General features: G+C 38.6%; 106 protein-coding genes, 5 tRNA genes, 1 pseudogene and 1 CRISPR repeat array (2 of these 113 running past the window's edge). Of the genes and pseudogenes, 43 read left to right on the top strand and 69 right to left on the bottom strand.

Annotation, left to right across the window (positions count from 1 at the left end):
• A protein-coding gene (locus EMIN_RS01650) for a CapA family protein (protein ID WP_012414498.1) crosses the window boundary here: on the bottom strand, positions 1 to 965 show its 5' portion. 76 nt of this gene lie to the left of the window's left edge; 965 of the gene's 1,041 nt are visible here — the first part of the coding sequence; its start codon is at positions 963 to 965; the stop codon falls past the left edge of the window.
• A gap of 63 nt (positions 966 to 1,028) precedes the next feature.
• Positions 1,029 to 1,102, bottom strand: a tRNA-Arg gene (locus EMIN_RS01645).
• A 210-nt stretch (positions 1,103 to 1,312) separates the two neighbouring features.
• Between EMIN_RS01645 and EMIN_RS01640 the strand changes: the two genes are divergently transcribed.
• Positions 1,313 to 2,068 (top strand): hypothetical protein, encoded by a 756-nt coding sequence (locus tag EMIN_RS01640; RefSeq protein ID WP_012414496.1) that lies wholly within the window; start codon positions 1,313 to 1,315, stop codon positions 2,066 to 2,068.
• A gap of 62 nt (positions 2,069 to 2,130) precedes the next feature.
• Here the strand turns inward: EMIN_RS01640 and EMIN_RS01635 are convergent, their stop codons facing one another.
• Positions 2,131 to 3,405, bottom strand: coding sequence for a mechanosensitive ion channel family protein (locus EMIN_RS01635; protein WP_012414495.1), 1,275 nt, complete (start codon positions 3,403 to 3,405; stop codon positions 2,131 to 2,133).
• A 28-nt stretch (positions 3,406 to 3,433) separates the two neighbouring features.
• Between EMIN_RS01635 and EMIN_RS01630 the strand changes: the two genes are divergently transcribed.
• Entirely contained in the window at positions 3,434 to 4,324 is an 891-nt protein-coding gene (locus EMIN_RS01630) for a hypothetical protein (RefSeq protein ID WP_012414494.1), read from the top strand.
• A gap of 31 nt (positions 4,325 to 4,355) precedes the next feature.
• On the opposite strand, the gene EMIN_RS01625 is transcribed toward EMIN_RS01630, so the two are convergent.
• The 4 genes from EMIN_RS01625 to EMIN_RS08025 form a co-directional block, all read right to left on the bottom strand.
• Positions 4,356 to 6,035: a hypothetical protein gene (locus tag EMIN_RS01625; protein WP_012414493.1), complete on the bottom strand. Its 1,680-nt coding sequence runs from the start codon at positions 6,033 to 6,035 to the stop codon at positions 4,356 to 4,358.
• Positions 6,036 to 6,399: 364 nt separating this feature from the next.
• Complete coding sequence (locus tag EMIN_RS08030) at positions 6,400 to 6,924, bottom strand: OmpA family protein (protein ID WP_012414492.1); 525 nt, start codon at positions 6,922 to 6,924, stop codon at positions 6,400 to 6,402.
• A 544-nt stretch (positions 6,925 to 7,468) separates the two neighbouring features.
• Positions 7,469 to 8,419: an alpha/beta hydrolase gene (locus EMIN_RS01615; protein WP_012414491.1), complete on the bottom strand. Its 951-nt coding sequence runs from the start codon at positions 8,417 to 8,419 to the stop codon at positions 7,469 to 7,471.
• On the bottom strand, positions 8,406 to 9,131 hold the full coding sequence (locus tag EMIN_RS08025) for a M48 family metallopeptidase (protein ID WP_052545805.1): 726 nt from the start codon (positions 9,129 to 9,131) through the stop codon (positions 8,406 to 8,408). The genes EMIN_RS01615 and EMIN_RS08025 overlap by 14 nt, the downstream gene beginning before the upstream one ends.
• Before the next feature lie 66 nt (positions 9,132 to 9,197).
• On the opposite strand from EMIN_RS08025, the gene EMIN_RS01605 reads away from it, so the two are divergent.
• The 7 genes from EMIN_RS01605 (at position 9,198) to EMIN_RS01575 (ending at position 15,486) form a co-directional block, all read left to right on the top strand.
• The gene (locus tag EMIN_RS01605; RefSeq protein WP_012414490.1) at positions 9,198 to 9,536 is read left to right on the top strand and encodes a histidine triad nucleotide-binding protein; all 339 of its coding nucleotides are present in this window, start codon (positions 9,198 to 9,200) and stop codon (positions 9,534 to 9,536) included.
• 98 nt (positions 9,537 to 9,634) lie between these two features.
• Complete coding sequence (gene rpsU, locus EMIN_RS01600; RefSeq protein WP_012414489.1) at positions 9,635 to 9,829, top strand: 30S ribosomal protein S21; 195 nt, start codon at positions 9,635 to 9,637, stop codon at positions 9,827 to 9,829.
• 73 nt (positions 9,830 to 9,902) lie between these two features.
• Entirely contained in the window at positions 9,903 to 11,639 is a 1,737-nt protein-coding gene (dnaG, locus tag EMIN_RS01595; protein WP_012414488.1) for a DNA primase, read from the top strand.
• A gap of 37 nt (positions 11,640 to 11,676) precedes the next feature.
• A complete protein-coding gene (locus EMIN_RS01590) occupies positions 11,677 to 13,392 on the top strand; it encodes a sigma-70 family RNA polymerase sigma factor (RefSeq protein WP_012414487.1) in 1,716 nt (571 codons plus the stop codon).
• A gap of 9 nt (positions 13,393 to 13,401) precedes the next feature.
• A complete protein-coding gene (locus EMIN_RS01585; RefSeq protein ID WP_012414486.1) occupies positions 13,402 to 13,884 on the top strand; it encodes a flavin reductase family protein in 483 nt (160 codons plus the stop codon).
• A 76-nt stretch (positions 13,885 to 13,960) separates the two neighbouring features.
• Entirely contained in the window at positions 13,961 to 14,728 is a 768-nt protein-coding gene (locus EMIN_RS01580; protein WP_012414485.1) for a 4Fe-4S binding protein, read from the top strand.
• Positions 14,729 to 14,736: 8 nt separating this feature from the next.
• A complete protein-coding gene (locus EMIN_RS01575; protein WP_012414484.1) occupies positions 14,737 to 15,486 on the top strand; it encodes an SDR family NAD(P)-dependent oxidoreductase in 750 nt (249 codons plus the stop codon).
• Here EMIN_RS01575 and EMIN_RS01570 read toward each other — a convergent pair.
• The 17 genes from EMIN_RS01570 to EMIN_RS01490 all read right to left on the bottom strand — a co-directional run bounded on the left by EMIN_RS01570 (position 15,483) and on the right by EMIN_RS01490 (position 33,522).
• On the bottom strand, positions 15,483 to 16,217 hold the full coding sequence (locus tag EMIN_RS01570) for a PD-(D/E)XK nuclease family protein (RefSeq protein ID WP_012414483.1): 735 nt from the start codon (positions 16,215 to 16,217) through the stop codon (positions 15,483 to 15,485). The two genes, EMIN_RS01575 and EMIN_RS01570, sit on opposite strands and share 4 nt — an antisense overlap.
• Positions 16,217 to 16,897: an RsmD family RNA methyltransferase gene (locus EMIN_RS01565; RefSeq protein WP_012414482.1), complete on the bottom strand. Its 681-nt coding sequence runs from the start codon at positions 16,895 to 16,897 to the stop codon at positions 16,217 to 16,219. The genes EMIN_RS01570 and EMIN_RS01565 overlap by 1 nt, the downstream gene beginning before the upstream one ends.
• An 85-nt stretch (positions 16,898 to 16,982) precedes the next feature.
• On the bottom strand, positions 16,983 to 17,630 hold the full coding sequence (locus EMIN_RS01560) for a response regulator transcription factor (RefSeq protein WP_012414481.1): 648 nt from the start codon (positions 17,628 to 17,630) through the stop codon (positions 16,983 to 16,985).
• A complete protein-coding gene (locus EMIN_RS01555; protein ID WP_012414480.1) occupies positions 17,627 to 18,709 on the bottom strand; it encodes a sensor histidine kinase in 1,083 nt (360 codons plus the stop codon). Before EMIN_RS01555 ends, EMIN_RS01560 begins: the two co-directional genes overlap by 4 nt.
• A 36-nt stretch (positions 18,710 to 18,745) precedes the next feature.
• The gene (locus EMIN_RS01550) at positions 18,746 to 19,720 is read right to left on the bottom strand and encodes a tetratricopeptide repeat protein (protein ID WP_012414479.1); all 975 of its coding nucleotides are present in this window, start codon (positions 19,718 to 19,720) and stop codon (positions 18,746 to 18,748) included.
• Entirely contained in the window at positions 19,710 to 20,654 is a 945-nt protein-coding gene (locus EMIN_RS08020; protein ID WP_012414478.1) for a patatin-like phospholipase family protein, read from the bottom strand. The genes EMIN_RS01550 and EMIN_RS08020 overlap by 11 nt, the downstream gene beginning before the upstream one ends.
• A gap of 12 nt (positions 20,655 to 20,666) precedes the next feature.
• Positions 20,667 to 21,962, bottom strand: a complete 1,296-nt coding sequence (locus EMIN_RS01540) for a TolC family protein (RefSeq protein ID WP_012414477.1) — start codon at positions 21,960 to 21,962, stop codon at positions 20,667 to 20,669.
• Positions 21,943 to 22,428 (bottom strand): methyl-accepting chemotaxis protein, encoded by a 486-nt coding sequence (locus tag EMIN_RS01535; protein ID WP_012414476.1) that lies wholly within the window; start codon positions 22,426 to 22,428, stop codon positions 21,943 to 21,945. The genes EMIN_RS01540 and EMIN_RS01535 overlap by 20 nt, the downstream gene beginning before the upstream one ends.
• A gap of 58 nt (positions 22,429 to 22,486) precedes the next feature.
• Positions 22,487 to 23,182, bottom strand: a complete 696-nt coding sequence (locus EMIN_RS01530) for a hypothetical protein (RefSeq protein WP_012414475.1) — start codon at positions 23,180 to 23,182, stop codon at positions 22,487 to 22,489.
• A gap of 9 nt (positions 23,183 to 23,191) precedes the next feature.
• Positions 23,192 to 23,749 (bottom strand): hypothetical protein, encoded by a 558-nt coding sequence (locus EMIN_RS01525; RefSeq protein ID WP_012414474.1) that lies wholly within the window; start codon positions 23,747 to 23,749, stop codon positions 23,192 to 23,194.
• Positions 23,749 to 24,264, bottom strand: coding sequence for a FumA C-terminus/TtdB family hydratase beta subunit (locus tag EMIN_RS01520; protein WP_012414473.1), 516 nt, complete (start codon positions 24,262 to 24,264; stop codon positions 23,749 to 23,751). The genes EMIN_RS01525 and EMIN_RS01520 overlap by 1 nt, the downstream gene beginning before the upstream one ends.
• Positions 24,261 to 25,100 (bottom strand): fumarate hydratase, encoded by an 840-nt coding sequence (locus tag EMIN_RS01515; RefSeq protein ID WP_012414472.1) that lies wholly within the window; start codon positions 25,098 to 25,100, stop codon positions 24,261 to 24,263. Before EMIN_RS01515 ends, EMIN_RS01520 begins: the two co-directional genes overlap by 4 nt.
• Positions 25,088 to 26,557, bottom strand: a complete 1,470-nt coding sequence (locus EMIN_RS01510; protein WP_012414471.1) for an NAD(P)-dependent malic enzyme — start codon at positions 26,555 to 26,557, stop codon at positions 25,088 to 25,090. Before EMIN_RS01510 ends, EMIN_RS01515 begins: the two co-directional genes overlap by 13 nt.
• 125 nt (positions 26,558 to 26,682) lie before the next feature.
• Positions 26,683 to 28,491 carry a hypothetical protein gene (locus EMIN_RS01505; protein ID WP_012414470.1) on the bottom strand — a complete coding sequence of 603 codons (1,809 nt, stop codon included), beginning with the start codon at positions 28,489 to 28,491 and terminating at the stop codon, positions 26,683 to 26,685.
• A 321-nt stretch (positions 28,492 to 28,812) separates the two neighbouring features.
• The gene (locus EMIN_RS01500) at positions 28,813 to 30,738 is read right to left on the bottom strand and encodes a hypothetical protein (protein WP_012414469.1); all 1,926 of its coding nucleotides are present in this window, start codon (positions 30,736 to 30,738) and stop codon (positions 28,813 to 28,815) included.
• 86 nt (positions 30,739 to 30,824) lie between these two features.
• On the bottom strand, positions 30,825 to 32,684 hold the full coding sequence (locus EMIN_RS01495; RefSeq protein ID WP_012414468.1) for a hypothetical protein: 1,860 nt from the start codon (positions 32,682 to 32,684) through the stop codon (positions 30,825 to 30,827).
• A 115-nt stretch (positions 32,685 to 32,799) separates the two neighbouring features.
• The gene (locus tag EMIN_RS01490; RefSeq protein WP_052545804.1) at positions 32,800 to 33,522 is read right to left on the bottom strand and encodes a S1C family serine protease; all 723 of its coding nucleotides are present in this window, start codon (positions 33,520 to 33,522) and stop codon (positions 32,800 to 32,802) included.
• Between the two features lie 206 nt (positions 33,523 to 33,728).
• Here EMIN_RS01490 and EMIN_RS01485 point away from each other — a divergent pair.
• A tRNA-His gene (locus tag EMIN_RS01485) sits at positions 33,729 to 33,805 on the top strand.
• 396 nt (positions 33,806 to 34,201) lie between these two features.
• On the top strand, positions 34,202 to 34,912 hold the full coding sequence (locus EMIN_RS01480) for a hypothetical protein (RefSeq protein ID WP_012414467.1): 711 nt from the start codon (positions 34,202 to 34,204) through the stop codon (positions 34,910 to 34,912).
• Between the two features lie 330 nt (positions 34,913 to 35,242).
• Here EMIN_RS01480 and EMIN_RS08015 read toward each other — a convergent pair whose 3' ends face one another.
• Positions 35,243 to 36,100, bottom strand: a complete 858-nt coding sequence (locus EMIN_RS08015) for an MBL fold metallo-hydrolase (protein WP_012414466.1) — start codon at positions 36,098 to 36,100, stop codon at positions 35,243 to 35,245.
• 81 nt (positions 36,101 to 36,181) lie between these two features.
• On the opposite strand from EMIN_RS08015, the gene EMIN_RS01470 reads away from it, so the two are divergent.
• Complete coding sequence (locus EMIN_RS01470) at positions 36,182 to 36,661, top strand: hypothetical protein (RefSeq protein WP_012414465.1); 480 nt, start codon at positions 36,182 to 36,184, stop codon at positions 36,659 to 36,661.
• Positions 36,662 to 37,112: 451 nt separating this feature from the next.
• Here the strand turns inward: EMIN_RS01470 and guaB are convergent, their stop codons facing one another.
• Complete coding sequence (gene guaB / locus EMIN_RS01460) at positions 37,113 to 38,573, bottom strand: IMP dehydrogenase (RefSeq protein WP_012414464.1); 1,461 nt, start codon at positions 38,571 to 38,573, stop codon at positions 37,113 to 37,115.
• A 198-nt stretch (positions 38,574 to 38,771) separates the two neighbouring features.
• Between guaB and gpmA the strand changes: the two genes are divergently transcribed.
• The 4 genes from gpmA to EMIN_RS01440 all read left to right on the top strand — a co-directional run bounded on the left by gpmA (position 38,772) and on the right by EMIN_RS01440 (position 43,193).
• Positions 38,772 to 39,518, top strand: a complete 747-nt coding sequence (gene gpmA / locus EMIN_RS01455) for a 2,3-diphosphoglycerate-dependent phosphoglycerate mutase (RefSeq protein WP_012414463.1) — start codon at positions 38,772 to 38,774, stop codon at positions 39,516 to 39,518.
• A gap of 294 nt (positions 39,519 to 39,812) precedes the next feature.
• Positions 39,813 to 41,078 (top strand): O-acetylhomoserine aminocarboxypropyltransferase/cysteine synthase family protein, encoded by a 1,266-nt coding sequence (locus EMIN_RS01450; protein WP_012414462.1) that lies wholly within the window; start codon positions 39,813 to 39,815, stop codon positions 41,076 to 41,078.
• The gene (locus tag EMIN_RS01445; protein WP_012414461.1) at positions 41,075 to 41,881 is read left to right on the top strand and encodes a homoserine O-acetyltransferase/O-succinyltransferase family protein; all 807 of its coding nucleotides are present in this window, start codon (positions 41,075 to 41,077) and stop codon (positions 41,879 to 41,881) included. Before EMIN_RS01450 ends, EMIN_RS01445 begins: the two co-directional genes overlap by 4 nt.
• Positions 41,868 to 43,193 carry a homoserine dehydrogenase gene (locus EMIN_RS01440; protein WP_012414460.1) on the top strand — a complete coding sequence of 442 codons (1,326 nt, stop codon included), beginning with the start codon at positions 41,868 to 41,870 and terminating at the stop codon, positions 43,191 to 43,193. Before EMIN_RS01445 ends, EMIN_RS01440 begins: the two co-directional genes overlap by 14 nt.
• A gap of 61 nt (positions 43,194 to 43,254) precedes the next feature.
• On the opposite strand, the gene EMIN_RS01435 is transcribed toward EMIN_RS01440, so the two are convergent.
• Genes EMIN_RS01435 through EMIN_RS01425 form a run of 3 tightly spaced genes read right to left on the bottom strand, consistent with a single transcriptional unit; the run spans position 43,255 to position 46,830 of the window.
• Positions 43,255 to 44,358, bottom strand: coding sequence for a DNA glycosylase AlkZ-like family protein (locus tag EMIN_RS01435; protein WP_012414459.1), 1,104 nt, complete (start codon positions 44,356 to 44,358; stop codon positions 43,255 to 43,257).
• Positions 44,355 to 45,416, bottom strand: a complete 1,062-nt coding sequence (locus EMIN_RS01430; protein WP_012414458.1) for an FAD-binding protein — start codon at positions 45,414 to 45,416, stop codon at positions 44,355 to 44,357. Before EMIN_RS01430 ends, EMIN_RS01435 begins: the two co-directional genes overlap by 4 nt.
• Before the next feature lie 4 nt (positions 45,417 to 45,420).
• A complete protein-coding gene (locus EMIN_RS01425; RefSeq protein WP_012414457.1) occupies positions 45,421 to 46,830 on the bottom strand; it encodes an ATP-binding cassette domain-containing protein in 1,410 nt (469 codons plus the stop codon).
• Between the two features lie 50 nt (positions 46,831 to 46,880).
• On the opposite strand from EMIN_RS01425, the gene EMIN_RS01420 reads away from it, so the two are divergent.
• Positions 46,881 to 48,074, top strand: a complete 1,194-nt coding sequence (locus EMIN_RS01420) for a phosphopentomutase (RefSeq protein ID WP_012414456.1) — start codon at positions 46,881 to 46,883, stop codon at positions 48,072 to 48,074.
• A gap of 43 nt (positions 48,075 to 48,117) precedes the next feature.
• Here the strand turns inward: EMIN_RS01420 and pgeF are convergent, their stop codons facing one another.
• Positions 48,118 to 48,810 (bottom strand): peptidoglycan editing factor PgeF, encoded by a 693-nt coding sequence (gene pgeF, locus EMIN_RS08010; protein WP_012414455.1) that lies wholly within the window; start codon positions 48,808 to 48,810, stop codon positions 48,118 to 48,120.
• Between the two features lies 1 nt (position 48,811).
• Positions 48,812 to 49,606 carry a glutamate racemase gene (gene murI / locus EMIN_RS01410; RefSeq protein WP_012414454.1) on the bottom strand — a complete coding sequence of 265 codons (795 nt, stop codon included), beginning with the start codon at positions 49,604 to 49,606 and terminating at the stop codon, positions 48,812 to 48,814.
• Between the two features lie 139 nt (positions 49,607 to 49,745).
• Here murI and EMIN_RS01405 point away from each other — a divergent pair, with 139 nt between their 5' ends.
• Positions 49,746 to 50,708 carry a glycosyltransferase family 8 protein gene (locus EMIN_RS01405; RefSeq protein WP_012414453.1) on the top strand — a complete coding sequence of 321 codons (963 nt, stop codon included), beginning with the start codon at positions 49,746 to 49,748 and terminating at the stop codon, positions 50,706 to 50,708.
• 109 nt (positions 50,709 to 50,817) lie between these two features.
• Positions 50,818 to 51,489 (top strand): class I SAM-dependent methyltransferase, encoded by a 672-nt coding sequence (locus tag EMIN_RS01400; RefSeq protein ID WP_012414452.1) that lies wholly within the window; start codon positions 50,818 to 50,820, stop codon positions 51,487 to 51,489.
• A gap of 412 nt (positions 51,490 to 51,901) precedes the next feature.
• On the opposite strand, the gene EMIN_RS01395 is transcribed toward EMIN_RS01400, so the two are convergent.
• The 3 genes from EMIN_RS01395 to EMIN_RS01385 all read right to left on the bottom strand — a co-directional run bounded on the left by EMIN_RS01395 (position 51,902) and on the right by EMIN_RS01385 (position 53,084).
• Entirely contained in the window at positions 51,902 to 52,105 is a 204-nt protein-coding gene (locus tag EMIN_RS01395; protein ID WP_012414451.1) for a hypothetical protein, read from the bottom strand.
• Positions 52,106 to 52,232: 127 nt separating this feature from the next.
• A complete protein-coding gene (locus EMIN_RS08985) occupies positions 52,233 to 52,757 on the bottom strand; it encodes a type IV pilin protein (protein WP_012414450.1) in 525 nt (174 codons plus the stop codon).
• Positions 52,758 to 53,009: 252 nt separating this feature from the next.
• Positions 53,010 to 53,084: transfer RNA gene (locus tag EMIN_RS01385), tRNA-Val, on the bottom strand.
• A gap of 263 nt (positions 53,085 to 53,347) precedes the next feature.
• Between EMIN_RS01385 and glgP the strand changes: the two genes are divergently transcribed.
• Positions 53,348 to 55,900: an alpha-glucan family phosphorylase gene (gene glgP / locus EMIN_RS01380; protein ID WP_012414449.1), complete on the top strand. Its 2,553-nt coding sequence runs from the start codon at positions 53,348 to 53,350 to the stop codon at positions 55,898 to 55,900.
• A gap of 55 nt (positions 55,901 to 55,955) precedes the next feature.
• Entirely contained in the window at positions 55,956 to 56,402 is a 447-nt protein-coding gene (locus EMIN_RS01375; RefSeq protein ID WP_012414448.1) for a tRNA (cytidine(34)-2'-O)-methyltransferase, read from the top strand.
• Between the two features lie 283 nt (positions 56,403 to 56,685).
• Here EMIN_RS01375 and EMIN_RS09340 read toward each other — a convergent pair whose 3' ends face one another.
• A complete protein-coding gene (locus EMIN_RS09340) occupies positions 56,686 to 56,883 on the bottom strand; it encodes a type IV pilin protein (protein WP_052545803.1) in 198 nt (65 codons plus the stop codon).
• A 135-nt stretch (positions 56,884 to 57,018) separates the two neighbouring features.
• Between EMIN_RS09340 and EMIN_RS01360 the strand changes: the two genes are divergently transcribed.
• Positions 57,019 to 58,350: an ankyrin repeat domain-containing protein gene (locus EMIN_RS01360; protein ID WP_187146164.1), complete on the top strand. Its 1,332-nt coding sequence runs from the start codon at positions 57,019 to 57,021 to the stop codon at positions 58,348 to 58,350.
• Positions 58,351 to 58,589: 239 nt separating this feature from the next.
• On the opposite strand, the gene EMIN_RS01355 is transcribed toward EMIN_RS01360, so the two are convergent.
• From EMIN_RS01355 to EMIN_RS01345, 3 genes are read right to left on the bottom strand one after another with little or no spacing between them, the layout of a single operon-like run.
• Positions 58,590 to 59,402: an LOG family protein gene (locus EMIN_RS01355; protein WP_012414446.1), complete on the bottom strand. Its 813-nt coding sequence runs from the start codon at positions 59,400 to 59,402 to the stop codon at positions 58,590 to 58,592.
• A gap of 10 nt (positions 59,403 to 59,412) precedes the next feature.
• Positions 59,413 to 61,278, bottom strand: coding sequence for a 1-deoxy-D-xylulose-5-phosphate synthase (gene dxs, locus EMIN_RS01350; protein WP_012414445.1), 1,866 nt, complete (start codon positions 61,276 to 61,278; stop codon positions 59,413 to 59,415).
• Positions 61,278 to 62,282: a polyprenyl synthetase family protein gene (locus EMIN_RS01345; protein ID WP_012414444.1), complete on the bottom strand. Its 1,005-nt coding sequence runs from the start codon at positions 62,280 to 62,282 to the stop codon at positions 61,278 to 61,280. The genes dxs and EMIN_RS01345 overlap by 1 nt, the downstream gene beginning before the upstream one ends.
• 74 nt (positions 62,283 to 62,356) lie before the next feature.
• Here EMIN_RS01345 and hydF point away from each other — a divergent pair, with 74 nt between their 5' ends.
• On the top strand, positions 62,357 to 63,529 hold the full coding sequence (gene hydF, locus EMIN_RS01340) for a [FeFe] hydrogenase H-cluster maturation GTPase HydF (protein WP_041691224.1): 1,173 nt from the start codon (positions 62,357 to 62,359) through the stop codon (positions 63,527 to 63,529).
• Positions 63,530 to 63,741: 212 nt separating this feature from the next.
• Here the strand turns inward: hydF and EMIN_RS09595 are convergent, their stop codons facing one another.
• Complete coding sequence (locus EMIN_RS09595) at positions 63,742 to 64,242, bottom strand: type IV pilin protein (RefSeq protein WP_012414442.1); 501 nt, start codon at positions 64,240 to 64,242, stop codon at positions 63,742 to 63,744.
• Positions 64,243 to 64,352: 110 nt separating this feature from the next.
• Between EMIN_RS09595 and EMIN_RS01330 the strand changes: the two genes are divergently transcribed.
• Positions 64,353 to 65,219, top strand: coding sequence for a bifunctional 5,10-methylenetetrahydrofolate dehydrogenase/5,10-methenyltetrahydrofolate cyclohydrolase (locus tag EMIN_RS01330; RefSeq protein WP_012414441.1), 867 nt, complete (start codon positions 64,353 to 64,355; stop codon positions 65,217 to 65,219).
• A 27-nt stretch (positions 65,220 to 65,246) separates the two neighbouring features.
• Positions 65,247 to 65,684: a hypothetical protein gene (locus EMIN_RS01325; RefSeq protein WP_012414440.1), complete on the top strand. Its 438-nt coding sequence runs from the start codon at positions 65,247 to 65,249 to the stop codon at positions 65,682 to 65,684.
• Between the two features lie 64 nt (positions 65,685 to 65,748).
• Here the strand turns inward: EMIN_RS01325 and EMIN_RS01320 are convergent, their stop codons facing one another.
• Genes EMIN_RS01320 through EMIN_RS01310 form a run of 3 tightly spaced genes read right to left on the bottom strand, consistent with a single transcriptional unit; the run spans position 65,749 to position 67,461 of the window.
• Entirely contained in the window at positions 65,749 to 66,423 is a 675-nt protein-coding gene (locus EMIN_RS01320) for a glycerophosphodiester phosphodiesterase (protein ID WP_012414439.1), read from the bottom strand.
• Between the two features lies 1 nt (position 66,424).
• Positions 66,425 to 67,237, bottom strand: coding sequence for a PHP domain-containing protein (locus EMIN_RS01315; RefSeq protein ID WP_012414438.1), 813 nt, complete (start codon positions 67,235 to 67,237; stop codon positions 66,425 to 66,427).
• Positions 67,237 to 67,461 carry a NifU family protein gene (locus EMIN_RS01310; RefSeq protein ID WP_012414437.1) on the bottom strand — a complete coding sequence of 75 codons (225 nt, stop codon included), beginning with the start codon at positions 67,459 to 67,461 and terminating at the stop codon, positions 67,237 to 67,239. The genes EMIN_RS01315 and EMIN_RS01310 overlap by 1 nt, the downstream gene beginning before the upstream one ends.
• Before the next feature lie 55 nt (positions 67,462 to 67,516).
• On the opposite strand from EMIN_RS01310, the gene EMIN_RS01305 reads away from it, so the two are divergent.
• From EMIN_RS01305 to EMIN_RS01295, 3 genes are all read left to right on the top strand, one after another.
• Positions 67,517 to 67,966, top strand: a complete 450-nt coding sequence (locus EMIN_RS01305) for an ATP:cob(I)alamin adenosyltransferase (RefSeq protein WP_012414436.1) — start codon at positions 67,517 to 67,519, stop codon at positions 67,964 to 67,966.
• A gap of 76 nt (positions 67,967 to 68,042) precedes the next feature.
• Positions 68,043 to 68,516 (top strand): SH3 domain-containing protein, encoded by a 474-nt coding sequence (locus EMIN_RS07995; protein WP_012414435.1) that lies wholly within the window; start codon positions 68,043 to 68,045, stop codon positions 68,514 to 68,516.
• A gap of 38 nt (positions 68,517 to 68,554) precedes the next feature.
• Complete coding sequence (locus EMIN_RS01295; RefSeq protein ID WP_012414434.1) at positions 68,555 to 69,022, top strand: hypothetical protein; 468 nt, start codon at positions 68,555 to 68,557, stop codon at positions 69,020 to 69,022.
• Positions 69,023 to 69,235: 213 nt separating this feature from the next.
• On the opposite strand, the gene rimO is transcribed toward EMIN_RS01295, so the two are convergent.
• The 4 genes from rimO to EMIN_RS01275 all read right to left on the bottom strand — a co-directional run bounded on the left by rimO (position 69,236) and on the right by EMIN_RS01275 (position 75,303).
• Positions 69,236 to 70,528, bottom strand: a complete 1,293-nt coding sequence (gene rimO / locus EMIN_RS01290; protein WP_012414433.1) for a 30S ribosomal protein S12 methylthiotransferase RimO — start codon at positions 70,526 to 70,528, stop codon at positions 69,236 to 69,238.
• 91 nt (positions 70,529 to 70,619) lie between these two features.
• Positions 70,620 to 70,922, bottom strand: coding sequence for a TRL-like family protein (locus EMIN_RS07990; protein ID WP_012414432.1), 303 nt, complete (start codon positions 70,920 to 70,922; stop codon positions 70,620 to 70,622).
• Positions 70,923 to 71,212: 290 nt separating this feature from the next.
• A complete protein-coding gene (locus EMIN_RS01280; RefSeq protein ID WP_012414431.1) occupies positions 71,213 to 72,343 on the bottom strand; it encodes a hypothetical protein in 1,131 nt (376 codons plus the stop codon).
• A gap of 245 nt (positions 72,344 to 72,588) precedes the next feature.
• Positions 72,589 to 75,303, bottom strand: a complete 2,715-nt coding sequence (locus tag EMIN_RS01275) for a valine--tRNA ligase (RefSeq protein ID WP_012414430.1) — start codon at positions 75,301 to 75,303, stop codon at positions 72,589 to 72,591.
• A 64-nt stretch (positions 75,304 to 75,367) separates the two neighbouring features.
• Here EMIN_RS01275 and EMIN_RS01270 point away from each other — a divergent pair, with 64 nt between their 5' ends.
• The gene (locus EMIN_RS01270) at positions 75,368 to 75,634 is read left to right on the top strand and encodes a hypothetical protein (RefSeq protein WP_012414429.1); all 267 of its coding nucleotides are present in this window, start codon (positions 75,368 to 75,370) and stop codon (positions 75,632 to 75,634) included.
• Here EMIN_RS01270 and EMIN_RS01265 read toward each other — a convergent pair whose 3' ends face one another.
• Together EMIN_RS01265 and EMIN_RS01260 are read right to left on the bottom strand one after the other, a co-directional pair.
• Positions 75,635 to 76,552: a DMT family transporter gene (locus EMIN_RS01265; RefSeq protein WP_012414428.1), complete on the bottom strand. Its 918-nt coding sequence runs from the start codon at positions 76,550 to 76,552 to the stop codon at positions 75,635 to 75,637.
• A gap of 1 nt (position 76,553) precedes the next feature.
• Complete coding sequence (locus EMIN_RS01260) at positions 76,554 to 77,261, bottom strand: DNA alkylation repair protein (protein ID WP_012414427.1); 708 nt, start codon at positions 77,259 to 77,261, stop codon at positions 76,554 to 76,556.
• 56 nt (positions 77,262 to 77,317) lie between these two features.
• Between EMIN_RS01260 and EMIN_RS01255 the strand changes: the two genes are divergently transcribed.
• From EMIN_RS01255 to EMIN_RS01245, 3 genes are all read left to right on the top strand, one after another.
• Positions 77,318 to 77,836, top strand: a complete 519-nt coding sequence (locus EMIN_RS01255; protein WP_012414426.1) for an ECF transporter S component — start codon at positions 77,318 to 77,320, stop codon at positions 77,834 to 77,836.
• Positions 77,818 to 78,405 carry a class I SAM-dependent DNA methyltransferase gene (locus EMIN_RS01250; protein WP_012414425.1) on the top strand — a complete coding sequence of 196 codons (588 nt, stop codon included), beginning with the start codon at positions 77,818 to 77,820 and terminating at the stop codon, positions 78,403 to 78,405. The genes EMIN_RS01255 and EMIN_RS01250 overlap by 19 nt, the downstream gene beginning before the upstream one ends.
• A 37-nt stretch (positions 78,406 to 78,442) precedes the next feature.
• Positions 78,443 to 78,528, top strand: a tRNA-Ser gene (locus EMIN_RS01245).
• Between the two features lie 469 nt (positions 78,529 to 78,997).
• A CRISPR array of direct repeats spans positions 78,998 to 79,890; the repeat unit is 36 nt; unit sequence GTTAGGGTTGCCCTCCGAGAATTGATTTTATAGAAT.
• Between the two features lie 211 nt (positions 79,891 to 80,101).
• Here the strand turns inward: EMIN_RS01245 and cas2 are convergent.
• The 4 genes from cas2 to EMIN_RS01225 form a co-directional block, all read right to left on the bottom strand.
• On the bottom strand, positions 80,102 to 80,428 hold the full coding sequence (gene cas2 / locus EMIN_RS01240; RefSeq protein WP_012414422.1) for a CRISPR-associated endonuclease Cas2: 327 nt from the start codon (positions 80,426 to 80,428) through the stop codon (positions 80,102 to 80,104).
• Positions 80,425 to 81,321 carry a type II CRISPR-associated endonuclease Cas1 gene (cas1, locus tag EMIN_RS01235; protein ID WP_012414421.1) on the bottom strand — a complete coding sequence of 299 codons (897 nt, stop codon included), beginning with the start codon at positions 81,319 to 81,321 and terminating at the stop codon, positions 80,425 to 80,427. The genes cas2 and cas1 overlap by 4 nt, the downstream gene beginning before the upstream one ends.
• 2 nt (positions 81,322 to 81,323) lie before the next feature.
• Positions 81,324 to 84,911, bottom strand: a complete 3,588-nt coding sequence (gene cas9, locus EMIN_RS01230; RefSeq protein ID WP_012414420.1) for a type II CRISPR RNA-guided endonuclease Cas9 — start codon at positions 84,909 to 84,911, stop codon at positions 81,324 to 81,326.
• A 296-nt stretch (positions 84,912 to 85,207) separates the two neighbouring features.
• The gene (locus EMIN_RS01225) at positions 85,208 to 85,387 is read right to left on the bottom strand and encodes a hypothetical protein (RefSeq protein ID WP_012414419.1); all 180 of its coding nucleotides are present in this window, start codon (positions 85,385 to 85,387) and stop codon (positions 85,208 to 85,210) included.
• 117 nt (positions 85,388 to 85,504) lie between these two features.
• On the opposite strand from EMIN_RS01225, the gene EMIN_RS01220 reads away from it, so the two are divergent.
• The 3 genes from EMIN_RS01220 (at position 85,505) to EMIN_RS01210 (ending at position 88,138) form a co-directional block, all read left to right on the top strand.
• Positions 85,505 to 86,134 (top strand): hypothetical protein, encoded by a 630-nt coding sequence (locus EMIN_RS01220; RefSeq protein WP_012414418.1) that lies wholly within the window; start codon positions 85,505 to 85,507, stop codon positions 86,132 to 86,134.
• Between the two features lie 445 nt (positions 86,135 to 86,579).
• Positions 86,580 to 87,317, top strand: a complete 738-nt coding sequence (locus tag EMIN_RS01215; RefSeq protein ID WP_012414417.1) for a hypothetical protein — start codon at positions 86,580 to 86,582, stop codon at positions 87,315 to 87,317.
• A 557-nt stretch (positions 87,318 to 87,874) separates the two neighbouring features.
• Complete coding sequence (locus tag EMIN_RS01210) at positions 87,875 to 88,138, top strand: hypothetical protein (protein ID WP_012414416.1); 264 nt, start codon at positions 87,875 to 87,877, stop codon at positions 88,136 to 88,138.
• Between the two features lie 137 nt (positions 88,139 to 88,275).
• On the opposite strand, the gene EMIN_RS01205 is transcribed toward EMIN_RS01210, so the two are convergent.
• The 6 genes from EMIN_RS01205 to EMIN_RS01180 form a co-directional block, all read right to left on the bottom strand.
• Complete coding sequence (locus EMIN_RS01205) at positions 88,276 to 89,151, bottom strand: hypothetical protein (RefSeq protein ID WP_012414415.1); 876 nt, start codon at positions 89,149 to 89,151, stop codon at positions 88,276 to 88,278.
• Positions 89,152 to 89,225: 74 nt separating this feature from the next.
• Positions 89,226 to 90,059 carry a hypothetical protein gene (locus tag EMIN_RS01200; RefSeq protein WP_012414414.1) on the bottom strand — a complete coding sequence of 278 codons (834 nt, stop codon included), beginning with the start codon at positions 90,057 to 90,059 and terminating at the stop codon, positions 89,226 to 89,228.
• An 8-nt stretch (positions 90,060 to 90,067) separates the two neighbouring features.
• On the bottom strand, positions 90,068 to 90,850 hold the full coding sequence (locus EMIN_RS01195) for a prepilin peptidase (protein WP_012414413.1): 783 nt from the start codon (positions 90,848 to 90,850) through the stop codon (positions 90,068 to 90,070).
• Positions 90,850 to 91,305 (bottom strand): type II secretion system protein, encoded by a 456-nt coding sequence (locus tag EMIN_RS01190; RefSeq protein WP_012414412.1) that lies wholly within the window; start codon positions 91,303 to 91,305, stop codon positions 90,850 to 90,852. Before EMIN_RS01190 ends, EMIN_RS01195 begins: the two co-directional genes overlap by 1 nt.
• A 17-nt stretch (positions 91,306 to 91,322) precedes the next feature.
• Positions 91,323 to 92,558 carry a M20 family metallo-hydrolase gene (locus tag EMIN_RS01185; RefSeq protein ID WP_012414411.1) on the bottom strand — a complete coding sequence of 412 codons (1,236 nt, stop codon included), beginning with the start codon at positions 92,556 to 92,558 and terminating at the stop codon, positions 91,323 to 91,325.
• A gap of 13 nt (positions 92,559 to 92,571) precedes the next feature.
• A complete protein-coding gene (locus EMIN_RS01180; RefSeq protein ID WP_012414410.1) occupies positions 92,572 to 93,318 on the bottom strand; it encodes a Nif3-like dinuclear metal center hexameric protein in 747 nt (248 codons plus the stop codon).
• A gap of 25 nt (positions 93,319 to 93,343) precedes the next feature.
• Here EMIN_RS01180 and EMIN_RS01175 point away from each other — a divergent pair, with 25 nt between their 5' ends.
• Positions 93,344 to 95,269, top strand: a complete 1,926-nt coding sequence (locus EMIN_RS01175) for an N-acetylmuramoyl-L-alanine amidase family protein (RefSeq protein ID WP_012414409.1) — start codon at positions 93,344 to 93,346, stop codon at positions 95,267 to 95,269.
• A gap of 76 nt (positions 95,270 to 95,345) precedes the next feature.
• A tRNA-Leu gene (locus EMIN_RS01170) sits at positions 95,346 to 95,429 on the top strand.
• 477 nt (positions 95,430 to 95,906) lie between these two features.
• On the opposite strand, the pseudogene EMIN_RS09650 reads toward EMIN_RS01170, so the two are convergent.
• The 8 genes and pseudogenes from EMIN_RS09650 to EMIN_RS01140 all read right to left on the bottom strand — a co-directional run.
• A pseudogene (locus tag EMIN_RS09650) lies at positions 95,907 to 96,938 on the bottom strand (recombinase family protein); the annotation flags it as partial.
• A gap of 8 nt (positions 96,939 to 96,946) precedes the next feature.
• Positions 96,947 to 97,126, bottom strand: coding sequence for a helix-turn-helix domain-containing protein (locus EMIN_RS01165; RefSeq protein ID WP_012414407.1), 180 nt, complete (start codon positions 97,124 to 97,126; stop codon positions 96,947 to 96,949).
• Positions 97,127 to 97,182: 56 nt separating this feature from the next.
• Positions 97,183 to 97,347: a hypothetical protein gene (locus tag EMIN_RS08820; protein WP_012414406.1), complete on the bottom strand. Its 165-nt coding sequence runs from the start codon at positions 97,345 to 97,347 to the stop codon at positions 97,183 to 97,185.
• Positions 97,347 to 98,417 (bottom strand): hypothetical protein, encoded by a 1,071-nt coding sequence (locus EMIN_RS01160; protein WP_012414405.1) that lies wholly within the window; start codon positions 98,415 to 98,417, stop codon positions 97,347 to 97,349. The genes EMIN_RS08820 and EMIN_RS01160 overlap by 1 nt, the downstream gene beginning before the upstream one ends.
• A gap of 194 nt (positions 98,418 to 98,611) precedes the next feature.
• Positions 98,612 to 99,796: a hypothetical protein gene (locus EMIN_RS01155; protein ID WP_012414404.1), complete on the bottom strand. Its 1,185-nt coding sequence runs from the start codon at positions 99,794 to 99,796 to the stop codon at positions 98,612 to 98,614.
• Positions 99,797 to 100,364: 568 nt separating this feature from the next.
• Positions 100,365 to 103,028 (bottom strand): restriction endonuclease, encoded by a 2,664-nt coding sequence (locus EMIN_RS01150; protein ID WP_012414403.1) that lies wholly within the window; start codon positions 103,026 to 103,028, stop codon positions 100,365 to 100,367.
• Positions 103,029 to 103,034: 6 nt separating this feature from the next.
• Entirely contained in the window at positions 103,035 to 104,771 is a 1,737-nt protein-coding gene (locus EMIN_RS01145) for an ATP-dependent nuclease (RefSeq protein ID WP_012414402.1), read from the bottom strand.
• Between the two features lies 1 nt (position 104,772).
• On the bottom strand, positions 104,773 to 106,743 hold the full coding sequence (locus EMIN_RS01140; protein WP_012414401.1) for a site-specific DNA-methyltransferase: 1,971 nt from the start codon (positions 106,741 to 106,743) through the stop codon (positions 104,773 to 104,775).
• Between the two features lie 131 nt (positions 106,744 to 106,874).
• Here EMIN_RS01140 and tcmP point away from each other — a divergent pair, with 131 nt between their 5' ends.
• Together tcmP and EMIN_RS01130 are read left to right on the top strand one after the other, a co-directional pair.
• On the top strand, positions 106,875 to 107,924 hold the full coding sequence (gene tcmP / locus EMIN_RS01135) for a three-Cys-motif partner protein TcmP (RefSeq protein ID WP_012414400.1): 1,050 nt from the start codon (positions 106,875 to 106,877) through the stop codon (positions 107,922 to 107,924).
• A gap of 4 nt (positions 107,925 to 107,928) precedes the next feature.
• Entirely contained in the window at positions 107,929 to 108,753 is an 825-nt protein-coding gene (locus EMIN_RS01130) for a radical SAM protein (protein WP_012414399.1), read from the top strand.
• Between the two features lie 370 nt (positions 108,754 to 109,123).
• On the opposite strand, the gene EMIN_RS01125 is transcribed toward EMIN_RS01130, so the two are convergent.
• Positions 109,124 to 109,804, bottom strand: coding sequence for a phosphoribosylaminoimidazolesuccinocarboxamide synthase (locus tag EMIN_RS01125; RefSeq protein WP_012414397.1), 681 nt, complete (start codon positions 109,802 to 109,804; stop codon positions 109,124 to 109,126).
• Positions 109,805 to 109,919: 115 nt separating this feature from the next.
• Between EMIN_RS01125 and EMIN_RS01120 the strand changes: the two genes are divergently transcribed.
• From EMIN_RS01120 to EMIN_RS09335, 4 genes are all read left to right on the top strand, one after another.
• On the top strand, positions 109,920 to 110,342 hold the full coding sequence (locus tag EMIN_RS01120; RefSeq protein WP_012414396.1) for a hypothetical protein: 423 nt from the start codon (positions 109,920 to 109,922) through the stop codon (positions 110,340 to 110,342).
• Positions 110,343 to 110,746: 404 nt separating this feature from the next.
• A complete protein-coding gene (locus tag EMIN_RS01115; protein WP_012414395.1) occupies positions 110,747 to 111,499 on the top strand; it encodes a TSUP family transporter in 753 nt (250 codons plus the stop codon).
• Between the two features lie 57 nt (positions 111,500 to 111,556).
• The gene (locus EMIN_RS01110) at positions 111,557 to 112,165 is read left to right on the top strand and encodes a SagB/ThcOx family dehydrogenase (RefSeq protein ID WP_012414394.1); all 609 of its coding nucleotides are present in this window, start codon (positions 111,557 to 111,559) and stop codon (positions 112,163 to 112,165) included.
• 11 nt (positions 112,166 to 112,176) lie between these two features.
• Positions 112,177 to 112,668 carry a type IV pilin protein gene (locus EMIN_RS09335; protein WP_012414393.1) on the top strand — a complete coding sequence of 164 codons (492 nt, stop codon included), beginning with the start codon at positions 112,177 to 112,179 and terminating at the stop codon, positions 112,666 to 112,668.
• A gap of 49 nt (positions 112,669 to 112,717) precedes the next feature.
• On the opposite strand, the gene mutL is transcribed toward EMIN_RS09335, so the two are convergent.
• A complete protein-coding gene (gene mutL, locus EMIN_RS01100; RefSeq protein ID WP_012414392.1) occupies positions 112,718 to 114,544 on the bottom strand; it encodes a DNA mismatch repair endonuclease MutL in 1,827 nt (608 codons plus the stop codon).
• A 9-nt stretch (positions 114,545 to 114,553) separates the two neighbouring features.
• Positions 114,554 to 115,343, bottom strand: partial view of a DNA mismatch repair protein MutS gene (mutS, locus tag EMIN_RS01095; protein ID WP_012414391.1) — the end only. 1,766 nt of this gene lie beyond the right edge of the window; 790 of the gene's 2,556 nt are visible here — the last part of the coding sequence; the start codon falls outside the window, past its right edge; the stop codon is at positions 114,554 to 114,556.

The raw sequence follows: 115,343 nt of genomic DNA, 5'->3' as shown, positions 1-115,343 counted from the left end.
TTTACGGGGTTCGCGCTTATTATTTTGCCGTCTTGTATTTTTACACGGTATAAAAGGGCGCGTTTGTCTGCCGGGTTTTTATTTCCGCCGAAAACAAAGTTTCCCAAACTGTATACTATGGTTACACCTTTATATTGTGCAATATTTTGCACCACATGCGCATGATGTCCTATAATTAAACTGCTTCCGTTATCAACAGCTAAACGGGCAAGGCGTTCCTGCAAGGCGTTATTTTCATAAGCTTTTTCCTCACCCCAGTGAAAAGTGGTTATGATAATATCACAATTAATTTCTTTAAAATGTTTTAAGTGTTTTAAAAGCATTTTGCTGTCCCGGTTCCAGTCAAAACCCTTTAACCCGTGGAAACAAAGCTTTGTCTCATGCAGTTCTTTTACTATCAAATCATCATAACCGAAAAAAGCAATACCCGCTTTTTTAAGATTTTCCCTTGTGTCATTGTAACCTTTTACACCGTAATCATGCGTATGGTTATTGGCCATATTAACCATTTCAACGCTGCCGGCTTTAAGGATATCCAGGTATTCGTAAGGGCCTTTAAAGCGAAATTCCTTTTCCTGCGCTTCGTCGTTATCCGTAATGGCGCCCTCAAGGTTAACTATTGTAAAATCGTCCGTAGTAAACATAGGCAGCATATTTTTTAAAAAATATTTCTTATCGCCCTTTAGCTGCTTATACTGCCAGTTAAAAGTCATACCCTGTTGCTCGGGATAATCTCCCATCGTGGTATCGCCCGCGAAAGTAAGCGTTATAACACGCCCCGGAACGGCGCAAACTTCCGCATTGGAATCCTCTTCCGTCTGCCCGCTGACGGTAAGTTCCTGCGCAACCTTTTCATATTCATGCCACGGGAAAGCCGAACTCTGCGTTCTGTTTGAAGAGCAAGCACAAACAAAAGCTGCCAAAAGCAAAACGAAAAATGAAGGTTTAAACAAATCCGCGCGCATTTTAAATCCTAAAATTATAGATTTATATTTTTAAATAAGGTTAATAAAAAATAAGAAAAAAAGTACTCCCCGAGGGACTCGAACCCACAGCCTACTGTTCCGAAGACAGTCGCTCTATCCAATTGAGCTAGGGGAGCTTAATTAAAATTTATTTATATATATTTTAGCAGATTTGACAACCCCGCAATAAACTAAATTATCCCTCGCGGCGCTTTTAAACTTGTTTACAAAAATAAAATTTGTTTTTGTATAATCAATTAAGGTTATAAGGCCCATAGTACATATAGGTCTTTTGGCCCTTGTGGCGGTTTTATTATTTGATTATTATTAGTATATATGGAGTTATCATGAGAAAGTTTTTTATACTTTTTATTTTGCCTTTAATGCTGGTTTGCGCGCGCGCCGGCGTTGAGGAGGATTTGGATATTAAAATCCCCCGCAACATAAAAGATGAAAAAATAAAATTAAAAGAAAAGATTTTAGAACAGGTAAAAAGATCCGACACTGGAATTACCGTTACCATAAACGACGCTTTTGATCCTGACTTATCCGAACAGCACGGTGTTTTTTTAAAGGCCGAGCCTATTATATCAGGGTCTCTCCATAACGGGAAAGTAAAAGCGATAACAGGAATAGACATAAAAGACAGGGCGCTTTTAATAGATTTTACCGTTCTGGGCGCGCAGGAAGATAAAAAACAAAAACAAATCGGCAATTTTAATCCCAAAAAATATAAAAAAGAAGATAAGGAAATTACGCTTTACCTTCCCGCCAAATACAGGTTTAAACAATATACGGAAAACACTAATGACGGAAACGTTATTTTTTATGAGAAAACATCGTCCGAATCGTTAAGGGTTGACATAACATACGAAACAGACAGCTCTAAAATAGCAAAACCTTTAATAACAATAATTAACGACGCCGCTCTAAACGGCGCCAACCCGCTGCTTATTTTAAACAACATTTTGCCCAACCACCCCGATTTTAAATATTTAAAAGATATAATTCCCGCCAAAAAGGAAGACGAAGCTAACCCAATAGTTATTTATAAAACCGTTTCAAAAAATACGGTAACTTTAACTTATTTTATATTCGGATAAAGTACAATAAAAAACCCGCGCGATTTAAACCGCGCGGGTTTTTTATTGTAAACCAAACTAAGCTATTTATTTTCAGAGCCGGCAACCGCGGAGGGCAATGCCTTTAAACTCAGATTTCTTATATCTCCGCTGCTCGGGTTTTGGAAAGGCATTAAATCAAAGTCTTTCATAACCGCGAACAAATGGTCAAATAAATCAGACATATGCGCCTCATACGCTACCCACGCGGTAGTATTGGTAAAGCAATATATTTCCAAAGGAAGCCCTTGTGAGCCGGGCTCAAGTTGCCTTACCATGGAGGTATATGTTTTATGTATATAATCACGGCTGCCTATATAAGCTTCGCAATAAGCGCGAAAGGTGCCCACGTTTGTTAAATGCCTGCCGTTAACCATGCTTTCTTTTACATTGCAAGTTTCGTTAAATGAGGCTATTTCCTGCCCTTTCTTTGTAAGATATTCTTTTAATAACTCAATTTTTTTAAGTCTGTTAAAAAGGTCCTCATCCATAAATTTAATTGTCTGCACATCGATATTTATGGCTCTTTTTATTCTTCTACCGCCGGAGTCGCTCATTCCGCGCCAATTTTTAAACGAGGAGGAAATTAAATCATAGGCGGGAATGCTTACAATAGTTTTGTCCCAATTTTGCACGCGCACGCTTGTTAAAGAAATATCTATAACATCGCCGTCGGCGCCGTGTTTGGGCATTTCAATCCAATCTCCTATGCGGAGCATGTCGTTAAATGAAAGCTGGAAGCTTGCCGTTAACCCTAAAATAGGGTCCTTAAACACCAACATTAAAACGGACGCGGCCAAACCTAAAGCGGAAATAAAGAAAAGCGGTTCTTTGCCAAGCATCCACGCCAAAATGACAAGACCGCCCAAAAAGTTAATAACTATTTTTATAGCCTGCATTAACCCTTTAACAGGGAGTTTGGGGTTGTTGCCGTAGAAGGAAATTATAATATCAATAACTTTATTAATTATTATAATTACGCAAATTTGAAAGTACACGTTAACAACTTTTACTCCGAAGGAGGCGAATCTGGCATATTCCCCGGGGAAAAAGAAGTCAACCGCGTACTGCGCTAAAATACCGGCTAAAAAATAACCTATAGCGGCAAAAAAGTTGCCTTTTTGCAGCGCGGTGTGCCATTTTTTAAAGCGGCCTTTGAAAATTCTGTCTATAAGATATTTTTCCGTAAAAAGCCTGAAAATATATCCCGCAAGCCATATCAAAAAAATAAATATGGCAAGACTTATTAATTTTGCCAAAAGCAAGGCCCAAAATTCAGACACTTGCAGATATTCAAGAAGATTAAATATGGGTTTCATATTTTCAATTATATTATATAATTAACCCATGAGAAACATTATTCTTTTTATAACGGTGTTTATTATGTTTTCCTGCGCCGGAAACGTGACTTATGATTCCGCTTACGCCTCAAACAAAGAATGGCTGGAAGTTGTTAGCGACAAAAAAGACTGGGAAGGTAAACAGGTAGACTCCTGCTTTAAATTAAACTTTAAATTCATACCTGAAGAAGCTAAAAACAGGTTAGATAAAAGATTCTCATGTACCCAAACCTGCTGTTGGCGCAGCGACATGCCTGAAGTGGTGCTTGATTTTAACCGCGATTACGCGCAAGACCTTGCCATGAAAGGACGCTCTAGAAAATATGAGCCCGGCGTCATAAGAATAAAAATAAAATATTCCTCAGTTTTAGGGGTTATAACAGCCTCGGTAACGCCCGCCGGAGCCATAAGCCGCGACGGCACCATAAAACTTAAATATAAAGAAGAAACTAATCTTTACCGCATTTCCCAGTTAGAAAAACAAAAAACGATACAAGATGAGGCCTACGAAGCCAAAAAAATTATACAAAACGCCAGAGAAGCTGAGCTTAAAACACAGGAGCAGAAACGTATTTCAACGCTTACTTTAAACTACAATAAAAAACAAAGTATTGATTATGTCAAACGCTTTTTCGGTTACGATATAGACAATTATCTTTACCGTCTTGACCGTGAAGACGCCAAAAAAGGATATATTTTGATTAACGGCGACAAAGAGTGGAACAGCGCTATGTTTGACAATATGTTTTTGGTTACCTGCGTGTCTGATTCCAAAAGAGGTAAGACTCAAAATTCTTTAAAACCTTACCCGATACACTGCGGCATATGGCTTGTGGATTTAGATAATAATACAGTAGTTCCACATAACGCTTTGGCCAAACAGATAGCAGCTAAATAATCCGCCATTGTACGGCGGGTGGTTTTAAATATTATTTTACTGTTATAGCTTTTCTAATATTTTCGTCGCTCATTTCCGGTACTTTAGGCCTGCTTTTGGAAGTAATTTTTTGATAAACCGCTTTAGATGCAATGCCTCCGCCCACTACTATGGCCGGCCATTTCGCTTTTTTTGCGATACCGGGCATTTTAGAAGAAACAGCCCTCCAAGCCTGCCCGCTTTTAAAAGCTGCCTTCGGCATATATTTTACGGCTGTTTTACCGGCCAGGCCCAACCCCTTGCCTACTACTTTAAAAACTCTTGCAAAAGTCGCCCATTCGGCAATAACCTCCGCTGCCATTTGGTTTCTAACCATATCGGAAACAAGCGGATCAAGTTCCACAACTTTCTCGTTTAAAACGGCAAGAAAGGTTTTATGCTGCACCGTCCAGCCTTCTATATTTAAAATATCGTTATAAGCGTTAGCGAATTCAAGCCCCAGCATGGCAAACAAAAAGTAATTAAGAAAGCCGTACCCCTCTTTATAAGTCGCGTATTTTATAATAAAGTTTGTCATTTTATCGTAACGTTCTGCCATAGCGTAAGTGCTGAAAAGAGTTTCAATTAAATTAAAAGCTATTTCATGTTTATAACCGGACTGGCTTTTGGAAAATTTTGCCCCTTTATCTAACATATCCCAATCCATACCGGGCAAGGGGTTTTGCAAATATGCCGCCCTGTCAACAAAAGACCCTGTGGTTATAAGAAGTTTAAAAATACTGTCATCTTCCTTAGCGGCAAAAAAGCAAACACTGTACATAAAGTTTTTTATAGCCATGGTTTGATTAGGTATTTTTAACCCGGGTATAGTGCTTTTTTCATAATAAGCGAATTTAAGGCTGTCACTGTATCTTTGTAACAGGGTTTCTAATTCTTGCATCACTTTTCTTTGCTGGAAAGGTTTTAAATACACAATTTCCGACAAAGCTTTAGCCACCCATACTTGTGTTACCGGATAACCTGTTTTAACACCTTCTAAAAGTCTTTCCAACATTAAAGAACTTGTTGAATTATTTGACACCAAACTGGCGGCTACAAGAGTGTAGAGATAGTAAACCTTGTAGTATTTATCGTCTCTGTCATAAGGGGTTTTTAACTGCTTTATTATAAAATCGGTTAAGGTTTCGGCCTCAAAATAATTAAAATACACATAAGGCAAACTTTCCAAAATAAGGCCAAAATAACAAGGCGTTTCCCCCTCATATCCTTCGGAACAGGAGTCTTTTTCATAAACTTCCGGCCGGGATAAAAGTTCTTTATCTTTAAGCAGGCTAAGTAAAACAATCCCTCTGCCGTTTTCCTCCGTTATGTTTTGCGCCCAGGAAATAATTTTGTTTTCTTTTAACTCAATCGGTTCAAACGGAAAGTTTTTTAAAACAACTCTTGTATTATCTTGCCTGACAGTAATACTGTTTTTTTCTTTTTCAATAGCGGCGGCAATATTTGCGGCGTGATTATTTTTACCAAAAGCGGGGTTTGTATTCGCAAAAAACTCAGCCTGCTTTTGCAAATCTTCCATCTTCTTTTTAAAATCTGTTTGCTGCTGTTTAAATTCCTTGCTTTCGGCGTTATTTAGAAAAAGAAGCGGCTGCCCAACCGCTAACCGTGTTTGGGAAGATATTAAACTAAAACATAAAAATAACGCCGATACTTTAATAAAGTATTTGTTCATAAATCGCCTTTCTTGTATATATTAATTTTACCGCCGTTAAGCCGCCGCAACAAGGGTCAAAAGGCCTAAATGTTTTTAGGCCTTTTGACCTATAGCAGGATTTATTAATTTGCCAATAAAAACACCCTGTCCTAAAATGAAAACTATAAAATCCATAATGAAACCCCCGGCTCAAGCCCGGGGGGGCTTTTATTTCAAAGCTTAGCTTTGCGATTTCACTCAACAATAAACATCAACGCCTTCACAGCGGAAAGGCGTAGGCGTTGAGAAATCAGGGGACTACCATCCCCCGCTTTACGCAGAGGGACCCGTACTCTCATAAAAAAAGCCCCGCCATATGGCGGGGCTTTTAAAAAAAATTTAATTAATAAACTGAGTTCCAGGTTCTGTCAGTAACGGTAAAAACAATTCTTCTGTTAGTGGCTCGGCCTTCAATACTGTCATCTAAAGTAAGTGGACGCCTTTTACCAAACCCATACACTTTAATTGAATCCGGGTGAACGCCGCGGCTTACGATATAGCTTTTAACGGCAATCGCCCGCGCTTCGCTAAGCCAGTCATTATATTCGTCTGACCCGACATTGTCCGTATGCCCCTCAACAATAAGTTTAATATGCTGTCTGCCCACCATAAATCCAGCTACTTTATCCAAAATAGGATAGGCCGAAGCCGCTAAATGCACGGAATCAAACTCAAAATTAACGGAAGGTATTTGCCTTGAGGCAAACATTTCTTCGGAGGTTTGTTTTTCAAGCCTCGCGTTTCGCTTTCTTTCTTTTTCAATAATAGGGTCCGCAACGTATCCGTTTTCGTCTCTTTTGGGTTCACTCGAACAGCCCGCGACGCCGATAAACAAAGCTAAAACTAAAATTACTTTTATAAATTTCATAATATCATCCGTACAGAATTAAATTCTATTTTACTTAGATTATACAAAAAACTGCCAATATTCCAAAAAACACCCAAACGCTGTATTTTTCACAAACCGCTTTTAGCGTTTTACTCCTACTGTTTTTAATAATAGCAATTAAATTAAAAACAAACCGAAAGTTCAATAACCGGCAAAGCTTTTTGCCCGCTTAAAAAGCTTCAACTTTTGAATTTTAGAGTTTATCCACATTTATCAACACCCTGTTGATAAGTTGTTGATAACTTTTCTGTATTGCTAAATTTAATTAAAAAAATTTTAATAAAAAATATTAAATTTTCTAACTTTTACCCAAAATTGTGGATAACTCGGCTTTTCTGTGGATAACTTAAACCCAACAAGCGCATCTCTATTGATAAAACCCTGTTGATAAAGTAAAAATCCACGTCTAAACATACTATACAAAAGAGGTTTATAAAACTAATTAAAAATTATCAAAAAAAACTGTTGACAAATCAAATTTTTTGTTGATATTTTGCCTTTTTAGGAGCTAAAATACCATTTTTTAGAACAATTTTATCTTTAAATCGGACGTCTGTCCCAAAAGCGACAATTTAACCTTAACATTTCTCTTTTTTGCCGATTCGGCCGCACTTTTTGTTATAAAAAACTGCTGGGGCTGCTCATTCCAAATCAAAGCAGAGGAGGGCTTTATGGTTAAATCGCTTTGCAAGGGCAGGTAATTAGCCTCAAAACCGTTTTTATAAACTAATGTTGCGGTCATGTCAACGCCTTCTTTAAAGCCGCGGGGAACGCCGTTTGTGTCCGTAGATAGAAAAAGCTTAAAATCTTTAGCATAACCTTCCGGACTAAAAACCATATCCGTAGGTATTGATGATAAGCTCACGTCTTCCTTAAAAGAATAAAGTAAATTCCCGCCAAATTTAAACTTTTCGTTAAAAACAAAGCGGTTTATTTCTTTTTTAGCGCCGCTTAACAAAATTCTGCCCTGGGGAGCAAAGGTTTTTAAATCGTCAAAAAATTTAACATCAATTAAAGCTAAATTCTCTATTTGCGTTTGGTTTTGGTAGATATTTGCAACGAATTGGGCGTTAAAATTCCTGCCCGCTAACATGCGGTACCTGGGCTCGGCCTTGGTACGGAAGTTTAAATCCGTATAAATAAGAACATCTCTAAGTAAAAATCTGGTAAAAGCGGCGGTATCTAATTCTTTTTCAGCTGGGGTTATAAAAACGAAGATAGCGTCTTTAGAAACAACAGTTTTTTTATGTTCTGTTTCACCCAAAACATAAACAACGGGGTAAGAGGCCCTTGTTTCTAAATATCCTTGGGGCAGAACAAAACGCACGTTTCTTTGGGTTTTTGTTTCGGAAGAAGGGAAATTAACGTATGCGTGTTCATTTTCATTAATTATAATGCGCTCCTCTTTTTGTTGTTGTGAAAAAGCCATAACAGGCAGCAAAAATAAAACCGCCAATAATTTAAATTTGTTCATTGCTTTCCTCCTGCAAATTTGCACCCTCAACTGAAACCCGGTCCTGCGCAGATTCTCTATCAACAGGCTGTTCAGCGTCTGTTTCCGCCTCCACAGGTTTTTCCTGTGGTTTTACGTATTTAAGTTTTGTATCCGCCATAATATACGCGCGATTACCGTTAAGCCACTTGCGATGCTCGTTATACTCGGGGCAATGAACAGCCACTAAGGACCAGTATTCATCGGCATGGTTCATATGGACAAGATGCGCAACCTCATGAATTACAAGGTAGTTAATAATAACATTGGGCATCTTTATTATACGGTAAGAATAATTGATATTTTTCTTTTCGGACGCGCTTCCCCACATGGTCCGTTGGTCTTTAATAGCAACGTTGTTTACTTCAACACCCATTTTTTCGGCCCAAATTTTGGTGCGTTCCTTTAAAACTGTTTCCGCCTGGTTCCAAAGCCAGGTTTCAACTAAAGCGCCGGCATCGTCCTGTTCGGACTTTATTTTAACAATAAACTTGCCGTCCTCAAATTTAACGCTTGGTTCTTCCTCAGGGGTTATATTAATGGCTGCGTCATAAATATCGCCCATATAAAGCACTTTACCCGCTATATCTTCCTTTACTTTGTCTTTGGCAAAGACTTCCGGCATGTCGGACTTAAGGGACTCTATAAAAAGTTTAATGTCAGTTAATGTGGTTTCTATTTCAATATCGCTCATAATCACTTCCAAATCTATGGTAATTTAAAACTATTATATTATTTTTTAAAATGATATAATAACTCTATGGCAGATTGTATATTTTGCGGCATAGCCAGCGGAGAGATTGAAACAAGAATCATTTTTGAAAATGACGATATTGTCGCTTTTAAAGATTTAAACCCGCAAGCTCCGACGCATATTTTAATTATACCTAAAAAACACTTAACTTCCTTATCGGACGCGAAAGCGCAGGATTTAGAGCTTTTGGGAAAACTGCAATTAGCCGCTGTTGAAATAGCAAACAAATTCGGGCTTAAGGATTTCCGCTTAGTTACAAATAACGGTAAAGGCGCGGGGCAAAGCGTAGGACACCTTCACTTTCACCTTTTGGCGGGAAGAAGAATGCTTTGGCCTCCGGGTTGACGCTTAGGCAGGCACAAATTTAACTGTTTTAAAAAAGCCCCCTTGTAATTTAGGGGATATCTATTATACTTTTTCAAGTAAAGGTGGTGAGAAATTAAATGGTCTTTGTAAAAGTTAGAGACGCAGAGCATTTGGAAGAAGCGCTTAAAAGATTCAAAAGAGAATGCGAAAAAAACGGCATACTTAAAGAAATCAAAAGACGTGAAACCTACATGCCGCCGAGCGTGAAAAGAAAAATAAAGTCTCAAGAAGCTCAAAGAAGAATGAGACGCACAAAGCGCAAACGCTTTTAATAGTTTGTTCTTAAAGCAATAGTCCTCTTAAAGAGGGCTATTGCTTCTTTTTCTGTAAACGGTTGGTGGTTTTATGTCAGACAAAATAATAGAAGAAATAAGGGACAGAGTTGACATTGTTGAACTGGTAAGAGAATATGTGCCCTCTCTTAAAAGAGCGGGTAAAACATATAAAGGCTGCTGCCCTTTTCATAATGAGAAAACCCCTTCTTTTACGGTAAGCCAGGACAGGGGGCTTTTCTATTGTTTCGGTTGTCAGACCGGGGGCGACGTTTTTGCGTTTTTGATGAAGACAGAAAACCTGTCTTTTTCTGAAGCGGCAAAAAAATTAGCCGAACGCGCCGGACTTGAATGGAAAAAAGAGGAAGTATTGACCCAGGAGGAAAAAAACCGTCTGGAGGCAAGGAAATTATTAGATTTCGCCAAAGTTTTTTACAATAAAACATTGTTAAGCTCCCAAGGTAATGAAGCCAGGGGCTATTTGAAAAAAAGAAGTTTAACCAAAGAAACGGTTGAAAAATTTGAAATAGGTTTTACCCCCCAGGGGGTTGACGCGCTTAGTAAAGCGGCATTGGCAAACGGCTATAATGCTAACTTACTGCGTTCCGCGGGGCTTGCCGCCCAGGGGCAGTATGGGGTTAGGGATTATTTCAGGTCAAGAATAATGTTTCCCATTATCAACCACCGGGGTGAAACTGTTGGCTTCGGCGGGCGTATATTCGGCGAAGGGGAACCTAAATATTTAAATTCGCCCGAAACAATTTTATTTTCCAAAAGCAGGGTTTTATACGGGCTTAATTTTGCCGGGCCTGAAATACGTAAGGCAAATTACAGCATTTTGCTTGAAGGATATATGGATGTAATAGGCGTTATGCAAAGCGGCATTGGCAACTGCGTGGCCCCTTTGGGCACAAGTTTTAATGAAGAGCACGCCAAGCTTTTAAAAAGATACAGTGAAAACGCCGTAATTTTATTTGACCCCGACGCCGCGGGCATAAAAGCCAGTTTAAGAACGGCATTAATTTTAATACAGCAGGGTTTATTTGTTAAAGTAGCCACTTTGGGCGAAGAAGGCCTTGACCCGGACGAGTTTATTAACAAGTACGGAAAGGAAAAATTTGAAAATATTTTAGCGGACGCGGTTGACATTATTGATTTTCAGGCTGATGTGCTTATTAAACAGCACGGCGGCAATTTAACGCCGCAAAACAAAACGCAGATAGCCGCGCAGCTTATGGAAATAGTTTCCGTACAGCCGGACCCTATAGTAAAAAGCGAGTGGATTAAAATTGTTTCCGAAAAATTAAGCGTGGAGGAACACCTTTTAACGCCTAAAAAAACGGCTGTTAACACAAGAAGAAACACCCCGCCCGCGCCGCAGGTTAAAAAAACAAATATTCCCGTAGAGGAAGAAGATTTGGTCGCTTGGCTTTTAAAAAGCCCGGCGCATATAACGCAAGCCCAAGAGCTTGACGAAAGTAAGTTTACAAGCCGCGCTTGTTATGAGATTATCAGTACTATGGACGAAATATTAAAACAAACCCCATCTACTGAGAACATAGCTCCGATGCTGATAAAAAAATTACCACAGCACGAAAACTTTATACTCAAAATAAGCATGGCCGCGACGCCGAAGGACTTTAACCCGGCCCGCGATATAAGAGACTGCGCAGCTAAGATTGAAAGAAACTACCTTTCAAAAAAATTAGCGGCGTTAAAAGCAGAAATAAAAAAAATGGGAGTCGGCAGCGTGCCTGAGGCGTTACTCAGAGCGCAGAACGAACTTCAAAAACAAATTAAAAATAGTTAGGGCCGCGCATAAGCACGGACAGCGGAGAGGACAAAAAATGGTAAACGTTGCAAATAAAGCTTTTAAAGATTTAGTTGAAGTTGGTAAAGAAAACGGTTTTCTTACCTTGGACGAAATTAACCGTTCGCTTACATCTTCCTCAATGAGCGCGGAAGATATTGACGGTTTAATGGGCACATTGGAAGATTTGGGCATACAGGTAGTTGACCGTAAAAAATATAAATCCGTAGCCATGGCGGAAAAAGAAGCCTATACCGAAGAGTTTATGGCTAACCCCGATATTTCTAACTCTATCCGCATGTACTTGTCTGAAATGGGCAAAGTGCCGCTGCTTTCCAGAGACGAGGAAATAACCTTGGCCCGTAACGTCAGGGAAAGAGAAAAAGAATTGCGCAAACTTGTGTTGGAATCCCCCATCACAATGCGCGAAATTTGCAACTGGGAAGAACTTGTAGACCAAGAAGAAATGACTACAAAAGAATTGATGCCCAGAGGCAAAAGAACAACGCGCGAACTTAACAACATGCGTAAAAAACTTAAAGAGGCCGCCAAGTTTATCGGTAAACGGGAAGGTGAAATTACCGAATTAATGAAAAAATTGCGCGAGCCCAGCATTTCAGACAAAATGCTTAACAAATATACCGAAGCTCTTGAGAAAAAGCAAAAGGAAGTTGTTGACAGCATTATAAAACTTAATTTAAACCAAAATAAAATTAAGCGTTTAACAAACAGAATCAAAAGTTTGGCGCAGAGAATAGCCGAGTCAAGAAACGACCTTAACAGGTTTGACGAATATTTTGGCCAGTACGCCGAAGTAAAAAAACTTTTTACCCAGGCTTCCAAAGGAAAAATTTCTAAAGCCGAACTTAAAAAGAAAACCCGCTTTACTTATGAAGAACTTGAAACCGCCATCAACAATATCGATATGATACGTTCAAGACATGAGAAGCTTATAAACACTCTTCCCATGAGCGAAAAAGAGTTTTTGGCTTTTAACGACCGCATTGTGTTTTTTGAAGACATGATTTTGCAAGACAAACTTAAACTTATTAAAGCGAACTTAAGGCTGGTTGTGTCTATCGCCAAAAAGCACGTAAACTCAAATTTAGAACTTTCCGACTTAATCCAGGAAGGCGGTTTGGGCCTTATGAAAGCCGTGGAAAAGTTTGAATATAAAAGAGGTTTTAAATTCTCAACCTACGCAACATGGTGGATAAGGCAGTCCATTAACCGCGCCATCGCGGACCAGGCCAACACCATACGCATACCAGTGCATATGAAGGAGCTTGTTTCCAAACTTACAAAAGTTACAAATAAGTTCAGACAGGAACACGGCAGGGAACCCAGCTTGGAAGATTATTCAAAATCACTGCGCCTTTCTATGGAAAAAGTTAAAGGCGTGCTTAAAATAATGCAAGACCCTATATCTTTATCAACACCCGTAGGCGAGGATGAAGATTCCAACCTGGAAGACTTTATTGAGGATAAAGCGGGCGCTAACCCCACGGTAACCGCGTCTGACTTTTTAAGAAAGCAAGAAGTATCCGAAGTGCTTAACACACTTTCAGAACGTGAGGCAAAAATTATAAGGCTGCGCTTTGGCATTGACTCGGGCTATCCCAGAACATTAGAAGAAGTGGGTAAAATGTTTAACGTAACACGTGAGCGCGTAAGACAAATTGAGGCAAAAGCCATACGAAAACTGCGCCACCCGAGCAGAACCAAAATGCTTAAAGATTATTCCGACGAATAGGAGTATCACATGAATTACGCTAAAAACTTTGAACAAGCGGCCAAATACTATAACACCGCGGGAGCTTTTTTAACAGTCAGAGCTTTGGGTAAAACCAATACAATGACGGTATCTTGGGGTTTTATAGGTTATTTTTGGCATAAACCTTATTTTATTGTGGGCGTAAGACCGCAAAGGTTTACTAAAACAATTATTGATAAAGCGGACAGCTTTACAATAAGCATTCCTTTCGGTACAATGGCTAAAGAGCTGGCGGTATGCGGCACCAAATCAGGCGCGGATATAAATAAAGCAGACGTGATTGAATTTATACCCGCAAAAAAAGTAAACAGCCCCGTTGTTAAAGGCTGCGACATGTATTATGAATGCAAACTTACGCATAACCAGCTTTTAGACGGCAAAGTTTTACCGCAGGAGTTGCAGCCGCTTTATAATAACGGCGACTACCATTATTTTTACTTCGGTGAAATTGTGGACTGCTATGAGAAATAAAAATATTATTTAAAAATTAAAAACCCCGTTTTAAAACGGGGTTTTGTTTTATACGCTAAAGTGCTACATTGTAAGTATGGAAAATTTACATCTTATTTATTACAGCCCCGCGCTTTCCACAAAAAATATAATATGCGCGGCCGCCAAACAAATACCTCTGCCTATAATTGAACATGACATAACGCAAGGGATAAAAGAACCTATCGCTTTAAGTAAGGCGGATTTTGCCGTTTTTGCCTCGCCGGTTTTCGCAGGCAGAATACCCGCTATGGCGGCGGATATTTTTAAAACTATAAAAGGAAAAAACACTCCCGCCGTTATTATGGTTGTTTACGGCAACAGAGATTATGACGACGCTTTGCTTGAGCTTAAAGATATATCAAGCAAAAACGGCTTTTTGCCGGTTTCAGCGGGCGCTTTTATAGCAAGGCATTCCATATTTACAAAAGTTGCCGAACAAAGGCCTGATAACAGTGATATTAATAAAATTACTGAATTTATAAAAAAATCTTTTACTTTGGCCCAAAACGGAAATATAACAAAAGAACTTAAAGTAAAAGGAAACACCCCTTATAAAACCCCTGGCAAAATACCTTTAAAACCTTCAGGCACATATAAATGTAATAAATGCGGCGTTTGCGTAGCCGCATGCCCGGTTAAAGCAATACCGGCGGACAACCCAAAAAAAACAGATAAAGAAAAATGTTTCAGCTGCGCAAGATGCATTGCTTTATGCCCGCAGCACGCCAGAAAGTTCAAAGGAATTCTTTTTAAAATAGCGGCAATTGGTTTTGCTAAAAAAGTAAAATTAAGAAAAGAACCCGAAACATTTTTTATAAATTAAGGGGATATATGGAAAGATCTAAAAATATACTTATAATAGGCGCAACCTCAGGTATAGGAAGAGAAGTCGCCTTACAATATTTATCCCTCGGCGCAAAAGTTGCCGTTACGGGAAGAAGGCAGGAGCTGCTTGCCTCACTAAAACAAACCGCGCCTGAGAGAGTGTTTACTTTTGTTAATGACGTAACACAAACAAAAGCGTCCGAGCTTATAAAAGAAATACATAATCAAATGGGCGATATTGACACTATTTTAGTATGTTCGGGAATGGGTGACATAAATTTAAAATTAGAAAACGATATTGAATTAAATACAGCGCGCACAAACGTGCTTGGCTTTACCGATTGGATTATAGAAGGGTACAAATATTTTGAGGAACGTTTTGAGCGCACGGGTAAAGGCGCAAGGTTAAGCGCTGTTTCAAGCATAGCGTCTTTTAGCGGTTCGGACGCGGCGCCCGCATATTTTGCCAGCAAAGCTTATATAAGCAATTATTTGGAAGGTCTTAGAAAAAAGTCAGTTAAAATAAAAAAGCCTGTTTACGTAACAACCATAATACCCGGCTTTGTAGATACCGCTTTGGCAAAAGGAGTGGGCGGCAAAGGTTTATTTTGGGTAGCGTCCGCCGAAAAGGCTGCAAAACAAATACTTAACGCTTTAGACAAAAGGAAAAAGATTGTTTATGTAACAAAAAGATGGCGTTTTATTGCTTTTATATTAAAAGTTATACCTGATTTTGTTTATAACAGATTTTATTAAGCGGCCTCTTTTACCGACGAACTGGGGCAGCGGTTATTAAACAAACAATGCTGGCAGTGATTGGTGTTGGCGGGGAAAAAAGACGCTTCTATTTTTTTACCTGTTTCAACGAAAGTTTTTAAAATTTCATCTTCATTAAACAAATCAAAATCAGCGCTGTATACAATACCTAAAGCTACGTTATATATTGAAGCTTTGCCCTTTTTCATATTCCAGGCTCTTCTGGCGCCTACGGAATATATGCCCATTTGAAGGCTTTGGGTTACGTCAAAATTCTCGTCAAGTTCGGAGCCTGTTTTATAATCTATAACTTCCCAACTGCCGTCCGGCCATAAGTCGGTGCGGTCAATTTTGCCCCTTATTGTCCAAATACCATGCTCAAAAATAAACTCACGCTCGGTACTGTCTACCGAAGTTTTACGCTCATATTCTTTTTCGGCGTAAGCTTCAAGCATTTTTTTGCCTTTTAAATAATATTCCATCTGTTCGCCCGCGCTTGTATAGCCCGCGCCCAGCCAACAGTTGTTAAAATAATTTAAAATTTCGGAAGGATCATTAGAATATTTGTGGTATTCCTCAAGAGTACGGTGTATGGAAACGCCTAAAGAAGATGCGGGCACAAGCCCCTCTCTTTTACCTTCAACATATTTATATTTATATAAAAGAGGACATTCTTTATAAGTTTTTATCTTAGAATAATTAAGTTCGTAAACTTTATGCTCAAATTCCATTATTGTTTAATTTCCTTTAGTTGTTTGTCGGAATTAGCGTGAACAAATTTCCTTTTGGCTATGGTGCCTTCAAAATCCTCACTTTTGGAAGGCTGCGGATTTTTAGATTTATTAAAATGTAAAAAATGCACAAGCGTATCGCCGTATTTTTCCTCACGGTATATTTTAAAAAGGGCGGGCACGTCAAAAAACTCGTGCTTATGATGCTGCAAAACTATAAAACCGCCTTTAGCGAGTAAATTATATTTTGCCGCTTCAGCCAAAGCCGGGCCGGAAAGGGAAAGAGGCTTTTCATTAATATCACGGTAAGGAGGCCCCATAAAAATAATGTCATAACCTTCGGGCGCGTAGGCTGATAAAAAACCTATTCCTTTTAAAACATCCCCCTTAAAAACCATGCCTCTGTCGGCAAAGCCAAGATGCTCCAAATTACGTTTTATATTTTTTACGCAGGCCACCTCCTTATCAAGCATAACCGCTTTGGCCGCGCCGCGCGAAAGCGCTTCTAAAGAAACATTGCCCGTGCCGGCAAATAAATCCAAAAAGTAACAAGCGGGTATTTTGGGCCTTATGATATCAAAAACGGATTGCTTGATTCTGTCCGATATCGGAACCACGGCCATCTTTTTAGAAACTGAAAATATTTTGCGGCCCTTAGCCGTACCTGCAATAATACGCATACTTTTCCTTTACAAATAAAACATACCGCCATGCCCGTTATAGACCACACTCAATAACAAGACAAGGCGGTATTAAAATTAAGAGTTATAAATGCGCAATGCCCTCTTTAATAGCGTAACGCACCAACTCCGCCTGCTTATGAATATCAAGCTTTCTCATAATATTGTTTCTGTGCACATGAACAGTATTTAGAGAAAGACCAAATTCTTTCGCGATTTCCTTGCTGCTAAACCCTTCCGCTATGAGCTGAAGAATCTGCTTTTCTTTAGGTGTTAAACCGCTGGGGTCTTTCTTGGAAGGGGACGCCTTCCCCAAAAAACCTTGGACAACAAATTTAGAAACTTTAGAACAAAGATAAAATCTACCCGCGCTTACTTCTTTTATAGCTTCTATAATTTCGTCTGCTGAAGAAACCTTAACGACAAAACCCCTTGCCCCTGCTTTAAAAGCCTTTTCGACAGAGGCTCTGTCATCATACATACTTAGAACAATGACTTTAGCGTCAGGATTGATTTTAAGAAGTTTCTGTACTGCAGCTATACCGTTAAGTATAGGCATAGCTATATCTACTACATATACGTCAATGTTTTTGTTTTTTACTGCATAATCCAACATCTCTTTACCATTACCCATTTCCGCTACGACAGAAATGTTTTTTCCCTTTCTTTCAAGGATTGACTTTATACCGTCACGAACCAGGGCATGATCGTCTGCTAGGAGTATTCTTATCATATATCCACCTTATACACAACTTTCGGACAAGACACATTAATAACCGTGCCCTTACCTAAAGCAGTTTTAATTTGAAACTTTCCACCCAGGTATTTCACCATTTCTTCCATACCCAGTAACCCTAATTGACTCAGCTTTTTACTTGTAGTCCGTTTAAAGCCAACTCCATTATCCGACACTTCTAATCTGACAATATTCTTAAGGTTCTGCAGTAACACCTTTGCCTCGGTGGCTTTAGAATACTTAATTACATTGCTCAGCCCTTCCTGTACTACCCGAAACAGCATGATTTTAACTTCATCATCTATTTCAGCGCTTTCTTTCTCTTCATACTTATATATTATACGTACATTAGCAAATTTGTTCAAGTTTTCCACGATTTCTTTTATGGCACCGTCTAAGCCTACAGCCTCCAAACTTGGCGGACGCATCATTACAACTATATTTTTAAGTTTTTCAATAGTTTCCTTAATTTCCTCATTAAGTTCTTTTGTGCGGGTTAAAGCGTCTTCCTTTTTATCTTCTTTAATATCTTCTTGCAATACACTTAAAATTGAAGTGAGCACTACCGCAGCCGAGCCAAGCTCATCATGCAAAGCGGAGGATATTTTCTTTTTTTCATCCTCTTTGGTTTTTAATAAAACCTGTGCGAAAGTTTTTGCGCCGTAATCTTTTATAATATCCGAGGGGATACGACCGGAAGGAAGCATTTTTGTTATGTCTCTTACAACGCCCAAAACATTAAAGTTTTTTTCATTTTTATTAATTAAAGGCAATAAAGTGCTTTGGTAGTGCTTTATAGCGCCATGGTTTTCTAATGACCATTCATACGTTACAGGTTTTCCGGAAAAAGCTATTTTATGGTATTTATCGTGAATGGAAGAGGCCAAATCATGTATAACGCCTCCGTCCGAATCGGAAGTGCCGAACATAAACGCATATTTATGTTCCCTGTCCAACATATAGGCAAGCTCATAAGCGTAAACGCAAGATCCGCATAAGCATGTTTTTGTGGATGTCCGGCAGGCCTCGTTTTGCTCTTGTCCATAAACTATGGAAGGATTATTTTTTTTAACCATGTTAAATTAGATTTTACTATTTTTAAAATACTTTGTTTAATTATCAACACTAAGATGCGTACGTGCAACGCGGGATATAAAACTGTTATCCTCATAAGCGGATATGCGTTTTAAATACTCGTCCGCTTTATTTTTATTTCCTTTACCCCTGTATGCCAGGAAGTTAACGTATAACGCAAGTCTGTTATTTGGTTTTTCCAATAAAACGGAGTCCGATATTATTTTTGCTTCTTCATATCTTTTATCTTGCGTAAGCCACAGGGCCTTTGTAAGTAAAGCGGTATAACAATTATCGTAACCTTCAAGATTTATCGCTTTATCTATATAAATGTAAGCGTCTTCCATATTTCCCTGCATTCTGTTTATTTTGGCAACAAGAAATGTGTTATCTTTATTTTCGCCAAGCTTGTCAATAGATAAGGCCGCGTTAAAGAGAGCTTCATTATATTTCCTCTGTCTGAAATAAGCGCCGGCATGTTCCAAAAAAATATCACCGTCAAAATCCTCTATCTTTGTTATCCTTAAATATTGCTGGAAATATCCTTCCGCTTTAGAAAAAAATCCTTCATCTGTATATGCCCTGGCAAGCCCCAGAAAAGCCTGTGAATTGTTTTTATCAAGAGCTAAAATACGCTCATAAATTTCTATGCTGTCCCGTATTAAATCGTTTCTTTGGTAAAGAGCTCCCAGCTTTAACAAAAGGTCTTTATCTTTGGGGTTTAACTCAACGCCTTCAAGATATGTGTTAAGAGCTGAATCAATTTCTCCTATTTTTTCATAACTTTCACCAAGGAGAAGATAGGCTCTTTTTTCGCGCCTTTTAACGGTACCTTCAACAAGAAAAACTTTGAGCTTATCTATGGCCGAATAATAATTTCCTTCCGAATAATCTTGTCTGGCGTCATTAAGCAGTTTTTTTTGTTTTTTTCCAAAAGGCCATACGGCAGCCTCCGCGCTTAAAGCGCAGCAAAGTAAAAATAAAATAAAAATAATAAGTTTTTTATTTCGCATATTTTTTCATATTAAAAAGTATTAAATCTTCCTGTAAAGCGCGAAGATTTTTATACATTTCCCTAACACCTATTTCACCCGCTTTGGGCAGCTTTTCAAAAGCCAGAACTTCTATATTTGCTATTTTCGGCTTTACGGCAAAATTAGCTTTAGTCAAGGCTTCCTCCGTTAAGATTGCGCCTCTTATATCGCCTATTCTTAACAGGTACGCCGCTATTGTTTTAGGAACAACGCCGCTGTAATCTTGCAAAGCAAGGGAGGCTATAACATATTCGGCCCCTAAATCTTTTACCGCGCCAACAGGCAAATAGTCCACAACCCCGCCGTCTACCAACTGGCGCTGCCTGTATTGCACGGGCTCGAAAACGCCGGGCAAATTCATACTGGCGCGCACCGCTAATGCCACGGGGCCTGAAGTGAACAAAACTTTCTCACCCGTTTTAATATCCATTGAAGGGCAGGCAAAAGGAATATTCAAATCCTCAAAATTTTTATTTTCCAGGTTTTCGTTTAAAAAAACCTCAAATTGCTGTGAAGTGGGAAGCTCTTTACCTACTATAAGCTTAAATAAACCGGTAACGCCAAGATCATCGGTAACTTTATTAATAGTCATGTTTTCGCCAAGTTCCCAAAGTCCTTTTATCGGAAGCCCGGCGGCGTAAGCGGAACCTATTACCGCCCCCATAGAAGTTCCCGTAAGCATATCGATTGGCGTGCCGGCGTCTTCAAGCACTTCTAAAACGCCCACATGCGCGAAACCGCGCGTTCCGCCGGCTGATAAAGAAAGCCCTACTTTTGTTCTTTCTTCAGCAGGAGTTGAAATAAATTCATTCCACAAAAATTCGCGCAAAATATCGTCCTGCTTCTTTATTTCTCCCGAAAAAAGAGGCAAAGCAGTTACAAAAACAGCGAATAAAAGACAATATTTTTTCATAATAGTTTACAATTATAAATCTTGGCCTACCGCCCATTCAAGGCCTGCTTTAGATTTAAGGTTTTCAAATACGGCTTGAAGATAAGAGTATTTAGCGGTTTGGTAAGCTTCCAACGCTAAAAGAGATTCCTGGCCAAAAGATCCCAGTTTTTCATTTTTGGCTATTTCTTTAGACAGAATTTCCAAAGATGCTTCCCTTTGTACAACCTCAGCCTGCCAGAAAGTCAAATTACTAAAGTTTTCCGACACCTGTATTCTTATTCTGTCTTCAAGATCGGCGCGTCTGAGCGTGCTTTGTTTTTGTTGTGCTTTTCTTTGCCTGGGCTGGCTTATAAAACCGTATGAAAGGGGCAAACGCACCGCCATACTTATTTGCTTGTTGGTATCTTCTAAAGAAGAATCCCCAAGCTGTTCAAAACTGGCGCCCACAATAATATCGGGATATTTTTGGCTTATACTTAAATTTGTGTAAATGCTATAAACTTCAAGTTCATAAAGAGCGGTTTTAAGTTCCGGCCTGAACTGCATGGCCCAAAGCGTCAATTTAGACAAATCGCTTTCAAACGTAAAAGGTTTAAAATCACCTTTTATTTTAACTTCGGCGTTAAGTTCTTTGTTTAAATTTTTAAGTAAATCCAAATGAGCTTTTTTAAACTCATGCCTGGCCGCAAAAACTTCCGTTCTGAACTTTTCAACCGCCGCGGTAACCGCTACTCCCCGCCAGCCTTGTAAAGGTTGTTTTTTTGCGTAGTTTTGTGCTCTTTTAAAACCCTCTTCGGCAGTTTCAAGCCTTTTTTGCGCGTAAAGCATATTATAAAAAGAATTCTTTACGTTAAAAATAACATTATTTCTTTCCGTTTCATATTTACTTTTTTCTTCTTTAAGCTGCGCTTTCGCAAGTTTTATTGAACCGGAAATTCTGCCTCCCGAGTATAAATATTGCACGGCAGACACTCTTACGCCGTATAAATTATCATTCCGGCCGCTTTGGGGGCTTAAAACTTTAAAACCCATACTTTCAGGTAAAACTGTGGGATATTCCAAATCATATTTTGTGGCCGAAGCCATTAAGTCAAATTGCGGAAAGCGCATAAACGAAGTTTCATTTACTCTGTGTTCGGCTATTATTATACTCTGCTCAACGCTTAGCAGGTTGGTATTATTTTCAATACCAAGCCTTATAGCCTGCTCTAAAGTAACGTCCGCCGCAGGAGTAAAACGGCTAAAGTACTCCGCCGCGAAAATATGCGGGGAAACAAGTAATATAACTGCCAAAAAAGATATTTTTTCAAGATTGTTTATTTTCATTTCTACCCTTCTTTATCTCTGCTTCCACAACATCCATCATATTGTTAAAATCTTTTTGCAAATCGCCAAATTCATCGCCTTTTCTCAAATTCACTCTTTTGGAAAAATCGCCTTTGGCTATTTCCTTGCATGTAACTTCAAACCTGTATATAGGTCCCGCCATTTTCTGTGATAAAATAGCCGAAACAAGCATAACAAGAATCAAAAAAATAACCATTTTCAAACCTATCGTTAAACTTATAGGTATGAATTTATCATATAAAGGCTGCAGCACCATAGGATAGTTAGCGTAAATATTTTGCAATGTAGTAAGAACTTCAAAAGTCATTATAGCTATACCTAAAATAACGCTTATCCCTATTAAAAACATATATTTAAACTGCATCTCTTTTTTGATAAAGATAATCCGCCTTTTAAATACGGGTTTTACGGTTTGCTGTGCCGGCATTTGTTTATTATCTTGCATAAAAGCCCCTCTTTTTTATATCCCGCGTTTTTAAGGCGCGGGATATAAGAAACGGCGTCTAAAAATTAGCCTTCCATCGTAACTGCACAATTCTTTCAAAAGTGTCTTTGTGCGCCATATCCCTAAAAGCAAAATCCAAATCAAGTGAAGCCAAAAGATAAATTCTTAAACCCGCGTTTAAGCGTGAATCCTTTATGTTATGAACATTATCCCATTCAAACAAAACATTAACTTTGTCTTCAATATTAAAGTTTACGCCGGTAAAAAAGAAAATGTCGGAACTGTCAAAATCAGAAAAGTTTATACCAGGGTGAACCTGCAGGTTAGGAATTATAATTTCACGGCTGAGCACAAGATAACCGCCCTTTTTTTCATGGGCGTATTCTTTTATGTGACGGTCATAAAAATATTCTCTTCCGTCATAACCTATGGCTATGGCGGGCAAATATAGAGAGCCGTCGTAAATTTTAAACTTAGCCTGAAGCTGAGGGGTTAAAACTTTAATAGGAGTTTCATTGCCGATAAGCTCCTGTGCCGCTATTGAAAACCCTATATTAAGACGCGGATAAACACCGAAATCAACGCTTGTCATAACGCTGTTTTGTGAGAAAAACCTTGTATTAAAATCCAAGGAATAATGGTCAAGCGTTTCAGCTGTGGGAACGTCAATTAAAATTGAATCCTTTCTTAAATCCTGGGCGTGCACACACACCGCGCAAACTAACAAAAAAATAACACTAAATAATCTTTTCATCTATCCCCCTTATGGTATAATTCTTCTGGGATCTCTTGTAACGGGATCTTCAATATGTCTTAACGCGCTTATATAAACGGTTTCTTTAGTGGGAATAAAGTCATTACTGTCATGCGGCAACTCTATAACCACCCTGCCTTCGTCGATTTTTCTTATGTCATATACCACCGCTTTATTCCAGCGGTCTCTAGCGCTTTTGGTAGGATCTCTAGGGACCCAGAAATCTCTCAAAACAACATCGCCCCGTTTAAGATCCTCAGCCGTAACGGGAAGTGTTTTTCTTATGATGTCTTTGGTTTTTATTGTTTGCCCTTCATAAGGGCCGTTTAAAAATTTTACCGTGTAATATCCTTCCTTATCGGCTTCCTTTATTATTTTTGCCATAGAATATGTGGCATAAAATTTATTTTCGCCGAAATAGGGTGCAAAAACCTTGTTTCTGTAATAATTTTCTATTTCTTGCTTGCTTCCGGTTCTGTAATAAGGCTCTTCCTCTTTTTTATTGGCGCAGGCGGTAAGCATAACGCCCAATAAAGCGAAAACCAAGAATTTTTTAAATGTTTTCATTACTTCCTCCAGAAAATATCGCTTCCGTATAAATCAAAAGCCATAATAAGAGGCATATTTTCAACTTCAAGTTTATAAATTGCCTCGGCCCCTAAATCTTTGTAAAGAACACACTCGCATTTTTTAACGCATTGAGCTATTAAAGCTCCCGCGCCGCCCATTGCCGCGAAATATACAGCTTTGCCAACCATGGCTTCTTTAGCTTCAGCGCTTAGCATGCCCTTCCCTATAGTAGCAATTATATCGCTTTTTGAGAGTATTTGCTTTACAAATTTATCCATTCTTCCGCTGGTAGTCGGCCCTATGCTTCCTACAACCTTTCCTTTAGGCGCGGGCGCGGGGCCGGCATAATAAACAATTTGACCTTTTAAAAATGAAGGGAAAACCTTTTCTTCCAACAGTTGTTTATGCGCTTTATCCCTGGCTGTATATATAACGCCGGAGAGTAAAACGCTGTCTCCCGTTTTTATTTTCTTCAAGTCTTTAACAGTAAGCGGTGTTTTAAGTTTTATCATAAAACCGCCTTGGCGTGCCTATGCACATGGCAGCCTATGTTAACCGCTACGGGAAGGCTTGCCATATGGCAGGGGGCGTGTTCAATAAATACGGCTAAAGCTGTATTTTTGCCGCCAAACCCCTGGGGACCTATGCCAAGTTTATTTATTTTCTTTAAAATATCTTTTTCTAAAGAAGCATAATTTTTATCTTTATTTACCCTGCCTATTTCATTAGTTAAAGCGTGTTTTGCCATAAAAGCGCAATAGTCAAAAGTACCGCCTACTCCCACACCCACAACAACGGGAGGGCAGGGATTGGCGTCCGCCTGTTTAACGGTGTTAACTATAAAATCTTTTATCTCTTCTATCGGGGCGGAAGGGTTAAACATTTTTAACGCACTCATATTTTCCGCGCCTGCGCCTTTTGGTACAACCGTTATTTTAATTTTACTGCCTTTAACAATTTTTGTGTATATAACGGCGGGGGTATTATCTTTTGTATTTACCCTCCCGAAAAGCGGATCCTTTACCACGGAAGCCCTTAAAAAGTTTTTTTTATAGCCTAAAGAAACACCTTTGTTAACAGCCTTATATAAATCGCCTTTTATAAGAACGCCGACGCCTATTTCTAAAAAAACAACTGTTATACCGGTATCTTGGCATATTGGTAAAAGCTGCCCTTTAGCTATGGAGGCGTTTTTTAAATAAATATTAAAAATCTCCTTCTCTCTGCCGGAACATCTTTTAGCGCAAGCCGCAAATGAGCAAACCGTTGAGTTTGGCAGTTCAATATTCGCTTGCTTGCACAAAGAAGCAATCGTTTTTGTAATATCAGAAGATTTTATTTGGCGCACATTTCCTCCAGTGTTTCTTTTAAAGCGCTTTTTATTATTTCCAAAGGAGGAGGCTCTATTAAATTCCTTTCCTGCAAAAGGTTAAAAGCTGCTTGTGTTTTAACAATATCAGCTTTTGTTCTCTCATAAATGGCTTTGGGGTCCAAATATACAGAGGCTACGCCTTCTTTGACAGCAGCTTCAGCTACAGCAGCGGCGACTGTGGGGTATATATCAGATTCTTCCATTTTGGGCACTATATTATCCGACGTAATGCCGCGCTTTTTAGCAAAATCAGCGATAGCGCGCGCCGCCGCGACAGCCATATTATCCGTTATTGTTTTGGCTCCGCAAAGAAGCGTGCCTTTAAGTATCCCCGGGAAACAAACCGAGTTGTTTAACTGATTATCAAAATCCCCCCTGCCAGTTGCAGTTATAAAAGCGCCCGCTTTTTTAGCGGCGTGCGGGTAAATTTCCGGTACGGGATTGGCACAGGTAAAAACTATGGCCTTATCATTCATACTCTTTATTTGCTTAGGCTTAATTGTGCCCGGCCCCGGTTTAGATAAAGCTATTAAGACATCAGCCCCTTTTACAGCCTCATCAACTTCGCTTATGTTAAGAGGGTTTGTCTGAAGGCAAAAAGCCCATTGTTTATAAAAATCAGAACTTCCTTTCAAATCTTTACGGTTTTTATTTAAAGGGCCTTTTTCGTCAATTAAAATTATTTTTTTAGGGTCAGCACCCATTTTTATAATTAAATCACACGCGGTTATATTGGCCGCGCCCGCGCCAAAAAAAACTATTTTTACCGTTTCCATTTTTTTATACGCAAGCTCTAAAGCGTTTATAAGGCCTGCCGCCAAAATAGTGGCGGTGCCCTGCGCGTCATCATGCCAAACAGGTATTATTGCGCGCTTTCTAAGCTCGTCCAAAACTTTATAACAATTAGGCTGGCTTATATCTTCTAAATTTACAGCGCCGAAGCTGTGCTGCGCCATAAGAACAAAATCAATTATTTTTTGGGCTGAATTCTTGCCCGTTTCGTCTTTGCTGTCTATACATAATGAAGTGGCATCAACATCAGCCAAAAGCTTCATTAAATAAGATTTGCCTTCCATAACGCCAAGCCCGCCGGGCGAAGTACAATCCCCGTCGCCAAGCACTCTGGTTGAATCGCTTACCACGGCAACTAAATTACTTCTGTTTGAAAGGGAAAAAGAATTTTTGTTATTATCCCGTATACTAGTGGAAACGGAGGATACGCCCGGAGTATACCACACATTAAACCATTCCGCCGAAGGCAGCGCAGCCTTAGGCATTGTAGTCATTTTACCGCCGTAAAATAAATGTGCTTTTAAACTTAGTTTTTTAAAAAAGAGAGTTTTGGCATGGACTGCCGCGTCCGCTTCGAGATGCGTAAAAAAACTGTTTATATTTTTTAAAGAAACGGCAATATCTTTATCTTCTAAATTCATATTAAAAGTTTAGCAAAAATAATCGTTAAATAAAAATTTAACAACAAATTTATTTTACCGCGCGGTTTAAGCCTTAAAAACACAAAAAAAACGGCGTTTAAAACGCCGTTTTTTAATTTTTGGAATTATCTCTTTAAATATGAGGAAGTTTTTGTTATATTAACACCGTTTCCCGCTGAAGCTGAGGCCGATTCTGTCCTGTCAGCTAATTCGCGTTCGAAATAATTTTTTTGTTTTTCATTAAAGCTTTTGTTAAGCATTGAATATTTGTTGACTATTGATCTGTTAATTTTATTTGAAAATTGCTGCATTCCGCTAACATTTTTAGACCCCAAGAAATCATTTCTATCGGCTGAAATAATATTCGCCGCGGGCACGCCCAAAACATCATAAACTTTTATACTTGTTGCCTTGGAGGTGGTAACAACCGTAATATTACGCTTGTTTTTTAACTCTTCCGCCGCTCTTTTGCCGTCAATAACAATATAATCTTTGGAGGAATTACTTATTTTTGATTTAACATCGTAAACTTTCCCGCCCGCGCATTTGGCGACATCTTCAAAATAAGGCGTATTTTTAGAAATCACAAAACATCCTTTATTACATAAAGAAGAATCTTTCCTCAGATCTTCGGCAAGCTTTTTCCTTTCATTTTTTTGTTTTTGAGTTTCTTCTATTTCCGGTGTGTTACCTGCCCATACTGCTGATACTACTTCGCTATCGCTTTTGTTGCTAATATCATCTAAAGACATATAAACATATACTATATCGGGTCTGTATTCTGATAAAGCTTTCCCCTCCGTATAACTGCTTATAAGAGCATCGTTACCGTTAACGCCGACAGCATTTAAAATATTTATGGCGGCATTTTTTTCTCTTTCAGCTATCAATTTAGAGGAGCTTTTATATTCGCACTTGCCGTCTTTACAATCAGAAGAAACTATTTCATCTTCATAAAAATCAGCTTCTTGACCTATTCTGCCGGAAAATAACCGGTTTTTTGCCGCTTCTTCCACCATATCCCACGCTTCATTCATGTGTTCATTATATTTTTCTCTTAAGTATTGCTCTCTTACCGATGTTTTTTCTTTAGCGCTCAGCTGCTTTCCGTTTTCATCCTTATAAGCATTTGCCTCGGCTACTTTTTGGGTTGCGCTTGAAAAAGCTTTATTTATATTAGGAAGAGATAACCCGTCCGCGCCGCCGCCCAAAGAAACATCGCCCCTTGAAAAATTATTAACCGCGCCCGAGGTTGACGCAGAAAACGTTCCGCCAGCGCCAGTGCCGATACTGGCTTTTGCCAAAGAATATTTAGAGCCCGCGGCTCCCGCACCTGTTGAAATACCTCTCGCGGCGCCTTCCGTAAAACTTTTTGTTAAAGGCCCGCCGGAGGAATCATTAGCGTATTGGTGTTTTGAGGTATAAGAATTTTTATTTGAACGGGACGCGCTTTGATTTTTTTGCTTGTTTATATCTGATGCGGATGCTCTTTTTGCAGAGTGTTTATCTATAGAAACCCAGTTTCCGTTTTTATCTTTTACTTCAGATCCTAAATCAAAAATAGAACTGTTTCCGTCAAAAGACATATCCGAACTGCTGGGAACGCTGACTTCTTCCCCACCGGGTATTAAACCTAAAGCCGCCCTTTGAGCGGAAGTAAGTTTATCTGAGTTTGGTGAACCTTTACTAAGTTCCGCCTTAGCCAGTACAGGCGTTCTGCCTCTGTTCATACCTAATAAAGAAGATATAAACTGCATCGCCCTTGTGAGAGGATTGGCAGAAGCAACCTGAGGAACGGCCCTCTTATTGTTTAGGCTGTTTAATATCGCATTTTTATTTAAAGTCCCGTCAATTATAGGTAAAAGCAAAAAACCCACTGTAGCAAATATTGTAAGCAAAACCACTATTTTTTTTCTGTTAATCCTTACCCGCATATACTGCCTCCGTTGCAGACATAACAATTAAACCCGAATAACACAGATAAATAAAACTTTGCAGTCCTCCAACGGATATCCCTGAAGGCACTGCATTTACAAAAAGCATATAATAAAGTATAGTGAAGTTTCTAAAAAAATCAAGGTGGTTCTGATAGCTATTTTTAATTAAAAAATACGTCTAAAAACACTTTTCCTCAAAAACACGCGTAAATATATTGTTTTTATAGCATTTTTATGGCGTTTTATAAAAAGCAAAATTATTTGTTTAAAAAGATAAATTACTTTTTATAATACCACGCCCGATTTGTATTTTTTAATTTATTCCTTATTTTTTGACTTTTCCGAAACCGCTTTTTTGATATCCATAATCGCTTTTGCAACTGAATTCTTAGGAGTATTATTTCTTTTTGATTCTATAATCTTTTTAATAGATTCCTCTGTTTTATCGGCAAATTCCTGGTTTCTTGCAAGATAATCATTAAAAAGCTCATCCGACGCCCGTTCCACAGGCGGGTTTCCTTCAACCACCTCTCCCACAATACTTCTGTCAAGATGGCTGCCTTTATCAAACTGGAAAATTAAGGAAGGATATGAAACTCTTTTTTTATCCCATTCCACGCCTTGCCTTGCCGATGTAACGATATATGGAGGTATTACAAAATTTTCATCTGAAGGTTTTACCGATGAAACTTTTTGAATTTCCTTCTCTAAATCTGAAGTTTTCACCAAATCCCAGTCAGAATCTACCGAACTGTAAATACGGGGAACTTTGTTTGGGACGTTAGAGTATGACCACCCAAGTCTTTCGCCCATTTGGCTGTATTGTCCGCCGGTATATGAAAAAGCAAGCCAGGAACAACCGCCGTCTTGGCATTCTTTCTTTATTTTTACCATGGTATTATCTGAAATACCTAATTCTTTTTGTTGTTCTTTTGTTAAATCAAGTCCTTTCGGATTAGCAGGAACGGCAACTAAAAAAGAAGGTCTTAACGCGTTCCAATTTACACCTTTATAACTATGTTCACTGCCCGACAGGTAGGAGTATATAATGGATTCCCTTTCTTCCGGGGAGAACACTTTATCATCATTAAACCCCGGTATCCAAGCTCCTAAAACTTTAGCCGCATTTTCCTTTCCTTTGTTATATACATCTTTTGAATTAATTTGTTTATATGAGCCGCATGCAGCTTTTTCTTCAGCCTCGCATGACAGTCTGCCCGTTTGCATTTTTTCCTTGGCAATACTGTCATATTCCCCTATTTTATCAAGCATCCAGCTGTCGGGTCCTTTTTCAATTTCTTTTTGGGCGGCGGTCTGCAATTTTTCTCTGGCTTGTTTTTGCAACTCCAAGAATGCGGTGCCTCTTGCCTGCCTTTGAGTATCTCTCATTTCATTATCTTTGGCTTTCTCCTTATCGCTATCGCTTAAAAGCTTGCCATTTTGGTCATACATAGCCAAAGAATCAAATGCTTTTTGCTGGGCCTTAGCAAAAATTTCGCTTAACTCCTGCCCAGAATACCCTTCTGAAGGCATACTTACGTTACCTCTTGAGAAACCTGAAATATTTCCGGAAGGATTTCCCAAAGCGGCGTAATATTCTTTTCCTTCCTGTAATATGGTATCAGGATTTTCAAAAGTATTGGAAATAGCGTTAATACCTTTTCTGGCTCCGTCAGAAAATATTTTACTAAACGGTAAAGCGGAAGCGTAAAAACCGTTAGCGTCTTTATTATCAGCAGCTATTTGGTTTGAAATCCTTCTTCCTTCCATTATTGAAAGCGGGTCATTTTTTAAATTGTAATCATACATGCCGCGGCTGAAAACATCGGGTTCTTTCTGGTGCACCATAATCCAATTTCCGTCTTTGTCTTTTATTTCAGAAATCCCGTCGCCGTCAAGTTTAATTCTTATTTCCTTACCATCATGAATACCTTGGTAAACACCTGCGCGTTCATCATATTGTGTTATATTTAAGGCGGCTCTTTGCCCGCCGGTAAAAGTGCGAAGGGTTTTTTCAGGCGCGGAAGCCGTTTCTTTTTTCCTGCCCTTAATTATTGAAGATAAAAATTCCATTGCTTTTGTAAGAGGATTAGAAGACGCGGCTTGCGGAACCGCTTTTTTGGCCGACGCATAAGCAGGGACTTTAGATAACGCGCCGTCAATAACGGGTAAAAGTAAAAAGCCCGCAACGGCAAACACCAAAACAAAAAACAATATTTTCTTTTTCTTTATTCTTAAGCGCATAAGTTCCTCTGGTTAAACATAATAAAGTATAATAAACAAAAATTTTATCCTGTTATTCTACCGTCTTTAAACCCAGATTATATTTATTATTTTTTATTTGTACTGCCATTCTGTTTCTTTTCGCCTTGTTGCATAAGGCCGATAATCGCGGACTGAACCCTCTGCCTTTCAGCCGACGTAAACTCGTTTTCCATTAATTCTATTTTTTCTACTGTTTTTTTATTAATTTCCCCTGAAACACCGCTTATTTCTTCCCCTTTTTGCTGCCCGGTCAAATATTTAGTGTCTAAAGGAAATGTCTGCAAGGCGTAAACATTTAAATTTTTATGTAAAGATAAACTTGTAACAGGCGACCCTGTTACATAAACAGTATTTCTATCAGAATCCACTATTTGCTGTAATTGGCTTCTGGTAAGGAAATGATAGCCTTTTTCGTCATTTTCCGATCCCTTTACATTAAGTTCACGCATTTTACCGCCGGCCGCTATGGAAGCGTCTTTAAAATACCCTTCCACTTTAGGCACCCAAAAACACTCTTCCTCCGTGCATGAGGCTATTTCTTTTTCTACCTGTTGCCTGCCGGCGTTAATATCAAAAGCAGAATCAGTTCTTATGCCACGTCCGGTTTTCTCTAATACTTCAGCTGTTCCGGCGGCGTCTTCCTTACTGGATTTTAAAACATAAACATATTTAGGTTGCATACCTTTAGGACTTGAATCTTTTTCAGTCTCTGTAATATAATCATTAAGATATTGCTGATAGGCGGGGTTCCCTTTTTTTAACCCTTCTCTGAAATCAGGAAGCACCGAGTTTAAAATATTTATTACAGATTCTTTTTGTACTGCTTGAACCGCGTCTTTATTCGGATGGTAAGAATCCACATAACAAACTTCCTCACAGGCAGCGTTTCTTGTTATATCCTTCTCACTAAGTTCAACTTCCTTTTGGCCTTTAGCGGACTCTTCAAGCATTTGTATGGCCTTTGCTTCGGCTAGTCTAAAAGCTTCCCCTCTGCGCCTTTCATAGTCGGCGTCTCTTTCGGCTGTTTTAGTTTCTTCCCTTTCTTTATCGGAAAGTTTCCTGCCGTTGGAATCGTATCTGTCGTTTGAAGATGAAGCCTTTTCACTAATGTCGGCGAAAAGTTTTTCTAAACTAGGCAAGCCCATTTGGCCCGCAGCAGATAAATTTGCACCTGAACCAGCGTTTGAAAAGCCAGAAAGTCCCCCGCTGCCTGAAACCGTTGGATAACCTGAAGGCCTGGTGCCGTGCCCAGAAGAAGCGAGCATTGCGCCTGAAGAACCGTCAAATGTTTTAGCGATAGCCGACATGCCTTTTTTGGCGCCGTCCGCGAATATTTTGCTAAACGGTAAAGCGGAAGCGTATAAACCTTCCTTATCTTTGTTGTCTTGGGCTATTTTATCTGAAATATTTCTGCCCTCAATAAGAGAAAGGGGGTCTTTTTTTAAATCAGACTCGTACATGCCGCGGCTGAAGACATCGGGTTCTTTTTGCTGCACCAAAACCCAGTTTCCGTCTTTATCTTTTACTTCCGCACTGCCATAATCCTCAAAATTTATTTTTATATTCCTGTCAGCGTAATCAGGCATATTACCGTCATACATAGCGGCCCTTTGGGCATTAGTGTCAATAGAGGCAAGGCCCAAAGCAAATTTTTGCGAGTTTGAAAGCTTTTGGCTGTTAACCGAAGGCGAGGAAACAACAGGCTGCTTATCTTTTTTTGTATTACCGAAATCAATAAAAGAGGATAAAAATTCCATAGCTCTAGCAAGCGGGTTGGAAGAAGCAACCTGCGGCTGGGCTTTTTTAAGGCTTCCCGGAATGGTTTTAGAAAAAGCTTTATCAATAACAGGCAGCAAAAGAAATCCCGCCGCCGCTAATCCCGCGACAAAAAATAAAACCTTTCTTTTTTTAATTCTTAAACGCATATAATCCCCAAAAAACAAATATCATTAAAACAAGTATTTACAGCCTTTCAACGGAATTTTAACCCTGAAAGCACTGTATGCTATATATATAAATATATCTATATAAACAAAAAAGTCAAGATATAAGTTTGATTAAAGTGTCCCAACATTGCTTGATATAGGAGGCAAATTTATTTTCATTAGTTTGCACTCTTTGCGCCATGGGCGGTATATAACCTTTTTCCAGCATAAGCTCGGCAAGATAATTAGAGGGAATGGCAAAATTTAAATTTTGGTTATCGGCACCTTTGTATGTTGAAAAAGCAACGGATATAACTTCCCCGTTTTCATTAAAAACAGGGCTGCCGCTGCTGCTGGGGGAAATGGGCGCGCTTATTTGGTGCCACACAACACCTTTTTTCATTAATCTGACTTGGGATATAATGCCTTCCGTTACAGTATTTTGCAACCTTCTCGGGTTACCGATAACTGTTATTATAGAACCGGGTAAAGCATAGTCCGAATCACCCAAAACCACAGTAGGCAAGTCTTTCGCGTTTATTTTTATTAAAGCTATATCAACTTTTGGCGAAACCGCTATCAAAACAGCTTCATCCGACACAAGTCCCGTATTAAATGTAACGTTCATATAAATAGCGCCGTCCACAACATGCCTGCTTGTGGCTATAAGCCCGTCCGGACTTACAATAAAACCTGTGCCGTTAAATGTGCCGCCGCGGCTGTTAGCAACATTAATTGTAACAACGCTGGGGCTGAACTCTTCCGCTATTTCAACGTGAGTTTTTGCATCACACAAACTAAAAGCTATTATAAAAAGTAAAAAAAGTTTAAGTTTCATAGTTAATCGTGTTACACTTGTATTTTATATAATATATAACATTTTGTGGATATAATGCACGTAGCCGCCCATATGCAGGTTTTCAACTTCTAAAAAATAAGCCAAAGCAAAATTATGCTAAAGCAAAAAAATATTCTATAATATATATACTTAGACTTTTAAGACAACCTGTTGCAAAGTAGATTTTTGTGTAAAACAGTTTTTTGGTGGCTGTAGCTCAGTTGGTTAGAGCATTGGTTTGTGGAGCCAAGGGCCGGGGGTTCGAGTCCCCTCAGCCACCCCAGAGGGGATTTATTGAACTTTTTACTGATGCTATATATGCATCAAAGAGGGTTTAATAAATCCCCTCTGGATATTATGGAAAGAATTTAATAATATCCTTATTTATACATCTATTTTTATTCCCAATTTTGATATTTCTTGCTCAATATATTTTGTTGCCACTTCTTCATTTTTAGATTCTAGACCGCTTTGCTAACTTTTAGCAAAATCGTACCGTTCTCAGCGGCTCTAAAAACAAGTCCAAAATCAAATTTTATACTGCTTTTACTACTTAAATTCTAGCATAAAAAGAATTAAGAGCTGTATTTTTATATACTTTATTTAAAGGGTGTCTGCTGCGACTAACAAGAAAGTTCGCAATATACCAATAGTTACGCCATATCAAAAGGAGCTTTTTATGCTTAAATCAATAGCAGAGCATATATACAATTTTTTAGCTGACAAAAGGTTCGCGCTTCCCTTAAAAGCCTCTTTAGTAATCCTTTCTATTGCAATGTTATTTTTGTTAAATAATTTCTTGGGATGGTCTTTTAACTACTCCACTAATCAAAAAATAAAGCAATTGCAAGCAATAGTCGAATTAAAGAAAAGCAACACCCATACTCAAGAATATTTAGAACATATTAATAAAATAGAGAGAGAAATATTAGAAAGAAAGCCTTTTTTCAGCACTCTAAATGTACCCTCTTGGCTAAAAAAAGATAGTTCTAGCAAATTACCCCAGCAAACATCTACTAGTGAGCCCACAGAAACACCTGCCACCACAATAATAGAAAAGAGTGATACCCCATCGCCATATAAGCAGCCTTGGCTTATGTTGTCGGCAGCCTGGCTTTTTATACTTACTTTTATGGCAGTTTTATTTGGAGTTCCTTTCTCAAAAAACTTTCGGGCAAAAGATTTCCCTGGTTATTTTGCAGGCTTACTAATACTTGCTTTTTTAATATGGTTATTGCAATTTTTAGCGGGTCTGATACCGCCGATTACTTCTGCTAAGCCTTGGATTAACTATGTTTTATATTCAGCTTTTTGGCTTGTTGCAATACTACTTGGAACCAGCTTCTCAGAAAGTAACGATGCCGAAAAAAGAACTGAAAAACGCAAATAATATCTATGCCAGGCTGTTCCTTAATATGACTGCCGTATTATTGTAAAAATGCTGCCCGCCTGTATCTTGCAAAAAGGCGGCGGCGTTTATTGGGACGTGTGATCTTATTATATAGTTTAAGTATTTGTCTACGGGCGCACCCCATAATTTATATAAGAACCCTTTGGAGAAGTCTCTAAAGGGTTCTTATGTAGCCAAAACTCAACTTTTTATCCTTAATTCCGAAAATTCAAAAGTATTTAATTCACGAATCTCTTTCTTGTTAAATTTGCGAATTTTTGAAAGTTTCTTCCGGTTCCTTTAATTTTTTTAACTATATTTTAATATTAGTTAAATATGTCTTTCAAAAAGATAGCCTTTGCCCGTTTTCTTTATTTTGCCGACACTGGGCGGAGCAATATGCATACCTGTGATATCCACGCCTTCGGCGGCCGCCTTTTTCAAAACAAGTTTTCTTGTTTTCATAGCGGTTTTGGGGTCCACATCATAGGTTAAATAAATATCAGGGTTAACAAATTGAATATTGGCGTGTATAACATCACCCAAAATAACAAGTTTCTTTCCTTTATTTTCAATAATAAACCCTGTATGCCCGGGAGTATGCCCAAACAAAGGAACACTTGTAACGCCATCAGTTATCTTTTGTTTTTGGGGAAATTTTATAATACTTTCACCGTATACTTCCAACACCTTTTTTGCCGATTTAAAGGAGGAAGAATCATTGTTTGGATTATTCCAATATTCCGCCTCTTCTTTTGAGAGAAAAACCTTAGCGTTCGGAAAAACTTTTTTTCCCTCATCATCTAACATACCGCCAATATGATCCATATGCATATGAGTAAGACAGATAATACTAATATCCTGAGGTTTAACGCCAATAGCCTCAAGCCGTTCAAGCACTTTGCCGCCGCGTGCTAAAGGGAGCCCCGTATCAAAAAGAATTTTTTGCGTTCCGGTATCAAGTAAAAAATAATTTATGGCATTCGCGTTCCAGCCCGCCGCTTTATACTTATCAAAAGTAATTTTATCTTTATTTCCTATAAGAACGTCAGAAATAGCGCCCGTGTTATTTATCATGGCGTAAAACTTATACGAACCTATATCGTATTTCAAAAAATCCTGCGCTGCAAATGCCGGTAAGGCGGCTAAAAATAAAACGCCAAACATAATTTTAATTATATTTTTCATACACTCACTCTCCTAAAAATACACCTTTCCTACCCCAATATTACAATATTAAGACTTAAAAATTACTGCTATAATAAAAATATGCCGAGAATAAAACTTTTTAATATATCAGCACTGCTTCTGCTGGCCGGTATTTTAGCCGCTTGCGCAACAGGCGGACGGCAGTTAAAATGTAATATTCATGTTATTGATTTAACAAAACAACGCGGTATATATCTGCCCAACACAACAGCCAACGGGATAGATAATTATTTAAAAACTTCCCCCAAATGGCAAAAAATACCGCGCAAATCAAACGGCAAATTAAATCATGACTCGGCCTACGAGGCCGCCCGTAAAGGCAAAACCGTTTTAGCAACATATAATACGGGCAACAGCAGAAACGGGCACATTGTTATGGTTTACGGCAAAAAGAAACCGGCCTGGAGCAACACTTTTAAAGCGGTTGTTCCGTATTCTTCGGGCAGCGTTCAGGGAAAAAAGCCTAAAATAACATTACTTTCCTATCAGTTCCGCGCGGAGCATGAACCTAAAATGAATTACTATATATATTTAAAATAACGATACTCCACGGTTTGGCAAAATTTAATAATATCTGCGAAATAAAATTATCCTGCTCAAAAAATTATTTATTAAATTTAAGCAAAAATATATTTTAGAGTCCCGGGTTAACGCGCGGGGTTCTTTTTTCATAGTTCCGCTTTGCGGACAAACAACAAAACCGCAGCAACACCACTGCCTTGGTGATACACAAACAAAATTCTCTATCTTACCCCCAAAAATATATTTAGTAATAAAATAAAAAACAGAGCCGCGTTTAAAAAACTCGGCCCTGTTTTTTATGAGAGTACGGAACACTCCCTGCATAAGACAGGGAAGGATAGCTCCCTGATTTCACAACACCTCCGTATTGCCGCTGCGGAGGTGTTGCTGTTTGTTGTTGGGGGGAATCGCAAAGCGAAATTTTAAAACAAAAAAACCCCGGGCTTAAGCCCGGGGTTTTTTATTATATTTATCTGTTAACCGTATAATTACTTTCTTCTTTTGTTATAAAAATATCATGCGGGTGGCTTTCTTTAAGGCCGGCGGCCGTAATTTTTACAAACTGGCCTTTTTCTCTAAGCTCGTCAATTGTTTTTACTCCGCAATATCCCATGGCAGCTTTTAAACCGCCTATAAGCTGGTACACGGTGTCGCTAAGCGCGCCTTTATACGGAACTCTGCCTTCAACGCCTTCAGGCACAAGTTTTTTAGAATTTTCCTGAAAATATCTGTCGCTGCTGCCGGAGCCCATTGCCCCGGCCGAGCCCATGCCCCTGTAAGTTTTAAAAGCGCGTCCGTTGTAAATAATATTTTCACCGGGTGATTCGTTTGTTCCGGCGAAAAGTGAGCCCATCATACAAACGCTTGCCCCCGCGGCTATAGCCTTTGCTATATCGCCCGAGAACTTTATGCCGCCATCCGCTATTACGGGCACTCCGTATTTGGAAGCAACCAAGGCACAGTCATAAATAGCCGTAATCTGCGGCACGCCTATACCAGCGATAACCCTTGTCGTACAAATCGCGCCAGGCCCGATACCTACTTTAACCGCGTCAACACCCGCCTTAATCAAATCTTCCGTAGCGGCGGCGGTGGCTACATTGCCCGCTATTATCTGCAAGTCAGGAAACTCGGCTCTCATTTTTTTAACGGCCTCTATAACGCCCTGGCTGTGCCCATGGGCGGTATCGATAACAATAACGTCAACATTTGCGTCAATTAAAACCTGTGCTCTTGCAAACATATCTTTAGTTACGCCTACGGCAGCACCCGCCAAAAGTCTGCCTTTAGCGTCTTTTGCCGAGTTAGGATAAAGAATACTTTTTTCAATATCTTTAATAGTAATAAGCCCTTTTAATTTAAACTTATCGTCTACAAGGGGAAGCTTTTCAATTTTTTTGCCTCTTAAAATTTCCTTAGCTTCCTTTAAAGACGTTCCTATTTTAGCGGTAACAAGATTATCTTTTGTCATTATATCGCCAATGCGCACGCTGTTATCCGTTTCAAAACGCATATCGCGGTTTGTGATAATGCCTATAAGTTTGCCGTTGTCGTTAATTATCGGCACGCCTGAAATTTTGTATTTGGCGGCAAGCTCTTTAGCTTCAGCTAAAGTATTATCTTTTCTAAGGGAAAACGGGTCATAAATAACGCCGTTGTCGCTTCTTTTAACTCTGTCAACTTCAGCGGCCTGCGCGGTGATAGACATGTTCTTATGAATTATACCCACGCCGCCCTCACGGGCTATGGCTATTGCCATTTTAGATTCTGTAACCGTATCCATGCCGGCGCTCATTAAAGGAATATTAAGTTTTATTTTTTTTGTAAGATGAGTGCTTGTTTTAACGTCTTTAGGCAGCACTTCGGAATGCTGCGGCACCAGCAGAACATCATCAAATGTTAATGCTTCTTTAGAAAATTTATTATCCATTTTTATTCCTCTTTATTCGTATATGCAAAAAAGCCCCGCAAAAACGGGGCTTTTTTAAATTTCGTTTAACCACACACAAGTACAAAAGCCTGAACTCTTGCGGAAAATGCTTATTGTATGATTTAATCTTTCCATAAATTATTTTACAAAATTTAAGCCCGCCTGTTAAGTGCTATAATAAATATACAGGGGGATATTATGAAAAAAATTGTACTTTTAAGACATGGCGAGAGCACCTGGAACAAAGAAAACCGCTTCACAGGCTGGACTGACGTTGATTTAACGGAAAAAGGTGTGGCTGAAGCCGCCAAAGCCGGCGAAATCTTAAAAAAAGAGGGCTTTATTTTTGATAAAGCATATACTTCTTATTTAAAACGCGCGGTAAAAACGCTTAACTGTGTGCTTGACAAAATGGACTTGGATTGGATAAACGTTGAAAAAACATGGCGTCTTAATGAAAAACACTACGGCACCCTTCAAGGTTTAAACAAAGCCGAAACAGCCGAAAAATACGGAGCCGAACAGGTTCAATTATGGCGTAGAAGTTTTGATATCGCGCCCGATCCGATACCCGAAGACGACCCGAGAAACCCGCGTAAAGACATACGTTATAAAAACGTAACGAACGCGGATTTGCCCGCTACCGAATCACTAAAAGACACTATAGCCCGCACTATGCCTTATTGGACGGATGTTATAATGAAGCAGTTAAAAACATCAAACCAGCTTATTGTTGTTGCCCACGGCAACAGTTTAAGAGGCGTAATAAAACATTTAAAAAATATTTCGGACGAAGATATTGTAAACTTAAATTTACCTACAGCGGTACCTTATGTTTTCGAGTTTGACGATAATCTTAATATGACAAGAGATTATTTTTTGGGCGATCCTGAGGAAGTAAAAAAACTTATGGAAGCCGTGGCCAACCAGGCTAAAAAGAAATAAAATTTAAAAAAGTCCTCTATTTCAAGAGGGCTTTTTTATGACGTAAAAAAACAGTTAAAATAGTTTTTTATAAAAAATATGCTATTATTTGGTTATGCAGAAAAATTTATCTAACAAAGCAATGATGATGAGCATGAGCGCCATGATGAGCATGATGCGCATGCACTCTTTTGCCTTTCGGATAAATTTTTAAAATAATTTTATAAAAACAAAAAAATAACCCGTCAGGCAAAAGCCAGGCGGGTTATTTTTTATGGTTTCGGCGCCGCACCGAACCGCTAAAAAGGAGATTTTATGACAAAACAACATATTGAAACTTTGGCCGTATCATACGGCTTTGAAATTGACGAAACGGGATCAAGCAACCCGCCGTTATATCTTTCAAACGCTTATAAATTTAATGACGCTAAACATGCAAAAGACCTGTTTGACCTCAAAGCCCCGGGTTATATTTACACAAGGCTAAACAACCCGACAAACAATTTTTTGGAAGAAAGAATTAACGCTCTCGAAGGCGGCGCGGGAACATTGGTAACGGCTTCGGGCCATTCGGCCGAGTTTATGACAATATGCGCCCTTGCCGAAACGGGCGACGAAATAATTTCCTCTAACGCTTTATACGGCGGCACATTTAACATGTTTTCCCATTCGCTCCGCCGTTTGGGCATAAAAGTAAAATTTGCCGATGTTTCAAACCCCGCCGAGTTTGAAAACCTGGTAACGGATAAAACAAAAGCCATTTTTGTTGAGTCCATAAGCAACCCCGGCTGTGAGATACCTGACTTTGAGCAACTTTCCAAAATAGCTAAAAAACATAAAATCCCCTTTATAGTTGATAATACCTGCATGACCCCATACCTTTTTAAACCCAAAGATTTCGGCGCGGATATAATAATACATTCAACCACAAAGTTTTTGTCGGGCCACGCGGCGGTGATGGGCGGCTCTGTAACGGATTGCGGCACTTTTGACTGGACAAGCGGGCGTTTCCCCTCTTTTTGCAACCCCGACCCAAGCTACCACAATATAGTTTACGCCAAAGATTTTGCACAAAACGCTTTTATAGTAAAACTGCGCACCCAGGTTTTAAGAGATATCGGAGCGTGCCAAAGCCCTTTTAACTCTTATCTTACATTGCAAGGCATACAAACTCTTCATGTGCGTATGGACAGACATTTGGAAAACACTCTAAAACTTATTGATTACTTAAAAAATAATCCCAAAATAGCGTGGGTAAAATACCCGCTTGTAGAAGGGAATCCTTTTAAACAAACGGCTGAAAAATATTTTAAAAAAGGTTGCGGGTCGCTTTTTTCCTTTGGGTTAAAAGGCGGTTATGAAGCGGGAAAGAAACTAATAGAAAACGTAACCCTTTGCCTGCACGCCACAAATTTAGGAGACGTAAGGACAATAGTCACTCACCCGGCCAGCACAACGCACAGCCAGTTAACGAAGGAAGAAAAACAAAAAACGGCAATAGGCGATGACCTTATAAGGATTTCCGTAGGCATTGAAAATATTGATGACATTATAGCCGACTTGGAGAAAGCGCTTATATGATAGAAGCCTGCGTATTAAATTTAATGCCCACAAAAGAAGCTACCGAAAGGCAGTTAAGTTCGCTGCTTAACTCAGCGGGCAAAAAAATTAATATAGCCTGGCTTACCACAGCTACTTATAAAAGTAAAAATATTTCGGAAGATTATTTAAGGACCAATTATATTACTTTTGAAAATATTACAAACCGTAAGTTTGATATTTTTATTGTTACGGGCGCGCCTGTTGAACTTATGGAATTTGAGGATGTTGCATACTGGCAAGAGCTTACTAAAATACTTGATTTTACAAAAACAAACAGCCTTTTTAATATTTTTATATGCTGGGGCGCTCAAGCGGCGCTTTATCATTTTTACAAAATACAAAAATATAAATTTGATAAAAAATACTGCGGCATATTTAAACAAAGTCTGCAAAATCCCGATTCCATTTTTTATAAAGAGATTGCCGACGGTTTTTATATGCCCCATTCACGCCATACAGGTATAAAAAAAGAGGACATTAAAAAAAATAAAAATATTATAACGGACCTCTGCTCAGGGGTCGAAGTAAGCGTGGTTTCAAGTAGTGACCAAAAAAACTTATATATAACCGGGCATCCGGAATATGAGGCTGACACCATACACCTTGAATATTTAAGAGACCTTGCTTCAGGCAAAAACCCCGCGCTGCCTGAAAATTATTACCCCGAAAATAACCCCGCGCTTAAGCCTGTTAACACCTGGCAAAAGCAAGCGGCGCAGTTTTACAAAAATATAATAAATCATGTTATTAATTTGAAAGGAGAGTTAAATGAAAACTTTTAATGTTGCAATCATCGGCTGCGGCAACGTAGGCGGCGGCACGGCAAAAATTATACAAGAAACCGCCGCGGAACTTAAAAAAAGAGCGGGCGGAAAAGAAATAAAAATTAAAAAAATTATTACCTTGCACCCCCGCCGCCAGGCAAAGCGCCACGGGTTACCCTTAGAGTTATTTTGTTCTGATAAAGAAGAAATAACAAAAGAGCAAAGCGACGCTTGTATAAAAAATGTTCTTAACGACCCTGATATAGATTTAGTTATTGAAACCGTGGGCGGCAGCACCAACCATATACACAACCTGCACAAAAATATATTAAAAAGCGGCAAGCATCTTGTAACCGCAAATAAAGCGATACTGGCAAAACACGGCAACACTATTTTCGACTACGCTAAAGAAAAAAATAAATCCGTGGGTTTTGAAGGCGCCGTTTGCGGAGCCATACCTTTAATAAAAGTAGTGCAGGACAGTTTTACCGGTGATCTTATTAACTCCATTACCGGCATTGTTAACGGAACAAGCAACTTTGTTTTAAGCCGCATGAACGCCAAAGGCAGCACCTTTGAGGACGCTTTAAAACTTGCGCAAAAACTGGGCTACGCTGAGCTTGACCCGACAATGGATATCAACGGTATGGACGCGGCAAATAAATTAAAAATTTTAATTCAGCTTATTTACGGCATTCCCGCGACTGAGCAAAGCTTTCCCGTTAAGGGCATTACCGCAATTACAAAAGAAGATTTTATGGTAGCAAAAAGTTTAAACAGCACCATTAAACTTATAGCCTTCGCTATAAAAGAAAAAAATAAAGTTTACTCCTTTGTGCAGCCCGCCGTAATATCTAACCAGGATTTTTTATATAACGTAAACGGCGCTACAAACGCCATAAAAATAAACGCTAATTACTCGGGCGAACATTTGTTTGTAGGCCAGGGCGCGGGTTCGATTGAAACAGGCAGCGCGGTTGTATCGGACGTTGTTTTTATAGCCAAACACGGATACATAAAAGATATTAAAGAATCCACCGCCCCTATTAAACACAAACAGGCTGATTTTAATGATTACCCCGCTTCTTACTTATTAATTATAAAAACAAAAGATAATCCGGGCGTAATAGGCACCGTAGGCACAGCCATAGGCGATGTGGGCGTTAATATAGAAAATATAGCGCAAAGTATAATATCGGGCGAAGATTGGTTTTTACCCGTTGAAGTAAGCAAATGCAGTGCTAAGCAGCTTAATAAGGCGGTTTCTTTAATAAAAAAACGCAAACCCAAACTTATTGAGGACTTTAAATATATTCCTATATTTAAATAAAAAATATTACTTAAAAAAACTGCCCGTAAGCCGGCGTAAATTTGCGTTTTTACGGGCAGTTTTATTTTGCTTTTTTATATGATAACAGACCTAAATTTTTACCCATAAAAGCGCAAAGCAAAGAGGCTTCTTTTTTTATTTTTAATTTATCTTCCGCGGTGATTGTTTTAAATAAATTAAAATTAAAGTTCATATTATTGCCTTTCATTTCATAAAGCCATGTTCCGGCGGCTTCAGTGCCAATAAGTAAAACAGCTTCCACATGGGCTGCGGGCCGCCAAACATGCTTATTATGTTTTGTATCCATAGCCCAGGTTTTATCCGAGTAAGCTACAAACAGCGGGTCAAACTTGCCAAGCAGTTTAATTACGTTTTTTACACCTGATTTTTTTAAATCCGCAAAATGTTTGTCCTTTTTAGTAAGATAGACAGACGTTTTATTAAAAGTAAATTCTTCAAGACCATTTTTTATTTTTTCAAAAGATTTAGCTGCGTCCATTTTTCTAAGCCCGCTCCAATGCAAAAAATCTTTAAAACTTGCGGGCCCGTAGCAAGCAAAATAACGGAGCATAAGGTCAGCCATAATGTCTTCTTTATTTTCTGCGTTCCAGGTTTTAAACTCTTTATCGGAAACAATTTGTTTTCTAAGTAGAAAAGTTTTAGAGTAAGGCCGCTCTGGCACGGCGAACAAAACACCTTTGTAGCACGCATACATTATAAGCACAGTGTCTAAATAAAAATGCGTTATATGGGGGAACTTTTCCTTAGCTAAAAGTTGCAATTCTTTTTTATTCCAAATGTCTTTGCTTTCTATTTTTTTAAGCACTGTCTGCAAATGTTTATTATCTGACTTTAAAAAAGATTCTAATCTATCACTTCCGCCGCCGTATATTTTGTAAATAAAACGCCAATCGTCTTTGTGGTATGTGTGCACGGTCATACGCTGGCCCCAAAGCTTAATAAGGTTTTTATTTTTAAAAAAAGAGGTAAGCCCGCCTTCTTTTAAATTTTTTACTCTGTTAAATATGCTTATTTCGCCAAATTGCTGGGCTTGTGACTGTATGCCAAGCAAATTTTTCGCGCAGGAAAGCGGGCAGTCAAAAGGTTCGGACAGACCGGATTTAGATATTCTTAAGTAAAAAATTTGCTCTCTTGTAAGATTCATTCTTCAGTTCTAATTGTTTTTATGCCGCTGTTCATAACGGCTTTTCTAAAAGCGGAATCGTATATAAAAGGACATTTAAAAATAAGTTTGGCGGCGAGTTTAAAGCGAAGCCCCCTTGAAGCGGACGCGTACGCGCGGTGCTTATTTTCTTTATGTTTATTAAAAATATCACCCAGTATTTTGGCTGTTTTAAAAGCGCTGCTTATGCCTTCTAAAGAGCTTGGGCTTATAAAGCCGGCAGCCTCGCCTATTAAAAAAACATTGCCGCCGCCAAGGCAAAACTCGGTAAAACTGTTAGGACGCAAAATCATGCAGGCTTCCGTTTTTACGGGCTCCGGGAATTTAAAACCAAGCTCGCTTAATTTTTCTTTTTGTCTTTCAAATTTTTCCCTGCTGTTTGATACGGGATACGCGCCGCCAAAAATAAAATGCCCGTCCTTAGAAAGCGCCCAGGAATAACAGTCCGTATTTTCAGGGTCAAGAATGCAGGAGTAAAAAGGTTTTTGGTGCTCGTCTTTAAACCATTGCTGCACGGCGGTATATTTTCTTATATTAAATTTAGGAAAAAACATGCGGCGCACAAAAGAGTCCGCCCCATCCGCGCCTACAACATAATCAGCCGTTATTTCCTGTTTATGCCCGTTTTCGTCAAACACTATTTTAAACCCTCTCTGCGTTTTTAACATATATTGGCAGATGGAATTTTTAAAAATTTTAACGTTTTTGGGAATAAGAGAAATAAGCCAGCTATCAAACTTGCTTCTGTCTATATTTAAATACATGCGCTGATAATGTTTGGTTATTCTATTTTTTAAATCAATTGTTTTAACGGAAAATATCTGCGGGTCAACCAAAATATCTTTCGGAAGAGTAAGGTTAAATTTGGCTAATTCTTTTTGCGCGTCGGGCGCTAAAAGCCCGCCGCAAGGCTTTTGAAAAGAAGAGTCTGCGCCCTTTTTATCTATGGCGGCAACTCTAAAAAATTTGCCGTCTAAAAGCCTGGCCAGCGTAGCGCCTGCGGGGCCAAGCCCTATAATAGCTATATCAAAATGTTTCATATTTTTAGGATTTGCTTATATCGTAATATCTTATTATACCTATTTTGTTTAAAAAATCCGGCTCGTGAGAAACAGCTATAACAGCCGCAGGGTATTCGTTAAGCGCTTGTATGATATGGTTTTTTGTTTCTAAATCAACGTTATTGGTAATTTCGTCTAAAATAAGCAGTTTCGGCGTTTTGGCTGAAATAACGGCAAGTGACAGCCTTGCCTTTTCCCCTCCCGATAAAACGCTCACTTTTGAATTAACTTCTTCCTGCTTTCTAAATAAAAAATCATTTAAGAAATCACGCACTTGCGCATGGGTAAACCCGGGCAAAAGTTCTCCAACGGTTTCAAAAACTGTTTTATCAGGATTTAAATTTTTATAATGCTGATCCAAATAACCTATGTCCTTTTTACTAGGCACCGTCCAAAAACCCTGTTTTTTTACGGCAGGGTCATTTACAATGGCGCGCAAAATTGTTGTTTTGCCCGAAGCGTTATCCCCCGTTATGGCAATACGCTCACTGCCTGTAAGTGAAAAGTTTATATCACGTAAAATAATATCTTCATAACCCACCGCGCCGTCCGTAACAATAACAACGGCTCCTTTATCAACTTCTTCGGAAGTTAAGGAAAACTTTGGCTTAATTACGTCCGTTATATATAAAGAAGAAAGTTTTGAGTTAACATCATCTTGCCTTTCCTTCATTTCTTTGTTTTTCCTGCCCGCCGTATTTTCAGCCTGTCGTTTTTTGCCGCCCGCCACTATCGGCGCCCATTTTCCTGAAGAGTTTAAATTAATGCCATGTTCTTTTTTAGATTTAGCCCTTTTTTGCTCCTTCATCAAATCTTTATGGGCAAGGCGTTTTTCCTTTTTTAAATTTTCAAGCTCATTTTCAAGCGAATGCCTGTTAATTTGCATTTGGTTAAAATAGTCGTCATATTTGCCGTTAAAAATGTTTATTTGGCCGCTATCTATATGCCATAATGTATTAACGCTACCATTAAGCAGTTCAACATCGTGCGACACCATTATAAGCGTGCCGTAATAATGTTTTAACATGGCCATAAGAGAACGTCTGTTACGCAAATCTAAATGGTTGGTAGGCTCGTCTAATAAAAGGATATCTAGGTTAAGGGCAAGCGCCTCGGTAAGAGCTTTGTTAAAACGCTGCCCGCCGCTCAAACTATCATAATCCATTACCGTTTGCGGCACATAACCTATAACAATACCTTTATCTTTTAAAACTTCCCCTTCTGTTTGTTCCATAAGGCCTGAAATAATTTTAATAAGGCTTGATTTACCGCTTCCGTTACGGCCGATAATGGCAATACGGTCCCCGTAAAGTATGTCAGTATTAAAGTTTTCAAAACACACTTTTTCTTTAAAATATAAGGAAAGGTTTTTTATCTTCAGAGGTGTATGCATTAAGAAAATATTATACCTTTTTTGCTATATTTAATAGTAGGAGGACAATTATGAAACGCGTTATTATACTTATGATGGACTCTTTCGGCATAGGCGGAGCGGCCGACGCGGCCAAATTCGGCGATGAAGGCGCGAACACCTTAGCCAGCGTGGCAAAATTAAACAACGGGTTAAAAATACCTAATTTAATTTCTTTAGGCCTTGTAAAAGCGGCGGAAGCATCGGCGGGAGTAAAAATTGAAACAGGCCCCCAGCCGCCCGCGCAAGTTAACATCCCTTCCAAATACGGTTTTATGCGTGAGCAAAGCCACGGCAAGGACACTCTTTCCGGACATTGGGAAATGGCGGGCGTACCCGTCCTTTTTGACTGGGGTTATTTTAAGCCCGGTTATCCTTCCTTCCCAAAAGAGCTTATAGAACAAATTTGCAAAGAAGCGGGAATTGACAAAATTTTAGGCAATAAGGCAGCCTCGGGAACCGAAATACTTGAAGAACTTGGGGAAGAGCATATTAAAACAGGTAAGCCAATTTGTTACACTTCGGCCGACAGCGTGTTCCAAATAGCGGCGCATGAAAAACATTTCGGGTTAGAACGCCTTTATACTATTTGCGAAATAGCTTTTAAATATTTAAAACCTTATAAAATAGCGCGCGTTATCGCACGCCCGTTTGAAGGGGAGCGCAAAGGCGAGTTTAAAAGAACAAAAAACCGCCACGATTACGCTGTTAAACCGCCCGCACCAACAGTGCTTGATTTTTTAAAAGAAAACGGCGGCAATGTAATATCAATAGGTAAAATTAATGATATTTACGCCAAACAGGGAATAACAAAAGCCGTTAAAGCCAGCGGGCTTGAAGAGCTTTGGAACACTACTATTGAAGAAACCAAGAATGCGTCCGGTAATTCCATAATATTTACCAACTTTGTTGATTTTGATATGGTTTGGGGCCACAGGCGTGATTTTAAAGGTTACGCTGGCGGCCTTGAATATTTCGATTCAAGACTGCCAGAGCTGGCAAATATTTTACAAGAAGGCGACCTTGTTTTTATAACAGCTGATCACGGCTGTGACCCTTCTTATAAAGGAACCGATCATACCCGTGAAAATGTGCCCGCAATTATGTTTGGCAAAAATGTAAAAAACGGTTTTATCGGAGGGCGGGAAACTTATTCCGACCTTGGACAAACCGTGGCCGAATATCTGGGCATTACCAAATTAAATAACGGAACAAGTTTCTTATAAAACAAAAAAGCCCGCCTAAAGCGGGCTTTTTAATATTAAAATCTTAATTTATTTTATACACAAAAGACATAATGGCATCTTTTGTATGGTCCCTTCTGTAGGAAAAAAACATATCCTTGTTATGGCATGTGCAAAAGCATGGGGTGTGAATATTTTCCTGCTGCAAACCTTCCGCTAAAAGCTGCACTCTGACTTCGGCGCGCAAATCAACAAATATTTTACCGTCCTTTCTTATCACGGAAGAAGGCAAAAAATTACCCACAACATCATCCTTAACTTCAAAACAGCAGTCCTGGATATGCGGACCTAAAAAAGCGCATATATCCTTGCCCCCTTTTTCTTTTACCAGGCGGGCCATTTTTTGCGGCAGTTTAGCCACCACGCCGCGCCAGCCCGCATGGGCCAGCCCCACAACTTTGACTTCGCCGTCCCATATATAAAAAGGCACACAGTCGGCAGTTAAAATAACAGCGCCCGTAGCAGGCCTTGTAATAAGCCACGCGTCGGCGTTTAACAAGCTGTTTTTGGCGTTTTCAAAATCAGCGTCCGTATTTATCTCAACAACCCTATCGCCGTGAACCTGGTGAAAGCGGAGCATAGCCGCCGGATTAACGCCCACTTTGGCAAACACGGCGTTTTGGTTTTCAAACACGCGCATACTGCCAAAATCACGCCCTGTAGTTCCGTTTACAACGCCTAAAGAAAGGAGACGTTCATCCGCAAAAATATTTTTCATATTAAAATTTGTGTAAGTAAACTTTTTTGATTTTTGATTTTAAAATTGCGCCCGCTTTTTTGGCGAACAAATCGGGCGCGTCCGAAGCGTAAATTTTAACGCTGCCGCTGCCTTTTGTTTTAAGCATGTCTTTAGATTTTAAAAAACCCGCCGTTGCTTTGGAAATTGTTTCGGCCGAGTCAATTAAATTAACTTTAGACCCCATTATTTTTTTTATTAAAGTTTTAATTATAGGGTAATGAGTGCAGCCTAAAATTAAAGTGTCGGAGCCTGATTTTTTAACCGCTGACAGATATTCCTCAGCCACCAGTTTGGCGGCGCGGGTATCGGCCCAGCCTTCTTCAATAAACGGCACAAAAAGAGGCGTGGCGATTTCAAAAACTTTAACTTTTTTATCAAAAGCGTTTATAACTTTTTTATAAGAACCGCTGCTTACCGTACCGCTTGTGCCTATAACAGCCACTTTTTTGTTTTTTGTTTTGGTCACGGCGGCGTAAGCGCCCGCCTCAATAACGCCGAACACGGGAATGCTTAATTCTTTTTTAAGAGCTTCTAACGCAAAAGCGGACGCTGTGTTACAGGCCACAACTAAAAATTTAATATTCTGCGTTTCTAAAAATTTTGCTATTTCAAGCGAATACTGCAAAACCGTGGACTTACTTTTAGATCCGTAAGGTACGCGCGCGGAATCGCCGAAATAAATAAAATTCTCTTTAGGCAAATCATTTTGTAAAGCGCGCAAAATAGTAAGCCCGCCAAGGCCGGAATCAAAAATTCCTATAGGTTTATTATTCATATATATAGTATACCTCATTTAAAAAAACAATAAAAATAATAACAGGCAATTATAGCTTTCACGTAAAACGGGCTTCTAGAATGGACAAACACCGTTTTAATTTATATGATAATTTTAACGTATTTAAATTGGAGATTTTATGGAAAAAAGAAACGCAATATTTTTTGCCTGCAACCAACGTTTTTTATTTACTTTAGCGGTTGCATTATTAAGCCTTAAAAAAAATTCCCCCAAAGCGTTGGAAAACAGCGACGTATTAGTCTTCTACCAAGGTTTTAATGAACAAGATAAAGCGCTTTTAAACAAAATCCTTCCCTGTAAATTTTTTGAATATAAATTCGCCGTGGAAACAAATTTTGACCATATTAATTTCAAACACTTTTCACAGCTTACTTTTGCCCGCTACGAAATATTTGACATGCTTGACACATATAAAAAAGTTCTTTATATTGACGTTGACGTAATGATAGGCGGCGAACTTAATTATATTTTTGAAAATTACGGGGACAAAACAGGCGTTGCCATGTGCGAAGACACTCAAAAAGGCCTTACTCTTATTACCAAAAATTTTGTTAACCCCATGCCGCAGTATGATATGACGCTACCCTGCTACAACGCGGGCGTTACTTTATTTTGCGATAATATAAAAGACAGACAACATCTTAAAATGTGGTGTTATGAAAGAACCGCCGAATGGCTTGACAACCTTGTCTGCCCCGACCAGGGCGTTGTTAACGTAATGTTTCAGGAATTCGGCATTACGGTTGAGGTCCTGCCCGATATTTGCAACTGCCTGCCTTCAAACCCCAAGTATTTAGACAAACGCAGAAAAGACATTCTTATATATCACTGCGCGGGCGGCGGCGTAAGATTTTGGACATATACCTGGAATGCCCCCTGGCAAAAATTTTATAAAGAATATCTTGAACTAGGCGGAGCGCCGCACCCGGACAAAGAACATGCGTGGCTTAAATTTATAAAAAAATATAACTTACAGCGTTTTAGATTTTTTGACCGCTCCCCGGATCCGCAAATGCACCCGGCCAGGTTTTTAAAATACCTGCTTATCTATCCTTTTAAGTATGCGTTTAGAAAATATTAATAAAAAAGAACCTGTTAAAACAACAGGTTCTTTTTTACAATTCTTTAATTATCCGGGAATAAATGATATATTTAAATAAGAATAAACTGAAAACAAAAGGGGTTGAAGTATGACGGAAAAGAAAACAGTAAAAAAAGAAACGGCAAAAAAAGCCGCCGCGAAAAAACCTGCGGATAAAAAGGCTAAAACCGTTAAAACAGACAGCTTTATTGACTTGTTTGAGCTTAACAAAAACGATGTTTTGCTTGACCTCGGGTGCGGAAAAGGCGAATTTCTTAAAACAGCGGCAAAAACCACCGCTTTTGCCACAGGAATTGACTGCAGCGCCGAACATCTTACCGAGGCGCAAAAAGCGCTTCAAAAAACAGGCAACATTACTTTAATTGAAGGCTGGCTGCAAGACGCTTGGTTTGAAAACAATTCTTTTACTAAAATTACGGCTAAAGATGTTTTGCGAAGCATGAACAATCATGAAAAAGGCGTTTTAATTAATAAAGTAAGCAACTGGCTTAAACCGGGCGGTTTGTTTATTGTACAAGATATAATAACTTCTTTCGGCCTTCACAGAAAAGACGAAAGGCATGAAATGATTGAAGCCGAATGCAAAAAATATTACGGCAAAAAATGGCCTGAGCTAAAAGACAGTTTTTACCATGATCTTTATCACGCGCACCCGAGTGATTTGTCTTTAATGATGCACCATTTTTTATTTACGGGTTTTAACGTGCTGCAGATAATTAAGCACACTTCATGTGTTTGCACTATAGTAGCTCAAAAATAATAAAATCCCCCGTGTTCCGGGGGATTTTTAATTATCAAAACACCTTATTCCAACACTGTTTATAAATATTTTCAGGTTAATAAAAAACTCCTCATTGGAGGAGTTTTAAAATGGTGCCCAGTAGAGGGATTGAACCTCTGACCTTTCCCATGTCAAGGGTGAAGGCAAAATTCACATTTTTATGGTCTAATTCTAAATTGCATATCGAGAAAATTGATTTTTATTTGTTCAAAATTGTGTTGTCAAAAACTCAATCCTACCAACCGACCTGCCGACCTCTTTTTTTGCCGTTTTTTACCTATTTTTGGCACCCTTGAGCTTGTTTTAACTTACTTAATAATATTACTAAATCTTGTTTTTTCAAACACTATCTAAAATTATAAAGATCACAATTTTAATGCTGTCTTTATTTTTACACTATTGAAAGGAAAATAATTCCCTCCATCATTAACATTTTATTCACACCTTCGCCTTTTTTGAACTTCATATACTGTTGAATAGTTTTTAGGTTCTTATTGCTTCTGCGATATTGCTTTTCTTTTTCCCGCTCTTCATCGCTAGGTGTTGAAAACTTGAGAAGCAAGGCCTTGAGCGGAACAACAAAACCCGAAAGCATGCGCCTCCCCTAAGACAGCAGAACCGGAAGCCGGATAAAAGATATCCTGGCTTACTCTAGGCCGTGCAAAGACATAAAACTCTATACAACAGCTATTAATTTAAAATGATAGTACAAAACCAATTGTTTATCTGATTCTATAATACAAATAAGTTCCTTCAGTGGCTAAAGGACCGAATGTTTTACATAAGGAAATAAGATAAGTTGAGTTTTTGCTTACTTTACAATAGACACAGTCCCCGTTTGGGCACTGTGCTGCCGCATAAGAGCCTCCATATGCCATTATTAATAAACCGTTTTTTTTATTTTTTATCTCAAAGCGGCAGTGATCAGCAATACTATAAGTTACGGTATATTTGTTTGTATCGATATTTAAATCAATATCTAAATCATCTGCTGACGGTGCGCATACTCCGTATTCCAAAAGATATCTTTGGTTTGCATCGGAAAAATTTTTAACAATTCCAATAGCTTCGACAGCTTTAGATTTGTCCACCGCTTTTGTGTACATCGGAAGCGCTATAGCGGCAAGTATGCCGATGATAAGGACAACAACCAAAAGCTCAATGAGCGTAAATGCACGATTGTTCAGAAGTTTGCTGAAGTGAGCGGTGCATGAGGGAATAAGGCTTAAAGATTTGCTTTGGTTCATAAATTTAATTCCTGTAAAATTAATTATAGATACACATTGTAGTAAAAATATCTACTGGAAAGATAGTGTACACTATTTTACTGCTGTTGAGAAAGTTTCTTTTATTTATAATCCAATAATTAGGGTATTGCCAAAAACACAGGGAAAAACTACAAAATAGAGTGAAAAACAGGTCTTAGAAGCAGCCTTCACTTTCAACCTTTAAAATAGCAAAACCCTCTATTTTTATTTATTAGAGGGTTGCTTTTAAAATGGTGCCCAGTAGAGGGATTGAACCTCTGACCTTTCCCATGTCAAGGGAACGCGCTACCGCTGCGCCAACTGGGCTAAAAAATCTTAAATTTCAATATATCTTAAACTAATAGTTTAATTGTTTTAACACCTGTAGCGCGTTACTTATTAATACGCTCGGCAAGTTTGCCTCGCTTTTCGCTGCGCCAACTGGGCTAAAATCTTGTTAACTATTGATATATTATAACACATTTTAAAGTTTGCTGTAAAACGCAGGTTTCAAAACAGGCTTTAATGAATATATTTTTATATAATAAATGTAATAAAAAGCAAATAAAGAAAAAAAAGGGGACGATATAATGAAAATTCATTCTTTTAACGTACAGCCTAATTTACCGGAAAATATAAAATTTCTTGAAGAATTAGCGGATAATATGTGGTTTAGCTGGAATTGGCAGGCTATTTTACTGTTTTTTAAAATAGACCCCGCCCTTTGGAATAAGAGTAAACGCAACCCCAAATGGTTCCTTGGCGCTATATCCCAAAAAAGATTAGAAGAAATAAGCAACGATACCGAATTTGTAAACCATTTAAATAAAGTTAAGGAAGATTTTTATAAATACAAAGAATCATCAGGTTGGTACCATTCCAACAAAAAAGAAGGGGAAGAAAACTTTTTAACAGCATATTTTTCAATGGAATACGGCATTGGCGAAGGCCTCCCCATATACTCGGGCGGGTTAGGCATGCTGTCCGGCGATCATATGAAAAGCGCAAGCGATCTCGGACTACCTTTAATAGGGGTAGGTTTGTTTTACCAAAGAGGTTATGTGCAGCAGGTTTTAAACCGCGACGGCTGGCAGACTGAGGCCTACCCGGAAAACGACTGGGCGCATATGCCTGTTGAAAAAGTTAAAGACGCTCAAGGCCAGGATCTCAGGGTTTCAATTGAACTTGGTAAAGACATTATTTACGCCGCTCTTTGGGCTGTAAGCGTAGGGCGCATAAAGCTTTATCTGTTAGACACAAACCTGCAGGAAAACGCGCACGAGTTCCGTACAATTACCGAGCAGCTTTACGGCGGCGACAGAGAAAACAGAATCCGCCAGGAAGTGGTTTTAGGTATAGGCGGCGTAAAAGCTTTAGCCGCAATGGGCATTAAACCTACCGTTTTCCATATTAACGAAGGGCACTCAGCTTTCCTTCTTTGCCAAAGAATAATCGATATTATGCGTGAACGCAATTTACAGTTTGCCCAAGCGGCCGACATTGTATGGTCAACCTCCGTGTTTACAACGCATACGCCCGTTATCGCCGGCAATGAGCATTTTGACCCGGCTTTAGTACGTAAATACATGGAAGTTTACGCGCAGAAAATGGGAATAAGCTGGGATGAGTTTGTATCCCTTGGTAAAGATGAACCAACCTCCGCTACATTTTGCATGACGGTACTTGCGTTAAAACTTTCGGCCTATGATAACGGCGTTTCCAAACTCCACGGGGAAATTTCCAGGGAAATGTGGCAAAAAATTTGGCCTACTTTGCCCGTAAAAGAAATTCCCATAACAAGCATTACCAACGGGGTACATGTATCAAGCTGGTTAAGCCACGAGCACAGCGAACTTTATAAAAAATACAGTTTTAACGATAGAGATATAAACAGCGTTGATATAACTGACAGAAATACATGGAGCGGCGTTGACTCCATTCCCGCCAATGAATTTTGGGATGTGCATAATATAAGAAAAGATAAGCTTATAAATATGGCCCGCTTGAGACTAAAAAAGCAGCTTCAGCGCTATGGCGCTGATGCTACCCAAATCAACAAAGCCTCCAAAATATTAAAGCCTGACGTTCTTACAATAGGTTTCGCCCGCCGCTTTGCCACTTACAAACGCGCCAATCTGTTATTTAAAGATTTAAACAGGCTTGATAAATTGATTAACAACCCAAAGCAACCGATACAATTTGTTTTCGCCGGCAAAGCGCACCCCGCCGATATTGAAGGCAAAGAGTTTGTTAAATATATATCCAACATACAGGCTGACCCCAGATTCGCGGGCAAAATAATTTTTGTTGAGGATTACAACATGAATTTGGCCCGCTACATGGTTCAGGGTGTTGACGTTTGGCTTAACAACCCCATAAGACCTATGGAAGCAAGCGGAACCAGCGGCATGAAAGCCGCGGCTAACGGCGCTTTAACCCTTTCAGTATTAGACGGGTGGTGGGATGAAGTTGGTCCCTGTGATTTCAGCTGGTCAATAGGCGGCATTGAACATTATAAAACACCTGATGAAAGGGACCTTGTGGAATCGGAAGCTATCTATAACATTATTGAACAGGAAATAGCCCCTTTATTTTATGAAAGGAATGAAGATAATGTGCCTGAAAAATGGGTAAGCTATATGAAGCAGTCTATTAAAACAATAGCGCCTTTCTTTAACACGCACCGCATGGTTTGCGAATACTATGAAAGATTTTACTCACACGCGCATAAGCACTTCAACATTCTTTCCGACAATAAAAAAGTGCAAGACATAGGCGAAAGAAGAAAAGTTATCGCCGCCAATTGGTACCGTGTAAACATTACGGATATTTCACCTAAACTCGAAACGGAAACAAAGATAGGCGATACAATTACTCTGCGCGCGAGAGTGTTTTTAGGAGCGATACCCGCGGAATATGTAAACGTGCAAGCCGCGATAGGCGTAAGAGGCACAACCGGGGACCTTATTTCAGGCCAATTAATTAACATGACGCAGACAGGCAAGGAAGAAGACGCCTTAATCTACGAAACTGTTATAAGACCGGAAAACAGCGGCCGACAGGATTACGCGTTAAGAATATTGCAAAATATTCCTTATCTGCCTAACCAATATATGCCTTTGTATATCAGTTGGGAAAACTAAATAAATTCTGCCAAGCGCGGGACACACTGTCCCGCGCTTACTTATTTAAAAAATTATGAATATCGTTTTAATCAACCCAGAAATTCCTTTTAATACCGGTAATATCGGCCGCTCTTGCGTGGCCACGGGCACAAAACTCCATCTTGTGGGCAAACTCGGTTTTAAAATAGAAGATAAAGAAATAAGAAGAAGCGGCCTTGACTATTGGGTAAACTTAGATTATAAAACTTACAAAGATTTTGACGGATTTTTATCTTCCGTTGAAAATAAAGAATCCATGTTTTTCTTTTCCACAAAAGGCAAAAAAAGTTTTTGGGATATAAAATATCCTCCGGACAGCTACCTTATTTTCGGAAGCGAGTCCTGCGGTTTTCCCAAAGAGATTTACGAAACTTATAAAGAAAAGCTGTTCACAATACCTATGACAGGGCCGGTAAGATCTTTAAATCTTTCCACCAGCGCCGGAGTCGTTTTATTTGAAGCGTTAAGACAGCAACGCTAATCTATTCCAAAAAATACATATCTTTATTATTAGAGTCGGTGTGATTAAATTTTGCGCCCAAACTTTTGCATATTTTGGCGGACAACGCATCCCCTTGAGAGACACGGCAGTCTCTTCTGGAACTGACAAAATAATTACAATGAGTAACCGGTATTTTTGTTCCGCCGACGCAAACAGTGTTGTGCGGAACAAGCATGACAGAAACAGTGAAATCACCAACCTTATATACACTGTTGCCTGAGGAATAAGCGCCCCCGGAAGGAAGCTCTATATCTAAAGCGGTTTAATCATCTGTATATGTGCCTGTTTGCATAAAATATATTTGTTCGGAATTTCTTATGGCGGAAGCTAACAAAACAAGCTGCGTAAAGCGTGATTTTGCCACAGCCGCGTTGTATTGCGGCAAAGCTATAGCGGCAAGTATGCCTATAATAAGCACAACAACTAATAATTCTATTAATGTAAAGCCTTTTTTATTCATTTTTTACTACTTTTTTTATAATATCAAAAAAATATTTTTTTGCAATTTATATTTATAAAAACTTCTTATTTTGCTATTCTTTTAAAAGAAGGTTTGACAGTTTAAATTATTATAGATGGGGTTAACTGTATGCAAATGAAAAAAATATTAATTATAGCGATAGTATTGGTTGCCTTAATATTAGGTTATAAATACTATCAAAAAAACAAAGGGCCTAAGATGTCAAAAAGAGCCAAACAAAGAGCTGCGGAAAAAGCAGCTCAGGAAACCGTGGCGGAGGAAGTTGCAAAATTGCCTCCTTCTTTGCCTACTGAAGAGCAAAAAAGATATCTTTTTTTAATGGCGGCGAAAAGCGACACTAAAAGCATAAAATCTGTTTTAGAACAAAATGTTTCCCCTGATTTTAGCGTAAATATGGCAGATATGGTAGATAACTTTCCTCTTTTCCGCTCTGAAATTAAACAGCCTTTATTGGCATATATCGAACCTAACACCACTAATTGGACGCTGGTTTTTATGGCGGTAGCGTCTAACAATACCGAGTTGGTTAAATATTTAAACGAACGAAATGCCGACTTTAAAGTAAAAGGACCAAATGGGGAAGATTTGGTTGCCATCGCGGCTAAGCATAATAATATTTCCGTACTCGAAATTTTGTTAAACAACGGTTTGGCCCCTGTAATTGACCCGACTGATAAAAACAATTATCTTTCCTTAGCTTTTCAAACATATAATATTCCGCTTGCTACGATTATTTATAAAGGTGCGGTAAAAAACAATATAGACGTTTCTTCATTAATACCTGATTTTGAAAAATCTATAGCCGAAGGAAGAGAACACTTTATCAACTTTCTTATTGAAAATACCGGGGCTGACTTGAACCAAACGTTTAAGAACGGCATGTCCGTAATGCATGTCGCGGCCGCTAACCTGCAAGCCGATACTGTTAGAAATTTTGCGCTTAAAGGCATAGACCTTGATTTAAAAGACAATAACGGCAGAACTCCGCTTTTTTATACGGCAGGCCAAACAAGGTCGGAAAAAACTATCAATTTTCTTGTTGAAAACGGTGCCGATATTAACGTTCAGGATAATAACGGGGTAACTCCTCTTTTGCTTGCCATATCTAAAAAAGACGATATTTTAACAAATAAACTTCTAGACGCAAAAGCAGACGTTAATTTGGCCGACTTTAACGGTTTTACCCCTTTAATGATGGCTATACAAACCGGAAACTACACTCTTGCCAATAAAATTATTGAAGCCGGCGCAAACGTTAACACTCAGGCAAAAAACGGAACTACAGCTCTTATGCTCGCAGCAAGAAGAGGCAGCTACAGCATGTGCCGCACACTTGTGCAAAAAGGAGCCTCCAACAGGTTTAAAAATAAAGAAGGTTTAAAAGCTTCCGATATAGCGGTACAACGGGGTTATGTTAATATTTTTGATATGCTTGAAAAAAATTAATAAATAAAAAATCTTTTATACATGAAACTCTCCAGGCTCACGCCTGGGGAGTTTATTTTGTTTCAAAATTTCGCTTTGCGATTTCTCCCAGCAATAAACAGCAACGCCTCCGCCTTGCTGCTGCGGAGGCGTTGTAAAATCAGGGGTCTATTCTTCCCCCCGCTTACGCAGAGGATGCTCCGTACTCTTATAAAAAATCCCCGCTTAAAAAAGCGGGGATTTTGTTGTAAATAATAAGATTATTTAAGTTTATAAAACTTAGAAATAATGTTCCATGCTTCCTCAGCGGTATCGACAATATTATAAAGTTTTAAATTGTTTATTGAAATAACACCGTAATGGGCAAGTTTTTCAACGTTAACAACCTCTGTCCAGAACTGTTTGCCTACAAGCACCACTGGTATTTTGGATTTTTTACCTGTCTGCACCAAGGTAAGCACCTCAAACATTTCATCAAAAGTGCCAAAGCCGCCTGGAAAAACCACTATGGCTTTCGCGCGGATTACAAGATGCATTTTGCGTATAGCGAAATAGTGAAACAAAAATGCCATACCTTCAGTAATATAGTCGTTAGGCTTTTGCTCCATCGGAAGCGTTATATTAAAACCCACGCTTTTGCCGCCCGCTTTATAGGCGCCTCTGTTGGAAGCTTCCATAAGACCGGGACCGCCGCCTGTCGCGACAGCGAATTTATTTTTACCTTTTTTAACAACATATTCGCCGAATTTAACCGCTTCGTCGTAATATCTTGCAAGATCCAAAAGGCCTTTTTCTTCACGTAATTTTTCTTTAAGATTTTTATCAGAAGGAGATTTCTTTAACTTTTTTTCCGTAACCGCGATATCTTTTTTCATTTCCGCCTCAGGTTTAACCCTGGCACTGCCAAAGCAGACTATTGTAGAGTCTATCTGTTTTTCATTTAACATTATTTCCGGTTTTAAAAGTTCCAATTGCAATCTTATGGCTCTAAGCCCGTTACTTTTTAAAAAAGAGATATCTTCATAAGCTTTTGTATAAGATTGTATATGTCTGCTGCTTGTTTTTTTATTCATAAGTTTCCTTCTATTTTTTTGATTTTAACCATATTTTTATATTTTGTGCTATTTTCTCCGGAGATATGCCTATACTGTCATACAGTTCCGAAGATTTGGCATGTTCCACAAATTCGTCTTTAATACCAAGTCTTAACATATTACATGTCAAATTATTATCGGAAATATATTCCGCCGCGGCAGAACCAAAACCGCAGGAAAGCATATTATCCTCAACCGTAACCATGTTGGCGGTTTTTTTAAGCGCCGCGTTTATAATACCCGTATCTAAAGGTTTAACAAAACGCATATTTGCCACGCCGCAGTCTATATTTTCTTTTTTCAAAATTGCAGCGGCGGCCAAAGCGGGGTGGTAGCGATTGCCCGCGGCTAAAATATTTACATCTTTGCCTTTATGTTCAAAAACGCCTTTTCCTACTTCAAAAGTTTTTAACTCCTTATCCATTTCAACTCCAAAACCGGCCCCTCTTGGGTAACGCACGACAACAGGTTTTTTTAAATCAAAGGCGGTTTTTAACATATGCTGAAGTTCATTTTCATCTGCGGGAGCGGCTATAATAAGCCCGGGTATATTTCTTAAAAAACTAAGGTCAAAAACGCCGTGATGCGTAGGCCCGTCCTCCCCCACAACACCCGCGCGGTCAAGCGCGAAAACAACCGGTAAATTTTGTAAACAAACATCATGCAAAATCTGATCATAACATCTTTGCGCGAAAGAAGAATATAAAACAAATACGGGCTTCATTCCCGCGGCCGCAAGGCCTGCGGCGAATGTGGCGCCGTGTTCTTCCGCTATGCCTACGTCAAAATATCTGTGGGGAAAAGCGTCCCTGAATTTATCTAAGCCCGTACCTTCAGGCATGGCGGCTGTTATACCAACAATTTTTGAGTCCTTTTGGGCAAGTTTAACTATAGTGTCGCCAAATACTTTTGTAAATGTGGGCGCGACCGGAACTTTAGACTTGGATTTACCTGTGTCTTTATCAAAAATTCCAAGACCGTGAAAATCGGTAGGATTTTCCTCAGCCAAATCATAGCCTTTTCCTTTTTTGGTAACAACATGCAAAAGGACAGGCCCCGCGGTATCTTTAATGTCGTTTAATACGGGCAAAAGTTCATTTAAATCATTTCCGTTAATCGGACCAAAGTACCTAAAGCCCATTTCCTCAAAAATAGTTCCGGGAAATAAAATCGCTCTTGCTCTTTTAGCAAGTTTAGCCGCGTCATTACCCAGTTTGCTGAAGTTCTGTAAAAATCTTATTGAACGTTCTTCCGCAAGCTGCACGTACTTTTTGGTTAACAGCCTTGTAAGCATTTTACCCAAAGAACCAACGCGCTGTGAAATAAACATTTGGTTATCGTTTAAAACAACAAGCATGCTTGTGGCAAGCTGGCCTATATTTTGCAAAGCCTCGTAAGACATTCCGCCCGTTAAAGCGCCGTCAGAAACAACAGCAATGACTTTGCTTTCTTCCTTTTTTAAATCCCTGGCCACAGCCATGCCGAGCGCCGCCGAAAGAGAGGTCGAAGCGTGCCCCACGCCGAATGTATCATACTCGGATTCCGAGCGTTTTGGAAAACCGCTGATACCGCCTTTTGTTCTGATTTTAGAAAAATCTTTATATCTGCCGGTTAAAAGTTTGTGGGCGTAAGCCTGGTGCCCGGTGTCAAAAACTATTTTATCTTTAGGCGTATTGTAAGTATAGTGAAGCGCGGTAATGAGTTCAACAGCGCCAAGGCTTGAGCCCAAATGTCCGCCGTTTTTGCTTACAGTGTTTAAAATTGTATCTCGTATTTCCTTACAAATTTCAGGAAGAAGTTCTTCTTTTATATTTCTTAAATCTTGCGTTTTGTTAATACCCGGAAGGATTTTCATTACATGCTCCTAGTTAAAAAGAAATCAGCCATTTCATAAAGAGGGGCTGCTTTCTTCTTGTTGATAGCTTTAACTTTGTTTAAAGCGTTTACGGCTTCCCCTAAAACGGCTTTAGCGTATTTACGGCTGACTTCAAGCCCGTATAAAGAAACGAATGTAAGTTTGGCATTTTCTTTATCGCTGCCGCTTTTGCCTAATTTCTTTTCGCTTACGGTAACGTCTAAAATATCGTCCACGATCTGGAAGGCGAGACCCATGGCGTTACCGTACTTTCTCATATTGGCCCTGTCCGCTTCGGAAGCGCCAGCCAGTACCGCGCCGGCTTCTATGCTTGAACGTATTAAGGCGCCTGTTTTATTGGCGTGGATATAAGAAAGAACAGTTTCTGCGCTTACTTCTTTAAGTTTAGCGGGCATTAAAAAGTATTTAACAGATTTTTTGGAAAGCGCCTTGCTTTCTTTTTTGACAGCCGTAATACGTTTAAATTTGCCTTCAATAAGCCCCTCGGCGTAAATATCGGTTACCTGTCCGCCTACCATACCTTCGCTGCCTACGCCGTTAGCAAAAAGCTGTAAGGCTTTTAAAGTGTTTTTATGGCCTATAGATTTAACATCCCCGTTTTGGGCAAAAACCTCAAAAGCGTAGGTAAGCAACGCGTCGCCCGCTAAAAGGGCAAGATCCTCACCATAAACCTTATGGTTTGTAGGTTTCCCCCTGCGTAAAGAGTCATTATCCATGGAAGGTAAATCGTCATGTATCAAAGAATATGTGTGCACCATTTCTACAGCGCAGGCTGCGGGCATAACGTCAGCCGCTTTTTTGCCAAAAGCTTCAGCCGCGGCCATTACAAGCACCGGGCGCACGCGTTTACCGCCGGCTTCTAAAGAATATGCCATGGAATCTTTAATAACTTCAGGGGAATTTGCTATTTTTAAAATATATTTTGAAAGCCCTTTTTCTACAAACGCTGCTTTTGTTTTGAGATATTTTTCAAATTCATTCATTCCTTTTCCCCTTAATTGGACTTGTATATAAAATAATTATATCATTAAAGATATACATTTAAAACACCAACACTATGTCAATAAACAGACCACATATAGGAATTTTCGGCAAAATGAACGTAGGCAAGAGCTCTTTATTTAACGCTTTGGCCGGCAGAGCGCAGGCTATTGTTGACTCCACCCCCGGAACCACCACAGATCCTGTCAGGCTTATTATTGAAATTGAAGGGCTTGGCCCCGTTGTACTTTTAGATACCGGCGGTATAGACGATAAAAGCACAAAACTCGGTGAAAGAAGAGTTTTAAAATCCGTTAACGCCGTTAACCAGATAGATTTAGCTTTACTTGTTTTTACAGACAACAATTTCGGCCCTTATGAACAAGATTTTTTAGAAACTATTAAAGCCAAAAAAATACCGGTAATACTTATACATAATAAAAGTGATTTGACTCCCTTAAAATTAAAAATAGAGGACCATGAAATTATAGATTTTTCCGCTAAAAATAATAATACCGCCCCGATTTTAGAAGCAGTTAAAACCGTTTTAAATAAACAAAATAAAAAACCAAAAGGCCTTTTGGACGGTATTGTAAAAAAAGGCGACACTATCATACTTGTTATGCCTATAGACGCGTCCGCCCCGCAGGGCAGGCTTATTTTGCCGCAGGTACAAACGATTAGGGCGGCGCTTGATTTAAACGCCGTGGCCATAGGCGTTCAAGTGTCCGACCTTAAGCAGGCGCTTAACCAAAATCCGCAAACTTCTTTAGTTATTACAGACAGTCAAGCTTTTAAAGAAGTTAACGCCATTGTACCCCAAGAAATAGCCCTTACAAGTTTCAGTATTTTACTGGCAAGACAGACAGAAGAGTTTGAACAAATGCTAAAAGGAGTAAAAACTTTAGACGCTTTAAAAGATGGGGACAAAATCTTAATTTTGGAATCCTGCACGCACACGGTTAACGAATGCGTTGATATAGGCAGAACAAAAATCCCAAACCTTATAAAAAACTACAGCGGCAAAAATTTAGAATTTACAATAATACCCGGGCTTCAGGAATTGCCCGAAAATCTTGCCGGCTATAAACTTGCCGTGCAATGCGGCGGCTGCATGATAACGCAGACGCAATTAAAAAACCGCCTGCTTACGGCTATAGAAAACGGCCTTGCGGTTACCAATTACGGTATGTCCATAGCTTACACAAACGGCATTTTTAAACGCTCGGTTAAAATATTTAAAAAATAAAACTCTCCTGGCTCTGTCCCGGAGTTTCTTTTGCTTTAAAGTTTCACTTTCCGTTTGCAAGCCGGTAATAAACACCCTGGCCAGCGCGTAGATTATAAGCAAACAAAACTGCCCGTTCCCCTGCTTACGCAAGTTTTTTTTACGCTCTGATAAAAATTAAAAAGCGGGCCGCGTTTAAAAACGCGGCCCGCTTTCTTTGTTAAAAACTGTTTTTACTGTAACATGTAATAATAAGCGCCGCTTTCCGTGCCGCTTAAATCACCCGCCATTGATTCACAAATCTCAGCATTTTTATCATCGTAGGCAACGCAGCCTCTGGTGCCTTTTCTTAAAGCGTTTGCGCCTTCCGTAAGATATTGCCTTAAAGCATATTTGGTTCTATCCGGCACACGCTCGGCCGTAATACACTCGTTGGTAAGATGAAAAACAAAAGTTTTTGTTTTTATAGGGTTTGTAACGTCGTCACTGTGTTTTAAGGAGGCGTCCTCATCAGCTTGAAAGGTAATATCTAAAACTTCAAAATCATTAGCGTACACGCCGCTGTTAAGCCTTGTGCGCTCCAAAGCGTCATGCATATTTTTTATAATAACCCACGCTTCCGCCGCGCGTGATTTTTCAACCGCTTTAAGATATTGGGGCAGCGCAATAGCGGCCAAAATGCCGATAATTAAAACTACCACTAAAAGTTCTATCAACGTGAATCCCTTTTTCATATACTTTGATTGTACTATTTTTTCAAAAAAAATATAGCTCTATTTATATGGTTTTCTTACCAAGCCCGCTTCTGATATATATTTCGATTAAATTTTTGTATTATATACATATGATACTAGAAGGCAAAACTTTAGCCGCCGCGATAAGGGAAAATTTGCCCGCGCGCGCGCAGATATGCAAAACAAAACTTGGCCGCCCGTTAAAACTGACAGGCATCGGCTGGGCGGCGGATTACGCCTCCTACGTTTATTTAGACAAAGAAATTAAAGCCGCCGAAAAAACAGGAATAACAGGTGAAGTTATTGATATCACGGAGCAAACTTCACATGAAGAAATGCTTAATATCATTAAAAAACTTTCCACAGATGAAACGGTTGACGCTGTAATCGTGCCCAAACCGCTGCCAAGGCATTTAAACACTTTAGAAATTTGGGAAGCGCTTAACCCGTTAAAAGATATAGACGGTTCTTCCGTTTTAAATATGGGCAGGCTTTTTATGTGCAAAAACTGGGCTGAAGTTGAGGCCATGCAGGGTTTTGCCCCGGCCACGGCAATGGCCGTAATAAAACTTTTAGATTTTTATAAAATAAAACTTTCCGGCGTGGAAACAGGTGTTTTAGGAAGAAGCGCTACAGTAGGAAAACCCCTTGCCCACATGCTAAGCTGCAAAGACGCAACTGTAAAAATATGCCATTCAAAAACGCCGAGCCTGACTTCTTCCTTAAGCCAGTGCGACATTGTTATAAGCGCCATAGGAAAAGCTAAATTTGTAACTGAAAATATGGTAAAAACAGGCGCCATGGTTATTGACGTAGGTACAAACCAGGACGAAAACGGCGTGTTCTGCGGCGACGTGGATTTTGAAAATGTAAAAAAAATAACCTCCGCAATAACGCCTGTTCCGGGAGGAGTAGGGCCGGTAACACTTGCATGTTTGCTTGAAAACATTATAATATCAGGAGAAAGAAAATTATAAAAGCATTTTATAATTAACGGAGAATTTATGAAAAAGTTGATACCTGTTTTATCAGTATGTTGCATTTTTTTAATAGCGGCGTGCTCTTCTTCAAACAAAAAAAATGAAAACAAAATGCTTTTTATTGAAGAAGGCGAATACGAAGCCTCGTTAAACGAGTCAACGCAAAATGAAAGGCGCGGCGCAAGGCTTATGCATGAATCAAACTATCTTTTCCGCCTTATTCCGCAGTCTACTTATTTCTTTGATGAAAAAAATATGCCTTTGGACGATGTAACAAAGTCGGCCTCGGACTACAAGGCCGGCAGGTTGTGGACCAGGCCAAAAAGATATATGCCGGGCGAATACAAAACAGACTCATCATCTTCCGACTCTTCGTCTTCTTCGACAGCGACGGCGGCAGATGACGAATCTTCATATAGTTCAGCTTTAGCGGACGAATATTTTAATGAAGACGGATATTAATTTTAACAAATAAAAACCCCCTCCGTTTAAACGGAGGGGGTTTTTATTTACTTAAGAAAATTTTTTAAACCAAATAAGGATTATCAGTAAAAACAGCGTCCGCTCCAAGTTCTTTCATTTGAGCAAAAATTTCACGGTTGTTAATAGTATAAATCCAAACTTCAAGCCCCATCTCTTTAGCTTTATTAACAATATCTTTTGTTATGCGTTTATAGCTCATATTAAGGCTAAAAGCCTTTAGCCTTTCAGCCTGCTCCGCATTAAACTCCCTGGTAAGCAAACCTATTTTTACAGTTTCATCTAAAGCCCGCACATTTATAAGCGTATTAAAATTAAAACTTGAAATTATTACGCGTTCACTCCAATCGACCCACAATGTTTTTACTGATGATAAAACTTTTTCCTCTATACCGGGATAAGCGGTAATATCTGTTTTAATTTCAATATTTAATACAGTATCCTCACCCAAAACCTTCATGACTTCGGCTAAAAGGGGTATTTTTTCCCCCTCGCCGGCGTCTAAAGAAAAAATTTCTTTATAGTCCAAATCTTTAACAAAAGCATCGCGCCCGGTTACCCGTTTAAGACTTTCGTCATGGGTAACAACAAGCTGCCCGTCTTTACTCAAATGCACGTCAAGCTCAAAATATACAAGTCCGCTTTCTTTAGCGAGTCTAAAAGATTTTAAAGTATTTTCCGGCGCAAGAAGAGGCGCGCCTCTGTGTGCTATAATTTTCATATTAAAAACCAAAGGATTCCAACAGCTTGTCATAATACATATCAGGTATTTCCATACCTACTTTAGGGGTTCTGCCGCTGGCCGGGCCGTGATGATCAGATCCGGCCGTAACAAACAGGCCGTACTCTCTTGACACAGATAAAAGTTCCTGTATCATGGCCGTATTGTGCGAAGGGTAAAAAACTTCTATTCCGTTAAGCCCCGCGTCCGTCCATTTTTTAAAATCCCACTTTTCTTTTACAAGTCCGGGGTGCGCTATAACGGCAAGCCCGCCCGCTGACCTTATTTTTCTTATAGCTTCAACAACGCTTACGCCCAAAGAAGGAACGTAGCCAACCGCGCCCGGTACTAAATATCTTCTAAACCCTTCCTGGCGTGCCGCGACTATTCTTTTGGCTTTCAAAGCGTCCGCCACATGCGCGCGCGACACTATTGTTTTAGCGCGGGAAAAAACGTCCTCTTGCGTAATATCAAGGCCCGCCGCTTGCAGCTGCTTTATTATCTTTTTTATTCTAAAAACCCTTTTTTCGGAATTTTCTTTTAAAAAAGATTTGAAATCCGCGCAATCTTCTTTTATTTTGTAGCCCAAAAAGTGCAAATGTTCATCTTCATTAGTGCTTATTTCAACGCCTGTAACGAAGTTCATTTTATAGCTTTGCGCTTTTTCCTTAGCCTGCGGTACGCCTTCTATAGTGTCATGGTCCGTAAGAGCGTAAAGTTTTACCCCTTTTTTTACGGCAGCCACAACAACTTCAGACGGCTTTGAAGTGCCGTCCGAAAATTTAGAATGTGTATGCAGGTCTATAACAGGCATTAAACTCTTTCAACCGCTTTAACTTCGGGAATTTCCTGCATGATTTTTCTTTCAATAACGGCTTTAAGCGTCATTTGGGCCGCAGGACAGCCGCCGCAGCGTCCTTTAAGAGACACATAGACGGTTCCCGTATTTTCATCAAAAGAAACAAATTCCAAATCCCCCCCGTCAGCTTGGAGAACGGGTTTTATTTTAGCTATAACTTCTTCAATTTTGCTGTGCATATCATTTCCTCTTTTTGTAATATATAATATATTATAGTATTTTAGGAGAAACTAAGTGAAAAAAGGGGACTTGGGACTTACAGACCTGATAGGTGAAAAAAGCGTAAAGAAATCAGACTTAAGAGTGCGTGTTTTAGCCTATTTGGAGGATTTTATGGCCGCGTTGGGAATGGTAAAACTAAAAACACAGGATAATAACATTGACCTTATACAAAATTCTCTGTTATCCGTTATGCAAATAGTTTCCGGCGCTAAGGCGGAATTAAACCTAACAACGCTTGCCGGTATAGAGGACGTAATAAAAAATTCGGATTTTGGCGGCAAAAACACAGCTGCGCAGCTTCCGGGTTGCAATGAAACGGAAACCGCGTTAAGAAATGCATTGGCAAAATGCCATTTGGCCGAAAGTTACCTGACGGAACTTAATATTACGGACTCTTCCGTTTTAGCGTTTATTAACCACAGCGGCAAATATCTTGCCGCTGTTACTTCAAAATATATCTAAAATTTGATATTATTTTGATATACTGTCTATTAAGTATTTAAAAAGGTCGTTTATTTTAGTTATAAAGGTGAACCTCATGAAAAAAATATTGGCTGTTACATTATTACTCGCTTTCGCGGCTCCCGCCTTCGCGGCTAAATTCGCAACAGTAAGCTCGTACGAAGCAAACATTCGCAGTTGCGCGGGCACAAAATGCGCCGTTAAATGGAAAGCGTGGAAATATACCCCCCTTCAGATGATAGGGCTTAGTAAAGATAAAGTATGGGTTCAGGTAAAAGATTTTGAGGGCCACACAGGCTGGATTCACAATACATTGTTAAGCACACAAATAGGTCTTTCCGCCACATCAGACGTAAACATACGCCAAAGCCCCAGTTCAAATGCTCCTATAGTTTGCACTGTTGAAAAGGGTTACGCATTAAAGTTTATTTCTAAAAATGGCGGCTGGTACCAGGTTCAGGACGAACCCGCAGATAAAAACAAAGGCATCTGTAAAGGCTGGGTATACTCGGCCTATGTTTGGGGGCCCAGAGCAAAAACAGCAAAATAGCCTATTGTTTATAAGTTGATTTTTGGTAAAATATATATATGAAGAACTTTTTTACATTTATAGTACTTACAGCATTAGTTTTTTGCGCTTACACATTCTACAACAAGTCTGAGGAAAGCAAATTTACAATCTCAGGCACGGTAGAAGTGCCGCAAAGACTTCTTAAGCACGCACAGGCAAAGAACAATACCGCATCTATTATTATAAAGAATGAGGCTGATGTTCCGATAGCTATTAAAAGAATTATCAATCCTACTTTTCCTTTGCAGTTTAAAGTAGATACTAAGGATTTATTGGTAGGCGAAGTTGACGGCAAGGTTAAAATTGACGTGCAAATCAACAACCACGGTAATTTAGGAATTTTAAAAGCGGGCGATATCTTTGGCGCCGCCGAAGGCACCTATGCAATGAACTCAAAAAATATTATTATCTCGGCCGATAAAATGACAGGTACGCCAAAAATGGTAAACACCAGAGGTAATTTCTTTAGAACAGCCGCAAGATAGTTAAATTTAAGCAAATAAAAACCCCGCTTAAAGCGGGGTTTTTATTTTATGAAAGTATGTAATAACCCATTAGCGTAAGACGGGGAAGGATAGTCCTCTGATTTCACAACGCCTCCGCCTTGCTACAGCGGAGGCGTTGCCGTTTGTTGTTGAGTGAAATCGCAAAGTGAAACTTTGAAACAAAAGAAATCCCAAACGTGAGTCCTGTAAATTTTATATTATTTTGCCTGTCCTGTTATAACCTTTGGCGGAAGTGATTTTTACTTTAACAAAATCACCTGCTTTATACTTCTTATTACCTTTAACTTCCACCCTTCCGTCAATATCGGGGGAATCGCTTTCCGAGCGTCCGCAAAAAAGGTTATCTAATAAAACTTTAACCGTTTTTCCTTTAAGTTTACGGTTTATAGAGTCAATTACCCTGCTTTGCGCGCTGACAAGCTCCTCAACACGCTGCTTTTTTATTTTTTCCGCTACCTGGCGTTTCATAACAGCGGCGGGGGTACCGTCTTCTTTACTGTAAGCGAAAACGCCTACATTGTTAAATTTTGCCTCAGCTATAAATTTTTTAAGTTTTTCAAAATCTTCCGCAGTTTCACCGGGAAAGCCGGCTATAAAATTTGTTCTTAAAGACATACCGGGCACTATTTGGCGTATTAGTTTAATTTTTGCTCTTACTTCATCTTCCGTTGAACGCCTGTTCATAGCTTTTAATACCGGGGCCGATATATGCTGCAGCGGCATATCTAAATAACGGCATATTTTAGGTTCGCAAGCTATAAAATCAAGCAAATCTTTTGTAACCGTTTCCGGGTAGGCGTACATTATTCTAAACCACTCTATACCCTTTATTTTAACCAGTTTCTTTAAAAGTTTAACTAAAGAAGGTTTGCCAAAAATATCCTGTCCGTAAGCTGTGGTATCTTGCGCTATTAAAGAAATTTCCTTAACTCCGTTTTTTTCCATGGCTTTAGCTTCGGCAACAATATCTTCCATACTTTTTGAGCGGAAAGGCCCCCTTATTGCGGGAATTGTGCAATAAGCGCAACGGTTGTTGCAGCCGTCAGCTACTTTTAAATAAGCGCTGTGGGGCGCTGTAAGCTGAAGTTTAAAATCGGGCGCTTTAATATAGTCTGGCGCGGGACAAAACGAGTGTTTGGGCCTTTTAATGACATTATCAATTTTTTCAATACCTTTTAAACCTATAAAAGCGTCAACTAACGGGTATTTACTGGGTAAGGATTTCCCTTCTTTTTGAGTTAAACAGCCCGCTACTATCAGTTTTTCTATTTTACCCTGGGCTTTAAGTTTTGAAGCGCGTTTAATTTCCCTGTCTGCTTCCTCCCTTGCCGGTTTAATAAAAGCGCAGGTATTAATTAAAATGGTGTCGGCCTCGCTTTCGTCAGCCACGAGGTAATGTTTTTTATGATTTAAAATACCAAGCATTTCCTCGGTATCCGTAAGGTTTTTAGAGCATCCCAAACTTATTGTAAATATTTTAGCCATATATATATTTTAACTTTTTAAAAGGATAAACAGCCGATAAATACAAAAAAGGCTCCCGAAGGAGCCTTTTTTAAAGCTTAAAAGCTTTTAATTAGTTGCCGGTTACGACTGTGCAAACTTCACCAATGATAACCATGTGTTTGACTTCTCTGTCAACTGTAGCGACTGTTCTGATGTTGCCGGCTTTTTTAGCGGCTTCAACTGACATATCACCTGTGGCATAGATACCAAGGAAGTTCTTTGCGCAAGCTTTGCCTGTTTTTGTACCTGTTGAGGCTGTTACGAGTGTGGGTTCAGATGTTTCTGAAACTAACGCAAAACCCATGTATGAAGCGGGGGCCGCGCAGGCTGCGAGCATAACTACTACTGCTGCTAATGCTAATACTTTTTTCATTTAAAATCTCCTAATGTTTTTTATTTACTACTTTTAAATTTTAGTAATTTTTATCAAAACATGCAAATATTAATCTTCCTAACAAAAAGCATATTTTTATCTTCTGAAAAATAGTTTAAAAAAATAAATTTTTGTTTATGGATAATAAAGGTTTTTTATACTGTTGTCTATTGGCTGTTTTGCAAAAAAAATGAAACTCCCCGAGCTCACGCCCAGGGTTGTCTATAAGGTATTAACACAAAAAAAGCCCCGTTTTTATTAAAAACGAGGCTTTTTTATTTAACTTTTTATCAGGGCATTTCAAAAACGCCTTTTGAAAGCCCGTACTTTTTAAGATTTTCTTTTAATTTAGAATTATTCCCGAATTTAACCGCTTTTTTCACTGTTTCAACGCGTTTATCGCTTTCACCAAGCAGCTCTTCAAGTTCTTCTTTATCTAAAGAAGTCATACAGTTAATAGCGTCCGAATGGGCTTTAAGGCTTTGGGCTAAAACATCATTTTTTTCCGCTTCATTTAATATTTTAACATCCGCATCGGTAAAAAGGGCCGGGTTTTGGGCCAGTCTGCCAAGTTCAGGGTTGGAAGCAAAAGAATCTAACACAATGGCGCTGCCCGCTATTAAAAGAGCTGCCGTGGCAATATTTTTACCGCCTTTAATTGTAAGAGTGGCGCCGGAAGGTCTTGCTTTGTTAATTTCCGCAATTTTTCTTGTTATTTTTGCTTCAAGCGGGTTTACCGCTATCTGCCCCGCTTTGGCCGCAGCTTTCGAGGTTGTTTTAAAGTTCTTTATGGCGATTCGGGTTTCCAAAGTCTGCGTATAATTAAAATGTATATGCTGGCGCCCTACGACATAAGGCTCTAAAACGGCGCGTTTTTCTTTTAAAAACGCGGCGTGGTCAAAAAGGCTTTTGTCCATCCTTTCCGTTTTGCGGATAAAGCGCTGCAATTCATCGCTGAGTTGGGAATATTCTTTTTCAAAGTTAATAATATATCCCTTATGTGAGGTTCCCCTGTGGATAACTGACGAAAGTTCCTCTTTAAGGCCCCAATATTCTAAATGGTATAAAACATGCCTTGGTTCCGTTTTTACAAGATACGAATACAACAAAGCGTCTTCCTTAACCGCGTAGCTTAAAACTTTTTCATAAAGTTCGATTTCGGCTTTACCGGCAGCGGACAGAAGGGCTTTGGGCATTTGGTATGTTAAAGCTAATAAAGCTACCCCTCCTGCCAAATTATAAACGCTTTCTTTATTTTCTTTTAAATCGAGCGGCTTTCCCAACTTCTTTTCCAACAACTGCAAATCATGTTTCGTGCGGGCCTGATAATCTTTAAGCGTAACCGGCGCCTGAGCACAAACAGACGTTCCGGTAAGCATTACTAAAAGAACAGACATCCCCGCTATAAACTTAATTTTCATTGATGCACCTCTCGTGTCAACGCAAGCAGATATTTTGCGCGTGGAATTGAAATAGCGTATTACAAATACTTTAAAGCCTTCGTATAAAATTTTCATGGGCCAAAAGACCTATCTGTAACTTGGGCCTTGGTCCTGTTTTTTACAAAGCTGTTTTTACTATATAATATTTTTGGCTTTATTTCAGAGTGAACTAAAAAAGCCCGGAATTAAATTCCGGGCTTTTTTAGTTTTTTAATATTTTTTGCTTAAGCAAAATCAGCCAAAGCCTGCTCGGCGCTGGTAAGTTTAATTTCCTCGGCGGCAAGCTCCGCCTTTACTTTTTCAACCTGCTCTTTAGGAGCATTGTTTACAAAACGTTCATCTGAAAGCCTGGCTTTACGGTTTGCTATATTGGCCCGTGCCGCGGCAATATTTTTGCTAAGTCTGGCCTTTTCCTTTTCAACGTCAATAATGCCTTCAAGCTCTATAAAAGCCGTTACCGCGGAGTATACTGCCGTGGCACTCATAGGTTTTTTAACTGCTTCTTTGGAAGCGGTTAAATTGTCTGTTTTGCATAAAAGCCTAATGTAGTCGGCATAATCAGACACTGTTTTAAGTTCTTCATCATCAACCGCTTTTAAAGAAACATTAAGCTTTTGCGCGGGCGGAACGTTAAACTCCGAACGTACCGTGCGCACCGCCGAAATAATGCCTTTAATAAGGTCCATTTTAGCTACGGCCCCGGGGTTTAAAGCGCTTTCATCACAAAGCGGGTAAGAGTCTTGCAATAAAAACTCTTTATCCGCACCTGTATAAGGTTTAAGCACCGAAGATATTTCCTCGGTAATAAAAGGCATCATCGGGTGAAGCGCTTTTAAAGTACCGTAAAGCACGTTAACTAAAATACTCATAACGTACTCTCTGTCAGATTCAAACCTGGCTTTTGCGAGTTCAACGTACCAATCGCAAAAGTCGCCCCATAAAAAGTGGTATAAAACATTTGCGGCGGCCGCCATATTATATTTTAAAGTGGCGTCCTTAGCGGTTTTAATAGCGGTGTTATAGCGGTCAATTAACCACGCGTCCGCAAGTTCTTTGGGTTCTGCGGGCATTTTAAGCGGGCCTTTTAAGTCACCCATATTCATTAATATAAAGCGTGAAGCGTTATAAATTTTATTACAAAAATTGCGCGCGCCTACAATAGACTCTTCGGCGTAAGGTATATCTTTACCAAGCACGGCCTGCATTAAAAGGGAAAATCTGACCGCGTCGGTACCGTATTTGGCCGTCATATCAAGCGGGTCGATAACATTGCCTAAGGATTTAGACATTTTTTTCCCCGTTTTATCCCTTATAATACCGTTTAAGAAAACGTCTTTAAAAGGCAGTTTGCCCGTAAAATCAATGCCGGTAATAGCCATGCGGGCAACCCATAAGTACAAAATTTCATATCCCGTAACCATTGTTGAGGTTGGGTAAAAATACTCAAGCTCTTTGGTTTTTTCTGGCCAGCCTAAGGTTGAAATAGGCCATAAGGCGGATGAAAACCAAGTATCTAAAACATCGGGATCTTGAACAAAATCCGTGCCGTCGCAATCCGGGCAGGAATGCGGTTTTGTATGGGAAACCACAGGCTTGGCGCCGTCTTCAAAAGATACTTTGGCTACTTCCTTTACGCCTTGTTTTGTTTCCATATAGGTTAAACCGTTTTTACTGCAGGTTGTGCAATACCAAACGGGTATTCTGTGACCCCACCAAATTTGGCGGGAAATGCACCAGTCCTGTATATTTTTAAGCCAGTTTACAAAAGAATGCTTCCAGCTTGCGGGGTGAAATTTTAATTCCTCTTTTTCGGCCGCTTCAATTACGGGAGCGCAAAGTTCTTCCATTTTAACAAACCATTGTTCGCTTAAATATGGTTCTATAACGCTGCCGCAGCGGTAACAGGTGCCAACGGCATTGTCATGCTTTTCTTCTTTTACCAAAAAGCCCTGCTCTTCTAAATCTTTAACAACTTCCTTGCGGGCAGCTTCACGGTCCATGCCAACATATTTTTCGGGGCAGTTAATAAGTTTGCCTTTATCCGAAATTACGGATATTACGGGCAAATTATGGCGCTGTCCGATAACATAGTCAACAGGGTCGTGCGCGGGCGTAATTTTTAAAGCGCCGCTGCCGAAACCTATTTCAACGTCCTCATCAGCTATTATTGGAATGTAGCGGTCAGTTAAAGGAATTCTTACTTTTTTGCCTACAACACCCTGGTAGTTTTCATCCTTAGGGTTAACCGCTATGGCGGCGTCGGCAAAAATGGTTTCGGGCCTTGTGGTGGCTATAATAATACCGTCAAAGCTTTCTTCCCCTTTATAGTGAAGATGGTAAAGTTTGCCTTTTTGCTGTTCGTGATCGACCTCAATATCTGATAAAGCGGTATTGCAACGCACGCACCAGTTAATCATGCGTTTGCCACGGTAAATATATTTTTTATCCCACCATTGTTTAAAACATTCGTAAACGGAAGCGGCGCGTTTTTCATCCATGGTAAAGCGTATGTTTTCTAGCGAGAGATCTATAGCCCAGCCCATTTTTTCAAACTGGTTTAAAATAGCGCCGCCGCATTCTTTATACCACTTCCACATTTCTTCTAAAAATTTTTCACGGCCGAGGTCATGCCTGGTTATTTTTTGCTCTTTGGCAAGTTTTTTCTCTAAAACGTTTTGCGTTGCTATGCCGCCGTGATCTGTACCCGGCACCCAAAAAGATTCTTTGCCAAGCATACGCTCCGTTCTTATTAAAACGTCTTGCAATGTGCAGTTAAGCGCGTGCCCTATATGAAGCGCGCCCGTTATATTAGGCGGCGGTATTACTATAACAAAGGGAACCTTATTTTTGTCAATATTAGACGCGAATATTTTTTTTGCCTGCCATTCTTTGACAAGTCTTTCCTCAACTTCTTTAGGTTCGTAAGCTTTAGGCAACATACAAGTCTCCTCTTTTAGGGTTTTCCCTCTGTCTTTATATTTATATATTTTATAATATTAAGATATGGATAACAAAGATATCATTGAAACGGAAATTATAGAAGCCGAAGTGCTTGATGAGAACGGCAGACCCGTTAACTCTAAAAAAACCGCTAACACCCAAACAGCCAAAGGGGTTGAAACCATCCTTAAAGCCATAGTTGTTTTGGCGGCGGGCTTTTTAATGTCCGTATTAATAGCGGTTGTTTTTATAATCTTGTTTATACCCGTTTTAATTTTAAAGGCGCTGGGCCTTATAAAAAGCGACTTCCAAATCCGCAGGTTTAAGTAACTAAACTCTAAAATATCTTATTAAAGTTATATAAAACCGTTTCAGGCGCTTTCTTCTTACGTTTATTAAGTACAGCCCGCATAAAATAAGCGCGCCTCCTATAAAAGCCTCTTTGCTGATAACTTCGCCCAAAAGAATATAGCCGAAAACCATGGTAAACAAAGGCTGCGCGTATATAAAAGCGCTTGCTTTAGAAGGGCCGATTTTTTCAATACCTTCATTATAAAAAATAAAGGCAAATCCGCTGCAAAAAATACCTAAGTAAGCAAGAGCGGACAAAGCCCTCGGGCCCATATGCGCGAAATCCTTTAAAGAACCGCTTACAATTTCTATAGGAAGCATTATCGTAACCGCTGCCAAAAACAAACAAAAAGTAATCCTTAAATTAGGCATGTTTTTAAACCAAATACTCATTGGCACAACGTAAAAAACCCAGTTAACCGCAGTGGCTACAAAAATCAAATCACCCTTTAACGTACTCATTGAACTGCCGTCAACAAATGTCTGTTTGGAAAGGAAAATAAGAAGCACGCCCAAAATACAAATTATAAAGCCCATCATTTTATCTTTCGGCAGCCTTTCCTTAAAAAAGGCTACCATTGTAAAAGCCACAAAAATAGGGCTTAACGCAACAAGCCAGCCGGCATGGTTTGTGCTTGTGTGCATAGTAGCGTAGCCTTGAACGTTTTGTTGTATAACCACTCCTACCATGGCTAAAAAGAAAAAACGCAGCCAGTCTTTTTTAGTTAAGGTTTTAAGCCATTTAAATTCACGCAAAAATAAAGTTACAACCAAAAGCCCCAAAACGCTGCGCGCAAAAACAAGTGTTGTAACGCCGCATTCGGCTAAAGCGGTTTTTACAAAATAAAAAGTTAAACTCCAAAAAAGTATTGAGGCAAAAAGTTTTATATAAATCATATTATCTTGCTAAATATTTTTTCCTTATATGCTGCGGCAGTTTTTCTATAGCGTAGCGAAGCATTGTACGCGGCATTTTAGCGCCGTGTTTATCTAAAAAAACAAGCAAAGGTTTAATATCCCTTTTACCCATTTCACGAAGCATCCACCCGCAAGCTTTATGCATTAAATCATGTTCATGCGTTAAAAAATATTCTGCAAGCTCAAGCGTTAGGTTAAAGTCTTTTTCCCTTATAAAATAAAAAGTTGTAAGCATGGCGATGCGCTCTTCCCACAAAAAGCCCGAACGGGCCATTTTATATATTTGGGAATAATTTTTATTTTTGTAATACCACGGACCTAAAATATAACAGGCGGATAAATCAACCAAATCCCAATTATTAATATTTTTTGTGTTTTTAAGGTACAGTTTTACAATTTTTTCTTTTTCTTTTTCTTCTTCCCATTCAAATTTTAAACGTAAAATTATAAGGGCGTTAAGCCTATGTTCATGCACGGGGGAACGGAGAAGTTCTTCCGTCTCGGCTAAAGATATTTCTTTAAAGTATTTTTTTGCAATCTTTCTATTATCAGGTACAATCACGCCTATAAAAATATCCCCTTCACCGTACTGGCCTTTGCCTGTTTTAAAAAAACGGCTTAAGTGCACAGCCTTTCCTTTATCAGATATTTTTTTTAAGTCATTAAGTATTTTGTTTTTTACGCTCATGTTTATATTTTATTAAATTTGTTATCATGTAATATATTCTTAAAAGAGGATTCCATATGCAAAATATTTTAGCCCTGCGAACAAAAACAAACGTTTTAGATTACAAAACAAAAAAAGCGATTATTTTACAGGTTTTACTGCTTGCCTCGGCTTTGGTTTTACCTGCGGTGTGTCACCACTTAAATTTGCAAACTAAAGTATTTTTGCCGATGCACTGGCCCGTGCTCTTAGCAGGCCTTGTTTACGGATGGAGAAGCGGTCTTACATTAGGCATATCCGCCCCCTTAGCAAGCTTCGCTTTAAGCGGTATGCCTCCAGCCCATATTTTACCGATTATGACCCTTGAACTTGCCGTATACGGTTTTGCCGCCGGAGCTTTTAGGCAGCAGTTAAAATTAAATTTTATTTTCTCCTTATTGGGTGCTATGATTTTAGGGAAAGCTGTTTATATTTTAACCGCATATACTTTGGCGGGCAGCGCTTCTTTTGCTTTTATACAAACATCTTTGCCCGGCATTATTTTGCAGGCCGTTTTACTTCCTTTAATAGCGTTGATATGGACAAAAAACAAATAGCCGCCTTTTTTGATTCCATAGCCTGCGGATGGGACGCGAAAGAAAGATCCGAAGTTTACGCTAAAATAGAGCAAATATTAGCTAAGTGTGAGATAACGCAAAAAGCTAAAATTTTAGATATCGGCTGCGGCACTGGCGTTTTATTCCCTTTCCTTTCAAAATACAATCCCGGGGAAATTTTAAGTATTGACCTGTCTTCTAAAATGCTTGAGGAATTTAAAAGAAAGCACCCCGAAGCGAACGCTTTGCTTGCTGATTTTGAAGACATTAAATTAGAAGAAGATTATTATGACAATATTATCGCCTACAATGTTTTCCCGCATTTTGTTAACAAAGAGGCGGTTTTTTATAACGCTTTTAAATTTTTAAAACACGGCGGAATTTTTGTTGTGGCGCACTCCATGACAAGGGAAGAACTTAACTCAATGCATGGACGAAAGAAAGAAACATCAAAAGATTTACTGCCTTCCTCAGAACAAATGAAATATTTTTACGCCTCAGCCGGTTTTAAACAAGTTATAGTGCAGGAAAAAGCGCCAGGATTTTTTTCCAAAGGCGTTAAAATTTAACGAATACTTAATATTTGATATAATAATATAGATTTAAGGAAAGGTGGCCGAGCGGTTTAAGGCGCAGTCCTGGAAAGACTGTATACCCTAAAGGTATCGAGGGTTCGAATCCCTCCCTTTCCGTAGATTGACAAGAGCCTGTTTCTTTGATGAGACAGGCTCTTTTTTGTATTTTGTCATCGCAAAATATGGCTTTGTACGGCCTTGTGTGGCTTGTGCTGGTTGACTTTTTAGGTAAAAAAGGGAGACATATTACTTATTTTTTACCTTTTTAAATGCTTTATTTTTTTCTTTCATTTCACGCTATTTTCTTACTTCTTTGGATAAATAATGTCTTCTGTCACCTGTTTACTGGCATGCCCTGCATAAAGAGAAGCATCTTTTATGTCAACGCTACGAACCATTGTTTGAGTAACGCTTGTTTTGCACAGCATTCTAAAAGTGCCTTGTAAGCGCGGAGTGTCTGACCCGTTTTCTAAAATCATACGATTAACATGTCTTAAGTTTTTGCTAAAGGCTGTAGCGAAAGTTTATTAAACGTTGAAAACGGTTAAGAGATATTCTATATTCATTAACGGTGCACGGTACCAAGGTTAGGGTTGCCCTCCGAGAATTGATTTTATAGAATGTTGTGAGTACAATATCAAGTTATTGACTCGTTAGGGTTGCCCTCCGAGAATTGATTTTATAGAATGTCTTCACTCTCTTTAGACAGCAATACCCTGTTAGGGTTGCCCTCCGAGAATTGAATTTATAGAATAAAACCAGTTCCCATACCTCTAAGCCTTGAGTTAGGGTTGCCCTCCGAGAATTGATTTTATAGAATTTTGAAGCGACGATATAGGGAAGATTACATGTTAGGGTTGCCCTCCGAGAATTGATTTTATAGAATAAATCTTCTGTTGTGTATGCAGTAACTAATGTTAGGGTTGCCCTCCGAGAATTGATTTTATAGAATAACGAAATACAATATATGCCCGGCGTTAAGGTTAGGGTTGCCCTCCGAGAATTGATTTTATAGAATAGTCCTGGTTCTGTTTTTGGATTCGTTCCTGTTAGGGTTGCCCTCCGAGAATTGATTTTATAGAATGAGTGGTGTTGGGGATATATGCTATAAGAGGTTAGGGTTGCCCTCCGAGAATTGATTTTATAGAATGTTGTTCTGTCAATGTTATACTGTAATTGTGTTAGGGTTGCCCTCCGAGAATTGATTTTATAGAATGGTTAATTCCGGCGACCATTACACTTTTGCGTTAGGGTTGCCCTCCGAGAATTGATTTTATAGAATAATATTTGGATATGTATAAGGAGCAGCAGAGTTAGGGTTGCCCTCCGAGAATTGATTTTATAGAATTTTCCGGGTTGCCTTTGCCGCGGACAATATGTTAGGGTTGCCCTCCGAGAATTGATTTTATAGAATTATAGTGTCACCGTACTCCGAAATAAAGGGTTAGGGTTGCCCTCCGAGAATTGATTTTATAGAATATTAAACTCAATTTTCCGTATAAAAAATTAAATTATTTTTTATAAAAAATACTAAAATATAGTTAAAATCTCGGGGATTTTTAAGAAATTTTTTAAAAAATGGGCAACTCTAATAAGAGTTTTTTCGTAAAATGCCAGCTTACTGGTTCAAAGAAGTTTTTTAGTAAAGTATTAAAAAATTGGCGAGAAGGCGATTGGAGCCAGCCTCAATTTAAAGAAGAGTATCAAAAAAGTCTGGCCGCTCGGCCTGTACTTTCAACCTGCCGTAAAAATGTTTTGTCATTTTAAACATTCTGTCCGTAAAAAATAAAAAGCAGATGTGTCCATTATCGGGTACTATCTGCTTTATTTGTTTTTCAATAATGTCGCATCTTTCTTTGCTGAAAGCATAGTAACTGTAAATAGATTTTTGCAGCATGATAAAACCGGAATTTTTAAGCGTTTGCCTAAATTTATTGGCAATTCTCATTTGGGTTTTTGTTTTTACAGGAAGGTCAAAGGCTATTAAAATCCACATTGTTTTATAAGGTGAAATCATTTTAAAATTGCCGGGAAAATTATCCTGTTTTCCCGTTCTTCCAAAAACGCGATATACGACTGGATATATTTTTGTATCCCGGCCGTAAGATTAAAGGCACCATCCTCAAAATACAAGTTACTTTCTATCACGCTTGCCATATATTTTTTAGCCGAAGGCGACAGACTTTCCTCTTGCGTCAAAACATCCAATTTATTTTTTACCATAAAATCTATAAGAGGACGCAGTGGTTCTATCAAATCATCTATTAAACAAAACGGATTATGGTTCTTACTGTGGAAAATACCGATGGCGGGATTTAATCCGGCGGAAACAACCGCCCGCGCAATAGAACTTCTAACAATCGCATAGCCATAATTTAACGCTGAATTTATAATATCCTTATCGTCGGTATTTCTATGAAAATCATTAAATAAATTTTCAAAATATACCTTTGCGCCGACACCTTCTTTAAAAGTAGCATCGCCAGAGCGCACCTCGCGGGCCATATTAAAAATGGTTTCCGCCGCCTTAAGCGTGTCAAATCTTTTTAACACCTCAGCTTGGTTGTTTAACTTACTTGTGATTATTTGTTGCCAGGCTTGTTTTATTTGTGGTTTTGAGGCATTTATTTGTAACTGGAGTCTGCGTCCGTAAATATTTGTGGTAAAAGAAGAAAGCAGCATTCCGGCGGGGTTATAGGTTTTATCGCAGAAGATGACCGGTACTTTATGCTCTAAACATTTTTGTATGCAAGTATTGGAAATGGTAATATTATTACCGTAAAGTATAATGCTGTTTATATCGTCAAATAAACAATGCAGTTTTTCCTCTCTGTCTTTTACTGCGGAGAAGTTATTGTTTTTTACGCATAAATGGTACCCGTCCCCGGGGATATCCAAAACTCGCCACATTTTTAACCTTCTTTATTTTTTAATATCGGCGAACGATATTTTATAAATCCGCAAGAACTTAAAATAAGCTTACGGGGATTGTATTGCTGCATTGAGTTTATAGTAAATGAATCATCCTGCCCGCCGGTACTTTTTATTATATTGCCAAACCATATTTGAATATTGTTATTTGTAATTTCGGTAAATGTTCCCACTTTAATAAAAACTCTATTTTCTGGCGCAGAGCCGGTATTGTTTCTAAAAGAGTTTTTATCACTGTGGATATCAAAATCAACCTCTAAAATATCCCCGCCATAAATCCTTTCAAACAAAGTAAATCCCTGTTCTTTATATTTCAAAGGGTTCTTTTGCTGTGCGTCAATTTTCCTTATAATTTCTCCGCAGAGTTTGCCTTTATTATCATAATATAAATCCACGCATAAACTGTCGCCCGTATCGTAACCGTATCCGGTAGTTGTAGGCGTGGGCTTAGAAATAGCAAAAAATTTACCGGGCTCTTTCTTGGAAAGCTGCACATATTTATCGCCGGATAAAGAAATAGCTTTTTGATATATACTCGCATCATTAATATTCTTTTCTTTTTTTCCTTCCGCCTTTGACTTTTCATTTTCTTCTTCCAGAAGCTTTTTCGCTTTTTCCAAGTTATCTTGTATAACATCAAATAATCTTTTATTATTCTCAATGGCAGATTTTATTTTCTCATTTTTCATCTCACTCTCTCTGCCTTTAAATTTTAAAAGAGCCGTTTCTAAAAAATCTTTCGGGGTTTTCTTCTTTTGGGGATCTGTTAATTTTAAAGCACTTAATTTTTTATATGTTGTTAAAGTATATCCCCTTTCCGAGTAGAAAATTTTATACATAGTTCCTTTTACAAGCTCGCCGTTATCACTATGGTCATGTTTAACACTGATAAAGGCGTTTTTAAGCGCAGTTTTTACCGAACTCTCAAAACTTTCTAAATCAGCATCAATATTTTCCCAGACAATATTATTAGGAGGTAATAAAATTTTAGAAAGCCAATTGCGCTCGCTATAATTAATTTTATAATCCTTACCGGCCATTTTATTTAGCAGATTGCCGTATCCTCTCGAAGCGTACGCGATAACGATAGCGTCTAACGCGTGATGTCTGTTGTCCAGTCTTATTTTTTTATTGCTGTTTACATCCTTATTAAAGCTCTCCGACTCTTTCTCGGTAATCAGCTGTTTGGCAAAAGGTATCATTAACCCCTGCAGTCCCCACGCCATACGTAACTGCGCTGTTAGAGAGCCTTTTACGCAGATTATATTGGGCTTTTCAAACAAACAGGCAAGATATTTATGCGCGACTTTTGAAATATAAGAGTTATCCGTTTTAAACCTGGCAGCCATTGGTTTATTTTCTATAAACTTTTCAAAAGCACCCTGATTAAAACGCCATGCTTTATGCGGAATGTTTTCTTTTACATTAGAAAGTATTCTGTTATAGTCATACTTGCTGTCTTTTGCTGCCGAAGCAAACGCGGCCCACGGGGAACGTTTTGCCTTATCGGCATTGCAAGCGCTGTGGGAAATTACAAGGTTATTCCTGCCGTTGTCTTCGCTTTCGGCAATGGGGAATAAGTGTTCTATATCGGCTTGGTTATTAATAATATCATTAGGGCTTATTTGTCCCCCACAAAATGGGCATTGGCTTTTTTGTTCCTCCAATAATTCAAATTTCAAAATATAATTTCGTGGGTTTTCTCTTCTTGTAATTATCACCTGCTGCTGAGGTCTTATATAAATTTCATAAATTCTATTTCTGTTGCTTTCATTATCGTTTTGCTCACGGCTAAGTTTCGACCTGTCTTCGGCGGATTTTTTTAGTTCTCTGGCGGTTTCCAGACCTATTTCGCAGGGTTTCTTCCCTAAAATATCTATAATTTCATTAACCAATTTGCGAAGTTCATTCAAAGTTTGGTGAACGACGGGATTGGCTATCCTCCCATACTCCAGTTCATATTTATTTGTATGTGGGGTTTTATAGCCTTTATCTTTAAATTGCGGGGAGAAGCCTTTTGCAATTATTTTTTGCGTGCTTTCCTGGAGTACCGCGCCATAATATGGTAGCCTGTCTTTTATCGCTTGTTTTTCTTTGGTTAATTTTCCTTCTTTTAAGGCTTCTTCCACAGCTTCCGTATAAGATAAATCATTTTTAATTTTTTCTAAAATTATGAGCATGGCACTCTTGCCAAGCGGCGCGTAGGAAGAAGACAATACAATTTCATTAAACGCATTATCGATTTCTTCCTCTGTTAAGTGATATTCGTTTGAAAGTTTTTCGGTCAACAGTTTTTCATCAGGGCAGGAGTTCCAATCGTAAAGGAAACTGTCTTGCTGCGCCTCAGATAATCTTGCCCAGAAGGGCATGCTTTCCAATTTGATTAATTTATAACCTTTTATTTTTTGTGCTTTTTTATCTCTGCCTTGTAAAATGATATCTTCGAAGTTTGTATTTTTTAGCCCAAGCAGTTTTTTTGTTTGGGCCGGCGTAAGTTCACTCCCGGTTAACAGATAATCAAACAGTTTTTGCTTTTGTTCTTTGGTGAATTGCTTTTCGTAATATCCTGTAATTTCGCCCGTTACTATATCAACTATGGGGTCAGAGTATCTTGCGTTGTTTAGTGTTTCCCAAAGTCTGCGTTCTTCATTTAATTTATGAGATGCAGGCAAGCGTTTTTCGTCTTTTAAATAAGGGCAGAAACCACTTTCCGGGATTAGTTTTTCCGACTCATAACCAATTGCTTTTGTAAGCTTTTCAATATATTCTTCTGTTAATTCTTTATGAAAACCATCCTTCCCGGCTTGTTTTTTTAATATAGCCTCCGCTTCTTTAATCACCAAATCCCTTGTGGGGGAGAATTTATGATTATTCGCTGCGTTGCTTATTTTTTCCCGCTTATGTTTTTCTTTGTTTTCAAAAAATTCTTTATATAGATACTCGCCGTATGTTCTATAATTCTTTTTTGCCATCAATCTTTTTATGTTTCCTGCTATTTTTTTATTTTCGGTATTTTCTTTTTGGGCTTCCTCTGAATCATTCTCAAAAGTTCTTATGGCAGACGAGCCTCTGTGCCCTGCAATATGATATAAAACATAGCCCAGTTCCTGTAAAGAAAGCCTTTCATCAAGAGATTTTACTCTCAACTCATATATATCTTTCTGCAAAACGTCTCCCAAAAATCGTTTGGCTGACGTTTCCCCTTCTGAAGAGTTTTCTTTCCTATCCAAATCGGCAGGAACTGGCAAAGCTAATTTTTGTTCCGCCAGAACTTTCCACAAATACCGCATTCTTTCTCGGGTGTGCCTGTGATTATTCCTTTGCCCTCGTGATAATTTCCTATCTGCCGCCCCGGCGGACGCTTTGAAAATCCTGCTTCCTACCATTATTATTTCTTTCGGCAATAAGACATTACCATCGTTTTCTTCCATGGAAACTATTGCAAAACCTATAGACCCCACGCCCAAATCCAAGCCTATGCGATAAGGTTTATCCCCTAGTTTTTCCTTTATTTTTTGAGCTTGTTTAATATATATATGATTTTGTTTGGTATTTATATTTTTTTGCATATTCCCCCGCCTTATTAATTCTATTTATCTATAGTCATTTAAGCATATTTCTGATATATCTTCTATATTCCTTTTTGGCATTGAGGGAGTTTATTTGTTCCATGATAAGCATAGTGTGTTCAAGTATTATTATCCTGTTCTTAATGTGCACCAAATCTTCTATGCCTAAGACACCGGTGTCAGCTTTGCAGTATTTTAACAATTTTTCAATACTGTTGTAGACCCTATTTAAAAAGCGAAAATATCTGATGCAATTCCATTGAATATTACTTCTTTGCCGTCCTTAGCCGTTAGAGTTAGTTTGGCTCGGTTTTTGTGGGCGGCGCTATCTTAGAGTTGGTTATTTCGTCGTCAAACTCTTCCTGTAAAGCTTGTCTTTTTACTATTTTAATAAAAGGGATATAATAAGAACTTACAAAAAACAAATCGTGGCAAATCATTTGTGGGAAAATAAAGACATGGTGGAAATTTTTCATATGTTTTCCATATGATTATATTGTATTATATTTGGCATTTTTTCATTCTCTTCTGATTAAGAACAGCCGTATAAATATTACAATATAATGTTTCTTATTTTTTGATAAAATTTCGTTATGAAAATTAAAAAGATAAAACCTATAATTAAAACTGAAACAAACATAGAATTCAAATATAAACTTGAAGGGTTTGGTTGCTCAAAAGCCTATCTTAAAATAGGTGACACGAAAGTTATTTTTCCAAGTATAAGTTATTTGTGTTTTCCCATCACGGATTTATTGGAAGGGCTATTAAGTATTATTGCGGAATGGGATATAATTTCAAAACAAGGTAAAAATACTAAAATTACAAATGACGACTCTGTTTTTATATGGGAAGATGAGCCAGGCGGTTACGCGTGGAGCTTGGAACGGCATAGGAGAAGAAACCTTAGAATAATCATTAAAAGTTTATATGAGGACGAAAGTGGAAAAGAAAAATATAACAAAATAGTTTTAGACAAAATAGTAAATTTCAAAGCTTTTTTAGCTGTAATTCTAACACAAATTGACGCTATTGTTAAAGAATACGGGCTTTTGGGATTTAGAGGAAATTGGGCTACAAACACACAATTCCCATTAAGCCAGTTCCTTGAATTAAAGTATTACCTACTTTATAACAAGATATTGTATATAAGTAAGGAAGGAAAAACCAAAAATTGGTCATTAAAAAAAGAACTTCAATTATTAAATACTGAAATATTATAAATTGCAGATTGGTAAATGAATTCTGAAAAAAGAAAAAATGTATGGCTTTAGTTGAAGAGTGGCAAATACAATAACTAAGGGAAGTCTTTAAAAAATTGGCGACAATATAAAATGGCGTGCTGCAAAACGAATAGAAAATTTATATATGCTATCTTTGATATAGATTATTATTACGAAAATCATTACGATAACAGAAAGCCGCTATTTAAAATAATAGGAGTTGTAAAAGAAATTAAGGCTCTTTATAAGCAGTATGAAAACCACATCTCCCCATAATTTAATAATTATAAAATTGTCCATAGAATTTATGCAAAAACAGTTGAGCTAACCTCGATGTATGATTAAGAAAAAGATGCAGACTGTTTGAAATTCGACGGCTATATAGTCGTGTTGCAGAATTACTCTATCGCCAATAATTAACAGACACCTAAAACGGAATTAAAACATGAAAGAATTTCCATATAAAACAAAAACTTTTGCTGTTAAATATAAAGGACAAGCCGGATGGCAAATTTATGACGGTGGGATATCCGACGAAAAGTTAAAAAAGGATTTCATTTCTAATCCTGATGTGGAAAAGGTGGAAATGATCTGCCATGGTGATTGGAATATATATCAGAAGCTTACGAACGATTTTCGCACCTTCCATCATCTCCACCATATAATCATGTATGATGGCTGGACTTTAGATTTCGAAAATGGATGTTGGCGCGCCCCTGATGAAATGCCCACAGAATTCTCTTCCAAGCCACAACAGGCTAATGAACTCAAGATTTTATGGAAGATAGATGAACAAGAGTGTAAGGATAACAAAGCCGACCCTGTTTGTAATGACGTAATCGTAATTGCACTAACAATTACAGCCGGTCCAGAAAGGATAGCAGATATAGCCTGGGAAACAAAACATTTGTTTTCTTCTATGGATAGCTTTCTTAAAAATATTAAAGATGGCAAAGATGCCAAGGCTTACTTTGAATACTACTCACATGAAGAACTATTTATTTGGCAAAAAAATAACGGAAAGCTACGTTTTGCTATACGAAGAGACAATGAGAAAGATTTTGAAACTTTGATAGATATATTTATTGATAAAGAATTATTCATAAAAGCATGGAATTCTGTTCTTTCTGATGCATATAGTTTTATGAAAGCGCATGACAGCCATAATTGGATACAAAAGTAATAAATATATGCTTTTTTATCCGATATAATTGTGCAAGGTTGCAAAATTGCAAAAGCGTGCAAAGTTTGCCTAAAATAGAATGTTTTTCAAGATCAATGTCGCAAAATATGTCTAAAAAAGACTGATTTTTAATTACCTCTTTTTATATTTTTTTTATAAAAATCCCTGATAAAAAGAATTAATTCGCTGTTATTTTCTAACGGGAATCTCTTTCCATTGTATACGGCAAATCATCTAAAAAATCTGCATAAAATGCCCCAAAACGCTAAAATTTCCTGCAAAGTCCCTGATATACGAAAATTTTGAAAAATATAAACAGAGAGCATTTGCTGCCAATACTATGTACTCGCCATTTAATACCCAAGTTTGGTGAAAATCACCGTTAAACCCGGGTATTTTTTATTTTTCTTCAGAATATCCTAACCTTTTCCTATGAGAGAGTTTTATATAGTGCTTTAAGGCAAAAACATGAATAAAACAGCATAAAATTCTCTATTTGCCTTTTTCACAGCCACATTTGTACGAAAAATACTTATAATATTAAAAGAGGATATATTATGAAACTTTTTAAATCTATAATAGTTTTTATTGGGTTGTGGATTATTGCAACAGTTGGTTTATTTTTCGCAGGATTTTACCTTTTCCCCTCGCAATACCGATGCACTATCGGCAAAAACGGCGCAACCTTATGTCTTTCCGTCCCCAATCCTGAACTTGAAATCTTTGCAAAAACTGGTTGGATTTTTCTTTTCTCATTTCTTTTGGCGTTTTTGTTATTTGTTATTATTAGGATGCTATTTAAAAGCAAAAAAACTAAATAACAAACAAATAAATTTTGCTGTCAAAACTACAGACTCCGTATTTTTAGTATATTGGAATTTTTGGTCTATCCGGTTTTTCCCGCTTAAATACAAAACCCCGCTTTAAACTAAGCGGGGTTTTAAATTAAAATCAATTGTTATTTGCCAGCGGCTATAAACAAACGGCTAAATGAAAATGACACGCCTACAAATAAATTTTGACCTAGTCCGCCAAAGTTGGTGGCCTGCGCGGCATACCAGTTAATAAACGGCGCAACGCTTAAGTTTTTATAAACTAATACGTCCATGCGGGCCTCAATACCTATTTCATAATCAAGGTCAATATTTCTTTCATCACTCCTATAAACATAATCCCTAAAATACGCGTCAAAAAGCGCTTTAACACCATCTCTTAATTCATGTTCAAGCCTTAAACCGGTTTCCCAGGCGAAGTTGGTTGAATATGGGGTAATGGTAAAATCTTCCTCCAAAACGCCGGCTAAATAAAACTCTCTTATATATTTTCCTTTAAATAATTTAGCCCCTCCTCTGGCTCTGCCTACCTGCTTCCTGTGTCCGCTTGAAGCAGTGGTAAATTCTGTTTGGTATTCTAAATTAGCAAAAGGCCCGGCTTCAAACCCGCCTAGAAAATCCTCAATCTCCCAAAGCCTGTAAGCAAGGTCTGTTGTAATTGTAATTCTGTCAACATTTTCAGACTTAGTTGCCGGGCTACCGTCCGCGGGCCTGATTTCCGTTCTGCCGTATTCAGCCACCAAATTATTAGACCACAAAAACATTTCCGCGTAATAACCGGCAAATAAATTACCATACCCCTGTATTAAAGTCTGGCCGTCAGCTGAAAGTCTGGAATCAGCAAATCCTCCATATCTTTGGGCATGCTGAACGCTTGTGCTTGTAAGATTTAAAGATATTCTTTTAAGTTCCAGCTCCCAACCGCTTTTGCCGCCTTCCTGCGCAAATAGGGTTATATTCAATAAAATTACCGCCGACAAAAATATAAAAGTCTTTTTCATTTTCTTTTTACCTCTTTAAAAACGATATCCCTAAAAAAGGGATATCGTTTATTTTTTTGAATTTTTACTGGTTTTTAAATAGCTACTTTAAATCGTATACCCAAATTCTGGTAGTCTTCATTTTTTGAAAGATTATGAAAATCATAAAAGGCGCCTAAAAGCACAATGCCTTTTATAATCTCAAAATTCGCGTTTAATGAAAAGTAAAATTCTTTTTCATCTTTTGTTTCAGCAACATCGTAAACTATATATCCCGCTTCCCCGCCGAAATCAAAAAAACTTAACGGCCTTACGGAAACAATCGCTCCGCCGCCAACGTTTGACTGATAATTTTTATCCGGGTTTATAATTTCGGTTCCTTTACGCCAATATCCGTACATTGCTTTAGCGCCTATTGAAAGTTTCTCAAATTTCGGGCCTGCCAAAAGTTCCCCTTCGTATTTTTGAGTGCCTGATTCTATACCGCCTTCGGCAACAGTGTCAAACGCGTCAAACGTAACTTTGCCCAGCAAATCTATTTTAAAGAGCTTATCTAAAAACCTTATTTTAGCTAAGGCGTAGGGGTTAAGAAACCCTTTAATTTTTTCATTCTTGCCGTTGCGCAAAGTGTCATACTTTTTATAGCTTATACCGCCGCCTAAAACAAACCAGTCAGCCAGACCCAAAGTTAATGTCTGGTTGGCGACATATCTTCTTTCTTTATCGCCGTGTATATTCCTGCCAACCCACCCTGTCGTATCCAGAACAATAACACCCAAGTCTTGAATGTAAAAAGGATCGCTCAAACGGTATGGATGAACGTCCTCCTCATAATAATATTTATTGTGGTACCTTGTTGAATAATAATTTTGCGCGTAACCCGCGGTAACGACACAAATAAAAACAATTAATATAATTATTTTTTTCATAGGCTCTCCTAATATCTAATCAAAAACAGAGAAGGCGATATAAAATAAAACAAATTTACTAAAGCGCCGAAGCTTAAAAACGGACCGAACGGAATTGCGGAACCTTTGTCGGCGCGTTTGGTAACCATTAAAAAAATAGAATAAACAAGTCCTATTAAACAGGCTATAACCAAAGTAGTTATAACACCCTGCCACCCGAGCAAGGCGCCTACCCCGCCCATAAGTTTAATGTCGCCGCCGCCCATAGCTTCTTTCCTAAACAAAGCGTACCCCAGCAAAGCAACCGCCAAAAGCCCGCCAAAACCCACTGCCGCGCCCAATAAACTTTGCCCAAACATTTGTAAAGTTGTTCCGCTAAAGTTAGGATTACACCAAAAAAACGCAAGACCCCAAACAATAAGTCCTATTGAAAACCTGTCAGGTATAATCATTATTTTAATATCAATTACGGAAGATATTATAAGGCTGTATACCACAACAAGAACAACGCCTGTCCATATTGTAATACCATACCTGTAAACAAATAATCCCGTAAGCAGCCCAGTTAAAAGCTCCACAACAGGGTATTGCCATGAAATTTTTTCCTTACAATGTCTGCACTTGGCGCATAAAATAATATAAGACAGCACGGGCACATTGTCATACCATTTTATTTTAACGTTGCACTTAGGACAGTGCGAAGGCGGGAAAGCAACGCTTTTGCCTTCGGGTATTCTGCATATGCAAACGTTTAAAAAACTTCCTATTATAAGGCCGAATAAAACGGCAATAATTATTATAAATATATCCACTAGTGATTCCGCCAGTCAACGCCGCTGGAATCAGCGCCGTCAAGATTAATTTTAACTTCACCCCAGGCAGGGTCATTTTTATCGTTTATATAATACCAGCCGCCTTTGCCCGTAAACTCTGTGCTTACCATGTTTGATTTTTTATGGCCTTTTACTTTGGCAAAAGGAATACTTTCAATATACACAGGTATTAAAGACTGCAAATTATCCGTAGGATATGTGCCTTTATTATTGCCGTAGTAAGCGGCTATGGCGCTTCTTAGCCTTGCCAGGTTATAGTTAGTGTTGCCTTCTTGGCACTCATTGTGAAGAGAAATAAATTTAGGCACGCTTATACCTATTAAAAAAATAACTATTATTACAGCGCAAAGCGCCTCAACCTTAGAAAAACCTTTGCGCGAGCATAAATTCCCGCGCAAAGTTTTTACTGTATTTACAAATATTTTCTGTTTCATAACCAACTCTTTACAAACTATTTTAAAGTCATTGCCATATGAGCGAATACTTTAGCGTCGCCCAAAGTATTCTTAATACTTGAACATTCATTCGGGCTGTGCAGCGTTTCAAGCAGCTTCGAGTATACAACACAAGGAACGCCTTTGTTTCTTAAAAACGCGGACACTGTGCCCCCGCCTATACCTACAACTTTGGGGTTGTTTTTATAAACAAGTTTAACGGCATTTACAGTGGCTTTAACAATTTCAGCCTTAGGGTTAGTGGGTATAGAGCTTTCATTTTGAACTACCTCAACGGTAATTTTTGTTTTAAATTTCTGGCTGATTTTTTTAACTACGGCGTTAACCTCTTTCATAACCTGTTCAACTTTATAAACAGGCAGGATACGGCAGTCAAAATAAAAAACGTCCTCACCGGGCAAAATGTTAATGCTGTCAACATTTGACTCCTTTTTTGTAGGCTCAAACGTGCTTACCGAAGGCGCGAACATTTTGTCTTTCTTATTAAATTTTTTATGCAAAGCTTCATCAAGCGCTACTATTAAGTTAGCACCCGCTCTATGGGCATTATTTCCGCTTTCCGGCATTGAGGCGTGGAACTGCTTGCCGAACACCTTAAATTTAAGCCAGCAAATAGATTTTTCAGCCACTTCAACCTGAGTGCCTTCCTTGTTGCCGCCGTCCGGCACCATAACACAGTCATTTTTACCGAAAATTTTAAAATGCTTTTTTACGATATGTCCTATACCGTACGCGCTGCCTGTTTCTTCGTCAGCGTTAAAAATAAAACTAAAATTAATATCGGGCCTTATGCCAAGGTCCATCATAGCTTTAACGGCTACCAAACCTGAGATAAGACCTTGCTGGTTATCTTCAGTTCCGCGGCCGTAAATTAAATCCCCCTTTACTTCCGCTTTATAAGGGTCCGTTTTCCAAAGGCTTAAATCGCCGGGGGACACAATGTCCATGTGCGCCATAACCCAAAAGTTTTTTGTTTTATCTTTGCCGTAATACTTGGCTATAATGTTGGGTCTTACGCCGTTTTTAGCTTTTTTGTCCGGGCAGTCCAAACGGTAAACTTCGTCAAATTTCATTTTCTTCAAAACACTTTCCAAATAAACCGCTTTATCATATTCCCCTTCGCCACCGGGCAACGTGGGTGAAAGCGCCGGTATAGCAGTTAAACCTTTTTGCATATCGATAACAAATTGTTTTGAACCGTCAATTTTTTTTAAAATTTCCTTAATGCTCATATTAATTCTCCTCTCAGATAGGGTTAGCCACGTCTATAAATTCCGTGCTGACTTTAAATTTTTTACCCACAAGTCCCATAAGCGCTTTTACGCCGTACACTTCAGAATTATAGTGGCCAAGCGCCATGTAGTTTATTTTTCCTTCTCTGGCAATTTCCTGCACAAATTCTTCGGAACTGCCGGTTATAAACAAATCCGCCCCTGCGTCAACGGCTTGTTCAAACATATCATACCCGCCGCCTGAAATTATAGCAACGATTTTATTTTTACTCTTGCCGAAATTGAAAACCAAATTAGGCTTTACGGCAAATTTGCTTTCAACTTCCTTAAGAGTCATTTCTTTGGGGAGCAGCCCCATAAAACCTATCTTTACGCCGTGATAAACGCCAAAAGACTTTATGTTTTTTACCCCAAGTTTCTTTACCATCTGCGCGTTATTGCCTAAAACAGCGTGCATATCCAACGGCAAATGCCAGGAGGCAAGATTTATATCATGCTTAATTAAAAACTCTATCCTTTTTTTAAAAATGCCTGTTACGGCAGGATTTTGGGACCAAAGCAAACCATGATGGGTAATAACCATATCGGCTTTAGCGGCGGCCGCTTTTTTAAAAAATTCAAGGTTGGCCGACACGCCAAATACTATTTTACGTATATTTTCCCTCCCTTCAACCTGCAAGCCGTTTTGGGACGCATCCTTAATAAGCGCGGAACCCAAATAGTCATTTATATAATCAATTATGGAGTTTCTAGTAACCATATGATTATGCTATCATTTTATTGATATGAAAAGAAACTATTTTTTTGCATTCTTATTGCTTATATCGGCGGCGCTTTCATATGCGCAAGACGTCCCTGTGGCGGCCAACTTGCCGCTGAGGGAGAAAAACCCCGAAACGGTTTACCCGATTTCAGTTGAGTATCCTCATGAAAATATGTACATTCCGATGGGTACAAAAGCAACTTTTATTTTTGGAAACATAAGCAACCCCAAGGCGGCTCTTACAATAAACAATGTACCTGTTCCCGTTTATAAAACAGGCGGATTTTTAGCTTTTTTACCCATCGAGGAAGGTAAGTTTACTTTTAATATTGAAACAGACGACGGCGTTGTAAAACATCAAGCAACCAGAACCGTTAATGTAGACGGAGTAAAAATAAAGGAATTTAAAGAAGCCTCTTTTGAAATAAAAACAATAAAACCGCAAACGGATATTTGGGCTGTACCCGGCGATAAAATAGAGCTTTCCGCCTTTGGAATGCCCGGCTCTTCGGTAACCGCGGCGATTTCCGGTTTAAAAGAAGCAAAAAATATTGAGCTTAAAGAAGTTGAATCCGGTTTTTACCAAGCGTTTTATATTATTACAGACAAAGACCAAGCTAAAGCCGCAAAAATTACTTACAGAATATTCCATGAGCCCACCGGCACAAAAAACAGAGCTGTCGCCCCGGGCAGGCTAAAAATATTGGAACCTAAAGATTTTGTAACTGCTGAAATAAAGGCCCCAGGAAGCCGCATAAGAAATCAAGCGGTAAAAAAAGGAAGCTTATATCCTTTTTATAATATGTACGGTAATATAGTAATAGACGGTTTGTACGAAGGAATGTACCGTGTACGCTTAGGTGAAAAACACAGCGGGTGGATAGAGGAATCAAAAGTAAGGCCGGTAAGAAAAACACCTTCGCTTAATAAAATAGAAACCGTTACAACGGAAGATCTTACAACAAAAACAAGAATTACCTTTTACGGCAAAAATATTGTACCCGTACTTACTGAAAGCGGGCCGACGTCATTTAACATGACTTTCTTTTATACCGATTACAATATCCCTGTTATTGAAGACCCTATAAGCACTTTGGTTAACAATATAGTTTTTGAAATTATTGATGACACTACAATAAAATTTAATTTAAATTATGCGGAAGGCCAAATCCTTTGGGGTTATGATTACGCATATGACGAAAAAGGCAACCTTGTTTTAGAGCTTATGCATAAACCTTTTTTAAACCCGCAGCCGGGCAAACCATTGGCAGGCGCTAAAATTATGCTTGACCCGGGCCATTCCCCCAGAAGGAAGCCCGACTATGACGGCGCCATCGGCCCTACAGGCCTTTTGGAATACGAAGTTAATATGCAAACCGCCAAAGAGCTGGCCAGTCTTCTTGCAAAAACGGGAGCGGAAGTTATTATGAGTAAAAACGAAACTGAACAAACTTCCCTGCAGCAAAGAGCTGCGGCGGCTTTAAAAAGCGGAGCGCATATTTTTGTAAGCATACACCACAACGCTTTACCTGTAGGCGCCAACCCGCTTTCAAAAGAAAGGGGATTTACAGTTTATTATTTCCATGAACACAGCAAAAAACTTGCTGAGGATATAACAAAAGGTTTTGTTAAAAATGTAAAACTGCCCAATATGGGCACCTGGCCCGGTGATTTTTATGTTGTGCGCACACCCCAACTGCCCGCTGTGCTGACGGAAAACGCCTTTTTAATGTACCCCAACCAGGAAGAAATGGTGCGAAACGACAAAACCCGCCAGGCTTTTGTTAAAGCTATCTACGAAGGTATTTTGAATTTTTATAATGTAAAAATTGACGAGCCCGCCACCGCGGCCACAAAGCCAAAGGTATACAGGCATAAAAAGAAAATTACCAAAAACACGCAGGTTAAAAAACCTATTATGGCAAAATCCGCCGCTCAAGCAAAATAGTTTTAATTTGTTAAAGTATTAAAATTTGCTAAAATAGATGTACGTTTTAAAAGATTTTTAATTAAAAAAATTTAACGCCGGGATGCTGGAACTGGTAGACAGGATGGTCTCAAAAACCATTGGCCGCAAGGCCGTGCGGGTTCGATTCCCACTCCCGGTAAGTTTTGGAACACAATGACCCTTCCGAGATTACTTGGAAGGGTTTTGTATAGGTAAATTCAAGGGTTTTACCATTCAAAAGTACGTTCGCAAAAATAGTCTTCAAAATTAAACCCTTATGGTTTATTTGCGAACGCTCAAATATTCTAGGCAGTTGCTCTGTAAGCTTAACCACCCTCTTCATATCAAATATTGACTGTGCTGTCTCTTGTGCACTATTATTTATCTTGGCGTTTAACAGCTCTTCCTCTTGCTTGAGTTTTTTAAGCTGTTGGTCTAAATAATCATCCTTTATCAGGCCAGAGGCGTTTTTAGAAAACAGATTATCACGCTGTGTGTTTATTGCTGTTAAACGAGTTCTTATATTTTGTTCTGCACGTTGTTTAATATTAACTGCCTCTTTACCAAAGGAGTCTAGGTCATTAAGCATATCTTCAGCAAGGCTAGGGCCTATGCACAACTTAGAGATTTCTGCTTTAACTTGTTTCAATGCACTTTCTTCTGCTACGTTTTCGGCGTGGCATTCAACCCCGTTTTTATTTGCCTGATATCTTGAGCATCTTAAATAAGAGTGCTGGTTAATACCATTTTTAACCTTTCTATCTTTGGTATAAGGGCTTATAATAGTTCCGCAATCTTTACATTTAACTATACCCCTAAACACGTTTTCTTTACAGGCACATTTTGTATTCTGCCTTTTATGTCCTCTTATTACGGCTTGGTTTCTATCAAATAGTTCTTTAGTAATTAATGGTTCATAAATATGCGGGAACTCCAGTCCTTTTATTTTCATTACCCCATAGTAAAAAGGATTGCGAAAGGCACGCCATAAAGGATTTTTAGACGTTTTTTTACCACAGCCTATTTCCTTGCACTTCTGGTTAAATACCCTCACAAGCTCTAATAATGAGTAGTTGCCAGTAGCGTGCATTTCAAATACCTCTTTTAGTATGGGAGCGATAAGCTCATCTATAACAATAGTCTTGTTCTTACCTGTGCCTATGTTCTTATATCCAATAGGAGCACGTCCTGGAAGCTGTCCAAGAGAAATTTTGCGAGACACCCCACGTTTTGTGCTTTCCGAAAGCATTAGCACATAAGACCTTGCACCCACAACATTAAAATCCCAGACCATAAAGTCACTTGCAGGGGAATCTTTATGAAGTACTAGCCCCGTAGTTACAAAATGCAGCTCTAATTTCCCTTTTTTTATAAGAGGCTCCAAAGATACAGACTCATTAAATCTTCTTTGCATACGGTCTACGTTATAAACAATTATTGCAATAGCTTCTTTTTGTGCTTTAACAAAATCCAACATTTCATTAAACTCTGTACGATTACCTCTTGTAGAAGACTCTATTATCCTGTATTCTTTCAATACTTTAAAAGCTTTTTGTTTGCTATATTCACGTGTTTTTTCAAGCTGAGCGTCCAGAGATTGCCCGTCTTCTTGTGAAGAGCTTGATACTCTTGATAAAATGACTGCTTTTTTCGCTATATAATTTTTCATAAAAGTTCCTATTTTGTTTTTACTTTATTTAAGAAGGCTTTTAAGTCGGTATTGTTTATACGGTAAGCCTTTCGCCCTAATTTGTAGGCGGTAAGTTTCCTGGCCTTGATATAGCGGTATATAGTCATTTCACTGACTTTAAGAAGTTCTGCAACCTCTTCTATGGTAAAAAATTGTGTGTTTTTCATATTAACAATAGTTTACAATAGAATACACCGCTAGTCAAGGTTTTTTATTGCTTATATTATGATTCTGGCCCCAGCTCTCGGTCAACTTTGTCAAGCAACCTGATTAAACCGATAAGACTTCTTTTAATTTCAAAGGCTTCTTCTTCCGTTACCACTACACCATAATCTTTGAATATGGCTTTTTGCGTAGAGTTTGCATTTTCAGGGAGGCTAGTGCTCATCACATTACCCCCTCAATGTCGTCATTTTCCTTGTCTATCCAAATGGGTTTAAACTCATTAAGATAGTTATTTATTCTACTGGCAATATAAAACTTTTTGGTCTTGAATTTTTTCTGTATTTCCTTCCGCTTCTTCAACAACGTGCTATGTTGTGATTCTCTTGCCTTACCTTTTATCTTGGCTGAGGTTGGTACTAAAAGCTGTTTTAATACCGTCCTCCCCAAAGAGTGCTCTAAATAATCCATGCCTACTTTAAAAATAATATCGTTAATACTGACATCGTTCTTGGCAGCAGCATCTATTTGCTTTATCAAGGCCACTTTGGAGTATTTTACTTTAGGTAGAGCATCCTCAATCGCTGCCCAAAAATGCTTTAGGGCTCGCTGTTCAAGGATGGAATTAAACAAGTCAAATAATTTGAAGCTGTGCATATATTTCAACTTCCCTAAATGCTTTTTAATATACTTGCTCTTGAATAATTTAACTTCCACCCTTAAAACTTGTAAATTGTGCCTATCTAACAAGTCTTTGAAAATCTCCTTATCGTTCCCTGTGCCATTATAGATAGCGGCTGTGGTCTTATCGTAGGCACAAATTTCATATTCTTTTGTGTGGAGCCCCACCTGATAGCCATTATTACCCACCCTAGAATAATATTTAACCTTGGAAAGGGTTGGGTGTTGCCCTGCAAGTGTCAAGGCAATTTTGTCTAGACAAGCATGCATGGAGTGTCTTTTGGGAATAACTATATTTTTGCCGTACTCAAGATACCAGACTTCAGCAAATTTTATAGCGTCATGTGATATTTCCAGCCCATTAGATTCCCGTGCTTCAATTCTTATAAGTTCAATCAAACAGTTTAAACATCTATCTGTATGCTCCTCCAAGCTATTATGAAACAAACTTTTAGGCACGCAAATATCAATCATTATATATCCGCACCAACTATAGTCTCTAAAAACGGGCTGTATTGCGGGGCCTTTATCTCTGTTATCTTGCAAGGCCGTTATTGCTCCCGTGTATAATTCTTTTACTTCTGCTACTGGTACTGCTATTTTGATTCTGTCCATTGTTGTGGCTCCTTACTGGCTTTCGCTTTGTGCGAAGCAGTAAGGAAAAGAAACCAATTCAACTAGTGGGAACAAAAATCACTTTTCCCTCTAAAAAAGAGGGAGGAAAACGGGGAGATTTGACAGGGATACAATAAAAAAACCGCTTAAGGTTTTATCCTTAAACGGTCTATTGTATAGCTAGAACTTAAATGTTACTTATGGGATACCTTGGTCTCCCCTGAAACTATAAAAACACCTTCTTTTTCTGTGTTCTTAATTATCACACTACCGTCGGGAAGTTTAGACTGAACCTCTTTTATAAGTTTTTTTAATCTATCTCTAAACGCCTCTCTTTTGTTTATTTTGGGACCACGTTTATATGTACCTTCTATTTCATCATAGCCATCATCATATTCATTATGGCGTTTGGGAGCTTTTTTGCTTTTCATAGTATAACCCAAAGCAGAGTATACTGCCTCTCTGGTAGCGGCAACACCTTTTTTGGATATAAGAAGTTTTAATAAGCCTATTTGTTGCTCTGCCGAGGATGAAAATGCTTTAATCTTTGTGCCATTATAAAAAACTTCGTTCTCTTCATTTACAACTAGCCCGAGGAACCCTTTTTCTGCCTTAACCTCAAAAATTTCTTTCTCAATTTCTTCAATAGGTTTAAGCAGCTCTATGTTAGCTCTTATTTTCATATCCTTAACCATTACAATACGAGGTTTGCACCACTCCTCAAAATCATCTGCACTCACTCTGCTAATGGAAATTAACCTTTTATTTTCCAGTAACAACAAATCTGTCATTACCCTACTTCTGGGGTCAACCTTCAAAAGTTTACCATCTATATCTTCCCATTCTGGCCTCAAGGTAAATTTACTTCCATGCACTTTACTGTATGCCTTGAGGAGATTAACTGTTGCTCGCAAACTTAATTTAGTACTATAATTTTTACTATTATACTCTCCGTCAAATACTCCTTTTTCATACGCTCTAAGGTATCTGTCCAAGAAGTCCATAAAATAATATTTGTCTTTATACCAGATGTGGACAATCTTTTCTGTCGGTCCCCCCTCTTTTTTATATTTTTCAAGCTCGGCATAAGTCTTAGCAACAAACTGAGTAGCCACGGTAACAGAAAGAAGCCGAGTTGCTAACATATGATATAGATATCTTTTAAAATCCCTCATTAACAAATCGTACGGAAAAGAAAGATAAGGGTACAGATTATCCTTGGAAACAATTAGCAATGCCAGATATAGCTCCATTTCCCAAAGGGAGCCTGAAGGATTATCAGGGTCAAATGGGTAATATTTGCCAACATGTTTAATAATTCTTCTAGGAAAAACCGCCACCTTTTTAAACACCCCTATTTCTTCTTTTTGCTTTGCCATTTCCACAACCTCCAGAATGATTGGATAACCATAACAAATTATAAATTATTTTGAAAAAGAGAATGCAATAAGGGTGTCTACATAAACAACGGTTAAGGGCCGCAAATGACGGTGTTTTTTATTCAAGTGGTCATTTTTGGGACTTTAGCATATGGCATTTGAGGTTAACAATTTTACAAGGTGACTATATAGCTTACACGACGATAATCATGTCAAAAAATACGGGTTTGTGGGGATTGGAAGTGTTGTATACAATGAACGAGGAAAACTGTGAAAAAATTATAAAATTTTCGTGCCAGATTTTTTGAGGTAGCATTCAAAAATAAACAAGCCATTTGGATAGGGTGGGGGTAGGGGGGTGGGGTACCCCACCCTTGTTTTTACCAGCGGGATTATGCTCTATACCCCCTCCCCCTGCCTGTCATATATACTATTTTTGGGTAATTTTACCTTTTCGCTGGTTGTTTGCTCATTCCGCTGGTTATGGCTGTTGTTAAGCAAAAATAGCGTTATTTTCGGTTTTTATGGTTTATAGCGTATTCTGGTATTCTGGGTATCTTATGCACACTTAAGAAATTAAATCACCCACTTTCGTAACGTGCTTAAATTCAACATCTTTAAAGTCTTTAAAATGTGCCTTACCACACTTTATTTTTAACTGCTCTTCCGTTCGCAATCTATCCAGTGATAGGGTAGATTTTGTTTCTGCTACAAAGTATATCCTCTTATCATTTTTGTAGATTAACGCCCAGTCTGGATTATAAGTGCCCATTGGCGTTCTTATTTTAAACCAGTCGGGTAGTTTTATAAAAAAGTCCACGTTATCATTATTCTCGCAATCTTCGGCAAACTGACGCTCGGGGCTGGATAAGGAATCAATAACAATGCTATCCGCTATTGTCTTATCCTGGTTCTTGATAGGGTACAGGTTTTCAATATAAGACTCTATCTCCTGTTCCTTAAACAAAAGCATCTGCCATTCTTGCCCTGCTATCTTTTCATATTTAATGCCGTCTACCATAAGCTCATTCATTACATTGTTTATTTTGCCTATAGCTAGGTCTAAAAACATTTGTGGGTTCTTTAATACATCCTCCATCCTGCCAGAGGCCTTGATAATTTCCAATATAGTTTTACGGGTTAATTTGGAGCTAAGCCTGCTTTGTATATAGTCAATGATATTAGGTATCTCAAAACCAGCTGCCATAGCCTTTGTTGTGCTGCCTTTAACGGTCCCAAATACGCCTTCGCTAGTTATATTGACGCCAGTTTTAACAGTTCTGATGATAGGGGCTTTTATCTCTGTTTCCAGGTCCCTCAAGGCCTTTCCTGCGGCTTTTATAAGGTCCTGGGAGTCATAGTCCACCTTATACGTAGTTTTGTGTTTAATCTTGTCCCAGAGTTCAATAAATTTAGCATCCAGTTCAAATCCTTTCTTAAGGCCCACCTTCTTTCTTGCTCTTTTATCTTTAATCCTACCCTGGAAGGCCACACCGCAATCATCTTCTATTTCTTTTTGTAAGTTTGCGGAAAAATCGGCATAAGTTTCGTTAGCTACAACTGTTAGTTTATTTATACTTTTGTCATAAATTCGCATACCATCTGCATTAACAGCAAGGCGTAATCCACGGCCTATTTCTTGCCTCTTTTTCATTTCAGACCTGGTTTCATTTAACGTGCATATCTGAAACACATTAGGGTTGTCCCAGCCTTCCCTAAGGGCAGAGTGGCTAAATATAAAGCGCAGGGGATTATTAACATCCAGCAAGCGTTCCTTATCTTTCATAATAAGCTGGTATGTATCAGCATCGTCTTTTGTTTCCCTGCTCTCTGAGGAGTCTTTCAGGTGTCCCTTTTTATCTTGGGAGAAATAGCCATTATGTATCTCTTTTATATCCTGGCTCATAATGTTGCTATTGCCAGATTTACTGACAATATTTTTATAAATTTCTTCAAACCATTTGTGTATTTTGCCTTCCACAATGTTTCCACTTTCATCCCAGGCCCTATAGTTTGCCACTCTATCAATAAAAAACAAAGACAATACTTTAATGCCTTGTGGGCGCAGTTGTTTTTCTTTGGCTAAATGTTCGGCTATGGTGCGCTCTATCTGCGTTTTCATTATGTCATCTTTCACTTGGCTGTTGCTTTGTCCCAGAGATACTCTTAAGCCATTGCCAAACTCCACAAAGCCTTCCCCAGCGTCTAAAGATATTGGCACAAAATTATCTTTGTATATTTCACGCTGTCCAGAAAGTTGGTAGAGGTCATACTTTTCATCTGCGCCTATGGTTACCACCTTTGACTTAACGCCAGAGGGGCTCTCACACTCAATCTTAACTTTAGCCAACACACTGTTTTTATTTTGTTTAAATTCCACCAGTTCAATAAATGCCCTGTTATGGTCGTTTTCTGTTATCACGCTATCCACTTCTATCTGTTTAACAAGCCCTAGGTCATAGGCTTTAACAGGGTCCAAACTATAAAGCAGGTTATACATGTTTTTATGCGTGGCGGAGTATCTTAACGTGCAAGCAGGGTTAAGTCTTGCTATGGCACGCTTACGTATTTCAGTTTCCATATTTTGCGGTTCGTCCACAATAACTATGGGGTTAGTAGCCTGAATAAACTCTATTGGTTTTTTGCCAGTCAGTTTATCGTTTTCATTATTTACAACGTTTTCATCCTTGGCAAATGAGTCTATGTTTATAACAAGTATTTCAATGTTATTACTATCAGCAAACCCACGCAGGGCAGATACTTTAGCAGAGTCGTAAACCTGAAATTTTACTGAAGTGTTTTCATACAAACCTTGGAAGTGCTCATGCGTAATTTCCAGGTTTTTTAACACACCTTCTTTTATGGCTATGCTGGGCACCACAATCACAAATTTTTTAAAGCCGTACTGTTTGTTCAGCTCATAAATGGTTCTAAGGTAAACATAGGTTTTACCTGTACCTGTTTCCATTTCTATGGTGAAGTTTAGCCCTTCCAGTTTAGTGGCAATATCTAGGCCATTTTTTTCTTGCACTTCACACACATTTTTTAAAATTTGTTCTTCTGAAAGTACAATATTATTCTTAACACCCATTATAGATAGTGCCAGCCCATCCACGCCACCAAAAGACGCTTCAAAGTCCCCATTATTTATAGGTTGCCCTTTAAACACGTCTATTATAGCCCGCATAGCGTCTTGCTGGTACGGCTGCTTAGCATCAAAATGTAGTTTCATAAGTACCTATATAGAAAGATAATTAAACTTCTCCTTAAAGGAGTCTATTTGTTTCTGGGTAATTTTATTTTTAATTAAATGCAACAATAAGTTAGCAGGTTTCAAATGCGTATTAGCTGGCTTAGTAATCCCAAATTCAGACTCAACATCGCCAGATAAGGCTAACAGGTTTTGTGTGTACGCACTTTTTTTACTCTGAATAAATTTATTAACTATTTCATGAACACCACGATTGTTATCTGAATCATAAACAACAGAATGATATATTCCTAGGGAATCAAATAAGTTTATAAATCTATGTATGTTAAACTTACCTAAAGAATCCAGACAATATATGTGTTTTTTAGCAAAATCTTTCCAATGCGTTGCAAATAAATACTCTAATAGAACTTTTTCTGTTGCCCCCTCACATATTATTACATGTTTTGAAAAAAAAGCATTTGCTCGTTCTGTGTCAAGCCACATGCAAATATTCATAATTTCCTTATCACTTCCAGAAAAACCTTCCAATGTACCCGAGGCCAGAGATTTTGCCAAAGCTTTCTTCAGTTCTTCTTGACAAGCAGGTAAGGCGACAGTGCTTTTGAAGCAGGCTTCAAGCCCCGCATTATCTGACAGCAATAATTCCAGTTTTTCTTTAGAAATATTAAAACTTTTGGTTTCCCATTTATTTCGCTCTTCCCTACTCAATCTTATTAGTGAGGGCAAATTGTTTATATTTTTAGAAACAAATATTGGGGAATGTGTAGTTGCTATTACTTGCTCATTATCTCCCTTAGCAATACTCTCTAAATCTATGTTTAAAATCTGTTGTTGCGACGGATGTAAAAAGGCTTCAGGCTCTTCAAATAAAATGAGCGTAAAATCTGGAGAAAAATCTTTCTTTTTAATTTCTTTAGGGTCTTGGTATTTAGATGCTATTTTTATTAAAGAATAAATAATGTGTCTCTGAAGCCCTTGCCCGACACTGCTTGTGTTTATCTCCTGTTCACCCAGCTTAGAATCCTGCAAATAATGAGAGAGGAGATTTTTTGTTATAACTTCTGGAGAGACCGCATTGATATTTATACCCAAACTAACACCCCAGTCTTTAAGCTCAGAGTTTATATCCTCTTTCATTTTGTTAATAGATAATCCCTCTGGGGAACTTTCTGCTTGGAATTCTTTGTTAAACACCTCAAAGGCCTTATTTAGCTCAGAAAAAGAAGAACTTGCTTTTAATATCTTACCAAGAACATATTCTACAATGCTTTTTAATGGAGACGCTGCTTTTGATAAATTCATAACTTCTTCGGTGCGACTTAACTCTGGGATATACAAAATATTACCCAACTTTGCTTGGGATATATTTTTAGCACCATAGAAGAGCGTGGTAGACAAAACACCATTTTCGTACCCATAGATATTACTTTGAGTTGACTTTATTTCTATAGAGGAGGATGCTAGATACTTTCTAACCCTTAGTATCTTGTCTGCACTTCTATATTCTTCTTTTAATAAGTCTTGCTCTTCTTGTACAGTTATGAACTCAACCTCTATCCAAGACTCTACATCAGATGTTTCCATTTTAGGAAAGTCTTCTGCCTTGTTAAATTTTATATCTTCATAAAAAACTCGTAAAGCATTAATAAAAGTTGTCTTTCCTGAATTATTTTCTCCCGCAAGTATGGAATATGATTCCAAGGGGAAATCGGCATCTAGTATGGACCTAAAGTTATGAATATGGACATTTTTAATTTTCATATCATACCACCGTTAGGTCTATTTCTGCGTCTTGGAGTTGTAAGACGGTGTTGGTTTTTAAGCTGTCTTTGCCGTCAAATAAACTATCTAGCATTAAACACCTTTGGGGCTTAATCTCTAGTATTTTGGATATAACTTTGTCTGACAGTTTCTCCAGGCATACCACCAGCTCCCCGTTGTTAACTATGTATATTTTGGTTTTGTCCACTTCCGCTGTTTCCACAGGGACGTTAAGGTCATAGCCCCGTTTTAGCAATAGTTCACATAAAATATTGGTTTCTTTTGCACCGTCCTTTAATGCGTCTTCAAACATATTGATAGTGGTTGCCAGGTCTTCTTTAGTGGACACCATATCACTGCGCCATGTTTTAAAGTTAGATTCTTTTAATTTATAAAACTTGAACCCAAGGTCCAGCTTGCCTTCGGCCTTAAACATGGTATTATCTGCTTTAGTTTCTGTTTCTATTTTTTTGATGGCACGGCGTATACGCTCAGCACTTATTTCTGATATAGTTTTGTATCCTGCCCTAAAAGCTTCTGAGGTCTCTTCTGTTTTTTCTGGCAGTTGAACACAAATAAATTTTCTCTTCCCACCGTCTTCTTTATTTAACTCCATTACAGCCTGAGCAGTAGTACCAGAACCCGCAAAAAAGTCCAAAACAAAGAAATCTTTTTCATTTATTAAATGTGCTAATTGTGATATGAGTTCTGGAGGCTTAGTGTATTCAAAAATGCCTTTCCCAATAACGCCGTCAATCACCTTTGTAGCATTATCGTTGGAGTATTTATTTTCAATAAACTCAAGTGTTGACAAAGGCTTTGAGCGGTCTATGTTTATAATTTCATATTTATTGCCGACCTTCTCAATTTTTACATTCTGGTAAGTTTTTGTATATATCCTAGGTCTACTCCCAGAGTCTTTTAATTCAACAAAGCCGTTACTAAAACCAAACTCAAATAGGTCTTTACTCCATCTCCATCCCCAGTCCGCACGTCCGTGCTTGCCACTATGCCGCTCTTCATATTTCTCCTTTGACCCGCCAGCATAGTAAACATGCTCTCCAATTTCTATTGGGTAGTCAAGAGACTTTACCCATCCCAAAGAATCATAATCTAGGGTCTGATTTAATTTATAAAATCCCCTTTCTTCGAAAAACTCATCCTGGTTACTATAACCATCATCATTATGTGCTATCCCTATAATATCTGCAAAAGAATTATTTTTTGAATACATCAAGACGTAGTCATGGTTCTTGGCGGTTGCTTCTGAGGACTTCCCACCCTTTTTGGTAACTCTGGGGAAAATTGCTTTGAAATTATCTTCTCCAAACACTTCATTCATTAACAGGCGCAGGTTATGCACCTCATTGTCATCTATGGACACAAAAATAACACCATCGTCTTTAAGCAGGTTTTTAGCTAGGAACAGTCTGGGATACATCATGTTAAGCCAGTTGCTGTGGAACTGCCCGTTTTCTTTGGAGTTTTTGCGGAAGAGGCCTTCTTTTAGCAGGTAGCCCTCTTCATCTTTTTCTTTAATTTTTTTAAGGTACTCTTCTTTAGTTTCGGCAAATTTGTCTGGGTAAATAAAATTGTCATTGCCAGTGTTATAGGGCGGGTCAATGTATATCATCTTAATTTTGCCAAAGTAGGACTTTTGGAGTATCTTTAACACTTCCAGGTTCTCACCCTCTATAAACACATTTTGAGTGGTATCAAAATTGACTGATTCTTTGACGGCAGGGTAAAGGGTTTTGGTTGTTGGGGTTTGTATGGCGGTAAAGGCATCACTCTTGTTAGCCCAGTTTAGCACGTAGCGTTCATTAGATATTGCAGTGTGTTCCCCAAGGGTAAGCTTAAGGCGTTCAAAGTCCACCTTGCCCTCACTAAAAACTTCTGGGAATAGTTGTTTAAACTGAGTTAGCTTTTCTTCTGTTATATTTAAAGATTCTTTATTAAATTTGTCTGCCATAGTACCCTCTTGCCCAATGTGTATATTTCATTCTATCAAATATAAATTAATGTTCAAATAAAATATCTGGACAGTTTTGGGAGATGTGATATAATTAAATTATAGTATTTATCTTTTGGGGGTAAAAGAACATGGACACATCTGGCAAAATCAAATTTCACACAAAACTTAAACTAAAAATATATGAGGAGTACCTAAAGGCATATCTCCCAATAATGAACACGCAAGACTGGGCCACAAATGTCAGCGTAATAGAACCGTTTGCAGGGCAAGGGGTAGCGGAAGATGGAGGGAAGGGGAGTGCCATGGTAGCTGTAGATGCTATCAAACCATTACAATCCCAAAAAATTCTTTTGCTGTTAAACGACTTGGATTCTAAAAAAATACCACTTCTGTCAAAAAATGTAGATGTTGCAAATAACCCTTTTATTAAAATTGCGAATGAGGACGCCAACTCTTTTATAAATAAGTCTTTAAAGTTTAAAGGGCATGCTTTACTTTTTATTGACCCTTTCGGATATACTCAGTTAAATAAAGATACCTATGACAACATTTTTAATAGAGACAAATTGGAAATTCTTATTTTCATCCCGCTGTACCATGTTTTTAGGTTTTTAAAGGGAGAGGAAGAAGACGTTTACTACAGGCCCGTTGCTCAATTTTTGGAATATTTTGATATTGCTAAGGAGCAAGCTCAGGAATGCGATACTCTTGAAGACTTTGCACAACTCATAAGAAGTGCTTTTCAGAGTAAGATGAGAACCCATTTTGCCTATTATAAAAGTTTAAAGAATAAGGACTGCAACTCCCAGCATGTTATATTCTTCCTATCAAAAAATATAAAGGGAGCAGAAAAATTTCTGTATGCGGCAGAAGCGGCAGAAAAGTATTTTGATAAGCAGGGTGATTTGTTTTCCATGACTTATGATACTTTTAAAGAAGAAGCAGACACCCTAATAAACACAATAAAAAATGCTGACCCTATAACAAATTCACAACTGTATGAACTTTCTATAAGTCTTGGTATGCTGCCAAAATATACAAATGAAATATTTAGCAAACTTGAGGATGATAAAACTGTTTGTATAAAAGAATTGCCTAATTGCAAGCGCAAGGGAAAGAGCCTCTACATCAATGATAAGCGCGATAATAGAATAGAAATTATATACAATAAAGTATAACTATATGAAAAAATTTAAAAGAAAGACACTTCTATATAAGACTGGCGTTGAGTATGGGGATTATACCATCAATCATGCGGAAAACTGCTCCCATGGATGTTTATACCCGTGCTATGCTATGCTTATGGCTAAAAGGTTTGGCAAGATTAAAACCTATGAAGACTGGCTTGAACCTAAATTAGTGGAAAATTCTTTAGAAATACTTGACCGAGAAATACCTAGGCTCAAAGATAAAATAAAATTTGTCCATCTTTCTTTTACTACAGACCCTTTCATGTATAAATACCCAGAAGTATCTGAGATGAGCCTGAAGATTATAGATAAACTAAATAAGAGTGGTATTAGGTGCACCGCTTTAACTAAGGGTATTTTGCCTATAGAGTTAGCTAACCTGAGCAAAGACAATGAGTTTGGCATAACCTTAATTACAATACAGGATAAATTTAGAAAGAAACTGGAACCATTTGCATCACCTATGAGCAAGAGGATAGATTCTTTACGCCATCTGCACAACAAAGGGTTTAAAACATGGGTTAGTATTGAGCCGTACCCTACACCCAACATAATTGACCAAAACTTTGATGAGATACTGGAAGAGTTATCATTTGTAGATAAAATTATATTTGGTAGACTTAACTACAACAAGCAGGTATCTGAGTATAAGGATTATAAAAATTTCTTTAATGAACTGGCAGATAAGGTAGTCACATTCTGTAAGAAAAATAAGAAACAGTATCACATTAAGGAAGGAACTGTAACTGAGCCTACATACTGTTCTAATTCTCCTAAACAATGTGTATGTTCTGTAGGTCAATCAAACATATTCTAGATTAGCACTAGTATCTATAATGGGTAATGAACATAGATACTAGCCTAACTAATCTAACTAGTTTGAGCACCAATCTTACTTACAACACCCATGATATAGCAAGGGACCTCAGGAACTACCTAATAGCGTCAAGCATATCTAAAACTGGACGTATCCTGGCTAAATCCTCTATAACTTCGTTCCACAGTACTGCATCATTTCGGTGCATTCTAGAACAAATAGCCCCGTGGGTTTTTACTATATGTGTTTACCCGTTCAGGTCAATTATTTTTTACTGTTAACGATTATCATTTTGCAAACCGCTCCATTAAAAAGCAGGCTTTTCATATATTATGAAAAGCCTGCTTTTTAATTTTTGTTAAATACTTTTTTAGTTGCCCAAAACAATTTTAACCAATTCAAGCGGCGCAACTGTTTTGCCGTTTTTATAAACGCGCATATTGCCGCCGGATATTTCGTCAATCAAAATAACCTCTCCTTTATTTCTGCCAAACTCAAGTTTAATATCATAAAGTTCGCAATCATATTTGGCAAGTTCGGCCTTTATCATTTTGCAAATTTCTTGGGTTTGCTCTTTTAAAGATTCGTACTCCTCATTAGTTAAAATTCCGAGCACGGACAAAGCGTCCTTGGTTATGGGCGGGTCGCCGCGCTCATCGTCTTTTAAAGTAACCTCGACAAAAGCGTTTAAATCCTGCCCTTCTTTAGCATATTGCCCGTAACGGCGCATAAAACTGCCAACGGCTTTAAAACGGCAAATAACTTCTATACCGTTGCCGAAAGGCGCGGCGGGCAACACTTCCATATTATTGTTTTCTATATCGGATTTCACATAATGGGTTTTTATGCCGTTTTTCTGCAACATTTCAAAAAAATAGGTGGTAAGCCTTAAGCCGCCTTTTCCCATACCTTCAATGGAAAGGCCCACGGTATTAGCGCCGGGGTCAAAAACGCCGTCGGTACCGGTTACATCATCTTTAAACTTTAAAAGATAGTTGCCGTTTTCAAGTTCAAAAACAGTTTTTGTTTTACCTTCATATACATGTTTCATCTAAATTTTCCTTTTACGCACTTTTTAACGCCAAAATATTATATAAAATATCCATAGCCTAAAACACCGCGCTTTAAAATTGCAAAAAAACATGTAGCTTTATGGAGTATAACAAATGGTTGAAATCATAGCCTCCTATTTAAAATACTTTACTTACGCAATTTTTATTTTTGGTATTCTGGGCGTTAAAATAGATTTTGAAAAAAATGGAAAATTATACTACTCAATACTTGATATTATAGTTTTTGCGGGCCTCACTGTTTTATCGGTATTCGCCGCTTCTGAATTTTTGACGCTTCCTATTAAGGTGTTTGGAGCACAGTTAATATATGCAAGTCCCGTTATAGCCCTTATTATTGTTTTTACTTTACGCGTTTTTATAACTATGGGAAAAACTTCTTTCGTTCGTAATTTTAATTTTTTATACGCAGTAATTTTCTTTGCCGCCTTTTTCGCGCTGATAGCCAAAATGATATCGTTTAAAGATATATTAGACACTGTCTTAAACAATTTATATAAATTTGTAATCCCCTCATAAAATCTTTGGGTGTAATTGTAATATACGCGGACGCTTATAAATATTATATCCCCACGAAACAGAGGCCTTTTATTAAGTGATTATTAAGCAGTATTATATATTTTAATATTTGTGTCCACGGTACACAAAATTTTATCCCTATTCATTTAAACATATCTCTGTCGAGTTGTATTTGGGTTTTCCACACGGTCAAACCAGTATTTAACAGAGCGCATAATTTATTTTCAAGTTTATTTTTATAAAGCAGCCTTACGTTAACTTTAACACATAAATAAACTATACAAGACAGCTTTTGGCAGCCAACGCGAAATAAGCAGCCTATCTTATTGCGACCCCTTCAAACAAAGCAAAAATATATTTGATAAAATTTAAAAATAATAACATTTTAATAAAGTCCGGGGTTTATGGTAGATTTTATCTTTTTATCTTTAATGATGACGCTTGCCGGCTTTATTGACAGCCTTGCCGGCGGCGGCGGCTTGATAACGCTGCCTTCTTATCTGGCCTTCGGCCTTAATCCGGCTTTGCTTCTTGGCACAAATAAAATGTCGTCTTCAATGGGAACTTTAACCGCCGCCTATAAGTTTAGGAAAAATATAAAAACTAAAAAAAATCTTATTATTATTTTAGCCGTACTTGCTTTAATATTTTCAGCCCTGGGAGCGGCGTTAAGCCGTTTGGTTAACCCCGATAACCTTAAATTTATAGTTATAATTATAATTCCCGCCTGCGCTTTTTTTATAATTAATAAAAAATATTTACAGTCCTCCGCATTAAAACAAATAGCCGAAAATAAATCCGCACGCGCGGCAAAAATTACCTCGGCCTTAGTAGCCTTGTATGACGGCTTTTTAGGCCCCGGCGCGGGCACAATGTACGCGGTGTTTTTAACAAAATACTGCGGCTTTGATATAGTGCGCTCAACAGCTATAGCAAAAATACTTAATTTCTGCTCCAACATATTTGCATTATTTTTCTTTTTATCTTTAGGTGCGGTAAATATTAAACTGGGCCTTATTATGGGGGCTTTTAATATTTTAGGAGCCTCGATAGGGGTTTATATAGGAAAAAGAAAAGGGGAAGCAATTATCCGCCCTCTTATAATTTTTGTCTGTGCGGCTATTACACTAAAATATATTTGGGATTTGGTGTGTTAATCCCGCTTTACATACAATAAAAAGGATTGTAATATATAAAATCAGGAGGGTTTAATTATGAAAAAAATTATTTTTGCTACAACTTTAATTTTTATGGCCAGCTTTATTTTTGCCCAAGATACAAAAAATATTGCGTTAAAAACGCCCCAGCTTAAAAAAGGATTGCCTTTAATGCAGGCTTTCAATAACAGGAAATCTGTTCGCGAGTTTTCAGACAAAGAGCTTGATAATCAAACATTATCTAACCTGCTTTGGGCTACAACCGGCGTTAACAGGCCTGACGGCAAACGCACCAATCCTACCGCCATGAACAAGCAGGAAATTGAAATTTACGCCTGTTTAAAAAGCGGCGCATATTTTTATAATGTAACCAAACACTCCTTAGAATTTATTTCTGATAAAGATTGCCGGCTTAATAACGCGCCCGTAACCTTATATATTACGGCGGATATGGAAAAATCCTCCGAAAGATGGGCTAATATAGACGCGGGCATAGTATCGCAAAACATATCCCTCTTCGCTTCAGGCATGGGTCTTGCCACTGTGCCAAGGGGTTCAATGGATCAAAATTTTGTAAAAGAAGCCCTTAAATTAGGTAAAAACAAAATATTAATACTTAATCATCCTATAGGTTACCCAAAAACAGAAAATAAAGTTTCAAAATAAAAAGGAATAATATGAAAAAAGGATTTACGTTAATAGAGCTTTTAGTTGTTGTGCTTATTATTGGAATACTTGCCGCCATAGCAATGCCGCAATACACAAAAGCCGTAGAAAAGAGCAGAACGTCAGAAATCGCCATAAACACTAAAGCTTTATTTGAAGCGGAAAACAGATATTTTCTTGCAACAGGAACATACCCGTCCGACCCCGCAAGCGAGCTTGACATTTCATTACCGTCAAACTGCGCGACTGCTTCAACCACAAGCGGAACAGTAATTTCTTATGACTGCGGCAAGTTTGTTTATATGTTTAATACAAACAGCCCCCACGTTACAGGCAGAAGGGTAGGCAGCTCTTACGAAGGCTACAGAATAGCTTCTACCGAAGACGGCTTACTTTGTTATATGTTTAGCGGCGTAAACAATTTCAACAAACTCAAAGAGCTTTGCAAAAGTTTAGGCTACAAATGCAAAGTATCAAGCGGAAGCACACTTACGGATTGTTAATAAACCCAAAAAGTTTTAAAAAAATACCCGGCTAAAACCGGGTATTTTTTTATCTGCCAAATTTTTTGGTAAGCTCGGCCGCGCTTAAAGACACCATAACAGGCCGCCCGTGCGGGCAATGCATGCCGTCTTGGCATCTTTTTAAATCTAAAAGTAAGGCGTCGGCCTCCGCCATGCTCACGTCTTCTTTTGCTTTAATTGATTTCTTGCAGGCTAACATGGCAACCGTTTTCTTTTTAAGCTCGTCAGAGCTTTTCAGAGGATCGCCCACAATACCGGCCAGGCTTACTATAAATTCTTTAAGGCTGTCTTCTTTAAACCTGAAAATGTTGGGCACGGCGTTTACCAGTACAGTCCTGGGTGAAAACTGCTCAATTTCAAAACCCGCTGTTTTAAGCCAGTCTTTCCAAAGCATTAAATTTTCAACATTACTGGCGGGCAAATCAACCGTAACCGGGAACATTAAGGGTTGTATGCCGAGCTCATTTTCTTCCATCTTTTTAAGGTACTCTTCATACAAAACTCTTTCGCGCGCGGCGTGCTGGTCAACAAGCATAAGGCCGAGTTCGGTTTCGTAAATCAAATAACTTTTATGTAGTGAACCTAAAAATCTGTAAGGCCCCTGCCACCAGGAAGGATTGTCCGTTTGAACATGCGCGCCCATTTCTTTTTTAGGCTCTGCAGGTTCGGGATTATAAGAAACAGGGTCCTCAAAATCTTTTACTACAACCGCCTGTTTACTTATAGGGGCAAAAACATTTTCCTCAACAATATTTTGTCCGAAAGGTTTGTATGAAGGTTCTTCCGCGCGGGGTTTGGCGAAGCTAAATTCCATAGTAGCCGCGGGCGGAGACGCCGGAGTAATATTTATATCAACAGGCTGGGCCGCGCCGGTTAAAGCGCGCTGCGTAACATTCATTAAAAAACCGAATACGGCGTTTTCCTGTGCAAATTTCACATCACGCTTTTGAGGGTGTATATTAACGTCAAAGTCAGCAGCTGGCATATTCATAAAAACAATAAAAGCGGGGTGCCTGTCTTTAGGCCTGCCATGGTAAGCTTTGTATACTGCCTGTTGTAAAGTTTTGCTTGTTAAAGGCCTTTTATTAATAAAGAAAAATTGTAAATCACGCACGGCTGTAAGTTTGCTTAACGGCGTTAAAAAAGCTTTAAAACCAAAGCGTTCATCTTCAACGGATATTAAAGAGACAGCTATCTCCGCGCCTAAAATTTGCCCCGCTCTTTGGATTACAGTCTTTTTAAAATCACCGTTTGAGGCTAAAAAAGAGTATACAAGCCTGCCGTCCGTACGTACATTATAAGAAACATGTAAATTTGCAAGGGCGCTTTCCTCAACTACTTTTAAAAGAAGGGAACGTTCATAATTATCCGACTTTAAAAATTTTAGCCTGGCGGGCGTGTTATAAAACAAGTCCTTTACTTCAACCGTTGTACCTTTTATATTCGGCGAGGGCGAAACGGAAATTAATTTACCGCCTTCAACAATAATTTTGTTGCCGCTGCCGCCTTCCTCGGCGCTGGAAATGGAAAGTTTTGAAACAGCCGCCACGGAATACAGTGCCTCGCCCCTGAAACCAAAAGTATCCAAAGAGTCCAAATCCTCAAAATTTTTTATTTTACTTGTTGAATGGCGTACAACAGATAAAGTTAAATCCTCTTTACTCATGCCCGAGCCGTTGTCATTAACTCTTATAAGTTTTTTTCCCGCCCCGTCAATATCAATATTAATTGTGTCGGCCCCCGCGTCAACGGCGTTTTCCAAAAGTTCTTTTAAAACGCCTGCGGGCCGCTCAATCACTTCCCCGGCGGCTATTCTTGCGGCAACGCTTTCTTCCAAAATTTTAATTTTACCCATACTTTAAACTCAACTGTTAATTCTTTTTTTCCACTCAAGTATCATTTGTAAAGCCTGCATCGGAGTAACAGCGTCAGTGTTAACAAGCTTAATTTCCTCAACTATCGGGCTGGAAAATAAATCCCCCACAATATCGTCTTCTTTTTTTGATACGCTTGTTCCTTTTTTAGCTTCCAAATCTTTAATAACTTTTTTAGCGCGCACGATAACAGTAGCCGGCAGGCCCGCAAGCTCCCCGACATGTATGCCGTAGGATTTATCCCCCGCGCCTTCTTTAATTTTATAAAGGAAAGCTATTTTACTTTGCCCGTCCGCGTCTTTATATTCCTGTACTTCGGCGTGAAAGTTTTTTATGCCTTTATATTTATTTTCCAAATCCGTAAGTTCAAAATAATGCGTGGCAAAAAGCACTTTGGCGCCGCCGCCGTGCGGTTTATATAAAAATTCTGTTATGGCCCACGCTATTGAAATGCCGTCAAAAGTGCTTGTGCCTCTGCCGACTTCATCTAACAGAATTAAACTTTTTGGCGTACAGGAAGCTAAAATGTGCGACGTTTCCTTCATTTCAACCATAAACGTGCTTTGCCCCATGGCAATAGCGTCCTGCGCGCCTATACGGGTCATAATTTTATCAACAATACCCACATGCGCTGACGCCGCGGGCACAAAGCTACCCATCTGCGCGAGTATAACTAACACCGCCGCCTGTTTTAAATAAACGCTTTTACCGCCCATATTGGGCCCCGTTATAACGGATATCTGCGTTTCGCCCCCAAGGTCGATATCATTAGGAACAAAA

It is taken from the genome of Elusimicrobium minutum Pei191, from assembly GCF_000020145.1.
In the GTDB taxonomy this organism is placed as follows: Bacteria; Elusimicrobiota; Elusimicrobia; order Elusimicrobiales; family Elusimicrobiaceae; genus Elusimicrobium; species Elusimicrobium minutum.
The sequence above is the reverse complement of the archived record's forward strand: the minus strand, read 5'-3'. Positions and strand labels throughout refer to the sequence as shown.

What these genes read in the sequence shown, in the direction of transcription:
- EMIN_RS01640 (WP_012414496.1), top strand. Translation starts at nt 1,313, where the DNA reads ATGAGAAAGTTTTTTATACTTTTTATTTTGCCTTTAATGCTGGTTTGC.
- EMIN_RS01635 (WP_012414495.1), bottom strand. Translation starts at nt 3,405, where the DNA reads ATGAAACCCATATTTAATCTTCTTGAATATCTGCAAGTGTCTGAATTT.
- EMIN_RS01630 (WP_012414494.1), top strand. Translation starts at nt 3,434, where the DNA reads ATGAGAAACATTATTCTTTTTATAACGGTGTTTATTATGTTTTCCTGC.
- EMIN_RS01625 (WP_012414493.1), bottom strand. Translation starts at nt 6,035, where the DNA reads ATGAACAAATACTTTATTAAAGTATCGGCGTTATTTTTATGTTTTAGT.
- EMIN_RS08030 (WP_012414492.1), bottom strand. Translation starts at nt 6,924, where the DNA reads ATGAAATTTATAAAAGTAATTTTAGTTTTAGCTTTGTTTATCGGCGTC.
- EMIN_RS01615 (WP_012414491.1), bottom strand. Translation starts at nt 8,419, where the DNA reads ATGAACAAATTTAAATTATTGGCGGTTTTATTTTTGCTGCCTGTTATG.
- EMIN_RS08025 (WP_052545805.1), bottom strand. Translation starts at nt 9,131, where the DNA reads ATGAGCGATATTGAAATAGAAACCACATTAACTGACATTAAACTTTTT.
- EMIN_RS01605 (WP_012414490.1), top strand. Translation starts at nt 9,198, where the DNA reads ATGGCAGATTGTATATTTTGCGGCATAGCCAGCGGAGAGATTGAAACA.
- rpsU (WP_012414489.1), top strand. Translation starts at nt 9,635, where the DNA reads ATGGTCTTTGTAAAAGTTAGAGACGCAGAGCATTTGGAAGAAGCGCTT.
- dnaG (WP_012414488.1), top strand. Translation starts at nt 9,903, where the DNA reads ATGTCAGACAAAATAATAGAAGAAATAAGGGACAGAGTTGACATTGTT.
- EMIN_RS01590 (WP_012414487.1), top strand. Translation starts at nt 11,677, where the DNA reads ATGGTAAACGTTGCAAATAAAGCTTTTAAAGATTTAGTTGAAGTTGGT.
- EMIN_RS01585 (WP_012414486.1), top strand. Translation starts at nt 13,402, where the DNA reads ATGAATTACGCTAAAAACTTTGAACAAGCGGCCAAATACTATAACACC.
- EMIN_RS01580 (WP_012414485.1), top strand. Translation starts at nt 13,961, where the DNA reads ATGGAAAATTTACATCTTATTTATTACAGCCCCGCGCTTTCCACAAAA.
- EMIN_RS01575 (WP_012414484.1), top strand. Translation starts at nt 14,737, where the DNA reads ATGGAAAGATCTAAAAATATACTTATAATAGGCGCAACCTCAGGTATA.
- EMIN_RS01570 (WP_012414483.1), bottom strand. Translation starts at nt 16,217, where the DNA reads ATGGAATTTGAGCATAAAGTTTACGAACTTAATTATTCTAAGATAAAA.
- EMIN_RS01565 (WP_012414482.1), bottom strand. Translation starts at nt 16,897, where the DNA reads ATGCGTATTATTGCAGGTACGGCTAAGGGCCGCAAAATATTTTCAGTT.
- EMIN_RS01560 (WP_012414481.1), bottom strand. Translation starts at nt 17,630, where the DNA reads ATGATAAGAATACTCCTAGCAGACGATCATGCCCTGGTTCGTGACGGT.
- EMIN_RS01555 (WP_012414480.1), bottom strand. Translation starts at nt 18,709, where the DNA reads ATGGTTAAAAAAAATAATCCTTCCATAGTTTATGGACAAGAGCAAAAC.
- EMIN_RS01550 (WP_012414479.1), bottom strand. Translation starts at nt 19,720, where the DNA reads ATGCGAAATAAAAAACTTATTATTTTTATTTTATTTTTACTTTGCTGC.
- EMIN_RS08020 (WP_012414478.1), bottom strand. Translation starts at nt 20,654, where the DNA reads ATGAAAAAATATTGTCTTTTATTCGCTGTTTTTGTAACTGCTTTGCCT.
- EMIN_RS01540 (WP_012414477.1), bottom strand. Translation starts at nt 21,962, where the DNA reads ATGAAAATAAACAATCTTGAAAAAATATCTTTTTTGGCAGTTATATTA.
- EMIN_RS01535 (WP_012414476.1), bottom strand. Translation starts at nt 22,428, where the DNA reads ATGCAAGATAATAAACAAATGCCGGCACAGCAAACCGTAAAACCCGTA.
- EMIN_RS01530 (WP_012414475.1), bottom strand. Translation starts at nt 23,182, where the DNA reads ATGAAAAGATTATTTAGTGTTATTTTTTTGTTAGTTTGCGCGGTGTGT.
- EMIN_RS01525 (WP_012414474.1), bottom strand. Translation starts at nt 23,749, where the DNA reads ATGAAAACATTTAAAAAATTCTTGGTTTTCGCTTTATTGGGCGTTATG.
- EMIN_RS01520 (WP_012414473.1), bottom strand. Translation starts at nt 24,264, where the DNA reads ATGATAAAACTTAAAACACCGCTTACTGTTAAAGACTTGAAGAAAATA.
- EMIN_RS01510 (WP_012414471.1), bottom strand. Translation starts at nt 26,557, where the DNA reads ATGAATTTAGAAGATAAAGATATTGCCGTTTCTTTAAAAAATATAAAC.
- EMIN_RS01505 (WP_012414470.1), bottom strand. Translation starts at nt 28,491, where the DNA reads ATGCGGGTAAGGATTAACAGAAAAAAAATAGTGGTTTTGCTTACAATA.
- EMIN_RS01500 (WP_012414469.1), bottom strand. Translation starts at nt 30,738, where the DNA reads ATGCGCTTAAGAATAAAGAAAAAGAAAATATTGTTTTTTGTTTTGGTG.
- EMIN_RS01495 (WP_012414468.1), bottom strand. Translation starts at nt 32,684, where the DNA reads ATGCGTTTAAGAATTAAAAAAAGAAAGGTTTTATTTTTTGTCGCGGGA.
- EMIN_RS01490 (WP_052545804.1), bottom strand. Translation starts at nt 33,522, where the DNA reads ATGAAACTTAAACTTTTTTTACTTTTTATAATAGCTTTTAGTTTGTGT.
- EMIN_RS01480 (WP_012414467.1), top strand. Translation starts at nt 34,202, where the DNA reads ATGCTTAAATCAATAGCAGAGCATATATACAATTTTTTAGCTGACAAA.
- EMIN_RS08015 (WP_012414466.1), bottom strand. Translation starts at nt 36,100, where the DNA reads ATGAAAAATATAATTAAAATTATGTTTGGCGTTTTATTTTTAGCCGCC.
- EMIN_RS01470 (WP_012414465.1), top strand. Translation starts at nt 36,182, where the DNA reads ATGCCGAGAATAAAACTTTTTAATATATCAGCACTGCTTCTGCTGGCC.
- guaB (WP_012414464.1), bottom strand. Translation starts at nt 38,573, where the DNA reads ATGGATAATAAATTTTCTAAAGAAGCATTAACATTTGATGATGTTCTG.
- gpmA (WP_012414463.1), top strand. Translation starts at nt 38,772, where the DNA reads ATGAAAAAAATTGTACTTTTAAGACATGGCGAGAGCACCTGGAACAAA.
- EMIN_RS01450 (WP_012414462.1), top strand. Translation starts at nt 39,813, where the DNA reads ATGACAAAACAACATATTGAAACTTTGGCCGTATCATACGGCTTTGAA.
- EMIN_RS01445 (WP_012414461.1), top strand. Translation starts at nt 41,075, where the DNA reads ATGATAGAAGCCTGCGTATTAAATTTAATGCCCACAAAAGAAGCTACC.
- EMIN_RS01440 (WP_012414460.1), top strand. Translation starts at nt 41,868, where the DNA reads ATGAAAACTTTTAATGTTGCAATCATCGGCTGCGGCAACGTAGGCGGC.
- EMIN_RS01435 (WP_012414459.1), bottom strand. Translation starts at nt 44,358, where the DNA reads ATGAATCTTACAAGAGAGCAAATTTTTTACTTAAGAATATCTAAATCC.
- EMIN_RS01430 (WP_012414458.1), bottom strand. Translation starts at nt 45,416, where the DNA reads ATGAAACATTTTGATATAGCTATTATAGGGCTTGGCCCCGCAGGCGCT.
- EMIN_RS01425 (WP_012414457.1), bottom strand. Translation starts at nt 46,830, where the DNA reads ATGCATACACCTCTGAAGATAAAAAACCTTTCCTTATATTTTAAAGAA.
- EMIN_RS01420 (WP_012414456.1), top strand. Translation starts at nt 46,881, where the DNA reads ATGAAACGCGTTATTATACTTATGATGGACTCTTTCGGCATAGGCGGA.
- pgeF (WP_012414455.1), bottom strand. Translation starts at nt 48,810, where the DNA reads ATGAAAAATATTTTTGCGGATGAACGTCTCCTTTCTTTAGGCGTTGTA.
- murI (WP_012414454.1), bottom strand. Translation starts at nt 49,606, where the DNA reads ATGAATAATAAACCTATAGGAATTTTTGATTCCGGCCTTGGCGGGCTT.
- EMIN_RS01405 (WP_012414453.1), top strand. Translation starts at nt 49,746, where the DNA reads ATGGAAAAAAGAAACGCAATATTTTTTGCCTGCAACCAACGTTTTTTA.
- EMIN_RS01400 (WP_012414452.1), top strand. Translation starts at nt 50,818, where the DNA reads ATGACGGAAAAGAAAACAGTAAAAAAAGAAACGGCAAAAAAAGCCGCC.
- EMIN_RS01395 (WP_012414451.1), bottom strand. Translation starts at nt 52,105, where the DNA reads ATGCTTTCGGGTTTTGTTGTTCCGCTCAAGGCCTTGCTTCTCAAGTTT.
- EMIN_RS08985 (WP_012414450.1), bottom strand. Translation starts at nt 52,757, where the DNA reads ATGAACCAAAGCAAATCTTTAAGCCTTATTCCCTCATGCACCGCTCAC.
- glgP (WP_012414449.1), top strand. Translation starts at nt 53,348, where the DNA reads ATGAAAATTCATTCTTTTAACGTACAGCCTAATTTACCGGAAAATATA.
- EMIN_RS01375 (WP_012414448.1), top strand. Translation starts at nt 55,956, where the DNA reads ATGAATATCGTTTTAATCAACCCAGAAATTCCTTTTAATACCGGTAAT.
- EMIN_RS09340 (WP_052545803.1), bottom strand. Translation starts at nt 56,883, where the DNA reads ATGAATAAAAAAGGCTTTACATTAATAGAATTATTAGTTGTTGTGCTT.
- EMIN_RS01360 (WP_187146164.1), top strand. Translation starts at nt 57,019, where the DNA reads ATGAAAAAAATATTAATTATAGCGATAGTATTGGTTGCCTTAATATTA.
- EMIN_RS01355 (WP_012414446.1), bottom strand. Translation starts at nt 59,402, where the DNA reads ATGAATAAAAAAACAAGCAGCAGACATATACAATCTTATACAAAAGCT.
- dxs (WP_012414445.1), bottom strand. Translation starts at nt 61,278, where the DNA reads ATGAAAATCCTTCCGGGTATTAACAAAACGCAAGATTTAAGAAATATA.
- EMIN_RS01345 (WP_012414444.1), bottom strand. Translation starts at nt 62,282, where the DNA reads ATGAATGAATTTGAAAAATATCTCAAAACAAAAGCAGCGTTTGTAGAA.
- hydF (WP_041691224.1), top strand. Translation starts at nt 62,357, where the DNA reads ATGTCAATAAACAGACCACATATAGGAATTTTCGGCAAAATGAACGTA.
- EMIN_RS09595 (WP_012414442.1), bottom strand. Translation starts at nt 64,242, where the DNA reads ATGAAAAAGGGATTCACGTTGATAGAACTTTTAGTGGTAGTTTTAATT.
- EMIN_RS01330 (WP_012414441.1), top strand. Translation starts at nt 64,353, where the DNA reads ATGATACTAGAAGGCAAAACTTTAGCCGCCGCGATAAGGGAAAATTTG.
- EMIN_RS01325 (WP_012414440.1), top strand. Translation starts at nt 65,247, where the DNA reads ATGAAAAAGTTGATACCTGTTTTATCAGTATGTTGCATTTTTTTAATA.
- EMIN_RS01320 (WP_012414439.1), bottom strand. Translation starts at nt 66,423, where the DNA reads ATGAAAATTATAGCACACAGAGGCGCGCCTCTTCTTGCGCCGGAAAAT.
- EMIN_RS01315 (WP_012414438.1), bottom strand. Translation starts at nt 67,237, where the DNA reads ATGCCTGTTATAGACCTGCATACACATTCTAAATTTTCGGACGGCACT.
- EMIN_RS01310 (WP_012414437.1), bottom strand. Translation starts at nt 67,461, where the DNA reads ATGCACAGCAAAATTGAAGAAGTTATAGCTAAAATAAAACCCGTTCTC.
- EMIN_RS07995 (WP_012414435.1), top strand. Translation starts at nt 68,043, where the DNA reads ATGAAAAAAATATTGGCTGTTACATTATTACTCGCTTTCGCGGCTCCC.
- EMIN_RS01295 (WP_012414434.1), top strand. Translation starts at nt 68,555, where the DNA reads ATGAAGAACTTTTTTACATTTATAGTACTTACAGCATTAGTTTTTTGC.
- rimO (WP_012414433.1), bottom strand. Translation starts at nt 70,528, where the DNA reads ATGGCTAAAATATTTACAATAAGTTTGGGATGCTCTAAAAACCTTACG.
- EMIN_RS07990 (WP_012414432.1), bottom strand. Translation starts at nt 70,922, where the DNA reads ATGAAAAAAGTATTAGCATTAGCAGCAGTAGTAGTTATGCTCGCAGCC.
- EMIN_RS01280 (WP_012414431.1), bottom strand. Translation starts at nt 72,343, where the DNA reads ATGAAAATTAAGTTTATAGCGGGGATGTCTGTTCTTTTAGTAATGCTT.
- EMIN_RS01275 (WP_012414430.1), bottom strand. Translation starts at nt 75,303, where the DNA reads ATGTTGCCTAAAGCTTACGAACCTAAAGAAGTTGAGGAAAGACTTGTC.
- EMIN_RS01270 (WP_012414429.1), top strand. Translation starts at nt 75,368, where the DNA reads ATGGATAACAAAGATATCATTGAAACGGAAATTATAGAAGCCGAAGTG.
- EMIN_RS01265 (WP_012414428.1), bottom strand. Translation starts at nt 76,552, where the DNA reads ATGATTTATATAAAACTTTTTGCCTCAATACTTTTTTGGAGTTTAACT.
- EMIN_RS01260 (WP_012414427.1), bottom strand. Translation starts at nt 77,261, where the DNA reads ATGAGCGTAAAAAACAAAATACTTAATGACTTAAAAAAAATATCTGAT.
- EMIN_RS01255 (WP_012414426.1), top strand. Translation starts at nt 77,318, where the DNA reads ATGCAAAATATTTTAGCCCTGCGAACAAAAACAAACGTTTTAGATTAC.
- EMIN_RS01250 (WP_012414425.1), top strand. Translation starts at nt 77,818, where the DNA reads ATGGACAAAAAACAAATAGCCGCCTTTTTTGATTCCATAGCCTGCGGA.
- cas2 (WP_012414422.1), bottom strand. Translation starts at nt 80,428, where the DNA reads ATGATTTCACCTTATAAAACAATGTGGATTTTAATAGCCTTTGACCTT.
- cas1 (WP_012414421.1), bottom strand. Translation starts at nt 81,321, where the DNA reads ATGTGGCGAGTTTTGGATATCCCCGGGGACGGGTACCATTTATGCGTA.
- cas9 (WP_012414420.1), bottom strand. Translation starts at nt 84,911, where the DNA reads ATGCAAAAAAATATAAATACCAAACAAAATCATATATATATTAAACAA.
- EMIN_RS01225 (WP_012414419.1), bottom strand. Translation starts at nt 85,387, where the DNA reads ATGAAAAATTTCCACCATGTCTTTATTTTCCCACAAATGATTTGCCAC.
- EMIN_RS01220 (WP_012414418.1), top strand. Translation starts at nt 85,505, where the DNA reads ATGAAAATTAAAAAGATAAAACCTATAATTAAAACTGAAACAAACATA.
- EMIN_RS01215 (WP_012414417.1), top strand. Translation starts at nt 86,580, where the DNA reads ATGAAAGAATTTCCATATAAAACAAAAACTTTTGCTGTTAAATATAAA.
- EMIN_RS01210 (WP_012414416.1), top strand. Translation starts at nt 87,875, where the DNA reads ATGAAACTTTTTAAATCTATAATAGTTTTTATTGGGTTGTGGATTATT.
- EMIN_RS01205 (WP_012414415.1), bottom strand. Translation starts at nt 89,151, where the DNA reads ATGAAAAAGACTTTTATATTTTTGTCGGCGGTAATTTTATTGAATATA.
- EMIN_RS01200 (WP_012414414.1), bottom strand. Translation starts at nt 90,059, where the DNA reads ATGAAAAAAATAATTATATTAATTGTTTTTATTTGTGTCGTTACCGCG.
- EMIN_RS01190 (WP_012414412.1), bottom strand. Translation starts at nt 91,305, where the DNA reads ATGAAACAGAAAATATTTGTAAATACAGTAAAAACTTTGCGCGGGAAT.
- EMIN_RS01185 (WP_012414411.1), bottom strand. Translation starts at nt 92,558, where the DNA reads ATGAGCATTAAGGAAATTTTAAAAAAAATTGACGGTTCAAAACAATTT.
- EMIN_RS01180 (WP_012414410.1), bottom strand. Translation starts at nt 93,318, where the DNA reads ATGGTTACTAGAAACTCCATAATTGATTATATAAATGACTATTTGGGT.
- EMIN_RS01175 (WP_012414409.1), top strand. Translation starts at nt 93,344, where the DNA reads ATGAAAAGAAACTATTTTTTTGCATTCTTATTGCTTATATCGGCGGCG.
- EMIN_RS01165 (WP_012414407.1), bottom strand. Translation starts at nt 97,126, where the DNA reads ATGAAAAACACACAATTTTTTACCATAGAAGAGGTTGCAGAACTTCTT.
- EMIN_RS08820 (WP_012414406.1), bottom strand. Translation starts at nt 97,347, where the DNA reads ATGAGCACTAGCCTCCCTGAAAATGCAAACTCTACGCAAAAAGCCATA.
- EMIN_RS01160 (WP_012414405.1), bottom strand. Translation starts at nt 98,417, where the DNA reads ATGGACAGAATCAAAATAGCAGTACCAGTAGCAGAAGTAAAAGAATTA.
- EMIN_RS01155 (WP_012414404.1), bottom strand. Translation starts at nt 99,796, where the DNA reads ATGGCAAAGCAAAAAGAAGAAATAGGGGTGTTTAAAAAGGTGGCGGTT.
- EMIN_RS01150 (WP_012414403.1), bottom strand. Translation starts at nt 103,028, where the DNA reads ATGAAACTACATTTTGATGCTAAGCAGCCGTACCAGCAAGACGCTATG.
- EMIN_RS01145 (WP_012414402.1), bottom strand. Translation starts at nt 104,771, where the DNA reads ATGAAAATTAAAAATGTCCATATTCATAACTTTAGGTCCATACTAGAT.
- EMIN_RS01140 (WP_012414401.1), bottom strand. Translation starts at nt 106,743, where the DNA reads ATGGCAGACAAATTTAATAAAGAATCTTTAAATATAACAGAAGAAAAG.
- tcmP (WP_012414400.1), top strand. Translation starts at nt 106,875, where the DNA reads ATGGACACATCTGGCAAAATCAAATTTCACACAAAACTTAAACTAAAA.
- EMIN_RS01130 (WP_012414399.1), top strand. Translation starts at nt 107,929, where the DNA reads ATGAAAAAATTTAAAAGAAAGACACTTCTATATAAGACTGGCGTTGAG.
- EMIN_RS01125 (WP_012414397.1), bottom strand. Translation starts at nt 109,804, where the DNA reads ATGAAACATGTATATGAAGGTAAAACAAAAACTGTTTTTGAACTTGAA.
- EMIN_RS01120 (WP_012414396.1), top strand. Translation starts at nt 109,920, where the DNA reads ATGGTTGAAATCATAGCCTCCTATTTAAAATACTTTACTTACGCAATT.
- EMIN_RS01115 (WP_012414395.1), top strand. Translation starts at nt 110,747, where the DNA reads ATGGTAGATTTTATCTTTTTATCTTTAATGATGACGCTTGCCGGCTTT.
- EMIN_RS01110 (WP_012414394.1), top strand. Translation starts at nt 111,557, where the DNA reads ATGAAAAAAATTATTTTTGCTACAACTTTAATTTTTATGGCCAGCTTT.
- EMIN_RS09335 (WP_012414393.1), top strand. Translation starts at nt 112,177, where the DNA reads ATGAAAAAAGGATTTACGTTAATAGAGCTTTTAGTTGTTGTGCTTATT.
- mutL (WP_012414392.1), bottom strand. Translation starts at nt 114,544, where the DNA reads ATGGGTAAAATTAAAATTTTGGAAGAAAGCGTTGCCGCAAGAATAGCC.